95 protein-coding genes, 1 tRNA gene, 1 pseudogene and 1 other annotated feature (2 of these 98 cut by a window edge) are annotated in these 115,343 nt (G+C 66.5%); of the genes and pseudogenes, 61 read left to right on the top strand and 36 right to left on the bottom strand.

Features of this window, described 5'->3' with window-relative positions; translation table 11 throughout:
* Nucleotides 1-23, top strand: the final stretch of a protein-coding gene (locus tag A3Q7_RS0109570) for a cytochrome-c peroxidase (protein ID WP_232417898.1). Its footprint begins 2,065 nt before the window's first position; only the last 23 of its 2,088 coding nucleotides appear in the window; the start codon falls outside the window, past its left edge; the stop codon is at nt 21-23.
* A gap of 443 nt (nt 24-466) precedes the next feature.
* Here the strand turns inward: A3Q7_RS0109570 and A3Q7_RS0109565 are convergent, their stop codons facing one another.
* Nucleotides 467-1,537 (bottom strand): PEP-CTERM sorting domain-containing protein, encoded by a 1,071-nt coding sequence (locus A3Q7_RS0109565; protein ID WP_018411645.1) that lies wholly within the window; start codon nt 1,535-1,537, stop codon nt 467-469.
* A gap of 304 nt (nt 1,538-1,841) precedes the next feature.
* Between A3Q7_RS0109565 and A3Q7_RS19730 the strand changes: the two genes are divergently transcribed.
* From A3Q7_RS19730 to A3Q7_RS0109545, 4 genes are read left to right on the top strand one after another with little or no spacing between them, the layout of a single operon-like run.
* Nucleotides 1,842-2,255: a TlpA family protein disulfide reductase gene (locus A3Q7_RS19730; RefSeq protein ID WP_018411644.1), complete on the top strand. Its 414-nt coding sequence runs from the start codon at nt 1,842-1,844 to the stop codon at nt 2,253-2,255.
* Nucleotides 2,252-2,461, top strand: a complete 210-nt coding sequence (locus A3Q7_RS20550; RefSeq protein ID WP_026224672.1) for a DUF4266 domain-containing protein — start codon at nt 2,252-2,254, stop codon at nt 2,459-2,461. The genes A3Q7_RS19730 and A3Q7_RS20550 overlap by 4 nt, the downstream gene beginning before the upstream one ends.
* A 58-nt stretch (nt 2,462-2,519) precedes the next feature.
* Nucleotides 2,520-5,150, top strand: coding sequence for a DUF3570 domain-containing protein (locus A3Q7_RS0109550; protein WP_018411643.1), 2,631 nt, complete (start codon nt 2,520-2,522; stop codon nt 5,148-5,150).
* Between the two features lie 27 nt (nt 5,151-5,177).
* On the top strand, nt 5,178-6,092 hold the full coding sequence (locus tag A3Q7_RS0109545) for an FAD:protein FMN transferase (RefSeq protein WP_026224671.1): 915 nt from the start codon (nt 5,178-5,180) through the stop codon (nt 6,090-6,092).
* Between the two features lie 9 nt (nt 6,093-6,101).
* Here A3Q7_RS0109545 and A3Q7_RS0109540 read toward each other — a convergent pair whose 3' ends face one another.
* The 3 genes from A3Q7_RS0109540 to A3Q7_RS20545 form a co-directional block, all read right to left on the bottom strand.
* Nucleotides 6,102-6,509, bottom strand: a complete 408-nt coding sequence (locus A3Q7_RS0109540) for a response regulator (RefSeq protein ID WP_018411641.1) — start codon at nt 6,507-6,509, stop codon at nt 6,102-6,104.
* Nucleotides 6,510-6,622: 113 nt separating this feature from the next.
* The gene (locus tag A3Q7_RS0109535; protein ID WP_018411640.1) at nt 6,623-7,261 is read right to left on the bottom strand and encodes a response regulator; all 639 of its coding nucleotides are present in this window, start codon (nt 7,259-7,261) and stop codon (nt 6,623-6,625) included.
* Nucleotides 7,262-7,300: 39 nt separating this feature from the next.
* Nucleotides 7,301-7,462 (bottom strand): DUF1328 domain-containing protein, encoded by a 162-nt coding sequence (locus A3Q7_RS20545; RefSeq protein WP_018411639.1) that lies wholly within the window; start codon nt 7,460-7,462, stop codon nt 7,301-7,303.
* A 122-nt stretch (nt 7,463-7,584) separates the two neighbouring features.
* Between A3Q7_RS20545 and A3Q7_RS0109525 the strand changes: the two genes are divergently transcribed.
* Nucleotides 7,585-9,033 carry a sensor histidine kinase gene (locus tag A3Q7_RS0109525; RefSeq protein ID WP_026224669.1) on the top strand — a complete coding sequence of 483 codons (1,449 nt, stop codon included), beginning with the start codon at nt 7,585-7,587 and terminating at the stop codon, nt 9,031-9,033.
* 37 nt (nt 9,034-9,070) lie between these two features.
* Here the strand turns inward: A3Q7_RS0109525 and proB are convergent, their stop codons facing one another.
* The 4 genes from proB to rplU all read right to left on the bottom strand — a co-directional run bounded on the left by proB (nt 9,071) and on the right by rplU (nt 11,980).
* Nucleotides 9,071-10,186 carry a glutamate 5-kinase gene (proB, locus tag A3Q7_RS0109520; RefSeq protein WP_018411637.1) on the bottom strand — a complete coding sequence of 372 codons (1,116 nt, stop codon included), beginning with the start codon at nt 10,184-10,186 and terminating at the stop codon, nt 9,071-9,073.
* A complete protein-coding gene (cgtA, locus tag A3Q7_RS0109515) occupies nt 10,183-11,262 on the bottom strand; it encodes an Obg family GTPase CgtA (RefSeq protein WP_018411636.1) in 1,080 nt (359 codons plus the stop codon). Before cgtA ends, proB begins: the two co-directional genes overlap by 4 nt.
* Before the next feature lie 114 nt (nt 11,263-11,376).
* On the bottom strand, nt 11,377-11,640 hold the full coding sequence (gene rpmA, locus A3Q7_RS0109510) for a 50S ribosomal protein L27 (RefSeq protein WP_018411635.1): 264 nt from the start codon (nt 11,638-11,640) through the stop codon (nt 11,377-11,379).
* 28 nt (nt 11,641-11,668) lie between these two features.
* Nucleotides 11,669-11,980 (bottom strand): 50S ribosomal protein L21, encoded by a 312-nt coding sequence (rplU, locus tag A3Q7_RS0109505; protein WP_018411634.1) that lies wholly within the window; start codon nt 11,978-11,980, stop codon nt 11,669-11,671.
* Between the two features lie 184 nt (nt 11,981-12,164).
* On the opposite strand from rplU, the gene A3Q7_RS0109500 reads away from it, so the two are divergent.
* The 7 genes from A3Q7_RS0109500 to A3Q7_RS0109470 all read left to right on the top strand — a co-directional run bounded on the left by A3Q7_RS0109500 (nt 12,165) and on the right by A3Q7_RS0109470 (nt 18,257).
* On the top strand, nt 12,165-13,094 hold the full coding sequence (locus A3Q7_RS0109500) for a polyprenyl synthetase family protein (protein ID WP_051079192.1): 930 nt from the start codon (nt 12,165-12,167) through the stop codon (nt 13,092-13,094).
* A gap of 68 nt (nt 13,095-13,162) precedes the next feature.
* Nucleotides 13,163-13,239, top strand: a tRNA-Pro gene (locus A3Q7_RS0109495).
* 319 nt (nt 13,240-13,558) lie between these two features.
* Nucleotides 13,559-14,602 carry a GSCFA domain-containing protein gene (locus A3Q7_RS0109490; RefSeq protein ID WP_026224667.1) on the top strand — a complete coding sequence of 348 codons (1,044 nt, stop codon included), beginning with the start codon at nt 13,559-13,561 and terminating at the stop codon, nt 14,600-14,602.
* Nucleotides 14,599-15,495 (top strand): WcbI family polysaccharide biosynthesis putative acetyltransferase, encoded by an 897-nt coding sequence (locus A3Q7_RS0109485; protein ID WP_018411631.1) that lies wholly within the window; start codon nt 14,599-14,601, stop codon nt 15,493-15,495. Before A3Q7_RS0109490 ends, A3Q7_RS0109485 begins: the two co-directional genes overlap by 4 nt.
* Nucleotides 15,492-16,568: a class I SAM-dependent methyltransferase gene (locus tag A3Q7_RS0109480; RefSeq protein WP_018411630.1), complete on the top strand. Its 1,077-nt coding sequence runs from the start codon at nt 15,492-15,494 to the stop codon at nt 16,566-16,568. The genes A3Q7_RS0109485 and A3Q7_RS0109480 overlap by 4 nt, the downstream gene beginning before the upstream one ends.
* 10 nt (nt 16,569-16,578) lie before the next feature.
* Nucleotides 16,579-17,265: a methyltransferase domain-containing protein gene (locus A3Q7_RS0109475; RefSeq protein WP_026224666.1), complete on the top strand. Its 687-nt coding sequence runs from the start codon at nt 16,579-16,581 to the stop codon at nt 17,263-17,265.
* Between the two features lie 20 nt (nt 17,266-17,285).
* Nucleotides 17,286-18,257 carry a class I SAM-dependent methyltransferase gene (locus A3Q7_RS0109470; protein ID WP_018411628.1) on the top strand — a complete coding sequence of 324 codons (972 nt, stop codon included), beginning with the start codon at nt 17,286-17,288 and terminating at the stop codon, nt 18,255-18,257.
* On the opposite strand, the gene A3Q7_RS0109465 is transcribed toward A3Q7_RS0109470, so the two are convergent.
* The 5 genes from A3Q7_RS0109465 to A3Q7_RS0109445 form a co-directional block, all read right to left on the bottom strand.
* Nucleotides 18,205-19,050, bottom strand: a complete 846-nt coding sequence (locus tag A3Q7_RS0109465; RefSeq protein ID WP_018411627.1) for a class I SAM-dependent methyltransferase — start codon at nt 19,048-19,050, stop codon at nt 18,205-18,207. The genes A3Q7_RS0109470 and A3Q7_RS0109465 overlap by 53 nt on opposite strands.
* A complete protein-coding gene (locus A3Q7_RS0109460; RefSeq protein ID WP_018411626.1) occupies nt 19,047-24,236 on the bottom strand; it encodes a tetratricopeptide repeat protein in 5,190 nt (1,729 codons plus the stop codon). The genes A3Q7_RS0109465 and A3Q7_RS0109460 overlap by 4 nt, the downstream gene beginning before the upstream one ends.
* A 13-nt stretch (nt 24,237-24,249) precedes the next feature.
* Complete coding sequence (locus A3Q7_RS0109455) at nt 24,250-26,142, bottom strand: glycosyltransferase (protein WP_018411625.1); 1,893 nt, start codon at nt 26,140-26,142, stop codon at nt 24,250-24,252.
* 84 nt (nt 26,143-26,226) lie between these two features.
* On the bottom strand, nt 26,227-27,207 hold the full coding sequence (locus A3Q7_RS0109450; protein ID WP_018411624.1) for a FecR family protein: 981 nt from the start codon (nt 27,205-27,207) through the stop codon (nt 26,227-26,229).
* A gap of 75 nt (nt 27,208-27,282) precedes the next feature.
* Entirely contained in the window at nt 27,283-28,671 is a 1,389-nt protein-coding gene (locus tag A3Q7_RS0109445) for a hypothetical protein (protein ID WP_051079124.1), read from the bottom strand.
* A gap of 284 nt (nt 28,672-28,955) precedes the next feature.
* Between A3Q7_RS0109445 and A3Q7_RS0109440 the strand changes: the two genes are divergently transcribed.
* The 8 genes and pseudogenes from A3Q7_RS0109440 to A3Q7_RS20540 all read left to right on the top strand — a co-directional run bounded on the left by A3Q7_RS0109440 (nt 28,956) and on the right by A3Q7_RS20540 (nt 41,070).
* Nucleotides 28,956-29,189, top strand: a complete 234-nt coding sequence (locus tag A3Q7_RS0109440) for a PP0621 family protein (protein WP_018411622.1) — start codon at nt 28,956-28,958, stop codon at nt 29,187-29,189.
* Complete coding sequence (locus tag A3Q7_RS0109435; RefSeq protein ID WP_051079191.1) at nt 29,182-30,786, top strand: sensor histidine kinase; 1,605 nt, start codon at nt 29,182-29,184, stop codon at nt 30,784-30,786. Before A3Q7_RS0109440 ends, A3Q7_RS0109435 begins: the two co-directional genes overlap by 8 nt.
* Nucleotides 30,756-32,107: pseudogene (locus tag A3Q7_RS19725) on the top strand (sigma-54-dependent transcriptional regulator). Before A3Q7_RS0109435 ends, A3Q7_RS19725 begins: the two are co-directional and overlap by 31 nt.
* Nucleotides 32,108-33,221: 1,114 nt before the next feature.
* Entirely contained in the window at nt 33,222-33,803 is a 582-nt protein-coding gene (ampD, locus tag A3Q7_RS0109425; protein WP_018411620.1) for a 1,6-anhydro-N-acetylmuramyl-L-alanine amidase AmpD, read from the top strand.
* A 262-nt stretch (nt 33,804-34,065) separates the two neighbouring features.
* Complete coding sequence (locus A3Q7_RS0109420; RefSeq protein ID WP_026224663.1) at nt 34,066-36,927, top strand: ribonucleoside-diphosphate reductase subunit alpha; 2,862 nt, start codon at nt 34,066-34,068, stop codon at nt 36,925-36,927.
* A 178-nt stretch (nt 36,928-37,105) separates the two neighbouring features.
* A complete protein-coding gene (locus A3Q7_RS0109415; protein ID WP_018411618.1) occupies nt 37,106-38,257 on the top strand; it encodes a ribonucleotide-diphosphate reductase subunit beta in 1,152 nt (383 codons plus the stop codon).
* 195 nt (nt 38,258-38,452) lie between these two features.
* A protein-coding gene (locus A3Q7_RS0109405; protein ID WP_088178478.1) for an IS3 family transposase occupies nt 38,453-39,684 on the top strand; the annotation gives its coding sequence in 2 pieces (ribosomal slippage) (nt 38,453-38,741 and nt 38,741-39,684; 1,233 coding nt in all).
* Nucleotides 38,731-38,847 (top strand) — a sequence feature (AL1L pseudoknot). (Overlaps the previous gene by 117 nt.)
* A gap of 588 nt (nt 39,685-40,272) precedes the next feature.
* Nucleotides 40,273-41,070 carry an ImmA/IrrE family metallo-endopeptidase gene (locus A3Q7_RS20540; RefSeq protein ID WP_157278158.1) on the top strand — a complete coding sequence of 266 codons (798 nt, stop codon included), beginning with the start codon at nt 40,273-40,275 and terminating at the stop codon, nt 41,068-41,070.
* 37 nt (nt 41,071-41,107) lie between these two features.
* On the opposite strand, the gene A3Q7_RS21360 is transcribed toward A3Q7_RS20540, so the two are convergent.
* From A3Q7_RS21360 to A3Q7_RS0109365, 7 genes are all read right to left on the bottom strand, one after another.
* Nucleotides 41,108-41,518: a GIY-YIG nuclease family protein gene (locus A3Q7_RS21360; RefSeq protein ID WP_157278156.1), complete on the bottom strand. Its 411-nt coding sequence runs from the start codon at nt 41,516-41,518 to the stop codon at nt 41,108-41,110.
* A 34-nt stretch (nt 41,519-41,552) separates the two neighbouring features.
* The gene (locus A3Q7_RS0109390) at nt 41,553-41,873 is read right to left on the bottom strand and encodes a DUF2442 domain-containing protein (protein ID WP_232417895.1); all 321 of its coding nucleotides are present in this window, start codon (nt 41,871-41,873) and stop codon (nt 41,553-41,555) included.
* Nucleotides 41,828-42,088: a DUF4160 domain-containing protein gene (locus tag A3Q7_RS0109385; RefSeq protein WP_018411615.1), complete on the bottom strand. Its 261-nt coding sequence runs from the start codon at nt 42,086-42,088 to the stop codon at nt 41,828-41,830. The genes A3Q7_RS0109390 and A3Q7_RS0109385 overlap by 46 nt, the downstream gene beginning before the upstream one ends.
* Nucleotides 42,089-42,227: 139 nt before the next feature.
* Nucleotides 42,228-42,470, bottom strand: coding sequence for a hypothetical protein (locus tag A3Q7_RS19715; RefSeq protein WP_018411614.1), 243 nt, complete (start codon nt 42,468-42,470; stop codon nt 42,228-42,230).
* Nucleotides 42,467-43,969, bottom strand: a complete 1,503-nt coding sequence (gene yjjJ / locus A3Q7_RS0109375) for a type II toxin-antitoxin system HipA family toxin YjjJ (RefSeq protein WP_232417892.1) — start codon at nt 43,967-43,969, stop codon at nt 42,467-42,469. Before yjjJ ends, A3Q7_RS19715 begins: the two co-directional genes overlap by 4 nt.
* 17 nt (nt 43,970-43,986) lie before the next feature.
* Nucleotides 43,987-44,784, bottom strand: a complete 798-nt coding sequence (locus A3Q7_RS0109370) for a hypothetical protein (protein WP_018411612.1) — start codon at nt 44,782-44,784, stop codon at nt 43,987-43,989.
* A gap of 314 nt (nt 44,785-45,098) precedes the next feature.
* Complete coding sequence (locus tag A3Q7_RS0109365) at nt 45,099-46,007, bottom strand: LysR family transcriptional regulator (protein WP_018411611.1); 909 nt, start codon at nt 46,005-46,007, stop codon at nt 45,099-45,101.
* Between the two features lie 104 nt (nt 46,008-46,111).
* Here A3Q7_RS0109365 and A3Q7_RS0109360 point away from each other — a divergent pair, with 104 nt between their 5' ends.
* The gene (locus A3Q7_RS0109360) at nt 46,112-46,909 is read left to right on the top strand and encodes a GlcG/HbpS family heme-binding protein (RefSeq protein ID WP_018411610.1); all 798 of its coding nucleotides are present in this window, start codon (nt 46,112-46,114) and stop codon (nt 46,907-46,909) included.
* Between the two features lie 41 nt (nt 46,910-46,950).
* Here A3Q7_RS0109360 and A3Q7_RS0109355 read toward each other — a convergent pair whose 3' ends face one another.
* From A3Q7_RS0109355 to A3Q7_RS0109340, 4 genes are all read right to left on the bottom strand, one after another.
* On the bottom strand, nt 46,951-47,394 hold the full coding sequence (locus A3Q7_RS0109355; RefSeq protein WP_018411609.1) for a response regulator: 444 nt from the start codon (nt 47,392-47,394) through the stop codon (nt 46,951-46,953).
* The gene (locus tag A3Q7_RS0109350; RefSeq protein WP_018411608.1) at nt 47,375-48,562 is read right to left on the bottom strand and encodes a sensor histidine kinase; all 1,188 of its coding nucleotides are present in this window, start codon (nt 48,560-48,562) and stop codon (nt 47,375-47,377) included. The genes A3Q7_RS0109355 and A3Q7_RS0109350 overlap by 20 nt, the downstream gene beginning before the upstream one ends.
* A 150-nt stretch (nt 48,563-48,712) precedes the next feature.
* Nucleotides 48,713-49,651: an ADP-ribosyl-[dinitrogen reductase] hydrolase gene (gene draG, locus A3Q7_RS0109345; protein WP_018411607.1), complete on the bottom strand. Its 939-nt coding sequence runs from the start codon at nt 49,649-49,651 to the stop codon at nt 48,713-48,715.
* A gap of 26 nt (nt 49,652-49,677) precedes the next feature.
* The gene (locus A3Q7_RS0109340) at nt 49,678-50,574 is read right to left on the bottom strand and encodes an NAD(+)--dinitrogen-reductase ADP-D-ribosyltransferase (RefSeq protein WP_018411606.1); all 897 of its coding nucleotides are present in this window, start codon (nt 50,572-50,574) and stop codon (nt 49,678-49,680) included.
* A 201-nt stretch (nt 50,575-50,775) separates the two neighbouring features.
* Between A3Q7_RS0109340 and A3Q7_RS0109335 the strand changes: the two genes are divergently transcribed.
* Nucleotides 50,776-51,858, top strand: coding sequence for a hypothetical protein (locus A3Q7_RS0109335; RefSeq protein WP_232417889.1), 1,083 nt, complete (start codon nt 50,776-50,778; stop codon nt 51,856-51,858).
* 142 nt (nt 51,859-52,000) lie between these two features.
* The gene (locus A3Q7_RS0109330; protein WP_018411604.1) at nt 52,001-52,192 is read left to right on the top strand and encodes a YjfB family protein; all 192 of its coding nucleotides are present in this window, start codon (nt 52,001-52,003) and stop codon (nt 52,190-52,192) included.
* Nucleotides 52,193-52,240: 48 nt separating this feature from the next.
* Here A3Q7_RS0109330 and A3Q7_RS0109325 read toward each other — a convergent pair whose 3' ends face one another.
* Nucleotides 52,241-53,140: a LysR family transcriptional regulator gene (locus A3Q7_RS0109325; protein WP_018411603.1), complete on the bottom strand. Its 900-nt coding sequence runs from the start codon at nt 53,138-53,140 to the stop codon at nt 52,241-52,243.
* Nucleotides 53,141-53,237: 97 nt separating this feature from the next.
* On the opposite strand from A3Q7_RS0109325, the gene A3Q7_RS0109320 reads away from it, so the two are divergent.
* From A3Q7_RS0109320 to A3Q7_RS0109305, 4 genes are read left to right on the top strand one after another with little or no spacing between them, the layout of a single operon-like run.
* Complete coding sequence (locus A3Q7_RS0109320; protein WP_018411602.1) at nt 53,238-54,821, top strand: NADH-quinone oxidoreductase subunit L; 1,584 nt, start codon at nt 53,238-53,240, stop codon at nt 54,819-54,821.
* A gap of 52 nt (nt 54,822-54,873) precedes the next feature.
* Nucleotides 54,874-57,465: a YbcC family protein gene (locus tag A3Q7_RS0109315; RefSeq protein ID WP_018411601.1), complete on the top strand. Its 2,592-nt coding sequence runs from the start codon at nt 54,874-54,876 to the stop codon at nt 57,463-57,465.
* A gap of 9 nt (nt 57,466-57,474) precedes the next feature.
* On the top strand, nt 57,475-58,425 hold the full coding sequence (gene cysD / locus A3Q7_RS0109310; RefSeq protein ID WP_018411600.1) for a sulfate adenylyltransferase subunit CysD: 951 nt from the start codon (nt 57,475-57,477) through the stop codon (nt 58,423-58,425).
* Nucleotides 58,426-58,464: 39 nt separating this feature from the next.
* Nucleotides 58,465-59,754 carry a sulfate adenylyltransferase subunit 1 gene (locus A3Q7_RS0109305; protein WP_018411599.1) on the top strand — a complete coding sequence of 430 codons (1,290 nt, stop codon included), beginning with the start codon at nt 58,465-58,467 and terminating at the stop codon, nt 59,752-59,754.
* 36 nt (nt 59,755-59,790) lie between these two features.
* On the opposite strand, the gene A3Q7_RS0109300 is transcribed toward A3Q7_RS0109305, so the two are convergent.
* The 3 genes from A3Q7_RS0109300 to A3Q7_RS0109290 all read right to left on the bottom strand — a co-directional run bounded on the left by A3Q7_RS0109300 (nt 59,791) and on the right by A3Q7_RS0109290 (nt 64,969).
* Nucleotides 59,791-61,842, bottom strand: a complete 2,052-nt coding sequence (locus tag A3Q7_RS0109300) for a TonB-dependent receptor (RefSeq protein ID WP_018411598.1) — start codon at nt 61,840-61,842, stop codon at nt 59,791-59,793.
* Between the two features lie 162 nt (nt 61,843-62,004).
* Nucleotides 62,005-62,394 carry a DUF2946 domain-containing protein gene (locus A3Q7_RS20285; protein WP_018411597.1) on the bottom strand — a complete coding sequence of 130 codons (390 nt, stop codon included), beginning with the start codon at nt 62,392-62,394 and terminating at the stop codon, nt 62,005-62,007.
* A 52-nt stretch (nt 62,395-62,446) separates the two neighbouring features.
* Nucleotides 62,447-64,969, bottom strand: coding sequence for an excinuclease ABC subunit UvrA (locus A3Q7_RS0109290; RefSeq protein ID WP_026224660.1), 2,523 nt, complete (start codon nt 64,967-64,969; stop codon nt 62,447-62,449).
* 186 nt (nt 64,970-65,155) lie between these two features.
* Here A3Q7_RS0109290 and A3Q7_RS0109285 point away from each other — a divergent pair, with 186 nt between their 5' ends.
* The 4 genes from A3Q7_RS0109285 to A3Q7_RS0109270 all read left to right on the top strand — a co-directional run bounded on the left by A3Q7_RS0109285 (nt 65,156) and on the right by A3Q7_RS0109270 (nt 68,018).
* Complete coding sequence (locus A3Q7_RS0109285) at nt 65,156-65,431, top strand: cupin domain-containing protein (protein ID WP_018411595.1); 276 nt, start codon at nt 65,156-65,158, stop codon at nt 65,429-65,431.
* 384 nt (nt 65,432-65,815) lie between these two features.
* Nucleotides 65,816-66,679 carry an archaetidylserine decarboxylase gene (gene asd, locus A3Q7_RS0109280; RefSeq protein ID WP_018411594.1) on the top strand — a complete coding sequence of 288 codons (864 nt, stop codon included), beginning with the start codon at nt 65,816-65,818 and terminating at the stop codon, nt 66,677-66,679.
* 209 nt (nt 66,680-66,888) lie between these two features.
* Entirely contained in the window at nt 66,889-67,284 is a 396-nt protein-coding gene (locus A3Q7_RS0109275) for an MbcA/ParS/Xre antitoxin family protein (protein WP_018411593.1), read from the top strand.
* Nucleotides 67,281-68,018 (top strand): RES family NAD+ phosphorylase, encoded by a 738-nt coding sequence (locus tag A3Q7_RS0109270; protein WP_018411592.1) that lies wholly within the window; start codon nt 67,281-67,283, stop codon nt 68,016-68,018. Before A3Q7_RS0109275 ends, A3Q7_RS0109270 begins: the two co-directional genes overlap by 4 nt.
* Nucleotides 68,019-68,020: 2 nt before the next feature.
* Here the strand turns inward: A3Q7_RS0109270 and A3Q7_RS0109265 are convergent, their stop codons facing one another.
* The gene (locus A3Q7_RS0109265; RefSeq protein WP_018411591.1) at nt 68,021-68,452 is read right to left on the bottom strand and encodes a helix-turn-helix domain-containing protein; all 432 of its coding nucleotides are present in this window, start codon (nt 68,450-68,452) and stop codon (nt 68,021-68,023) included.
* Between the two features lie 83 nt (nt 68,453-68,535).
* Between A3Q7_RS0109265 and A3Q7_RS0109260 the strand changes: the two genes are divergently transcribed.
* Entirely contained in the window at nt 68,536-69,360 is an 825-nt protein-coding gene (locus A3Q7_RS0109260) for a class I SAM-dependent methyltransferase (protein WP_018411590.1), read from the top strand.
* 11 nt (nt 69,361-69,371) lie between these two features.
* Here A3Q7_RS0109260 and A3Q7_RS0109255 read toward each other — a convergent pair whose 3' ends face one another.
* From A3Q7_RS0109255 to A3Q7_RS0109245, 3 genes are read right to left on the bottom strand one after another with little or no spacing between them, the layout of a single operon-like run.
* A complete protein-coding gene (locus A3Q7_RS0109255) occupies nt 69,372-70,805 on the bottom strand; it encodes an efflux transporter outer membrane subunit (protein WP_018411589.1) in 1,434 nt (477 codons plus the stop codon).
* Nucleotides 70,805-73,948, bottom strand: coding sequence for an efflux RND transporter permease subunit (locus tag A3Q7_RS0109250; RefSeq protein ID WP_018411588.1), 3,144 nt, complete (start codon nt 73,946-73,948; stop codon nt 70,805-70,807). The genes A3Q7_RS0109255 and A3Q7_RS0109250 overlap by 1 nt, the downstream gene beginning before the upstream one ends.
* A 1-nt stretch (nt 73,949) precedes the next feature.
* Complete coding sequence (locus A3Q7_RS0109245) at nt 73,950-75,212, bottom strand: efflux RND transporter periplasmic adaptor subunit (RefSeq protein ID WP_018411587.1); 1,263 nt, start codon at nt 75,210-75,212, stop codon at nt 73,950-73,952.
* Nucleotides 75,213-75,409: 197 nt separating this feature from the next.
* Between A3Q7_RS0109245 and A3Q7_RS0109240 the strand changes: the two genes are divergently transcribed.
* Nucleotides 75,410-76,855 (top strand): ATP-binding protein, encoded by a 1,446-nt coding sequence (locus tag A3Q7_RS0109240; RefSeq protein ID WP_051079188.1) that lies wholly within the window; start codon nt 75,410-75,412, stop codon nt 76,853-76,855.
* Nucleotides 76,852-77,541 carry a response regulator gene (locus A3Q7_RS0109235; RefSeq protein ID WP_018411585.1) on the top strand — a complete coding sequence of 230 codons (690 nt, stop codon included), beginning with the start codon at nt 76,852-76,854 and terminating at the stop codon, nt 77,539-77,541. Before A3Q7_RS0109240 ends, A3Q7_RS0109235 begins: the two co-directional genes overlap by 4 nt.
* On the opposite strand, the gene A3Q7_RS0109230 is transcribed toward A3Q7_RS0109235, so the two are convergent.
* Nucleotides 77,520-78,026, bottom strand: coding sequence for a MarR family winged helix-turn-helix transcriptional regulator (locus A3Q7_RS0109230; protein ID WP_018411584.1), 507 nt, complete (start codon nt 78,024-78,026; stop codon nt 77,520-77,522). The genes A3Q7_RS0109235 and A3Q7_RS0109230 overlap by 22 nt on opposite strands.
* Nucleotides 78,027-78,087: 61 nt before the next feature.
* Between A3Q7_RS0109230 and A3Q7_RS0109225 the strand changes: the two genes are divergently transcribed.
* The 5 genes from A3Q7_RS0109225 to A3Q7_RS0109205 all read left to right on the top strand — a co-directional run bounded on the left by A3Q7_RS0109225 (nt 78,088) and on the right by A3Q7_RS0109205 (nt 83,229).
* Nucleotides 78,088-78,843 carry a siderophore-interacting protein gene (locus A3Q7_RS0109225; protein WP_018411583.1) on the top strand — a complete coding sequence of 252 codons (756 nt, stop codon included), beginning with the start codon at nt 78,088-78,090 and terminating at the stop codon, nt 78,841-78,843.
* A 130-nt stretch (nt 78,844-78,973) separates the two neighbouring features.
* Nucleotides 78,974-79,933 carry a GNAT family N-acetyltransferase gene (locus tag A3Q7_RS0109220; RefSeq protein ID WP_018411582.1) on the top strand — a complete coding sequence of 320 codons (960 nt, stop codon included), beginning with the start codon at nt 78,974-78,976 and terminating at the stop codon, nt 79,931-79,933.
* A complete protein-coding gene (locus A3Q7_RS0109215) occupies nt 79,926-81,716 on the top strand; it encodes a PQQ-dependent dehydrogenase, methanol/ethanol family (protein WP_018411581.1) in 1,791 nt (596 codons plus the stop codon). The genes A3Q7_RS0109220 and A3Q7_RS0109215 overlap by 8 nt, the downstream gene beginning before the upstream one ends.
* Before the next feature lie 107 nt (nt 81,717-81,823).
* Nucleotides 81,824-82,975 carry a beta propeller repeat protein gene (locus A3Q7_RS0109210; RefSeq protein WP_018411580.1) on the top strand — a complete coding sequence of 384 codons (1,152 nt, stop codon included), beginning with the start codon at nt 81,824-81,826 and terminating at the stop codon, nt 82,973-82,975.
* Nucleotides 82,972-83,229 carry a MoaD/ThiS family protein gene (locus A3Q7_RS0109205; RefSeq protein WP_018411579.1) on the top strand — a complete coding sequence of 86 codons (258 nt, stop codon included), beginning with the start codon at nt 82,972-82,974 and terminating at the stop codon, nt 83,227-83,229. The genes A3Q7_RS0109210 and A3Q7_RS0109205 overlap by 4 nt, the downstream gene beginning before the upstream one ends.
* On the opposite strand, the gene A3Q7_RS0109200 is transcribed toward A3Q7_RS0109205, so the two are convergent.
* Nucleotides 83,201-83,935, bottom strand: a complete 735-nt coding sequence (locus tag A3Q7_RS0109200; protein ID WP_040570898.1) for an alpha/beta fold hydrolase — start codon at nt 83,933-83,935, stop codon at nt 83,201-83,203. The genes A3Q7_RS0109205 and A3Q7_RS0109200 overlap by 29 nt on opposite strands.
* Nucleotides 83,936-84,251: 316 nt before the next feature.
* Between A3Q7_RS0109200 and A3Q7_RS20530 the strand changes: the two genes are divergently transcribed.
* The 7 genes from A3Q7_RS20530 (at nt 84,252) to A3Q7_RS0109160 (ending at nt 94,289) form a co-directional block, all read left to right on the top strand.
* The gene (locus tag A3Q7_RS20530) at nt 84,252-84,341 is read left to right on the top strand and encodes a potassium-transporting ATPase subunit F (protein ID WP_018411577.1); all 90 of its coding nucleotides are present in this window, start codon (nt 84,252-84,254) and stop codon (nt 84,339-84,341) included.
* Nucleotides 84,341-86,101, top strand: a complete 1,761-nt coding sequence (kdpA, locus tag A3Q7_RS0109190) for a potassium-transporting ATPase subunit KdpA (RefSeq protein WP_018411576.1) — start codon at nt 84,341-84,343, stop codon at nt 86,099-86,101. The genes A3Q7_RS20530 and kdpA overlap by 1 nt, the downstream gene beginning before the upstream one ends.
* Nucleotides 86,098-88,182 carry a potassium-transporting ATPase subunit KdpB gene (kdpB, locus tag A3Q7_RS0109185; protein ID WP_018411575.1) on the top strand — a complete coding sequence of 695 codons (2,085 nt, stop codon included), beginning with the start codon at nt 86,098-86,100 and terminating at the stop codon, nt 88,180-88,182. The genes kdpA and kdpB overlap by 4 nt, the downstream gene beginning before the upstream one ends.
* Before the next feature lie 11 nt (nt 88,183-88,193).
* Nucleotides 88,194-88,781, top strand: a complete 588-nt coding sequence (kdpC, locus tag A3Q7_RS0109180) for a potassium-transporting ATPase subunit KdpC (RefSeq protein WP_026224656.1) — start codon at nt 88,194-88,196, stop codon at nt 88,779-88,781.
* Between the two features lie 202 nt (nt 88,782-88,983).
* The gene (gene kdpD, locus A3Q7_RS0109170) at nt 88,984-91,707 is read left to right on the top strand and encodes a two-component system sensor histidine kinase KdpD (protein ID WP_018411573.1); all 2,724 of its coding nucleotides are present in this window, start codon (nt 88,984-88,986) and stop codon (nt 91,705-91,707) included.
* 1 nt (nt 91,708) lies between these two features.
* The gene (gene kdpE, locus A3Q7_RS0109165) at nt 91,709-92,422 is read left to right on the top strand and encodes a two-component system response regulator KdpE (RefSeq protein WP_018411572.1); all 714 of its coding nucleotides are present in this window, start codon (nt 91,709-91,711) and stop codon (nt 92,420-92,422) included.
* A 106-nt stretch (nt 92,423-92,528) separates the two neighbouring features.
* A complete protein-coding gene (locus tag A3Q7_RS0109160) occupies nt 92,529-94,289 on the top strand; it encodes a PHA/PHB synthase family protein (protein ID WP_232417886.1) in 1,761 nt (586 codons plus the stop codon).
* Nucleotides 94,290-94,322: 33 nt separating this feature from the next.
* Here A3Q7_RS0109160 and A3Q7_RS19705 read toward each other — a convergent pair whose 3' ends face one another.
* Nucleotides 94,323-96,764, bottom strand: a complete 2,442-nt coding sequence (locus A3Q7_RS19705) for a putative bifunctional diguanylate cyclase/phosphodiesterase (protein WP_198289169.1) — start codon at nt 96,762-96,764, stop codon at nt 94,323-94,325.
* Nucleotides 96,765-97,074: 310 nt separating this feature from the next.
* Between A3Q7_RS19705 and A3Q7_RS0109150 the strand changes: the two genes are divergently transcribed.
* Nucleotides 97,075-97,401, top strand: coding sequence for a hypothetical protein (locus A3Q7_RS0109150; protein WP_018411569.1), 327 nt, complete (start codon nt 97,075-97,077; stop codon nt 97,399-97,401).
* A 151-nt stretch (nt 97,402-97,552) separates the two neighbouring features.
* Here the strand turns inward: A3Q7_RS0109150 and A3Q7_RS0109145 are convergent, their stop codons facing one another.
* The gene (locus tag A3Q7_RS0109145) at nt 97,553-98,209 is read right to left on the bottom strand and encodes an OmpA family protein (RefSeq protein ID WP_018411568.1); all 657 of its coding nucleotides are present in this window, start codon (nt 98,207-98,209) and stop codon (nt 97,553-97,555) included.
* Between the two features lie 226 nt (nt 98,210-98,435).
* On the opposite strand from A3Q7_RS0109145, the gene A3Q7_RS20685 reads away from it, so the two are divergent.
* The 13 genes from A3Q7_RS20685 to A3Q7_RS0109085 form a co-directional block, all read left to right on the top strand.
* The gene (locus A3Q7_RS20685; RefSeq protein WP_018411567.1) at nt 98,436-99,368 is read left to right on the top strand and encodes a hypothetical protein; all 933 of its coding nucleotides are present in this window, start codon (nt 98,436-98,438) and stop codon (nt 99,366-99,368) included.
* Nucleotides 99,365-100,072 (top strand): mechanosensitive ion channel family protein, encoded by a 708-nt coding sequence (locus tag A3Q7_RS19700; RefSeq protein ID WP_018411566.1) that lies wholly within the window; start codon nt 99,365-99,367, stop codon nt 100,070-100,072. The genes A3Q7_RS20685 and A3Q7_RS19700 overlap by 4 nt, the downstream gene beginning before the upstream one ends.
* A gap of 42 nt (nt 100,073-100,114) precedes the next feature.
* The gene (locus A3Q7_RS0109135) at nt 100,115-102,202 is read left to right on the top strand and encodes an ATP-dependent helicase (RefSeq protein ID WP_018411565.1); all 2,088 of its coding nucleotides are present in this window, start codon (nt 100,115-100,117) and stop codon (nt 102,200-102,202) included.
* 919 nt (nt 102,203-103,121) lie between these two features.
* The gene (locus tag A3Q7_RS0109130; protein ID WP_018411564.1) at nt 103,122-103,937 is read left to right on the top strand and encodes a hypothetical protein; all 816 of its coding nucleotides are present in this window, start codon (nt 103,122-103,124) and stop codon (nt 103,935-103,937) included.
* A 515-nt stretch (nt 103,938-104,452) separates the two neighbouring features.
* On the top strand, nt 104,453-105,175 hold the full coding sequence (locus A3Q7_RS0109125) for a transglycosylase SLT domain-containing protein (RefSeq protein ID WP_026224654.1): 723 nt from the start codon (nt 104,453-104,455) through the stop codon (nt 105,173-105,175).
* 243 nt (nt 105,176-105,418) lie between these two features.
* Nucleotides 105,419-107,692: an NADP-dependent malic enzyme gene (locus tag A3Q7_RS0109120; RefSeq protein WP_018411562.1), complete on the top strand. Its 2,274-nt coding sequence runs from the start codon at nt 105,419-105,421 to the stop codon at nt 107,690-107,692.
* Between the two features lie 104 nt (nt 107,693-107,796).
* On the top strand, nt 107,797-108,912 hold the full coding sequence (locus tag A3Q7_RS0109115; RefSeq protein WP_018411561.1) for a patatin-like phospholipase family protein: 1,116 nt from the start codon (nt 107,797-107,799) through the stop codon (nt 108,910-108,912).
* A 168-nt stretch (nt 108,913-109,080) separates the two neighbouring features.
* Nucleotides 109,081-110,097, top strand: coding sequence for a D-alanyl-D-alanine endopeptidase (gene pbpG / locus A3Q7_RS0109110; RefSeq protein WP_018411560.1), 1,017 nt, complete (start codon nt 109,081-109,083; stop codon nt 110,095-110,097).
* Nucleotides 110,098-110,101: 4 nt separating this feature from the next.
* Nucleotides 110,102-110,857 carry a (Fe-S)-binding protein gene (locus A3Q7_RS0109105; protein ID WP_018411559.1) on the top strand — a complete coding sequence of 252 codons (756 nt, stop codon included), beginning with the start codon at nt 110,102-110,104 and terminating at the stop codon, nt 110,855-110,857.
* Nucleotides 110,858-110,867: 10 nt separating this feature from the next.
* A complete protein-coding gene (locus A3Q7_RS0109100) occupies nt 110,868-112,283 on the top strand; it encodes a LutB/LldF family L-lactate oxidation iron-sulfur protein (RefSeq protein WP_026224653.1) in 1,416 nt (471 codons plus the stop codon).
* Nucleotides 112,280-112,924, top strand: coding sequence for a LutC/YkgG family protein (locus A3Q7_RS0109095; protein ID WP_018411557.1), 645 nt, complete (start codon nt 112,280-112,282; stop codon nt 112,922-112,924). Before A3Q7_RS0109100 ends, A3Q7_RS0109095 begins: the two co-directional genes overlap by 4 nt.
* Nucleotides 112,925-113,152: 228 nt before the next feature.
* The gene (locus tag A3Q7_RS0109090) at nt 113,153-115,141 is read left to right on the top strand and encodes a TonB-dependent receptor plug domain-containing protein (protein ID WP_018411556.1); all 1,989 of its coding nucleotides are present in this window, start codon (nt 113,153-113,155) and stop codon (nt 115,139-115,141) included.
* A 75-nt stretch (nt 115,142-115,216) separates the two neighbouring features.
* Nucleotides 115,217-115,343, top strand: the 5' portion of a protein-coding gene (locus A3Q7_RS0109085; RefSeq protein WP_018411555.1) for an ATP-binding protein. It continues 1,817 nt past the right edge of the window; 127 of the gene's 1,944 nt are visible here — the first part of the coding sequence; its start codon is at nt 115,217-115,219; the stop codon falls past the right edge of the window.

The raw sequence follows: 115,343 nt of genomic DNA, 5'->3' as shown, positions 1-115,343 counted from the left end.
TCGAGTCGCAACTTGCCCCCTGAGCGCCGTGCATCCGTCGCCTGAGCGGCTCTCATGGATGCCTGCCGAACGATGCGGCAGAGGGTGTGGATGGGGTGATGGGCCGACGGTACGCGTCCGGCCGGGCGTTTTTATACCGTGCGGATGCGGTGCCGGTTTGCCGTGGCCGGCTGGCTGGCGGAGGACTGTTACGGACCCGGCGCACGCCGGACGCTTCTGCGCATGACTGGCGGAGGCACAGATCCGTCGGTTCGCTCCCGGGATGAATCGATGCGGCGGCCGTCCGGAAGACCCGTCTGCCCCGGGCGTCGTACATGACAAGGGCGCCCGGATTGCCGGGCGATTGCCCATCTGACGAGAGCCGAACCGTCAACCGCTCCCCGCGCCCTTTTACGCGGTGAACAAAAAAAGCGGCAGCTTGCGCTGCCGTCAAGGGGTTGAGAGGTGCGAGGCGGCGCGGAGTCGTTCAGGCCCGCTGCCAGGTGGCGCGACGACGCGCCGCCAGTGCGGTAAGCCCGAGTCCTCCAAGCAGCAGCGCCCAGTTCGACGGCTCCGGTACGGGCGCGGCGACAGCGGAGAAGGTCAGCTCGCCACGCAGCCCGCTCAGTCCGAAGGAATCCGTACCGGTCCCGCCAGCGGACAGGGCCGCACCCAGCGCGCCGCTCGCCGCGATGGTGTAGTTCCCCGGACCGAGCACTATGGTCAAGGTTTCAAGCGTATCCGAGGCATCGGTGCTGAAACCCTCGGCTGGATTGTTCGCATTGGCATAGGCGATGAACTCGACGTTGCTCCAGTTGCCCGCGGCGTTGGCCTGGCCCCAGTTGCCCAGCGCATCGAACTGCCCGATGTAGTTGCCCGGACCGCTGCCGGTGGTGTTGCGATAGTCCGACGTGATGCCCTGCACATCTGCGGGCGCATTCTGGGCGTCCAGTGCATTCTGCACTTTGGTCGTGATGCCCGTCTTGGGGTTCAGCTTGTCAACCGAGTCATCGTGACCGTTATAGGTCAACACACCTTTGTAGATCGAAAATGCCGAATCGATGTAGGTGCCATCCGTGTCAACGTTCCACGAGATGGTCACGACGGCGGAGGTGGTGAGCCGGAAGTTGAAGAAGTCCACGCTGTGGCTGTCACCCAGGGTGGACTGCGTGCCGGCGCCCCAGCCCGAGTCGGTCACGTCGTCGACCACGACCTTGGCCGTACCGAAGCCGGTGGCCGCATCGTAGCTTACGTTGCTGAACGTCCCCGAGTCGTTGTAGACCTGATAGGTGCTGTTCCAGTAGGCGGTGTTGTTCAGCGGCAGGTCGGACTGTGAGGACAGCACGCCGACGCCGTTGGCGGTGGAGCCGCTCAGCGCCAGAGCTGCGGCTGGCGTGCTCCCGTACTGTTCGGTGGATTTGACCTTGCCTGCAGCCGTCAGGTCGGCGATGCGGTGGCCCTGGTTCAGGTCGTAGTACTCGACGTGAGCCAGACCCGGAATGGGCAGGCCGATGATGCCGGCACCGGCCAGTGCGGCAACCACGGTACGCATGCGCATGAAATCTCCTCGGAATGATGAATGGTGTGATCGCCGTCGACTGGAGTCGGGCAGACGCTGTCCACGTGGAGATTAAGTGTGCGGCGGTCGCTGCGACAACGCGACAAATTGTCGCAGGTGAGCCGGGCCGGGCTCGGACTAGCATGCAGGCCGGTACCGATCCCTTTCGTATTTCGCTTCCGTGATCAACACATGTCGAACGTCGCACCGGCTCGTACTCCGGATTGCCCTGTTGGCGTGGCCGCTTGCGAGCGGCTGCGCCCTTGCAGGATCGTCGCCGCCTGCGCCCGAACTGCCGCCTTGTGTGGCCGATAGCCTGCGCCAGGGCGATGTTGCCGTGGATGTACGGGCCTTGCGTGGAGAGGTTCTGCTGATCGATTTCTGGGCCTCGTGGTGCGCACCCTGTGCCCAGTCCTTCGCCTACCTGAACGCGCTGCACAAGGAATTTGGCGAGCGCGGCCTGACCATTGTCGGCATCAGCGTCGACGAGCGCCCGGATGATGCGCGGCGCTTTCTCGCTCGCTATCCGGCCGCTTTCCGTACCGCCATCGATCCGCGCGGCGACTGCCCGCGCGCCTTTGACGTAAAGGCGATGCCGTCGTCCTATCTGGTGTCCCGGGACGGACGGATCATCGAGGTGCATCGCGGCTTCCGGTCCTCCGATCTGGCCGCCCGCCGGCAGGCGATCGAGCGCGCGCTGGCAGGCCCCCCGCAATGAGGTGGCGCAGCCTTGCCATGCTGTCGCTGCTCGGCGTGACCGGGTGCGCCCATGTGCCCGCCTGGGAGCGCGGCGATCTCGCACGTCCGGGCATGGAACTGGAACCTCACCCGGTACAGCGTGCCGGGCAGGAGCACGTCTATTCCAGCCGTGAAGCGGGATCTGCCGGCGCTGCGGGGCAGGGAGGTGGTTGTGGCTGCTATTGAACGCAGGCGGCGCTGCCCGAGCCGTCTGCTGCGTCGCTTGCTTGCCACCTGCCGGCCGATGGCTGCTCGCGCGCCGGCGGATGCCCTGCAGGCGCTCATGATGGCGGCCGCTGCGTTGCCGAACATGGTGCCTGCATCGGCGCAGGCGTTGGAAGTCGATCAGGCCTATCTGAATTACAGCCACTATTCGGAAGGTGGCCGAGCGTTCGTGCGGGGGCCCGCCAGCGACCTGCAGCGTCCGGATGCACTACAGGTCGATACCGCCCGCGGCGGCGCCCGTCTGCGTATCGATGATCGGTCCTCGGTGTCGCTGGATTTTTCCCAGGACACGTGGTCTGGCGCCACGCCCTACGCCACGGCCCCGCTTGGCTTCCTCGCCACCACGACGGGCGCCTCGCTGTACGTCGATTCCAATCCGCTCGCCGGGACGGCGCTTCCGCGCTACATGCGGGTGGATCGCCAGACGCTGCAGCCGATCGCGCTGGCCACCGGACAGCGCGCGCCGCAGATCGTGAACGTGATGACCTCCGCGTCACCTGAAACGCGGCATCAGGGACGCCTGTCCTATGCACGCGAATGGGATGAAGCGGGTCTGGATCTGAACGCCAGCCTGTCTGACGAGCCTGATTACTGGTCGCGATCCTTTGGTGGACGATTGCGCCTGGATTTCAACAGCAAACTCACGTCGCTGGCGATGGGGGCGAGTACCAAGCGCAGCGATATCGATGCGCGTCTGGGCACAATCAGCAACTACATCGATTACCGCCTGTACCAGAACGCGCAGTCCGGATCGCGCATCGTGAGCGTGCCGACCGCGGGCACCGATTCCTCCGGGCTGGCCACCGATCAGAACGAATCGCTGCGATGGCGGGGCCAGCGCAAGGACGTCGCCTTCAATGTAGGGCTGACCCAGGTGATCGACCGCAGCACCGTGATGTCGACCAGTCTGAGCTATGCGCGCAGCGAGGGCTTTCTCGAGAATCCGCACAAGCTGGTGGCGCTGGCGTTTGCCGATCCCACCACGCCCTCGGCCTTCAATTTCCTGCGCACACCGGTGTTCACCGTGCCGGAGAAGCGCCCTGACGTGCGCAACCAGTTCACCTGGAATCTGCATCTTGCGCGCTACATCGGCCGCTTCGATGCGGCCGCCCACATCGACTACAGCCATTCGCGCGACGACTGGGGCGTACGCGCCGATACGCTGGAACTGAAGTGGGTGCAGACGGCAGGCGCGTGGACACTGACGCCGCGTGTGCGCTACTACACGCAGACCGCGGCTGAGTTCTACAGCCCCTATTTTCTCTTTGTGCAGCGCTTCCCGCAGGACAGCAGCGGCAATCTGGATTTCTCGCGCATCCCGGTCGACAACTGGTCGAGCGACCAGCGGCTGTCCGGCTTTGGCGCGATCAGCTACGGTGTCATCGTGAGCCGGCGCGTGTTCGACGACATGCGGCTGGACATCAGCTACGAGCGCTACCGTCACGCCGGCAGCCTGAAGTGGGGCGGCGGCGGTGAAGACCGTTTCGCCGATTTCCATTCCGACATGATCAGCGTCGGACTGAACTACGCCTTCGGCGGTCCGGCCGTGCCCCGGCCAATGCCGGACGAACTCGCGGCGACGGACCCTCACGCACACCATGCTCACCACGATCATCATGAGCACAATGATCATGCGGGTGCCGATGCGCCAGCCGGCGTCATGGATGCCCACATGATGAGCAGCCCGGGTGCATTCATGGCGAGCTATTCCTACCGATTCACGCGGCAGGCGGGGCATATGGTGACCGGGTCGCGTCGCGCGTCCGACGCCGAGGTGCTCGCATCGTGCGGGTCCCTCGGCTGCCCGGTCAGACCGAGCGAAATGGTGATGCATATGCACATGCTGCACCTGATGTATGCGCCCACTGCCGATATCAACCTGATGCTCATGCCCCATCTGATGAGCATGTCGATGAAGAATGACGCCTTGCAGGGCGGCTTCTACACCTCGCTCGGTGGGCATTCACATGGCGCGATGGATCTGTCGGCGCACACCACGGGCGGTTTCGGGGACACCACGGCCGCGGTGCTGTTCCGGCTGCCTGCGCCCGCAGGCATGCATGCGCACGCTGCCTTGGGCGTCAGCATCCCGACCGGCTCGATCGACGAGCGCATGGCACATCATGGCGGCGATCTGATGGACTTTGGCATGCAGACCGGCAGCGGGACCTGGGATCTGATGCCCTCGCTCACGCTGGCGGGCAGCGCGGGCAGGCGCAGTTGGGGGGGGCAGTTGTCCGCAGTGCTCCGGCCGGACCACCGCAACAAGTCCGGCTGTGTGCTGGGCGATGTGCTGCAGGCAACCGGATGGCTGGGCTGGCGTCCGAGCTCGCGTTTTTCGCTTTCAGTGCGCGGCATATACACCGCGCAGGGCAGTGTGCGGGGTGCGCTGAAGGGTGAGAACGAGGTGCTCGATGCCTTCGGCAACACGAGCTATGTCCATGCCGTGCACAGCCCTGCCGATCTGGCATCGAACACCGGCGGTCGCTATGTCGACATCGGCTTCGGTGCCAGCATGGTGCTGCCGGGGCGGGAACGCGAGGGCGACCGGATCGCGCTGGAATGGATCATGCCCGTCAGCGAAAAGGTGCGCGGCTATCAGCTCGAGCGCGGCCATACGCTCGCGCTGAACTGGAACATGTCATTCTGAGGCCCGATGCTTGATCGGGAAACCCGTGTGGCTGCAGAGCCTGTACTCATCCATGAACACTTCTTCGCCGCCATGGGATCGCCGTGCGAGCTTCGCATCTTCCTGCAGGATGGCGCGCGCGCCGCGGCGCTGATCGCGGCCGTGACGGCGGAGGTCGCTCGGCTGGAGCAGCGCTATTCGCGTTACCGCCCGGACAGCCTTCTGTCGCAGATCAACGCGGTGGCGGCGCGGGGCGGGCGGATCGAGGTGGATGAAGAGACCGCCCTTTTGTTCGATTACGCGGACACCTGCCATCGGCAGAGCGACGGCCTGTTCGACGTGACGTCCGGGGTGCTGCGCGAGGCATGGCGTCTGCGTGATGGCAGTCCTCCCGATCCACAGGTGATCGACAGGCTGCGTGCCCGCGTCGGCTGGCATCGGGTGGACTGGATGCGCCCGCAGATCGGCTTTCCGGCAGGCATGGAAATCGATTTCGGAGGCATCGTGAAGGAATACGCGGTCGACCGCTGTACCGCACTCTGCCTCGATGCCGGGGTACGGCACGGCTTGATCAATCTCGGTGGCGATTTGCGCGTCATGGGGCCGCAACCTGACGGGCAGCCCTGGCAGATCGGTATCCAGCATCCACGTACGGCTGGTGAAGTGGCGGGCGTGCTCAGTCTGAGCCGGGGGGCGGTGGCCACCAGCGGTGATTACGCACGATGCAAGGTGATCGATGGTCGGCGCTATGGCCATATACTCGACCCGCGCACCGGCTGGCCGGTGAGCGTGCTGGCGTCAGTGACCGTGGTGGCGGACTTCTGTCTCGTCGCGGGCAGCGCATCCACCATCGCGATGCTCAAGCAGCACGGGGGCGCGGACTGGCTCGTCGGACTCGGGTTGCCGCATCTGTGGGTGGATGTGGAGGGAGGGTGCGGCGGTAGCCTGCTCGGCGTACGCTGATCGCGGCGTTCAGCGCAGGCCTTCGAGCAGGTCGGCCACGCGTTCGAATTCGCTGGACTTGTCGAGGAAATGGTGGGCGCCCATCGCCATGCTGCGGGCGCGCATGGCCGGGGAGTTGCTGTTGGTGAGCACGATGGACAGCAGGTCCGGATGATGTTGCTTCAGGTGTTGCAGCACGCCGAAGCCGCTGCCTTCGCGCAGTTGCAGATCGACCACCACCGCATCGAAGCGTCCGATGCGCAGCGCAGTGATGGCGTCGGCCTCGCTATCGACCTCGCCGCACACGGTGACGCCATCGGTATCCTCCAGTAGCGATACCAGATGCTTGCGGATGAGCAGAGAGTCCTCGACCAGCAGCACCCTCAACGGGCGGCGGCGCAGCGTCTGGACATTGTCTGAAGGTTCTTGCGCATGCACGGCGCGATGCTGGACCGAATCGGATGACGGGGCAGGCGGGACCTGTCCATGAGTGTAGGCGAGTTTCCCATGGCTGGCCGGACCGGTATGTAGGTCGGAGCCGACATCGGTATTCATTCGATCAGTCCATTCTTCAGCGCGTAGTAGGTCAGTTCGGCGTTGCTCTTCAGGTTGAGCTTGGTGAGCAGCCGGCTGCGGTAGGTACTGACGCTTTTCACGCTGATGAAAAGCTCGTCCGCGATTTCCGTGACCGATTTGCCGGTGGCCAGCTTGTGCAGCACCTGGAATTCGCGTTCCGACAACTGCTGATGCGCGGGCGCGTCGGCGTCGCCATTCAGGCGCTGCGTCAGCAGGTCGGCCACGGTGTCGCTGACATAACGGCGGCCGCGCAGCACGGTGCGTATCGCGGACAGGATGTCGTCCACGTCGGCATCCTTGCGGATATAGCCATTGGCCCCGGCACGCAGCATGTTGAGAGCGTACTGTTCTTCCGCGTAGGCGCTGATGATGAGCACCGGCAGTTCGGCGCGATGCGAACGCAGAAGGCGCAGGGTATCCATGCCGTCGCGGTCCGGCATCGAAATGTCCAGCAGCAGCACATCCACTTCGTGCTGGCGCAGCAGGGTGAGCGTTTCCGCACTGGTGGATGCTTCGGCCACGACTTCCAGATCGGGCTCCGCGTCGATCAACTGGCGCAGACCATTGCGCACGATCTGGTGGTCGTCGGCGAGCAGGACGCGTTTTTTTTGCATGATTCTATGGGCCGTGGAAACGATGGATTGCCGGTGAGGTCAGCGCTTGAACAGACCGAGCACGAACGAGGCGATGGTCAATGCAAGGAACACGAAAAAAAGGACTTTTGCAATACCTGCCGCACTTGCGGCCAGGCCGCCAAAACCGAACAATGCCGCCACCAGGGCGACGATGAAAAATATCAGGGCATAGTGAAGCATGACAGGCTCCTTTCGATTTGACGAGCGGGCTGCGCGGTGTGTGGCTTGCGATTCCCATGGCTGCATCCTAGATCGGGCAAGTGAGGGCGGATGTCGTCCGCCCCGTGAGCGGAGCGTCGGACGTGTCTGACGCTGGCCGCGGCGTGCGTCATCGCTCACTGGTCGAAGGGCTGTCCAGGGCTGCACGCAGAGCGGGGTCGGCTACCGATGGCGCCGAGCGACTGACCGACAATGTGCTCATGCGCATCGCACGCTTTCGCTGGGGCGCCCTGCTGGTGGTGCTGATCGGTGTGGCGCTGGCGGTGCTCTCGGAAATCACCTACCAGTCCATGCAGGACGAACGCGGGGAGATCGATGCATCCCGGCTGTCTCTCGCTGCGCTGAACAATATCGTCTATGACAATGCACAGGCGGTTGCAAGCGAGGCGCGCTATGTCGAGGACCCCTCGCCCGCGCATCTGGAAGCGCACCTGAACGCGCTGCAGCGTCTCAACGACGCGTCGACGCAAGTGCTCGGCTGGGCGGCGCGTCGCGGCATCGACGAGGACCGGGTCAGGTTGTTGCGCCAGCTGTTCGCTGTCGAATCCGAACAGTTGCAGCGGCTCAGGGCGCTGCCCGACAACGCGAGTCCGGTGGAGGTGATGGACGCCTTTCTGCCTCCCGTAACCGACCAGGCCGCGTTGCGCGACGCGCTCGAACCGCTGGTGCGTACCGAACGCGCCTATCTCGAGGAGCAGATGACGCTGCTTGGCGAGGAGATCGAGGGACAGCGCGCGGCGGCCATTGTCGTGATTGCCGCCGGGGTGGTGATGCTCATACTTCTGCTGCGTGCCTATGCCATGCGCAGCCAGGCCGAAGCGCTCGTGGCGGATCGCCTGCGTGCGGCGCGCGACGAACTCGACGCGCTAGTGCGCATACGCACCGAGGAGCTGTCCGAACTTGCCTCGCATCTGCAGACCGAGGCGGAGCGACAGAAGGCGGCGCTGGCGCGCGAACTGCACGACGAACTGGGGTCCATTCTGACCGCCAGCCGCATGGAGGCTTCGATGTTGCTGCGCCGAGCACGCAAGCAGGAAAGCGCCGATGTCGAGTCGTTGACGCGGGTCTGCGACATCCTGGAGCAGGGCGTGCAGATCAAGCGGCGCGTCATCGAGGGCCTGGTGCCGACGGTGCTTACCCACCTCGGGCTGCTGCCCGCGCTCGAGGCGCTGGCGGAAGAGACGCGTGCATCGGCTGCACCGTTCGAGGTCGCACTGGATCTGCCCGAATCACTGGAGCTCGAACGCGATCGCGCCATCGCCATCTATCGTGTGGCGCAGGAGGCGCTTACCAATATCCGCAAACACGCGCAGGCCAGCCTGGTGAAGATCGCGATCTCGGTGAACGACGGGCAGGTCCACATGTCGATACTGGACGACGGCATCGGCATGCCGGAAGAGGCCCGCAGCAAGACCGGTTCGCACGGGCTGCTGGGCATGAAGTACCGTGCGGACGCGCTGCGCGGAAGGTTTTCCATCGGTCCGGGCCGACCGCGCGGTACCTTGCTGGAATTTTCGCTGCCGGCGGCTTGACCGGCCGGCTGCGCACCGCCTGAAATCGCGCGCCGGCTCAGGCCAGGACCATGTTGTCCCGGTGTATCAGTTCCGGCTCGTCGACATAGCCCAGCAGCGCCTCGATTTCCGCCGAAGGATGGCGCGCGATGCGCCGGGTCTCGGACGCCGAGTAATTGATCAGACCGCGCGCCAGTTCCTGTCCCGTTGCGTCGCAACAGGCCACCACCGCACCGCGCTCGAACTGCCCGGTCACCTCGGTGACGCCGATGGGCAGCAGGCTGCGACCTTCGCGCAGCGCGCGCGCCGCCCCGTCGTCCAGCACCAGTCTGCCGGCGAGCTGCAGATGATCGGCCAGCCACTGCTTGCGCGCCGCGAGCGGACTGTTGCCCGCCTGCAGGAAGGATCCGAGCGACTCGCCGCGCAACAGCCGCAGCAGCACATCCGGTTCGCGCCCGCTGGCGATCACCGTGTCGGCGCCGCTGCGTGCGGCACGGCGTGCGGCGCGCACCTTGGTGATCATGCCGCCGCGTGAAATGCCGGTGCCGGCACCGCCGGCCATGCTTTCGAAGCGCGCGTCATCGGCCGCGCCCTCGCTGATCAGCGTGGCGGACGGATCCTTGCGCGGATCCGCCGTGTACAGGCCGTTCTGGTCGGTCAGGATGATGAGGCAATCCGCCTCGGTCAGATTGGCGACCAGTGCGCCCAGCGTGTCGTTGTCGCCGAATTTGATTTCTTCGTAGACGACGGTGTCGTTCTCGTTGATCACCGGCACCACGCCCAGTTCCATCAGCGTGGACAGCGTGGAGCGTGCGTTGAGATAGCGGGTGCGGTCGGCCAGATCTTCGTGCGTCAGCAGCACCTGGGCGCAGGCCAGGCCATACTGCGAGAACGCGCTCTCATAGGCCTGCGCCAGCCCCATCTGGCCCACTGCCGCGGCAGCCTGCAGTTCGTGCATGGCGCTGGGGCGTGTGGCCCAGCCCAGGCGCTGCATGCCGGCGGCAATCGCGCCGGAGGACACCAGCAGCACCTCGCGTCCGTCGGCCCGCAATGCGGCGATCTGGCGTGCCCATTCCTGCAGGGCGTCCAGATCCAGGCCGGCACCGTTATTGGTGACCAGTGCGCTGCCGACCTTCACGATCAGCCGCTTCGCATCGACCAGCCTCTGCCTCATTGCGTGTCCCCGTCCTCCGGGTGTCCCGACTCGAGATCGCGCACATCCGGTTCGGGTTCTTCCGGCCGACGCGTTGCTTCCACATGGTCCATCACCGCGTAGCACAAGCTGTCGCAGCCCTCCCGCGTCATGGCCGATATGCTGAAGGCGCGCTCGGCACCGAAGGCCTCGACGAAATCGCGCACGCGTTGCTCGCGTTCGTCCTCGGGAATGAGGTCCATCTTGTTCAGCACCAGCCAGCGCGGCTTCAGGTAGAGCTGCTCGTCGTACTTGCGAAGTTCCTCCACGATCGCGCGGGCCTCGCGCAGGGGATCGGCGTCCGGATCGAAGGGGGCGAGATCGACCAGATGCAGCAGCAGGCGGGTGCGCTGCAGATGGCGCAGGAACTGGTGTCCGAGACCGGCGCCGTCGGCGGCCCCTTCGATCAGCCCCGGGATGTCTGCGATCACGAAACTGCGCGAATCGTCAACGCGCACCACGCCCAGATTGGGCGCAAGTGTCGTGAAGGGATAGTCCGCCACCTTGGGGCGCGCCGCCGACACCGCGCGGATGAAGGTGGACTTGCCGGCATTCGGCATGCCGAGCAGACCCACGTCCGCGAGCACTTTCAATTCCAGCTTCAGCTCGCGCCGCTCGCCGGCTTCGCCCGGGGTTGTCTGGCGCGGCGCGCGATTGGTGCTGGACTTGAAATGCAGATTGCCCAGACCGCCACGGCCGCCCTTGGCGATGAGCGCGCGGGCACCGTCACGGTCCAGGTCGGCGATCACCTCGCCGGTGGCGAGATCGGTGAAAGTGGTGCCGACCGGCACGCGCAGTTCCCGGTCCTCGCCTCCCTTGCCGTAGCAATCGGCGCCGCGTCCGTTTTCGCCGCTCTGTGCGCGGAAGACACGCGTGTAGCGGTAATCGATCAGCGTGTTGAGGTTGCGGTCGGCGACTGCCCAGATGCTGCCGCCGCGACCGCCGTCCCCGCCGTCCGGGCCGCCGAACGGAATGAATTTTTCGCGGCGGAAAGAGGCCGAACCATTGCCGCCATCGCCGGCGATGACCTCGATTTTCGCTTCGTCAAAGAATTTCATTGCCTGTGCTGCCGATACTGGGTGAGCCGGGATTGGGTGCCGCCCGATGATACCGGCGGCAGAAACAAAAAGCCCTGCCTCGCGGGCAGGGCTCATGTCCGGGCGCGTGCCTGATCAGGCTGCGGCCGGAACGATGGTGACCACGCGGCGACGGTTGGCGCCCTTGATCAGGAATTGCACGGTGCCATCGACCTTCGCGAACAGCGTGTGATCCTTGCCCATGCCGACATTGTCGCCCGGGTGGAATTCGGTGCCGCGCTGGCGGACGATGATGCTGCCTGCGGAAATCAGTTCGCCGCCGTAGCTCTTGACGCCAAGGCGTTTCGATTCCGAGTCGCGGCCGTTACGGGTACTGCCGCCGCCCTTTTTGTGTGCCATGAGATGTGCTCCTGGAAAAGTTCAGCGATCAGCCGTTGATGGCGTCGATGCGCAGTTCGGTGTAGTTCTGACGATGGCCCTGATGCTTCTGGTAGTGCTTGCGACGGCGCATCTTGAAGATGGTCACCTTCTTGTGGCGCCCTTGCGAGAGCACCGTTGCACGAACGCTGGCACCGGCAACCACGGGAGAACCGATCTTGACCGATTCGCCCTCTCCGACCATCAGGATCTGGTCGATCACGATTTCCGAGCCCACATCCGCAGGTATCTGTTCTACCTTGATTTTTTCGCCGGCCGCGACGCGATACTGCTTGCCGCCGGTTTTTATGACCGCGTACATGTGTAACCCCAGTAAGGTTTAAGGGAATCCACAACTATACCGGAGGCCGTCGTCAAATGTCAAAGCCTGCGAAACATCAATGGCTTGACGCGTTTTGGGGCGCTGCTACCATCCGCGTTTTTCCGCGTCCGGCCGTTATTCCTTGTCTTCACTGAATCGTCTCTACAGCCTGATAGCGGACGACATGCGCGCGCTCGACGCCGTCATCCGCGAGCGCCTGCACTCGGACGTCGTGCTGGTGCGCCAGGTGGCCGAATACATCATCGGTGCCGGCGGCAAGCGCCTGCGCCCGGCACTCGTGCTGCTCACGTCCGGCGCCTGCGGTCACACCGGGGCGCATCGCACTGAACTGGCCGCCGTCGTCGAGTTCATCCACACCGCCACGCTGCTGCACGACGATGTCGTCGATGAATCCGAGCTGCGGCGTGGCGCCAAGACCGCCAACGCCCTGTTCGGCAATGCCGCCTCGGTGCTGGTCGGCGACTTCCTGTATTCGCGCGCCTTCCAGATGATGGTGTCGGTGGGCAGCATGCGCGTGCAGGCGGTGCTGGCCGAAGCCACCAACATCATCGCCGAAGGCGAGGTGCTGCAGTTGCTGAACTGCCACGACGCCGATGTGGACGAAGAGCGCTACCTGCAGGTGATCCGCTACAAGACGGCCAAACTGTTCGAAGCAGCGAGCCGGTTGGGCGCCATGCTGGCCGGCGTGGACGACGAGGTGGAACAGCGCTTCGCCCGCTTCGGCATGCATCTGGGTACCGCCTTCCAGCTTGTCGATGACATTCTCGATTATTCCGGCGACCAAGGTTCGATCGGCAAGAACCTCGGCGATGACCTGGCCGAAGGCAAGCCCACGCTGCCGCTCATCCACGTGATGAAGAACGGCACGCCAGATCAGGTGCAAGTCGTGCGTCATGCGATCGAGGAGGGCGGACGCGACGACTGGGGCGCCGTGCTCGCCGCGGTGCAGGACAGCGGTGCGCTGGACGTCGCGCGCGAACGTGCCCGGGAGGAAGCGGCACGTGCCCGCGCCGAACTGGACGGACTGCCGTCGAACGACTACCTGCAGAGCCTGCTCGATCTCGCAACGTTTGCGGTCGAAAGAAAGTTCTAGTATATTGCGCGCCTCGTTGCTCACGGGCGACGGTCACGGAAAGCCGCGACAGTGGCCGCAGTGATGTTCGGGGAATAGCTCAGCCTGGTAGAGCACTGCGTTCGGGACGCAGGGGCCGGAGGTTCGAATCCTCTTTCCCCGACCAAGAATCCCGCAAGAAAGCCACCCTCAGGGGTGGCTTTCTTGTTTTCCGGACCCGAATCTGGGTCAGGTCTTCTCTGACTTGCGCCGGGCGTGGTGCCATACAGCGAAACTTGCACACCCGGGATCCTGCTCGAGCAGGAAGGGGCGCTCGGTCGGGCGTCCTGCGAATTTCCGCGGTCGGGCCCTCCGTCACGTCGATAGCTGTTGCCCTGTCGAAAGCTCTTCGGGGCCAAGGTCCCGCCACCCTCAGCCTTTCTCGAAAAACCGCCCCATTCGATGTAGCCTTGGCGGCCCTCGACCAAACTGTCCTGCTCATCGCAATGCCGCATCCCTACACCGACCTGCCGGACACCGCCTTCTGGTCGCGTACCGCTGGTGTTGCCGGGTTCGATATGACGCAGGTTCCCGCCGGGCACGACGGTCTCGTGATCCACGCGACGGACAGGATCGTGTCAGCGGGCAGTTGCTTTGCCCAGCATCTGGCTCGTCTTCTGCCTACGCGGGGCTTCAACTATCTGATCACCGAAGGCGGACCGCCAGAACGCCAGTTCGGCGTCTACCCGGCACGTTTCGGCAACATCTATACCGTTCGGCAACTGCTTCAGCTTTTCGAGCGCGCTTACGGACTGTTCGTGCCTCGCGAGCATGTCTGGCGCTGGCATGATGCTTTCGTCGACCCGTTCCGGCCCAACGTCGAGCCGAATGGCTTTAGCACGCTCGATGATCTGCAGGCGGACCGTGTATCGCACCTGGCCGCGGTGCGCCGGATGTTCGAACAGTGCGATGTATTCGTGTTCACGCTGGGCATGACCGAAGCCTGGGTGTCCGATGCGGATGGCGCCGTATTCCCGCTGGCGCCCGGCGTGCATGGCGAGCCGGAGGACGGCGCGACCTGTCATTTCCACAATTTTTCGGTACCGGAGATGGTGGATGACCTGCGCCGCCTGATTGGCAATCTGCGCCTGCTGAATCCATCGGTGAAGCTGGTGCTGAGCGTATCGCCGGTATCGATCGCGGCGACCTATGAGCCGCGCCACGTGCTGGTGTCCAACAGCTACACCAAGGCGGCATTGCGTGTGGTGGCCGACATGGTGACGCGAGATGACGATCTGGCCTCCTACTTTCCGTCCTATGAGTGCGTTGCCGGCCATCACACGATGGGGCGCTACTTCCAGCCGGACATGCGTCACATCACCGCCGAGGGCGTGCATGACGTGGTGGAGTACTTCACCCGGCTCTACCTTTCCGAGGCGCCCGTCCAAGGCGCTCCTGCCCCGGCGGCGCCCGCACCGCGCACCTCGATGGCGGAACGGGACCAGTGGTACGAGGTGTGGTGCGACGAAGACATGCTGAACGCGCCATGAGAATCGCAGTCGTTGGCAACTGCCAGTCACGCGGGCTGATCGACTGCCTCGAGGCGCTCGCACCCGGTCACCTGTTCGAGGCGATACAGCTGGAACACGTGCAGGACAGCGAAGATCCGGCACTGCAGGCCGTGATGGCGCTGGCGAGCGAAGTCGACGCGATGTTCGTGCACCTGCCCAAATACGCCCTGTCCGGCTCAGGTGAGCAGGAAGTGCTGCGCAATCTGCTTGCGCAGGTGCGTTCGGTCATCGCCATTCCTTCCGTGATATTCGGCGGATTCCATCCGGACATCAACGTCCTGCGGTGCAACGGCCGTTATCTGGAAACGGTGGCGTCCTACTATCACTCGGCCATCGTCGCCGGTGCCTACCTGTGCGGGCTGCCCGCATCGCGGGTGCCCGCGCTGTTCAACCGCTTCATCTACGCCGGTCTGGGTTATGCGGATGACTTCGTTCACCACGGGCGATCCCTGCTGGAGAGCTTCGCGCAGCTCGGGTTCGATGGCCGCTACATTTTTGCGGCGAAACGGACATTCATGCACTGCCCGAACCACCCGGCGGTGAGCATCCTTTTCGAACTGGCAAAACAGATGCTGGAACGCGTGAACATCAAGCCGCTGCCCGGCGCGCGCATGCCAGAGGACTGGCTGGGCAAGTATTCGTTCCTGCTGCCGAGCTATCCTGGCCTGCCCGGTTCTGCGCCCGGAGAGTTCGACCCGGCAGACCCTGCCGCTTCGCTGCAGATTGTTCATGGCGAGCGCGTCATCCGCTGGGATGAGTTCATCGACAGCAGCTATGTGTGCTACGCCGCGCACCGGCTGGAAACCACGGACTGGCATGCGCCCGCCATCGAACGCGCGGCACGCTTCCTGCGCGAGCATGTCCGGCCATGAACATTCACTTCGCAGACATCCAGCTTGCGACAGCACGGCATCTGCGCTGGATGCCGGATGCTGTGGTCGTCACCGACGAAGAAATCACCGTGTCCGGCTGGGCCCTGTCGATCTGGGACGATCCGGCGCGGCAGCGCTTCCTGATCAACGGTGCCGATTTCGACCAGGTCGATCGCAGCCTGCCATCGCCCGACCTGCTCGACTTTTTCGGCCACATCCCGAATGCGGCGACATCGCGCTTTTTCTGCCGGCATCGCCGGACCGGCCGGGATGAGCTGTTTCCGGACGGCTTCGTGCGCCTGAACGTGACCGGTCCGTTCGGCGAACACCGCCTGTCCTACCGCACGGCCTGGTATCTGGCTGACCCGGCACGCGAACCTGCCATGCCGTCGCCGGATCAGATAGAGCGTGTCATCGGCAGCGCGAACCTGCCCTCGTTCAGGCTGGGCGGCGCGACCATCGTGAAGCATTACGAACATCTGCTGCATGAACGTTTCGACCGTCCGATCGCATCCTTCCGGTCCATTCTGGACTGGGGCTGTGGCGCCGGCCGGCTCAGCCGCTACCTGTCGCTGCTTTCGCCGGCGGTGACAGGTATCGACATCGATGCCGACAACATCGCCTGCTGCAGGGACTCACTGCCAGGCGCCCGCTTCCTTGCCGTTGACCTGATGCCGCCCACGCCGTTTGCGGACTGCAGCTTCGATCTGGTGATCGGGCTGTCCGTGCTCACCCATCTCGACGAAGCGGTGCAGGACGCCTGGCTGGAAGAGCTGTGGCGCATCACGCAGCCCGAAGCCCTGCTGCTGCTGTCGGTGCAGGGGCTGCCGCAGATGGCTCTCTACAGAACGCCACCTGCGCTCTACCTCGAAACGCACGAGACAGGCATTCTGGACGTGGGCGCCAACGCCCAGTTGCAGGCCGTGATCGACGACGCCGAGTACTACCGTAACGTGATGCATTCGCCCGACTACATCATGACCCGGTGGGCACGATGGTTCGACGTGCTCGACATCATTCCGGGCACGGCAGGCACCCAGGATGTCGTTCTGCTGCGGCGACGCGCAGACTGAAAGGACAACCATGCATCCGAGCGCGATGGACAACGGCATGCGCTTCTTTTCCACCTATTTTTCCGGCGCTGGCGGCGAAGGCGCTCAGCCGCTGATCCTCGATATCGGCGCCCAGGACATCAACGGTTCGCTGCGTCAGGTTGCGCCAGCGGGTGCCCGCTATCTGGGTCTGGATTTCGCTGCCGGTCGTGGCGTGGATGTGGTGCTGGAAGACGCCTACCGACTGCCGTTCGACGACGGCATCGCTGACGCGGTCGTGAGCAGTTCGTGTTTCGAGCACATCGAAATGTTCTGGCTCATGTTCAATGAAGTGCTGCGCGTGCTGAAGCCCGGCGGTCTGTTCTACCTGAACGCGCCGTCGAATGGCGACTATCACCGCTACCCGGTGGACTGCTGGCGCTTCTACCCCGACGCAGGCGAAGCGCTCGTGCGCTGGAGCATGCGATCGGGTTACCGGCCGGCCCTGCTGGAGTCCTTCACCACCTTCCAGCGGCTCGACATCTGGAACGATTTCGTCGCCGTGTTCGTCAAGGACGAGGCCAATGTCGATCGGCATCCCGCGCGCATGCTCGACCGGCTCGAACGCTACATGAATGGCCGGCGCCATGGCCATCCTGACATCCTTCGACCGCACACTGCGTCGGAAGACGGTGCACGCCTTGAGGCGCTCACCGGCCACGCCAAGCCGCAGCAGTAGGCGGACTGCTCAAAATCCCGATGACCTCGACCTCACAAGAAGCACACATCGACACCGCTCTGGCCGACCGCCTGGACGCCGTCTGGGGCGACCCGGCGGTATGGGTGGAACAGGGCCTGCACTGGACCCACATTCCGGCCGTGAAGGCGCGCGTGAACGAACAGGTGAGCGGTCATCCGTCCGTCACGCCGCTGCAGTGGTTCTTCGGCATCGTCGGTGCGCATCGCCCCCTGCCGCTGCGTCGCGTGCTGCTTCTGGGCTGCGGTCAGGGAAGCGACGCCCTGGAACTGGCCAGGTCCCGACAGGCCGATGAGATCGTCGCCATCGACCTGTCGGCAGCCGCGCTCGAGCGAGCGCGCGCGGACGCACGGGCGGCCGGCGTGGCGGTGCGCTACATCCAGGCGGACATGAACAGTCTGCCGCTCGGCCAGCCCGGTTTCGAGCCGGGCAGTTTCGACGCCGTGCTGGGCATCGCGAGCGTGCACCACTGCGCCAGTCTCGAAAACCTGTATGCCTCCGTCGCTGCACTGCTGACGCCAGGGGGCTGGTTCTTCCTCGACGAATACGTCGGCCCGGACCGCTTCCAGTGCTCGAATGCGCAGGTGCATTACATGGGACAACTGATCGACCTGCTGCCCGATCACCTGCGCAGGATGGCGGACGGGCAGATCAAGGGGCGCCCCTGGCGGCCTGCGATCGACGAAGTCATTGCGGTAGACCCGTCCGAAGCCGTACGTTCGTCGGAACTGTTGCCGCTGCTCGAACGCCACTTCACGATACGGGCGCACCGTCCGTACTGTGGGGCACTGCTGCGGGTGGTTCTTGCCGGCATCGCGCAGAACTTCATGCATGCGGATGCAGCGCCCTGGCTGCACGGCCTGCTGAGGGCGGAAGAAGACCTGTTCCAGTCCGGACGGCTTCAGCGGGACCTGGCCTGCGTCATCGCCCGCGTGCCGCCCGCAGCCACTGCGCCATCCACTCCGTATCGTTGACCCCGAGCGCGAGCAGCGGCTGTGGCGCCCGCACGGCGCAGTCCGGCGGCAAGGCCGCATAGGTTTCGCGAATCCATGGCAGGCGTTCGAGCAGCACGTGGCTGGATGGATCGAGCCCGGTCACCACGGTCAGACCGGTCGGCGCCGCCGGCACGGTCATGATGCACAGATCCGGTCGCAGCCCACGCAGGCAGGGCACGATCTTCCATCCATCGCCGGTATAGAAACCGGTGCGCCGTTCGCGGCCCGCGGTCAGGGCATTCAGTGGCAGCGTGTCGTGCAGCAGCAGTACCGCGCCGGGCGCTGCATGACGTTCGGCAGCGATGAAATCGTCCAGCACGGTTTCGAAACGGTGATCGCCATCGATGAAGGCAAGATCGAATCCACCCGGTTCCAGACCGCTCTCCGCGGGCACCGCCGCGAAGAACTCGGCACTGGTCTGGCGATAAAGCCGGGCGTCCGCACGACACTGCTGCAGGGGGTCACCGATGGGCGCAGGATCGACGCCCACCACCCGGGTGGACGGTCCTGCCAGAGCCAGCGAAGTACCCTTTTCGACACCGATTTCCAGATACAGGCGCGGCGCGAGCTGCGCGTGAAACCAGGCCAGCCAGAACACGTAATCGGGGCCGGGCCAACGCAGCCGTGTCAGCGCGACATGCACGCCCGGCAGATTGGGTTCGCGCACCAGTACATCCTGCAGACACGCTTCTGCCGCATCCCGCTGGCCGCGGGCCATGAGGCGGCGGAAACGGCGAAGCGCCTCTTCTTCGAGCGGGTGCGGCGCGGTCATGGCGCCTCCGCGCCTGCCCCGTCCAGCGCGCTGCGCAGATCCCGGCCAAAGCGTTCGGGATCATGGTGCGCCTGGCACTGTGCCCATGCGGCCTGCTGCTGCCTCACCCACAGCGCGTCATCCTTCAGCAGTCGCACGATGCCGCGCGCGAATGCATCGGCGTCGCGCCCGGACTGGATGTCGATGCCCTCGGTCCAGCCGAGCTGTCGCAGCAGCACGGCCGAAGCGACAACCGGCACGCCCTGTGCGGCCGCCTCGATCACCTTGAGCGGCACGCCGCCGGAAAACCGCACCGGCGCGATGAATACGCGCGCACGGTCATAGAAGGGCTCTAGCGCGGCCTGCGGACCGAGTATGTGCACATCGCCGCAGGCGAGGGCACTCACCCGGCCCGAATGATTCATGCCCACCACCGACAGTACCGGCGCCTGCGGCAGCAGCGCGCGCAGGCGGGGCATGACTTCCGTGACGAACCAGACCAGCCCGTCCTCGTTCGGCGTACCGGGGTGCATCGCGCCGACGAACAGCAGACCGCTGCGCTGCAGCGGCCCCGGCACCGACCGGCGCACCGGAATCGCGTGACTCAGTACCCGCACGCGATGACCTGCCGCCTGGAACAGCGCGCCGTCCCGTGCAGACACCACCCACACCTGATCGACGCCGTTCGCCAGCGCGATCTCGCCGGCCAGTCGCGCCTGCGCCGCCGCCCGCGTCATCGGCCGCCCCTTCACTGCCGCCTCCGGAATTTCACGCAGGGCGAACAGTGCTTCGGCGTCATAGATCAGACGAATCCCGGCGAAAAGATCCGGCCGGCGCTGGCGCAGCGACGACAGCGCCTTCAGGTTGGGTGGCCGGCTTACCACCATCACGTCATACACGTCGCGACGCAGTTCGAGAAAGGATTCGAGCCGGCCCATGCCCCAGCCCAGCGCGACTTCAGTGCACGGCGGCAGCGAGGCATACACGTCCCGCCAGTCATCGGCTTCCTGCCACAGCGGATAGAAAGTCACCGGCCAGTCGCGCAGCGCGTGCAGCATGAGGCGCGCACGCGGCAGCCCGCCGCCCTTCACCATGTGCGGCACTTCGTTGTCGAGGATGAGCACGCGCGGGCGGCGCGGGTGGTCCTCCGGGGAGTGCCAGCGGTCACCGTCCAGTGGCTGTGGCGCCGGCCGGCCTTGCCCGCGCAGCCACTCGTCATGCGCTTCGACGAAACGACGCCGGTTCTCGCACATCTGCTGCGGCACCTCGTCGCCCGTGGCACTGCCCCATTCCAGATGTTCGACCAGCACGGCCGGCTCATACACGACGCGGAAACCTGCACGCCAGACGCGCAGGCAGAAATCCGTGTCTTCGTAATAGGCCGGTGCGTAGCGTTCGTCGAATCCACCCAGCATGTGCCACAGCGGCGTACGCACCGCCATGAAAACGCCGGACACATAGTCGGTGGCGCGACGGGCCATCGCTGCGGGACAGAACGGGTCTTCGCCACGGCCGATGCCCAGCGTCGAGCCGTCGCGGAAAATCGTGTTGCCCGCTTCCTGCAGGCCGCCCGCGGTCAGCACGATGCGGCCACCGAGCACGCCGGTATCCGGTTCGGCATCGAGGTGTGCCAGCGCCGCCGCCAGCGCGCCCTGCTGCAAAATGGCATCGCTGTTCAGGAACACCAGATGACGGCCGCGCGCCAGTGCTGCGGCCTGATTGGCGGCACGCAGAAAACCCGTGTTTTCCGCATTGCGCACGATGTGCGCGCCGCGCACGCGCTGCAGCAGCGCGCCGGTTTCGTCGTCCGAGGCGTTGTCCACGATGACCGTTTCGAAGGCCACGCCACGCTGGTCGGCCAGCGCCTGCAGCGTCGTGCGCGTCAGGCCGGCCTGCTTGTAGAGCACCACGATGACCGACAGATCCGGTGTCGTGCGGGCCGGAACTTCCGGCAGATCAATGGCCGCAGCCTTGTCCAGCCAGGCATGCAGCGCACGGCGGGCGCGGGCACGTATCTGCGCCTTCGGGTCGTGCGTCTGCGCACTGGCCTGCACACTGTCGACGAAGCGTTCGCATGCCTGTTCGATCTGGCGCGCGACGCGACGCCCGTCGAGCAGCGGTGAGGCGGCCATGCGGGCGCGCAGCGTACCGCGATGCTGCCTGAGCGCCTCGACATCCCCGGCCAGCGCAGTGGCGATGCCGACAAAAGCTTCAGCACTGTCGGCCACCCAGGCATCGAGTCCGAGTGATGCCAGCACCGACAGGCCCTGACGGGCACCGGCCCAGTCGCCCGCCCGGCTGATCACCGGCACGCCCATCCACAGCGGATCGAGCAGACTCAGGCCGCCATTGCCAGGAAAGCTGTCGAGCAGCAGATCGATCTGCTGCAGCCAGTCGAGCAGTCCGTTGTAGCTGCGCGGCGGGTCGAAGGCCACGCGCAACGGGGCAACACCGCGGGTGCCCAGCGCGGCCAGGATGTGCGCGCGCTGAGGTCCGTCGTCGGCGACTTCGCCGATGAAACGGATGGACGAGTGCGGCGTGGCAACAAGCACCTGCGCCCACATGTCGATACAGGCCTCTGTCATGCGCAGTCCGCGCGCAGTCACACCGAAGGTGACGGCGCCAGTGCGCAGCACGGGTGGCGATAGAGGCTGCGGTGCATGGACCGGCGGATCCCAGCACCACTGGCCGCCTTCGATCCGCCACAGCGCCTCTTCGTGGAAGGCTTCGTGCCCGACCGGCACCGCCCGCTCGTCGGTCAGCAGCGCATCGAACAGCCCGCCGCCGGTCACCGGACATCCGAGCCAGCCCACCTGCAGCGGCGCCACGCGGCGGGCATAGGCTTCCAGCAGTTCGAACTGGCCTTCGAACGGATGCAGACCGCCCGCATCGATCAACACGTCGATGCGGTTGGCCGCGCACACCGCCGCCAGCGTGTCGGCGCGCAGCGGCTCGCAATGGATGTGCGCAGGCAGGCCGGGCTGGGGCAGATTGCTGAACAGGAACACTTCCGCCCGCTCGCCGTCGTGCGCCGCCAGCACGCGGCGCAGCAGGCTTTGATGCTGTTGCCCGGCGACGTAGGCGATGCGCGGAGGTCTGGCGTAGCCATGCAATGCGGGCGGTCGCGGCGTGCTGTTCAGGCCACCGCGCAGCTTGAGCATGCGGTACAGATCGCGCGCATCGCGCGCCAGTTCAGCCGGCGTCGATGTATCGGACAGGGTGGCCGCGTAGAGCGCGGCAGCAGCCATCCAGGGATCGAGTGGGCAGAGGTCCCCGGCGATCGCACACAGACGATTCAGACCGTCGTGGCCGTGGCGCGCGACGGCCACGCTCAATGCGTCGCGCAGCACGGCCTGCCGCGCCGCGACCGGCATCCACTTCAGCGCGGCCTCCGCACCGGGCACCGCACGCGCCGCAAGACGGGCCAGCACACCCGCTGCGCCCGCTACGTCCCGATGTTCGTTCAACAGTCCGCGACACAGTTCGCGTGCCCGATGCAGTTCATCCGCCTGCGCGGTCCCGCCTTCGGCGAGCAGACGCGCCTTCATCAACCGGGCCGCTGCATGGCCCGGCTGTCGCCCGAGTACCTCATCCACCGCCGCCAGACCGCGATCGGTATCCCCCATGCGCAGACAGGCTTCGGCCATTTCCAGCAAGGGCAGCACATCGTCCGGCTTCATGGTACGGATGCGCAGGAAGGCGAGCAGCGCCTGACCGGGCCGTCGGTCCGCCAGCAGTATCCAGCCCAGTTGCCGCAGGCTGTCGCTACGATCCGGCAGCAGCAGCAGGGCCGTTTCGATGGCGGTTTCGGCTTCGCTCAGCCGGCGCTGCCGCAGCCGCACTTCCGCCAGCGCGCGCCAGGCATCGGCCTGCTTCGGGTCGTGCGCGACCGCGACCAGCGCCAGATCCGCCGCGCGGGCCAGTTCGTTTGCGGCGGCCAGCACGAAGGCAGCCTGTGTCTGCACGGCGGCATCACCCGGCTGGCATTCGAGCGCCCGCTCGATCGCCCGCTTCGCCACCGGCAGATCGCCCTGTTCGAGCGCCAGCCAGCCCAGCGCGCGCAGCGCGGTCACATTGTTCGCATCGACGCGCAGGGCGCGCGCCAGCGCACGACGCGCGAGGCCGCCCCGGCGTCGCTGGCCATGCACCGCCGCAAGCAGCCGCCAGAGCTCGCTCTCCTCCGGCTTCGTGCGCAATAGTGACAGCAGCAGCCGGCGTGCATCGTCCGTGCGCTTCAGATCGAGCAGCGCCTGCGCCTTCAGCGCCCGCGCCGGCAACGAGTCCGGCCGCTGCTGCAATGCGAGATCAGCCAGCCAGAGCGTCGCTTCGGCGCGTCCCCAGCCGGACTGGATCTGCGCGCGACGCAGCAGCGCGTCGGCGTTCGCCGGATCGCGCTGCTGGACTTCGGCGAAACAGCGGTCCGCGGCGTCGAGATCGCCCGCGCGTTGCTGCAGCACGCCCAGCAGATACCAGGCATCCGGTCGCTCGGGATGCGCGTCCATCTGGGCACGGGCCAGTCCGATGGCCTGAGCGTGGCGGCCCTGTGCCCACTCGTGGAGGACCCGTTCGGTGATCAGTTCGGCATCGAAGGGGAGACGTTCGAGCCCGCGTTCAAGCGCCTGACCGGCCTGGTCCGGACGGTGCAGTGCCGCGTGGCACTGCGCCAGGTGCAGATGCAGCGTGCGCTGTTCCGGCGCGTCGAAGGGAAAGCCGGCAACGGCTTCTTGGTACAGGTCGACGGCTTCCGCGAGATGGCCGAGCCGCTGCAGCAGCCAGCCGAACTGCAGCAGACGCGGTGGCTGGCGCGACGCCTGCAGCGCCTTTGCCGCCCAGTGCAGGGCCTCGGTCAGCTCACCGGCGTCCTGCAGCAGCCAGGCCAGCGTTGTCGCCGCTTCATCAAGGCGCTCGTCCAGCTGGCAGGCGCGGCGCAGCGCATCGATCGCCTGCGCGGTTTCACCGCGCCGCTGGTGCAGCAGGCCGGCATACCAGTGCAGCGGCGCGTGATGGGGTGCGTAGCGCAGCGCCGGACCCAGCACCTCAGCCGCAGCGTCGAGCTGGTTGGCATCGAGCAGAAAATAGCCGAGCGCGGCCGCAGCCGATGGCCCGGCGTCGTCGGCGACCGCCTGCTGCGCACAGCGCAGGGCGGCTGGCCGGTCGCCGTCGGCGAAATGCCGCCAGGCTTGCCGGACCCGATCCGTCGCATTCACGGTGTGCGCCGGCTCAGGTCGGTGAGCCGCCCGATGCCGGCCGGCTCGCTACGACGGAAAACATCGACACTTCCCTGTTTTCGGCAGGTTGTTTCTGGGAGTGGAAGCTCACGCGGCAATCGGTGAAACCCATCGTACCCAGCGCCGAAACGAAGAACTGCGGCGTGAATTGCCACCAGGTGTGCACCTGATCACCGCCAGCGTGCGGCAGCAAGCGGCACAGCGGTGCCTCGCCCAGTGCCGGGTCGTACAGCTCGGTCACCACCACCGTACGGCGGACCCGCTCCGCCACACTCTGCAGCAGATCAAATGGACGGCGGCAATGCAGCAGTACGGAGGCCAGCACGCCCATGTCGAACGGACCGAAACCGGGCGCCAGTTCGTACGGATCCGCTTCGAACACCCGGACGCGCGAGCCGTGCTGCCGGTGCAGATACCAGAACGAATTGCGCACCCGTTCGATCTGTTCGCTGAAGGTTTCCCGCCAGCCGGGCGTGTCGAATCCTTCGAGCGGCACCATATCCCACAGGTGCGACATCGGCGGTTCGACGCAGGTGACGGTCGCTCCGGCCATCTCCATGCAGAAGGACAGAAAGCCGCTCGCCGGACCGATTTCCAGCACGGACTGGCCGGTCACGCAGACGTCCCCGAGATAGCCGAAGGGATCCCGTCTCAGATCCCACTCTCCGGTCACCGCGCTGCCGTCATCCAGATCGCAGGAGTGGTAGAACCGGCAGTCCTCGCGCCGCGGAAAACGCGGCATCACTTCCCGCATCGGCTGCGGCAGCGGCAGCCGCGCGGAGTCCGCGGCGGACAGGGTCCGGTCGGGCACGCTGGCAGCCGGGCGCGGGGCGGCGGGCTCGACGCTCGCGGACCGGCTGATGTGTGCGGCCAGCAAGGTCAGCAGTTCGCCGACGATGAGCGGCGTGGACAGGGCATGGCTGGTCGCCTGCCGCCGGGCGGCTTCGCGCTGCGCGGCGCTGAGCACCGGGTCGTACAGATGGCGCAGGGCCAGCGCCCAGTCGGACACCGGTGCCTCTGGCGCGAGCACGAAACCGCCGTTGCCGACCAGATCGGGCAGCGCGCCGCGGTTGCTGGCCAGCACCGGCAGACCGTTGAGCTGGGCCTCGATCACCGTGCGGCCGAAGGATTCTTCCCATACCGAGGGCATCAGCAGCACCCGCGTGCGGGCGAATACCTCGCGCATGTCGCGCATCGGGCCACACCATTCGATATTGCCCAGCCGGGCCGCCCGGTCGAGGCAATAGGCGCGCCAGTGCGGGTCGATGTGCCAGCTCTCCATCACGAGGAAAGGCAGTTCCGGGCAGGCCGCCGCCAGCGAGAACAGGGTTTCGACCCCCTTGATCGGCGTCGGATTGACGAACAGCACCTTGTCGCCGGTCTGTCCGCTCACATAGGACTCGGCCGCCACCACCGGCGGAATGACTGCGCAGTCGATGCCGTACAGCGTGCGCCAGCGCCTTGCCGTAAAGGCCGAATTCGCAAGGAACAGCAAAGAAGGGTGGGGCGCGAGATGGCCGCCGAGCTGGTGCGTCTCGACGTTGTGCAGATAGACCGCCGTGGGGCGACCGGTCTTGAGGCTGGCCAGCACCATGGGCGCCAGCGCGTGGCCGTTCTGCACGACGATGACGTCGGCCCCCCAGGCCGCGGCGGCCATGGGCAGCGCCTGTTCCGGCGCATCGGCGCGCAGGACGAGGTAGCCGAGGCTTTCGTCACCGCTCGCCGGCTGCTCGACGTCAGGCTGTTCGGCCGGAAGCCGTCCGCACAGCACCGCCGCCTCGGCGCCAATGGCCTTGATGGCCAGACACAGGTCGTGGGTGGTGGTCTGCAATCCGCCGACGATGTCCGGCAGGTGGGCGTAATTGGAAACAAACAGGACGCGCATGGCCCGCTCGAAATGTCAGTGAGGGGGCGTATCGCCCGGGGCGGCGAACCCGCCTGCCGGTCAGGCCCGCCCCGTAAAGAGTGCTCAGGAAGCGATGACCGTCAGCCCGGTCCCGAGCAGGTTCTGCAGAGTCTGCGTCGGATTGGCATTGACGTTCCGGTCGACGGAAGTCTGCACACGGTCCGGGGTCAACCCAACGCCCGGGCTGCCGCCGCCCGTGCCGCCCGAGTTGCCCGTACTGATCAGGTTTTCGGGGGGGGCAGGCGGCGGGTTGGGGTTGCTGCCCTGGTTGCCACCGGTCGGCGAGGTTTCCAGGCTGTTCAGCATGCCGTTGAGCTGATTGATCGGAACACGGGTCGGCTCGCTGGGAGCAGCGCCACTGCCGCTGATGGTCGAACCGAAACCCGGTCGCGTGATGACCGCGACGTTCGACGAGTTTCCGTCATCGTCGACCCGGACGACCCGCTGCTCGTTCGACGAGTTTCCGCCATCGGAGACGGCGACCCCGACGACCCGCTGCTGCTGACCAAACATGAATACCGTCGACAGACCGGGGGCTTGGGAGCCTATGGCGGGGCCCACATTAAGCGCTTTAGCCTCCGGCTTCGGGAAGGTGGGCACATACTGGATCAGGGAGATGCCACCGCGGATTTCCACCCTGCCGACGTCCGTGATGATGGCGGTCGCGGTGTTCTTGCTGATGTGACCGCCGACGACGCGCACCAGTCCCTGATTCAGCCGCAGCTTGATTGCGCCCTGCCGGGTGGCCGGGTCATAGTTGAAGGTGTCGATCACCAGTTCCGTATCGGGCCCCATGGTCACCGACGACTGGTCCAGGAACAGCACGTGCAACTGGCCGTTCGGCCCGGAGCGCAGCGTTTCGCCGGGCTGGACGCTGTCTCCGACCACCACGGTCTTCTTGTTGGCGGTCGCCGGGGCGCTCGCGGTGATCGCGGACACGATGCCGGCTCGGGGGGCCGGCGCGGTCTGCGCGTGGGCGGCGGGCAGGGTGGCACCGGTCAGGGCGGCGGCGATCCACCAGTCCTTGGAAATCGGCGGGGTCATTGCGCGTTCCTCGTAATATCGGTTCGGTTCATTGTCAGGGTCATGGTCATTCCGCTCACCGGTCCCGGAAGGGGGTCAGAAGCGGTAATTGACGGCGCCGAACAGCGACGAATTCTTGTTGCGGTAATTGGGCAGATTGGCGTCGGTTTCGATGCGCTCGAGCTGAACCAGCACCGACCAGGCCGTCGTGAGCGCAAAGGTATTGCCCACGCCCAGTCGCCATTCGGTGTCGCGCCGCCGCTTCGACGGGTCCACCGACGGATCGGCGGCGTCGTAGTGCCGCTGCAGCACACCGCCCCACACCGACGTGGTCCAGAACCCGGCACCCTCGACAAAGGGGTTGGCGTAGCTCAGGGCATAGGTGACCCGGCCTTCATGGGCGTCGTAGTCGTAGAAATCACGGTCCGTGCGACGGAAGCGGCTGCGCAGTTCGCCGCTGAGCACCGATCCCGGGCTGAGCTCGCGGCTCAGCCGCACGCGGAACAGATTGTCGGGGCCACCGAGCTGGTTGGCGTTCGGCACGTCGATACGGGTGGCGTAGTCGAACTGGCGGTATTCGTAGCCGGCATCGATGCGCGTGCGCTCGTCGATGACGTATGCGACATCCAGGCCTGCGCCGAAAATGTCCAGCAGCTTGTGGCCCTGGGACTGGATGCCACCCAGAATCAGGTGCGGCCGCAGCGTGAGACCGGGCGCGCCGACAGCCGAAGGCTTGAAGCGGATGCCGCTGGTGGCCTCCGCCAGCACGTAGTTGTACGGGTCGGTCTGGCCGACGCTCAGCTGCGATCCGGACGAGGAGCTGTACTTCACGGCCTGCGCCACCAGCGAACTGACGATGGCCGCCTCGTTCTGGGTGCCCAGGTCGTAACGGTGATCCAGACGCAGCGTCGCCTGCACGTCGGTGTCGGAATGCGGCTTGAGCGGACCGGGCACGGCCACCGGCAGACCACCGGCCAGCACGGTGTCCCGATCGGTGCGCGCCGCGGGATTGCTCTGCACGCGCAGACCGATCATCACCGAGCCATCCAGTTGGGAAATCTGGTTGCGTTCGCGGGTGTCACGCAGCAGGGCTTCGGCCTGGGTGCGGTATGCACCGGTCAGTTCCGGGTTCTCCAGCGCGTGAACGAGCAGGCTTTCCGCCATGGCGTAGGAGCCCAGACGGTAGTACAGCACCGCCAGTTCCAGGCGCACGGCCGGGTGCGCGGCCGGATCGAGCAGCAGGCGCTCCATCGCGGCGATGCCACCTTCGTAATTGCCGTCCTGCACGAGCAGGCGGGCGTAGTTCAAGCCGGCTTCCATGTTGGCTGGCGCGCGCAGGACCTGCTGGAAAGCCTCATCGACCTGTCGGTCGAGCGGCCAGTTTCCCGGGGTCTGGGCATTTGCCGATGCACACAGAAGGGCGCCTGCGGAAATGATCGCGAGCGGCAAGGGCCGGAAAACTCGATGGTCAGTCAGACGCCTCAATTGGGATTCCTCGGATGTGGATACTTGTACGTATACGGCCGGAATGTAACAGAACTATACGTCCGAGGCCGCAGAGAATCGCCCGCCGTGTCCGCAGATGCACGCGTTCGGGACGCAGGGGCCGGAGGTTTGAATCCGCGGAGGTTCGAATCCTCTTTCCCCGACCAGGAATCCCGCAAGAAAGCCACCCTCAGGGGTGGCTTTCCTGTTTTCCGCCGGTCTGCGCCCACAAAACACCTGCGCACGCTTAAGCTTGCGGCCTCTTCCTTCCGTGCGACCGGCGCATGTCCCGCATACTGTTCTTCCTGTTGCTCGTCCTGCTGGTCTGGATCTGGTTCTTCAAGCGGCCGTCGATGCGGCGCGACAAGCCGGCGCCCCCGCGCGAGCCGGAGCCCGAGCGCATGGTGACTTGTGCGCACTGCCGCCTGCGCCTGCCGGAAGGCGAAGCGATCGCCGCTGAAGACGGGCTGTTCTTCTGCTGCCCCGAACACCGGGATGAACACGCCGCGCATGGCTGATTATCCGCACGGCGACGTGCTGGAGGAGCGCTGGCTCACACCGCTGCGCTACTTCAATCTGTATCGCCTGCTCATTTCGTCGGTGCTGCTCGCCCTGGTGTTCGGCGTGCCCGGCGAAGTCAGTTTCGATGGCTACCATGGCCCGCTGTTCGCCCGGCTCGCGATCACCTACTGGCTGCTGGCGATAGGCATCACGCTCGGTGCGGACCGGCTGTTCAAGGCCGACGCCCGCCTGCCTTTCGGCGTGCTGTCCGACATCCTGTTCCTGACCGCGCTCACCTACGCCGCCGGTGGCATAGGCAGCGGACTGCCCTTCATGCATGTGGTGGTGCTCGCCTTTGCGGCACTGGTCGGCCAGGGGCGGCTGGCGCTCTTCTATGCCGCGGTCGCCAGTCTGGCGCTGCTGTTCCAGCAGGCGCTGCAATGGGTGGCACAGGAAGGCGATGGCGGCCGCTTCGTGCAGGTCGGCACCATCAGCATCGGCTTCTTCGCCACTGCGATCGCGGTGCGGCTGCTGGCGCGCCGCGTCATCGCCAATGAAATGCTGGCGCGTGAGCGCGGCCGCGACCTGGCCGAACAGATACGCGTCAATGAGCGCGTCATCCGCGACATGGACGACGGCGTGCTGGTGGTCGATCCCGGCGGGCGGGTGCGCCAGGCCAATCCGCAGGCGCGCCGACTGCTCGACCCGGACATGCCGCGCCCGGTCATGGTGGCCGACTATTCGCCGGCGCTGGCTTCGGCGCTGGATGCGCTGAGCGCGGGCACGCCCGAGCGCAGCTTCATCCTCGACCTGCCGAGCCGGCCGGCGGCAGTGCGGGTGCGCTGCATGCCTGCAGGGGGCGCCGGCGGTCACCTGGTATTCATCGAGGATCTGGAGCGTCTGCGCGAACAGGCGCGGCAGATCAAGCTGGCCGCGCTGGGCCGGCTCACCGCCAGCATGGCGCACGAAATCCGCAACCCGCTTGCCGCCATCACGCAGGCGGCCGAACTGCTGGCCGAGGAAAGGCGGGCAGAAACCCAGGCGCGGCTGATACGCATCATCGGCGACAACAGCCTGCGGCTGGACCGCATGGTGAGCGATGTGCTCGAGCTGGGCCGGCGCGATCGCGCCGAACCCGAGTTGCTGGAGCTGTGCGGCTGGCTGCGTGCCTTCGTCGAGGAATACGCCCTGCGCGACCCCGACCTGCGTCGTCGCGTGCTGTTGCGTGCCGACGGCGAAGCGCTGTTGCATTTCGACCGCGGCCATCTGCACCAGGTCATGTGGAACATGCTCGGCAATGCGCTGCGCTATGCCACGCGCAACGATGCCGCGGTGTGCATCACGGTCTATGCGCTGGAGCATTCCACCGAGATCGACATCGTCGACGACGGTCCCGGCGTGCCCGAGGGTGTGCGCGCCCATCTGTTCGAGCCTTTCTTCACCACGCACAGCCGCGGCACCGGCCTGGGCCTGTACATCGCGCGCGAACTGTGCGACGCCAACGGAGCGACGCTGGACTTCGTGGATAATGCCCCGGGCGCCCGCTTCAGGCTGCGCGGCATGAACAGGAGCACGGACGAACGATGGAACGGCGACGGGCTGAACGCGAACTGAAAGTGCTGGTGGTCGACGACGAGGACGACCTGCGCGAACTGCTCGACATGTCGCTCGCCCGCATGGGTCTGCACGCGTCGCTGGCCGCCTCGGTCGGCGAGGCGCGCGAGCTGCTGGCGCAGGAACGTTTCGCCCTGTGCCTCACCGACATGCGCCTGCCCGATGGCGAAGGCATGGATCTGGTGCGCCATATCGCCGAACATCATCGCGATGTGCCGGTCGCGGTCATCACCGCCTTCGGCAGCATGGACAATGCGGTGGCCGCGCTGAAGGCCGGTGCCTTCGATTACCTGGCCAAGCCGGTTTCGATCGAACAGTTGCGCGCGCTGGTGCGTTCGGCGCTGGACGTGCCGGCGCGCGCCACGCCGCAGCCCATGGTCGGCGGCGACGCGCTGGTCGGCGACGCGCCGGCCCTGGCGCAGGTGCGCGACATGATTGCCAAGCTGGCACGCAGCGGCGCGCCGGTGCACATCCACGGCGAATCGGGCAGCGGCAAGGAGCGCGCGGCGCGCCTCATCCACGACAACAGCGCGCGCCGCGACGGCTCCTTCGTCGCGGTGAACTGCGGCGCCATCCCGGAGAATCTGGTCGAATCCGAATTCTTCGGCTACACCAAAGGCGCCTTCACCGGTGCCGAGGCCGATCGCGAAGGCTTCTTCCAGGCGGCGCGCGGTGGCACGCTGTTTCTCGACGAAGTCGGCGACCTGCCGCTGGGCATGCAGGTGAAGCTGCTGCGCGCGATACAGGAAAAGTCGGTGCGCCGCGTCGGCGCGCGCAGCGAGGAAGGCACCGACGTGCGGCTGATCAGCGCCACCCACCGCAGCCTGAAGCAGATGGTGGAGGAGGGGCGCTTTCGGCAGGATCTGTTCTACCGCCTCAATGTGCTCGAACTGCGCGCATGCCCAGCCTGCGCGAATGCCGCGAATCCATCCCGCAACTCGCCCAGACCCTGCTCGACCGCATTGCCGCGGCGGACGGGGCGCGGCCGCGTCTCACCCCGGCCGCCATCGACGCGCTGTGCGCCTATCCCTTTCCCGGCAATGTGCGCGAACTGGAAAACGTGCTGGAACGCGCCTACGCGCTGAGCGGCGCGGAGCAGATCGACGCCGCCGATCTGGGCCTGCAGCCGGTGGACGACGATCTGCCGGAAATGCCGGCGGGCGAAGTGCCGCTGCAGGAATACCTGGACCGGGTCGAGCGTGCCGCGATCGAGGACGCGCTGCGCAAGACCCGCTACAACCGCACCGCCGCCGCCCGGCTGCTCGGCGTCACCTTCCGCTCGCTGCGCTACCGGCTGCAGCGGCTGGGCATCCATGACTGAGCGGTCGCGTGCGCCGGTTGAGTGGGCTTCGTTCCACGCTGCATCGCGGGCAAGCCCGCTCCCACAGAAGCGGGGCGCCGTTCGTGGTTCGGGCGAGTTCTCCCATACAGACCGGGCGCCGTTCGTGGTCCGCCCGAGTTCTTGTGGGAGCGGCCTCTGGCCGCGATGCGGCCCATGCATGCCGCGGGCTTCGTTCCACGCGGCATCGCGGGCAAGCCCGCTGCCACAGAAGCGGGGCGCCGTTCGTGGCTCGGGCGAGTTCTCCCACACGGACCGGGCGCCGTTCGCGGTCCGGGCGAGTTCTTGTGGGAGCGGCCTCTGGCCGCGATGCGGCTCATGCATGCCGCGGGCTTTGTTCCACGCTGCATCGCGGGCAAGCCCGCTCCCACAAAAGCGGGGCGCCGTGCGTGGTTCGGGCGAGTTCTCCCACACGGACCGGGCGCCGTTCGCGGTTGGGCGACTTCTTGTGGGGGCGGCCTCTGGCGCGATGCGGCCCATGCATGCCGCGGGCTTTGTTCCACGCTGCATCGCGGGCAAGCCCGCTCCCACAAAAGCGGGCGCCGCCGTGCGTGGTTCGGGCGAGTTCTCCCACACGGACCGGGCGCCGTTCGCGGTTTGGGCGACTTCTTGTGGGAGCGGCCTCTGGCCGCGATGCGGCTCATGCATGCCGCGGGCTTCGTTCCATGCTGCATCGCGGGCAAGCCCGCTGCCACAGAAGCGGGCGCCGTTCGTGGTTCGGGCGACTTCTTGTGGGAGCGGCCTCTGGCCGCGATGCGGCCCATGCATGCCGCGGGCTTCGTTCCACGCGGCATCGCGGGCAAGCCCGCTGCCACAGAAGCGGGGCGCCGTTCGTGGCTCGGGCGAGTTCTCCCACACGGACCGGGCGCCGTTCGCGGTCCGGGCGAGTTCTTGTGGGAGCGGCCTCTGGCCGCGATGCGGCTCATGCATGCCGCGGGCTTCGTTCCACGCTGCATCGCGGGCAAGCCCGCTCCCACAGAAGCGGGGCGCCGTTCGTGGTTCGGGCGAGTTCTCCCATACAGACCGGGCGCCGTTCGTGGTCCGGGCGAGTTCTTGTCGCGGGCTTTGCTCGCGCCGTCGGGTCCGGTGACGTGCGATGAATCCTGACCGGATGCCTGAACTGCACATCGACGCCGACGGCTGGTGTGCCGGCGCGCGTCGCGTCGAGTCGCCGAATCACGATGCCCGGCCGGAGGACGAGGGTGCGCACGCCGATCCGGTGTCGCTGGTGGTGATGCACTGCATCAGCCTGCCCCCCGGCGAGTTCGGCGGTCCCTATATAGAACACCTGTTCCTCAACCGGCTCGACCCGGCGGCCCATCCCTACTTCCACGATGTGGCACCGCTGCGCGTGTCCGCCCATTTCGTGATCCGGCGTGACGGCGAACTGATCCAGTTCGTGCCGACCACCCGCCGCGCCTGGCACGCCGGCGCGTCAAACTGGCGCGGACGTGGCCGCTGCAACGACTTTTCGGTGGGCATAGAGCTGGAGGGCTGCAATGTGCTGCCCTACGAAGAGGTGCAATACCGCGTGGCCGATGCCCTGCTGGCGGCGCTCAGGCGGCGGCATCCGGTGTCCGATGTGGTAGGCCATTCGGATATCGCGCCCGGAAGAAAAACGGACCCCGGTCCGTGCTTCGACTGGAAACTGTTGCCCGGCGCGCTCCGCGAAGGCTGATTCAAGGTCTGGCGGGGCAGGCCGCGGACTTTCCTCCGCGAGTGCCCGGAAAGGCTTAATCCCGACTTCGGCATGGGGTCTTTTTGCGCCGCGAAACGGCGCTCCTAGCAGAAAAATCGCGCTTGCGGGGGGTGGGTGGGCTCACTAGAATTAGTAGCTCAATACGCGCTGACCACTACCTATAGTGCTCAGAAAGCAGAAAACCCCCGCTTTTCAACCCGGCCCGTCAGTACCCCCGACGGCCCCACTGGGAGACGCCCGCATGCAATTGACCGCCGAACACGTTAGCACCCGTACGCAGTCCCCCAGCCCCGACCAGATCATCATCGACGAACTGCCCAGCGCCGCGGCGCTGCACGCGGATTACAAGGTGATCCGCCGCAATGGTGCGGTGGTGAATTTCGAGCCCGCCAAGATTTCGATCGCGGTGACCAAGGCCTTTCTGGCGGTGAATGGCGGGCAGGGTGCCGCTTCGGCGCGTGTGCGCGAACAGGTGGGCGGCATCACCACCCAGGTGGTGCAGGCGCTGGTGCGCCGCCAGCCGCACGGCGGCACCTTCCACATCGAGGACATCCAGGACCAGGTCGAACTGGCGCTGATGCGCTCGGCCGAGCACGACGTGGCTCGCGCCTATGTGCTGTACCGCGAGAAGCGCGCTGCCGAGCGGGCGCAGAAACAGCACGCGGTCGAAGCCGCGGCTGACCAGCCGGTATTGCACGTGGTCGATGGCCAGCGCCGCATGCCGCTGGACCGTGCCGCGCTGCGCGGCCTGATCGAGGCCTCCTGCGAGGCGCTGGGCGATGTGGTGTCGGTCGATGCCATCCTGAATGCCACGCTGTCCAACCTGTACGACGGCGTGCCGGTCGAGGAAGTGCGCAAATCGGCCATCATGGCCGCCCGCTCGCTGCTGGAACAGGACCCGGCCTACGGCTATGTCACCGCCCGCCTGCTGCTGCACACCATCCGCCACGAAGTGCTGGGCGAAGAAACGTCGCAGGCGCAGATGGCCACCGCCTACGCCGAATACTTTCCGCGCTACATCAAGCTCGGCATCGAAGCCGAACTGCTGGACCCGAAGCTGGCCCAGTTCGACCTCGCCAGGCTGGGCGCCGCGCTCGACCACCGTGCCGACCTGCGCTTCAACTACCTCGGCCTGCAGACGCTGTACGACCGCTACTTCCTGCACATCCGCGACCGCCGCATCGAACTGCCGCAGGTGTTCTTCATGCGCGTGGCCATGGGTCTGGCGCTGAACGAAATCCACCGCGAAGAGCGCGCGATCGAGTTCTACAAGCTGCTGTCCAGCTTCGACTTCATGAGCTCGACGCCGACGCTGTTCAACAGCGGCACGCTGCGTCCGCAACTGTCGTCCTGCTACCTCACCACGGTGGCCGACGATCTCGACGGCATTTTCGAGGCGATCAAGGAAAACGCGCTGCTGGCCAAGTTCGCCGGCGGTCTGGGCAACGACTGGACGCCGGTGCGCGCGCTGGGCTCGCACATCAAGGGCACCAACGGCAAGAGCCAGGGCGTGGTCCCCTTCCTGAAGGTGGTCAATGACACCGCGGTTGCGGTGAACCAGGGCGGCAAGCGCAAGGGCGCCGTCTGCGCCTACCTGGAAAGCTGGCACCTGGACATCGAGGAATTCCTCGACCTGCGCAAGAACACCGGCGACGATCGCCGCCGCACGCACGACATGAACACGGCGAACTGGATTCCCGACCTGTTCATGCGCCGCGTGATGGAAAACGGCGAATGGACGCTGTTCTCGCCGGCCGACTGCCCGGACCTGCACGACCTGTACGGCAGCGCCTTCGAGCAGGCCTACACCCGCTACGAAGAGAAGGCCGCGCGCGGCGAAATCCGTCTGTTCAAGAAGACGCAGGCGGTCGCGCTGTGGCGCAAGATGCTGTCCATGCTGTTTGAAACCGGCCACCCGTGGATCACCTTCAAGGACCCGTGCAATCTGCGTTCGCCGCAGCAGCATGTCGGCGTGGTGCATAGCTCGAACCTGTGCACCGAAATCACGCTGAACACCTCGGACACCGAAATCGCCGTGTGCAATCTCGGCTCGGTGAATCTGGTCGCCCATCTGAAGGATGACGGCCAGGGCGGCAAGGCGCTCGACCACGACAAGCTGCGCAAGACCATCCGCACCGCGATGCGCATGCTCGACAACGTGATCGACATCAATTACTACTCGGTCGGCAAGGCGCGCAACGCCAACCTGAAGCACCGCCCGGTCGGCATGGGCCTGATGGGTTTCCAGGAAGCGCTGCACGAACTGCGCACGCCGTATGCCAGCGACGCGGCGGTCGAATTCGCCGACCGCTCGATGGAAGCGGTGGCCTACTACGCCTACTGGGCCTCGACCGAACTGGCCGAAGAGCGCGGCCGCTACTCCAGCTACAAGGGCAGCCTGTGGGACCGCGGCATCCTGCCGCACGACTCGCTGGACATCCTGGCCGAGCAGCGCGGCGGCTACCTCGAAGTCGACCGCTCGGTCACGATGGACTGGGACGCACTGCGCAACCGCATCGCCCACTACGGCATGCGCAATTCCAACTGCCTGGCCATCGCGCCGACCGCCACCATTTCGAACATCATCGGCGTCGATGCCAGCATCGAGCCGACCTACCAGAACCTGTTCGTCAAATCGAACCTGTCGGGCGAATTCACCGTGGTGAACGAGCATCTGGTGCGCGACCTGAAGAAGCTGGGTCTGTGGGACGAAGTGATGGTCGCCGACCTGAAGTATTTCGACGGCTCGCTGTCGCGCATCGACCGCATCCCGGCCGACATCCGCGCGCTGTATGCCACCGCCTTCGAAGTCGAGCCGAAGTGGCTGGTCGAAGCCGCGTCGCGTCGCCAGAAGTGGATAGACCAGGCGCAGAGCCTGAACATCTACATGGCTGGCGCCTCGGGCAAGAAGCTGGACGAAACCTACAAGCTGGCCTGGCTGCGCGGCCTGAAGACCACCTACTACCTGCGCGCCATGGGCGCCACCCACGCCGAGAAATCCACCGGCCGCGGCGGCGAACTGAATGCGGTGCCCAGCCAGTCGGAAGAGCCGGCGCCCAAGTTCTGCGCCATCGACGACCCGACCTGCGAAGCCTGCCAGTAAGCAAGGCTCGCCCGGAACCGGCCGCGCCGCCCCCCACTCCCCTCTCCCGCATCAGCGGAGGGGAGTGGGGGTGAGGGCAGGCTGTAAAGGGGCCAGGGAAAAGAAGGATTGCGTGCCTTCCGCCCGACATTAAGAACCACCCGGCGCGCGGCGCGCGCCGACCGAAGGAGAAAAAACAATGCTGAGTTTCGAAGACGACCTGCCGATGACCGCACCGCAACCCGGTCTGGCGCTGCGCACTCCGATGCCTGATTCGCGCGAACTGCCGATGGCGCCGCCGGCCACGCCGGCCGCTCAGGGCGACGCGCGCATGCGCCGCATCCGCGCCGAAGACAAGCGCGTCATCAATGGCGGCACCGACGTGAACCAGCTCGTGCCCTTCAAGTACAAGTGGGCCTGGGAAAAGTACCTCGCCGGCTGCGCCAACCACTGGATGCCGCAGGAAGTGAACATGCAGCGCGACATCGAGCTGTGGAAGTCGCCGAACGGCCTGACCGAAGACGAGCGCCGTCTGGTCAAGCGCAACCTCGGCTTCTTCGTCACGGCCGATTCGCTGGCCGCCAACAACATCGTGCTCGGCACCTACCGCCACATCACCGCGCCCGAGTGCCGCCAGTACCTGCTGCGTCAGGCATTCGAAGAGGCCATCCACACCCACGCCTACCAGTACATCGTCGAGTCGCTGGGCCTGGACGAAGGCGAGGTGTTCAACGCCTATCACGAAGTGCAGTCCATCCGTGACAAGGACGAGTTCCTCATCCCCTTCATCGACGTGCTGACCGACCCGGCCTTCAAGACCGGCACGCCCGAAGCCGACCAGCAACTGCTGAAGAGCCTCATCGTGTTCGCCTGCCTGATGGAAGGCCTGTTCTTCTACGTCGGCTTCGTGCAGATCCTCGCGCTGGGCCGTCAGAACAAGATGACCGGCGCCGCCGAGCAGTACCAGTACATCCTGCGCGACGAGTCCATGCACTGCAATTTCGGCATCGACCTGATCAACCAGATCAAGCTCGAAAACCCGCACCTCTGGACCCCGGAATTCCGCGAAGAGCTGAAGGCCCTGTTCCGCAAGGCGGTCGAGCTGGAATACCGCTACGCCGAAGACACCATGCCGCGCGGCGTGCTCGGCCTGAACTCCAATATGTTCAAGGAATACCTGCGCTTCATCGCCAACCGCCGCGCCCAGCAGATCGGTCTGGACGTGCTCTACCCGGGCGCGGAGAACCCCTTCCCGTGGATGAGCGAAATGATCGATCTGAAGAAGGAACGCAACTTCTTTGAGACTCGTGTGATCGAGTATCAGACGGGTGGGGCGTTGAGTTGGGATTGATGGGATGAACGTAGATTCTCATTAGAGACGAGAGCAATCTCACTAGAGACGATAACGTCTCATTAGAGACGGTAACGCACACCTCAGGGCGCCTTCGGGCGCCCTTTTTCTTGTTCCCGCTGGATTGGAGAGCGCTCTCATGAACTGAACCGCCCCGGATTTTGCGGAGGCTCCAAGTCTTGAGAAGATGGAGCCATGAAGAAATCATCGAAGTTCTCACCTGAGGTTCGCGAGCGTGCTGTCCGGCTGGTGCATGAGCACCGCGGGGAGTACCCGTCGTTGTGGGCGGCGGTCGAATCGATCGCACCGAAGATTGGTTGCGTGCCGCAGACGCTGCTGGATTGGGTCAAGCAGGCGGAAGTCGACGCGGGCGCGCGTCCGGGCGTGACGACGGCGGATGCGCAGCGCATCAAGGATCTGGAACGCGAGGTCAAGGAGCTTCGCCGCGCCAACGAGATCCTGAAACTTGCCAGCGCGTTTTTCGCCCAGGCGGAGCTCGACCGCCGTTTGAAGTGATGTACGGGCTGGTCGATGAGCACCGCGACCGCCACGGGGTCGAGCCGATGTGCAAGGTTCTGCAGATCGCCCCGTCGGCCTATCGGCGCCATGCGGCGCGCTGCAGAGATGCTTCTCTGCTCAGTGCCAGAGCGAAACGGGATGCTGCGTTGCAGCCTGCGATCAAACAGGTGTGGGATGCGAATCTGCAGGTCTATGGCGCGGACAAGGTCTGGAAGCAGATGAACCGCGAGGACGTAGAGGTTGCGCGCTGCACGGTCGAACGTCTGATGCGCAGGCTCGGCCTGCGAGGTGTCGTACGTGGCAGGAAGGTGCGTACCACGGTCGCAGACCCCAAAGTGGCGTGCCCGCTGGACAAGGTCAATCGGCAGTTCAGTGCCGAGCGGCCGAACCAGCTGTGGGTCTCGGATTTCACCTACGTCTCAACCTGGCAGGGCTGGTTGTATGTGGCTTTCGTGGTGGATGTGTTTGCCCGACGCATCGTGGGCTGGCGCGTAAGCACTTCGATGAGTACCGACTTCGTGCTCGATGCGCTGGAACAGGCGCTGTACGCGCGTCAGCCCGAGCGCGACAGCAGCCTGATTCATCACTCGGACCGCGGCTCGCAATACGTGTCGATCCGCTACAGCGAACGACTGGCAGAAGCAGGCATCGAGCCTTCGGTGGGCAGCAAGGGCGACAGCTACGACAACGCGCTGGCCGAGACCATCAACGGGTTGTACAAGACTGAGCTGATCCATCGCCGTGCGCCGTGGAAGACACGGGAGGCGGTGGAACTGGCCACCCTCGAATGGGTGTCCTGGTTCAACCACCATCGCCTGCTCAGTTCCATCGGCTACATTCCGCCTGCCGAGGCAGAGGCGAACTACTATCGGCAACTCACCCGTCGGGCCGACCTCGTGCCAGCCTGACTTAACCCAACGGGCCTCCGCGAAACCCGGGGCGGTTCATTAAGGAGTGGGCGAACGTACCACTTAAATACGCGGGATGCGGAACAATCGTTATTGCTGGTGCCTATCAATTTCATGCGGCCACCGTAGGGGGGCACAGTGGCTCCCCCGTTATGACGGCAGATGGCACGCTATATGGAATGCACTTCTGGGGTGACCCAAATCAAAGCCTTGCTCTCGCCATTCCAGCTTTCATGCTGTTTCAGCCTGGACGCTTCCCGGTCGAAATCCGGCTGTAGCAGGCGAAATGGCACCATCTGCCTAATCCGACAGAGGGAAAGCTAATGCGCTGTATGGAAAGCGTGTCGGATCAAACTCTATATAGTGTGTCCTTGAAACGCTCTATTTTGCCTCTCACCTGTCAATCTCGTCTCTACTGAGACGAAAGGGTGCTGCTCTTGCCTCTAATGAGACGTTGTGACTTTCTGAGGTGAGACGAGAGGGGGTAGCTCACTGAGATTGCACGAAAGGCGTTCTTGTCTCTAGTGAGAATCTACGATGAAGGTCTTGAGTCGGACTTTTGGCTAGCGTTTCTTGAAAGGGGCTGTCGTGAGCAAGAGCTTGTTTGATCGGATATCCGAACACCGTCGCCTTCTCGGCAACCCCTACGCATACTTGGATGGAGAAGGCGGAATCAGTGCTGCTTCTGACCGGAAGCCCTCGATAAGAGCTACTAGCGGTAGCAACGACGTTGAAAGTGCCGCGCGAGCGGTGCAGCTCGATTTGTGGAGCAGGCGTGCGGAGCTGGGATTCTCATCAGAAGCGAAACCGAGGGACATTCTGCAGCCTGACATAGCTTTGCGCCTCATCGGTTTTGATGTTCGGCTGGAGGAGACCCTTGGTAGATTTCGGGATGGCGCCAATCGTGAGATAGAGGTGGCAGGAATCTTCGACGCTGAAAGCCTTGTAGTCAGCGTGTCTCGCAGAGTTCCCCATGAGGTTCGTTTGTTTACTCTGGCGCATGAGTTGGGTCATGCTGTCTTTGGTCATCAGACTGGCCTTCATCGGGATCGCCCGCTGAGCGGTGACTCGGTATCGCGTGATCCGATTGAAGCAATAGCAGATAAATTTGCAACGGCTTTTCTGATGCCACGGAAGTTGATTTGCTCAGAGTTTGAGCAAGCTTTTTTTGCTCGAAACTTCGTGCTCAACGATGCCACGGTATTCGCGCTTGCCCGTTGTGATTTGCCGACGTTTGAAAAGAAGTGCTCCAGTAGGCGCGCAGTCGCTCGCGTACTTGCATCAACGGATCGATTTAACGGTGAACAGATTGTTCCGCTTAACAAGCGGTTCCGTGTTTCGGTCGAAGCAATGGCGATTCGATTGGAGGAGCTTGAGTTGGTCTGATCCAAGGGGTTGGGATATTTTTCGAGGAGAGTGAGGGCTACCATTCAAGTTTAATTCTGCACTTGGGGCAATGCGTCGCAATAACGTACTTGGCTCCGCATTTTGTGCATTCGACCATGGCAGGACGTGCAGCGGGTACGACCTCCCGAGACCAAGAGTGCTCGGGCTCTTTGATAATTTCTTTTAGAGAAGAGAGTGCTTCGGATACATTCATTCGGAAGAACTCTCGGCCCTTTCGAAGACGTCTATTGTCCAATTCTTGATGAATTTTGGCTTCAAGTGGTGCAGCGTCATTGACAAGGCAGTAGTACTCGACAACAAACGGGGTCGGTACTCCTGTTGTGTCCAATTCTAGAGCTCGTTCGGTAGGTACTTTACGAGAGAAACCTATTTTCACGAGCCCTGGTGTCGACGGGTTGCTCAGCAAATAAATAAAACCCTTTGACATTTGACCGCCCGAGTCTGGCGTGACTTCTTGGAGGTTAAAAGGGGACAGACCACAATTTATTCGCCCGGATCTGTTCATACATCCAGGCCGGGTCCATGTCTGCTCCGTTGGGCCAGGTCACGGCGCCGAGATTCAGGCGGGCCTGATCGAAACAGGTCTTGTCCTTGAGCGCTTCGAAGATGCCGCATTCCGCGGCCGTCAGAAGCGCCGAGAAATCCGCGATGCCCTGCGTGTCATCCATGAAGGTGACGGCGAGACGGTAATCGGGCCGCACCGAAAGTGCCTTGATCCGCCAGGGGGCGGCCGGGATCACTCCAGTGGTTTGATCCGCTTCGGGTGTTGTCTGGATTGACACAGCGTCCAGTCCTCCATCAGTTCAGTGCGATGTTCCATCGCCCATTCAACAGTCAGCGCAAGCGCCCGGCGCGGCAGGCTGCCGCCTATTACTTCAAGCGTCCGGATGTCGATCACGGCCTCGTGTTCGGCGTAAAGCGCATGAAAATGCGGCGGTGCGTGTTCACGCCAGAACATCTGGATGACGATACCGAAGAACTGGCTGATCGTGGGCATGGGCAGGATTATGCGCCTGACGTCCGGAGAACAAGAGCCGGACCTCTGTTCTTCACGCGACCCTGAGTGCGCTCGACCAGTGAGAGATTGGGGTCAAACCCCGAGTATTCCATGGGGATTGCTCCTCCAGCCCGATCGCTCAGTGCGCGCCAATCCGATGCGCCACGCCGAACCGCTCGGCCAACAGGTCCAGCCGCTTGTCCAGTGTCCATAATCTCGCGCCTTGCGTGATCAGGGCGGAGGCGAGCAGGTGCATGTCCACGATGCCGCAGCCGAGGCCGAACAGGTGTTCGCGTTCGATGAAAGCCAGCACTTCTGCCGCACTGGCCTGACGGGCGGGCTGCAGGCTGGCGAGGTCGGTCAGTGTTTGCGCGCGGCTCACCCCAGCCGCGCAATCCGCGCGCTCGCCGTGTGAAGGTGATTCACCAGCGCCCCAACGCAGGGCGCGAATCGTGCGCTGAATCCGCCTTCGCTTGAGACGCGCGCAAGGTAGATGCTCGCCAGGGCTTCGGCCTGGCGCCATGTGTCGTGGGCGACGCTGGCGTGGATGACCGCCTCCGGCACGGTGTCCGGCAGGCCGCCGCCGCTGCGCGGGGCGAAGGCCATGGGCGTCATGTCGTAGGCGGGGGCGAGCGCATAGGGGCGGCCCTGTTCGGCGACGAAGGACAGGTTGCCGCCGTGCATGTCGGTGTTGCCGATCAGCGTGCCGAAGGCCCAGAGCAGGCTGGCGCCAGCGGCCGCTTCGGGGGCGATGTGGCGGCCGCGTGCCAGCCGGTGCGCGATGACGGGCCAGCCTTCCGCAGCGGCGCCCACGAACTCGGCGTCGAGCGCGGTGAGCGACAGCAGTGCGCGCCGGCCGAGCGGGCCGACGCGGTCGAAGCGCTCGACCTGCAGGAAGCGTTGTCTGCCGTGGTCGATCAGGGTGGTGAGGGCGGCCGGGATGCCGGCCTCGCGCAGCACGGAGAGCGCGAGGTGTTCGGCGCGCAGCAGATCGCGCCAGCGCTCGCTCACCGGGCTGTCCTCGGCTTCGCTGAACTTCACGATCACGTGCCGGGGGCCGGCCGGCGTTATCGCGCAGGCCGTGAATTTCGGTTGCTCGCCCCCCGCTGACGAACCGGGTGCGTCGCCTTGTGCTGCCTCGGCAGCCATACGGACATAGGTTTCAGCGCGGTCGTTGTCGGCGATGGGGGCGGGCAGGGGCTGCGACAGAAAACGGTCGCGGGCGGCTTCGCCGACCAGCAGATTGCCCACCATGTCGTGACCGTGCGCCAGCAGCGCGCGCAGCGCGTGCGTATCGTTCCAGTCGGCGAGCCGCGCCGGCAGCCCGAGCGCGGCACCGTGACGCGCCGCGTGGGCGCGGCCGAGAAAGCCCTGCGGGCGCATGTCCATCAGCCACCAGGGCAGGCCCTCGCTGTGCAGCGTCGCGCCATCGGTCTGGTGCATCACGAAGCCGTCTGGCCGCACCGGCACCAGTGTACCGAGCAGCGTGATCCGGCCTTCGGTGTCGACGCGGTGGATGGGGATGTCCGGCAGCCCGCGCACCGTGTCGCGCATCGCATAACGAATGGATCGCGCGGCGCCGATGCGCACGAGGTCGTCGCCAAGCTCAGCCAGGGCGCGGGACACCGTCGGCTGGCTGATGCCCATGTTTTCAGCCAGTTGCCGCGCGGTCTGTGGCCCGCCGCTGAGGCGAAGGCGGATCGATTCGGCGTGGGGCGACATGTTGAATGAATAAATGAATAGATTTTTGAATATATTACCATTCGTGCTGAATGCGTACTTCCGGGGCTCGTCAACACGCTCTCCATCGTCGGGCACCTGAGGAATAAAGTCTCCCCGCAAGCGGGATCCGTCGTCGATCCGGGCCGCGGACCCGACCATGCTCACCGTGTGCGGCCTCACTGGCACACGAACACGCTCAGATACCAGGACGTCTGCTGCGCGGTGGCGCGCAGCGCGGCCTGTATGCCGGATGCCTGGAGCCGTTCCAGGATGATTTTCGCCTGGGCGGTTTCGTCGGGGACGTTGTAGCGGATTTCGTTCGACCGTACGCCATAGCCGGGCTGCTGGTTCACCGTTTCCGGCAAGGCACGCACGCGCCAGCGACCGCTTTCGTCCGCCTGTTTCAGCGCGGCGATCTGGCGTGCGACCGGTTCCGAACTCGAGCGCTTGTCGGCGCAGTAGAAGATGTCGATATCGTAATTGGTCAGGGAAGCGGCCGCGGCCGACGGTGTTGCCGTCGAGGCGACGGGCGCGACCGTGCGCGTCGCGAGGGCCGCCTCTTCGCGGAAGAAGGTCGAGCTTTCCGCCGCGGCCATCTTGCCGCTCTCGGTGGCCGAGCCGACCGCCAGCACGGACAGCAATTTGTAGCGGAAGGGGTCTTCGGCGAGCGATTCGATCAGCACGCGCAGCGCCTCCTCGTCACGCGGTGTTCTTTCCTTCTTCTCGAGCACCGTCTTGACCTCCTGGTACAGGTCGAAGGACAGCTTGCGCCCCGATTCGGCCTCCTTGAGCCGGGCCTCGGCTTCCCGCAGCCGCGCGCCCGCGAGCTTCTGTTCGTTGTCGAGTCTTTGTGTTTCCGCCTGCAGCGTCTTCAGCTCGGCGTCGAGCGGAAGAGCCTTCCAGGCGGCAAGCACGGCCACACCCAGAGAACAGACGGTCAGCAGCTTGTTCGCGGTATCGAGATTGAGTGACATGGGCGCTCCTGCAGTCGGGGCGACCGCTGTGGTCGCGGGCTGACCCCGTTGCGGGGCCGGTAGGTGCGCCGGGGCTTCTCCTGCGCAATGCCGTCATTCTTCCATCATGGCGTCCGGGTGGTGAAGCGGATGGCGACGGAAGGTGAGGGGGCAAGGGACTGCGGCGTCTGCCGCGCGACGCTACGGCGGATGCGCCGCGCCGGTTGATCGCGCAAAGTCGGTTCGTCGGCGCGGCGTATGCGGCACGGCGCGCATCGCGACCGGAATCGGGGCGCGCGGGATGAACCGACGCGAAGCCGGTGACCCGCATCCGCTCATTCGCCCGCCGCACCGTTCTCCTTCAGGCCGTTGACGAGGGCGTCGAACACCACCCGCACGCGCGCCGGCACCGGGCCGGGTTGCGGGCGGTACACCATCAGGTCCCATGGCGGCGGCACGTCCTTGTCCAGCACTTCCACCAGACGGCCGGCCCGCGCATGCGCGCGCGCGAGATAGTCGGGCAATTGCGCGAACGCGATGCCGGCCAGTGCCGCTTCGCATTCCGCCGCCGGGTCATCGGTGATGAAGGCGGCCTGCTGCGGCAGCAGTGTCCGTTCGCGGGCGAAGAACCAGTGCCAGGGGCGGTTGGTGTTGCGGTTGATGAGGGCGCTGGTGGGCAGGTCGTTCAGTGCATCGACCGACGGTGGCGCACCGACGCGGGCGATCAGCGCCGGGCTGGCATACACCCCGAACGCGACCTTGCCCACCCGCCGCATCACCGCGCGTGCCTGGCTCAGGACGCCCATGCGCACGCCGATGTCTATCCGTTCGTCCACCGCATCGCTCAGTTCGTCGGACAGCCGGATGTCGATGACGATGGCCGGGTGCGTCACCGCCAGCCGGGTCAGGAGGGGCAGCACCAGCAGGCGGCCCAGCACGCGCGGAGCGGTGACGCGCACGCGGCCGGCCAGTTCCGCCGCCGCCCTCCTTTCCGCCGGGCGCAGCACCTCGTCGAGCTGTGCCAGCGAGGCCACGGCCTCGGCCGCCTTGGCACGACCGAATTCGGTGATGCGGGTTTGCCGCGTCGTGCGCAGGAACAGCGCTTCCCCGAAGTGATCCTCCAGGCGCCTGATGGCGCGCGTGACGGCCTGGGGCGACAGGCTCAGCCGGGTGGCGGCGTCCCGGAAGTTCCTTGCCTCGGCGGCGGTGACGAAGATGCGCAGCGCGTCCTGCAGTGAATTCATTGGTGTGTCGGAAAGTGAAATACTGAAATCCGGATCATTCCATTTATTTTCATTCCGTGCATCCCGATACTGGCTACATCAGCCAATCAACAGAGGATGCAGTCATGAAAGCCCTTCACACCTCCATCGTCACGTCCTTCGCAGTGCTCTCCGGTCTGGTTGCCATGCCGGCCCTGGCTTCACCGCAGGATGCGGGCACCCCGGCGGCGGTGCGCGAATGCGCGGCACTGCCCGGACACGATGAACTGCGCGAGGCACTCACCCGCGCGCGCCGGGCCGACAACGGCGGTTTCGATCTCGACATGTGGGGCACCGTCGTGAGCCGCAGCGGCACGGTGTGCGCGGTGGCCTTCACCGGCGAAAGTTCGGCCAGCCAGTGGCCCGGCAGCCGGGCCATCTCCGCCCAGAAGGCGAATACCGCCAATGCCTTCAGCCTGCCGACGCTGGCGCTGGCCACCGCCAATCTGTACAGCGCAACCCAGCCGGGTGGCAGTCTGTTCGGCCTGCAGGAGAGCAATCCGGTCAATGCCGCACTGGCCTACGCCGGGCCGGCCACCGCCTGGGGTCAGGCCAACGATCCGCTGGTCGGCCAGCGCATGGGCGGGGTGAATGTGTTCGGTGGCGGACTGGCGCTGTACAACGCGCAGGGCGAGCTGGTCGGCGCGCTCGGCGTGTCTGGCGACAGTTCCTGCGCCGACCACGCCATCGCCTGGCGCACGCGCAGCGCACTGTCGCTGGATTACGTGCCGGCCGGTGTCGGTCCCGACGGTGTGGACCAGATCAGCTTCGAGGGTGACTGGAAACAACCTCACTGCGTGAACCCGGCGAAGGAAGATGCGGTGGTGAAGTCCTTGCCCCCGACCCGCCGCCGCGATGGCCTGGCCAACGCGACGCGGAACTGATGGACGCCGCGCGCCGGGCAAGCCGGCGCACGGCGTGCCGGTCAGTCGCAGGGCGGCGCTTCGTTGATGAGCGCCCAGAAAAGTCCGAGTTGGGTGACCGTGTCGGTGAACTGATCCACGTCGACCGGCTTCACCACGTAGGCGTTGATGCCGAGCTGATAGCAGCGGCCCAGATCCGGGTCTTCCCTGGAAGAACTCATGACGATGACCGGAATCATCCGCATGGCTTCGTCCTGGCGCAGTTCCTGCAGCAGGTCGATGCCATCCATGCGGGGCATGCGCAGATCGAGCAGCATGAACAGTGGTGGGTCACCGTCACGCAGCGCGTGGCGACCGCGCCGGTATAGATAGTCGAGCGCGTCGACCCCGTCGCGCGCGACGACGATGTCGTTCGCCAGCCTCAGCGTACGCAGGCCGTGCATCATCAGCTCCACGTCGTTCTCGTTGTCGTCGATGATCAGGATGTCACGCAAGCGCAGGGACATTCGGGGCTCCTGTGGCGGGGTTGGCGGAAGGCGTGTCGGGCAGGTCGGTCCGGTCCAGCAGCGTGAAGCGGAAGCAGGCGCCCTGTTCCAGGCTGCCCTCGGCCCAGACGCGACCGCCGTGACGTTCGATGATGCGTTTCACATTGGCCAGGCCGATGCCGGTGCCTTCGAACTCGTCGCCATGGTGCAGCCGCTGGAACACGCCGAACAGCTTGTGGGCGTACTTCATGTCGAAGCCGGCGCCGTTGTCGCTGATCGAGAAGGTGTGGCCGACGCCGGGACGGTAGCTGGCGTCGACGCGGATCTTCGCGGGCGAGCGTCCGCGCGTGTATTTCACCGCGTTGGACAGCAGGTTGTAGAACACCTGGAAAAGCAGCTTGCGATCGGCCTGTACCTGCGGCAGCACGCCGATCTGCAGTTCGAACTCGCGTCCTTCCATCTCCGGCGCCAGTTCATCGAGAACATCCTGCACCACTGCGCCGGTATCGACGTCCACCGGATGCAGTTCGCTGCGGCTGGCGCGCGACAGCGCAAGCAGTCCTTCCACGATGTCGGTCAGATGCCTTACCGAGGCGCGGATGCGGCCGACATAGCTCGCCGAGTGCGCATCCGCCGCGCCTTCCCCCAGGATGCGGGCGAAACCGTCGATGTGTCGCAGCGGCCCTTTCACATCGTGCGCGATGGCGTAGGTCATCGCCTCCAGTTCCTCGATCTGCTGGCGCATGCGCTGGTTCAGCGCCTGCAGTTGCGCCTCGTAGTCACGTCGTCTTTCGATCTCGCCATGCAGCTCTTCGTTGGCGGCGCGCAGCGCGGCGGGGGAAGGCAGGGCCAGCGCCAGCGGAATCAGCCGCCAGAGCAGCAGGGCGGTCGCCAGCGACACCAGCGCGGTGAAGGCGCGGGCCCAGCCATCGAGCCAGAAATCGGGAAACCACAGCGTCCAGATATCCATCACATGCGTGACACCGCACGCCATGATGAATACGCCGAACATCGCGAAGATGGCGGGGAACTGCAGATCGGTGCGTCGGCGCACGAAGGTCCACAGGCTGAATGGAATGCTGAAATAGGCCAGCGCGATCAGCGCGTCGGACACCACATGCAGCAGCAGCAGGTCACGCTGCCACGAAAAGCAGTAGCCGTGCGGCAGCAGTCTGACAATTTCTTCCATGCCCGAACACTCCCGGTGACCAGTGTGGAGACAATAGGGTACAGACAGCCTTCCGGAGTGGAAACAGGGCATGAACCGGGCATTTGCCCCCGGCATTGGACGCCGGTCGGCCGGACGGGTTCGCGCTCTCCGTACTGCGCCGCCAGTCGGTCACCGGCCGCGAGCGATGGCCATGAGTGCGCGGGTCTGGCCGGTGACCGCCTGCACCACGTCGCGCTGCAGGCGGTCGAGCCAGCGCGCGGGCAGCGCGCGCGCGCCGCATCGCGCACCGGCCAGCATGCCGACCAGGGCGCCGGTGGTGTCGGCGTCCTCGCCCATGTTCACGGTGGCGATCAGTGCCGTCTCGAAATCCGGGTGGGTCACGAAGTGGTGCAGCACGGTCTGCACGGTGTCGACGACATAGGCGGTGGCATGACCCGGATAGGGCTGAAAGGCGAATACCGGATGGTCGCGCACCCAGTCCGCCACCCATGCGGCGCATTCGCTGGGCGATGCGCCGGTCAGCACGCGGACCAGCAGGCGGGCCAGACCTACGGTGGCGGCGTCCGAGTGCGGGTGGTGATGGGTGATGCGCGCCTGGGCCAGGCTCATGCGTTCGAGCGCCGCGTCGTCATGCATCAGTGCCAGCACCGTGGGCAGGTTGCGCATGAGCGCGCCATTGCCGCCATCGCGTTCATGGGCCTCGCCACTCAGGCTGCCGTCGGCGAGATAGCGCTGCAGGCCGCGCCGGCAGGTGTTGCCGCAGTCCACCGGCTTGCCGCGCAGCCAGCGCACATAGGCGTCGGCGACGACGCGGGTCATGCCGGCCATGTCGTCGTCGCCGGCATGCGCCACGCCGGCCAGTCGCGCGCCGCCGATGGCGAGCAGCGCCTCGCCCAGCGCGAGGCTCATCGTCGTATCGTCGGTCACCTGGCCGCGCGCGAGCTTGAGCCATCCACCGCCCACGATGTCGCGATGCAGGCCATACTGCGCCTGGATTTCGCGCGGCCGCATGAATTCCACCGTGGCGCCCAGCGCATCGCCGATGGCCAGGCCCAGATAGGCGCCGAGTGCGCGGTCATGCAGGGTGTCGAAGTCGGTGTCGTCCATGGCGGTCGATCAGGAGGGCGCGCGGCTCATACGCAATGTGCCTGCACCGCGTAATCACCGCCCAGGGCCAGCACTTCCTGCTCGCCCTGCAGCACCGTGCCGGGCAGCAGCCCCGGCCACACCAGCAGTTTGCAGCGCGGCACCTGCAGCTCGAACACCCAGTCGCCGAAGCAGTCCGCTTCGTCGCGCGACAGCGAGAAAGACGCGATGCTGTTCAGGCGTACGACGCACTGGCGGTCCTGCGGTCGGCCGCCCACCCGTTGCTCCTCGACGCGGTTGCTGCCGCGCCACAGGCGGGCGTGACGGCCCGGCGGCTGCTGCGGCACGCCGAAGCGGGCGAGCGCCCACTGGCTGAATTCGTACAGCAGGTCGAGCTGCTGGTGTATGCAGTTGCTGTGGTAACGGCTGCATGCCTTCTCTTCCAGGTAGGACACCCAGGCGGGCGACGGGAAGCGATCCAGGCGCGCCTTGTGGAACAGCGGCACCAGGCCGAAGCGACTTTCCACCCAGCCCTTCAGTACCGCGCCGGCCGGCCCGTTGGCGTCGCCGCCCCAGCCCTGCAGCAGGCGGCGCCAGCTGCTGCGCCAGCGGCGACCTTCGGCACTGTCCGCGAGGGTGCCGGGATCCTGCTGCAGGCCGAAGGCGATCGTCATGTAGTGCTCGAAAACATCGTGCGCGGTCTGCAGGCTGTCGCAGTCATCGAGCAGTGCGAACAGGCCGCCGTGCGCCTCCCGGCTGCCGGCGATGTGCAGCGGAACCGGATGTTCGTTGAACAGCCGGCTGGCCAGCACGGTGGCCGGAACTCCGACCAGATTGGTGCTGTACCAGCGATGCGGCTGCGCCTCGGCGGTGTCGGTGCTGCGGGCGTCGGTATCGGCGCCGGGCGGATGCCCGAGCAGTGAAGGTGTGAGCTCGATCGACATGCATGCAGTATCCGGACCGTGTTTCGCGCGCGTCAAGCACGCCGGTCAACCCGGCTGCAGGCTGGCACGCCCGCTGCGGCCTCCCTTGCGTGGCAACTGCGCGGCAACTATTCCCGCGGCAGTCGGCATGCGTTCGTGTAGGGTGACCACGGGCGGATGCCGGTGGCGGTATCCGGCGCGTACTGGCGAAGGGAGGACGTCATGAAGCAGCGTGTGTTCCGGGATCTGGATCCGGTTTCCCGGCTCGAGGCACGCTTTCCGTCACCCAGCCTGGTGGAACTGCGCATCCATTCGACCGCGATCGAGGACGAAATCCGGCGTCTCGCGGCCGACTCCATTCCACGGCATTTCGCCTGCAGGAAGAGCTTCCGCGCGGTGGCCGCCGACGAGTTCCTGTTCAACGACACGCTGTACAGCGTGCAGATCGCGACCTCGCTGCGCACGCCCACGCTGCAGATATGCCTGCTGAACACGCTGGATCCGCAGCGCGACCGGGTGTCGTCCGGGCTGCAGGTCATCCACGGCATCGGCTTCTTCAACGCATTCGAGATCGAGATACCGGCGGTGCTCGGCAGCCATCTTCCGGCGCTGATCGACGGCGTCGCCGTGGTCTATGCGGCGTCCTATACCTGGCTCGAAGAGGCCTTCTTCCGCAATATCCGCGAGCTGGAGCAAGGCTTCGCCGATGCGCTGTACCGGCATCTCAAGATCGCGCTGTCGGCATCCGGCAAGACCGCGCTTGCGTCCAAGGTGTGGTTTTCGGTGTTTTCCAGCGAGAACGGCTACTACGCGCTGGATGGCGCGGCCATCACGCAGATACTGGACACGCTGAAGGCGCGGCGTTACGTGTCTGCGCAAAGTCCGCTCGGCCATGTGGTCGAACTGCTCGGGCTCAACATGCCATTCGAGAAGTCGCTGTCGCGCCATGCGATCCAGAAGGCCGACTATCAGGAGTTCTCGCTCAGGAAGGCCGCCTATGTCTCGGACATGCTCGGCATTTTCAAGACCGAGGAGCAGATGGTGGAAGGCGGCGCCTATGCGATCTTTCCGCTCGGCGCGATCGGCGAGCGGCGTCTGGTCGCCGCGTTTCCCTCCGGTCTGCGCGACGACCTGCTGCCGGTGTTCCGCATGCATGCGGCGCGATTCGAGGACATTTACGCGAAGGAAACCAGCACGCTGAAGCGGCACATCGCCAAGGTGCAGGCGAGCTACCGCAAGATGGATGCAAGCGAGCTGGGCGGCTTGATCGGCGGCATCCTGGGCGGCATCTTCAAGAACATCTGATCCGCCGCGGCGGACACCGCGCGGGTGGCCGTGCGCCGCTGTCCCGCACAGGCTGCGGACGACCCGCCGCGCGTCGCCGGCTCAAGACGCGCCGCGTCCGGCCGTTACCGGAAACACACGCCGACGGCGAAGGACCGAAACGATGGATGTATCCGCCATAGCCCGCACCGCCACCGCCCTGTCGCAGGCGCGGGTGGCCGATGAAGCGGGCACCCTGGTGCTCAGGAAGGCGCTCGACATCCAGGCTCAGAGCGCCGCACAGCTTTTGCAGGCCATTCCCGCGCCGCCGCCGGCCGCGCCGGCGGGCAAGCACCTGATCGACACCTACGCCTGACGCTGTGCGGTATGCCCGGGCAGCGGCCGGCTGCCGTAACGCGTCCGCTCAGTTCATGGCGCTGGCCGGGTGTCCGGCGAGCAGGCTTTCCAGCCGTTCCACGCGGTGCCGGTGCGCGGTGGTGATGGCGTAGAAGTTCTCTCTCAACTGCTCCGATCGACCCAGCATGACCAGGCTGCCGGTGCGCAATTCGTCCTGCACCACCACCTCGGGCAGTACCGCCAGCCAGCCGCTGTCGCGCGCCACCAGACGCAGCATGGCCATGTCATCCACCTCGGCGCGCAGGCGTGGCCGCACACCGGCCGACATGCACAGCGCGTCGAACTGCGCGCGCAGCGTATGACGCGGTCCGGGCAGCGCGATATCCATGCCATCGAGATCGTCCGGGATGCGCATCGGACTTTCCGAACGCAGGCCGGACGGGCCGACCAGGCAGATTTCCTGGCTGCCGAGCAGCCGGCAGTGAAGCGGACGCGCGGTGTCTGTCGCCACCGCCTCGTTGGACAGCACCACGTCGAGCTGATGGGACATCAAGCGGTCGATCAGATCGTCGAGCCGGCCCGATTCCAGCGTCAGCAGCACCGACTGGTCGGTCAGCAGCGGCCGTATCCAGTTCTCCTGGTAATTGCGTGACAGGGTGGCGACGCTGCCCACGCGCAGACGCACCATGCCCTCGCTGCGGCCTTCCAGCCGCACCAGCATTTCCTGCCCAAGTCCGAATATGTTCTCCGCGTAGGACATGACCATGTGTCCGGTGTCGGTCAGCACCAGGCGCCGGCCTTCGCGTTCGAACAGCTTTTCCCCCAGCCGCTCCTCGAGCTGCCGGATCTGGGCCGACAGCGCCGATTGCGAGGTGTGCATCTCGGCGGCGGCACGGGTCAGATGGCCGCTTTTCGCGACGCGCCAGAAGTACAGCAAGTGATGGAAATTCAGTTGTTCGAGCTTCATTGTTCTGTTTTAAGAAACAAAACGTTCTTGACTATGTATTTTACAGAACGTTTGTTGCTTCGCATCATGGTTGAAGAGCACGACCGGGAGATGCGAAATGAACGTGAGCGATCTGAATCCAGCATGGATGGCACTGCTGCCGGCTGCGCTGATGGGCGCAGCGGCCTTGGCCGGCACCCTGCGCCTGGCCGGTGACGATGGATCCGTATGGCGAAGTTTCGTCCGCCTGTCGGGTCTGGCCACCCTGGTCAGCGCGGTCAGCGCGCTCGGGGTTCTGTCCGGCGGACAAGGCCGTGCGGTGGTCGACGGCGTTCTGGCCATCACGCCATTCACTGCGCTGACGGTCCTGCTGGTGCAGGCGCTGGGACTGGTGATCGGCGTGTTCTCGTCGCGCTACCTCGACGGCGAAGGCGGACAGCGATCCTACATCGTCGCGCTGTCCGCTGTGCTCGCCGCGGTCCATCTGCTGCTGCTGGCCGACCACTGGCTGATCCTGATTCCGGCCTGGGCCCTGGTGGGCATCGTGCTGCAGCGGCTGCTGTGCTTCTACGCCGATCGCCCGTTCGCTCTGCTTGCCGCGCACAAGAAGCGGCTCGCCGACCGGCTGGCCGATCTGCTGTTGGTGATCGCGGCAGCGCTGTGCTGGCACGTCGTGGGCAGCGGCTCGCTGAGCGCATTGGCGCAGCATGTCGCCGCTTACGGGGCGTCGTGGCCGCTGCAGGCAGCGGCCGTGCTGCTGGCGCTTGCGGTCATCCTGCGCACCGCGCTGCTGCCGGTCCATGGCTGGATCATCCAGGTGATGGAGGCACCGACGCCGGTGTCCGCGCTGCTGCATGCCGGGGTCGTGAATCTGGGCGGCGTCGTGCTCATCCGCTTCGCGCCGCTGCTGGATGTTGCGCCGGTCGCGCGCTGGCTGCTGGTCATCGTCGGGCTGGCCACGGCCGTGCTCGCCGGCATGGTGATGCTCACGCGCGTCAGCATCAAGGTACGACTGGCCTGGTCCACCGTCGCGCAAATGGGTTTCATGGTGCTGGAGTGCGGCCTGGGCCTGTACATGTTCGCCGCGCTGCATCTGGTCGGCCACTCGCTGTACAAGGCGCACTCCTTCCTGTCCGCCTCCGGCGCGGTGCGCGATACGCGGCTGCGCATGCTGCGCGGGGATTCCCCGGTGTCGCTGGCCAGCCTGCTCGCCGCGCCGCTGCTCGCCGCCGCGGCAGTGCTGTCCATCAATGCGGCGACCGGCATCCACTGGCCGGTCTGGTGGGGACTGGTGCTCGCCTTCGCGTGGGCGCCCCTGCTGTGGCTGCCGTCGATGCGGCAGGTCACGCTGTCGCTCGCGCTGTGGCAAGGCGCGGCCGGGCTGCTCGCGCTGGCCGCCCTGGCGCTCGCGGCCGGGCTCGCGCATGCACTTCCGCTCGGCCTGAACGACCGGCCGGACCATCTGGCCGGCCTGGTCAGCGCATGCGGCATGGCGCTGCTCTATCTGTGCCTGGTCGTGCTGCAGACGCGCCCGCAGGCACTGGCGACCTGGCGGCGCTGGAGTTACGCCGGCTTCTATCTCGACGAGTTCTATACCCGGCTGGCGCTGCATCTGTGGCCGACACGCTGGACGCCGCAGGATGAGGCGGCCGCCTCGCGCGGACTGACTGCCGAGCGCCGGATCGCGGCAGCGAGGTCCTGATCGAATGACTGTGCAACGGGAGAATGCCATGCAGCAGGAAGCCCAACACCCGATGCGGGACGTGTCAGCCCGCGAGTTCGAAGGATCGGTGCCGGACGCGACCGACACTACAGGCGCTCAGCCGGATGCGCTGCAGGTGCGCATCGATGCCGCCTGCAACCAGGCCTGCGCGGCGATCGCACCGGCCTGGCCGCTGGATCAGGCCATCGCTGTCAATCCGCACTGGGCACGCACCGGTCTGCCGGTGCGGACGGTGGCGGCGCGCATGGCGGTGCTCGCCGGCATCCGCGTGTTTCCGTCGCGGCACATCTTCCGCGAAGCGTGGGACAGCGGGCGCATCGGACCCGCCGATCTGGCGCAGGCGCTGGCCAGCCTGCCGGCACCTGGCGAGCCCTTGCCCGGCGAGGCGCAGTGCGTCGCCGCGCTGCGTGCCGAGCCGCAGGTGCGCGGGCTTCCGCTACTGATCGACGTGCTGGATGACGATCCGGCCCGGCACGAAAGACTGTCCTGGCGCCAGGCCATCACGCATCAGGTGAGCCAGACCTGTGCCGCCTATTTCGATACCCACCAGGCGGACTGGCAGCCGGATCGCGGCTGCGGCCTGTATGCCTTCTGGCGCGACACGCTGACCCACGATCACGGCATCGGCGTGCTGATGGGGCTGCCCGATCTCAGTCGCTGCCTGCATGCCCTGCCAGCCGACCGCGCGCAGGCCGAACGCTGGGTGCTGCAGCGTCTGGGACTGCCGGAGACGGTGTGGGCCGACTATCTCGAGGCGGTGCTGCTCACCGTCAATGGCTGGGCGTCGTGGTGTGCCTATCTGGGCTGGCAGGCCGCGCTGTCCGGTCGTCAGGACCCGCATCTGCGCGAATTGCTGGCGATACGGCTGGCCTGGGGCGTGCTGCTGCTGGAATCGAAGGACGACCTGTCGGCGCGCCGCTCCTTTGCCGCACTGCAGGATGCCTGGACGCATGCCGGCGAGGTACTGGCCGAGGCCGAACGCGTGCTGCTGATCGATGAGGTGTGGCAGAGCGCGCTCGATATCGTCTATCAGCGCGAACTGGCGGCACGGCTGGCGAGCGCCAGCAGCGCCCGCCAGCTCGCAGCGGGAGCGACCGCGCCCGAGGTGCTGGCCGCGTTCTGCATCGATGTGCGCAGCGAACCGATGCGCCGCGCGCTGGAAGCCGCGTGGCCTGCCATACGGACTCTGGGTTTCGCCGGTTTCTTCGGCCTGCCGATCGCCTATACACCGCTGGCCAGCAACGCACGCCGCCCGCAGCTTCCCGGGTTGCTCGCGCCCGCGCTCGAGGTGAGCGAACAGATCGATGCGGATGACCGCCGGACGCCGCCATCGGACGAACGCCTGCGGGAGGTCGCGAGCGCACGCCACCGCAGCTTCGCCGGCACCCGTCCGTGGCAGGCGGCGACGCGCTGGCCGGGCGCCGCCTTCTCTTTCGTCGAGGCCGCGGGCATCAGCTATGTCGGCAAGCTCGCGCGCTGGATCAGGCCGTCGCCCGCGGCGCGCCCGCGCGACGACCTGTCCGGCCTGCCGGCGCGCTATCGCGAGGCCTGCCGGCCGGGGCTGTCCGGCGTCGACCTGACCGCGCGCGTCGACCTGGCGGCGCGCGTGCTGCGCGCCATGGGACTGGATCGTGATCTTGCGGCACTGGTGCTGCTGATCGGTCATGGCAGCCAGAGCGCGAACAATGCTCACGCGGCGGCGCTGGACTGCGGTGCGTGCTGCGGCCAGACCGGCGAAGTCAATGCGCGCACGCTGGCGCGCCTGCTCAACGATGGCGAGGTGCGCGCCGCACTCGCCACCCAGGGCATCGCGGTGCCGTCGCACACGGCTTTCGTCGCCTGTCTGCACAACACGACCACCGACGAGATCGAAGGTTTCGATCTCGATCTGCTGCCGGAACAGGCGCTTGCCCGCTGGCGTGCGCTGCTGCCGGTGTTCGCCCAGGCGGGCGACCAGGTGCGCCGCGAGCGCGCGCAAGGACTGGGGCTGGATCCGCGCGAAGGCAGTCTGGCACTGCTCGAACGCCTGCGCCGGCGCGCCAACGATGGCGCGCAGACACGGCCCGAGTGGGGGCTGGCCGGCAATGCGGCCTTCATCATCGCGCCGCGCTGGCGCAGCGAGGCGACCGTGCTCGCAGGCCGCACCTTCCTGCACGACTATGACAGCACGCGCGACACGGACGGCTCGCTGCTCGAGTTGCTGATGACCGCACCCATGCTGGTGACGCACTGGATCAACTGGCAGTACCACGCATCGACCTGCGAGCCGGACCACTACGGCAGCGGCAACAAGCTGCTGCACAACGTGGTGGGCGGGCGCATCGGCGTGTTCGAAGGCAATGGCGGCGATCTGCGCATCGGTCTGGCGCGGCAGTCGGTGCACGATGGCGCGCGCTGGGTGCATGAGCCGGTGCGGCTGACCGTGGTGATCGATGCGCCGGCGGCGGCCATCGAGCGCGTGATCGCGCAGCACGAAGTCGTGCGGCGCCTGGTCGATAACGGCTGGCTGCATCTGTGGCGCTTCGACCAGGAGCGCTTGCAGCGCTACCGCTCCGGCCAATGGCAGGCGCTGTCCTTCGAGCCGGCTCCGGATGCGCGCGCGATCAACCCGACCTTGCACTGAGACGCTGTCATGAATGCACATCCGCATCCGTCTGTCCGTCCGCCGCTCATGTCGCATCTCGACTGGCTGGAATCGGAAGCCATCCACATCATGCGCGAGGTCGCCGGTCAGTGCGCGCGGCCGGTGCTGCTGTTCTCCGGCGGCAAGGATTCCATCTGCCTGCTGCGCATCGCGGAGAAGGCGTTCCGGCCCGGGCGCTTCCCCTTCCCGCTGCTGCATGTGGACACCGGCCACAACTACCGCGAGGTCGTCGCCTTCCGCGACCGGCGCGCCGCCGAACTGGGCGAGCGCCTGATCGTGCGCACGGTGGACGAATCGATACGCCGGGGTTCGGTGGTGCTCAAGCATGCGGACGAATCGCGCAACCGCCATCAGTCGGTCACCTTGCTGGAGGCAATCGAGGAATTCGGCTTCGACTGCTGCATCGGCGGTGCCCGCCGCGACGAGGAGAAGGCGCGCGCGAAGGAACGCATCATGAGTTTCCGCGACGAGTTCGGACAGTGGGATCCGAAGAACCAGCGGCCCGAGCTGTGGAACCTCTACAACGCGCGCACTCATGCCGGCGAGCATGTGCGCGCCTTCCCGATCTCGAACTGGACCGAACTCGACGTGTGGCAGTACATCGAGCGCGAAGGACTGGATCTGCCATCGATCTATTTCGCGCACGAGCGCGAGGTGGTCGTGCGCAACGGCCTGCTCGTGCCGGTGAATGTGCCGCTGGTTTCCGGTGCGCTGACCAATCCGCCGCGACCGGGCGAGCAGGTGGTCATCCGTCGCGTCCGCTTCCGCACCGTCGGCGACATTTCCTGCACCGCGCCGGTGGAGTCGGATGCCGACAGCGTAGCCCGCATCATCGTCGAAACCGCCAGCACCGATCTGACCGAGCGCGGCGCGACACGTCTGGATGACCAGACCGGCGACGCGTCGATGGAACAGCGCAAGAAGGAAGGCTATTTCTGAGCGTGGCGGCCTGTCGCCGTCGCGCAGCGAGGACTGGATATGGATACCGAAATGGAAAACCGCGGGCTGCTGCGCTTCCTGACCTGCGGCAGCGTGGATGATGGCAAGAGCACGCTCATCGGGCGCCTGCTGCACGACAGCAAGGCCATCCTGGCCGACACGCTGCAGGCGATCGAAAGCACGTCCACCCGGCGCGGCCTCGAGGCGCTCGACCTCTCTCTGCTGACGGACGGCCTGCAGGCGGAGCGCGAACAGGGCATCACCATCGATGTCGCCTATCGCTATTTCTCGACCGGCCGCCGCAAGTACATCATCGCCGACGCACCCGGACACGAACAGTACACGCGGAATATGGTGACCGCGGCATCCACCGCACAGCTCGCCATCCTGCTGGTCGATGCGCGCAAGGGCCTGCAGACGCAGACGCGCCGGCATGCGCGCCTGGTGTCCATGCTGGGCATACAGCACCAGGTGGTGGCGATCAACAAGATGGATCTGGTCGACCACGACCGGGCGGTGTTCGAACGCATCCGCGACGACTACCTCGATTTCGCCGAGCGCGCAGGCATGACCGGCGTGCGCTTCGTACCGATGTCGGCGCTGCGTGGCGACATGGTCGTGGAGCGCGGGACCGGTCTGGGCTGGTATGACGGACCCACCTTGATGGACATCCTGGAAAGCGTGCCGGTCAGTGCAGCGACCGATGCGCAGCCGCTGCGCTTTCCGGTGCAGTGGGTGTGCCGGCCGCAGGAGGCGGACAACCCGGATCTGCATGACTACCGCGGCTTCATGGGGCGGATCGAATCCGGACGAATCGCGCCGGGCGATGCGGTATGCGTGCTGCCGTCCGGGGTGCGTACCACGGTCGAGGCCATCCATGTTGGCGGCGAGCCGCGCGCGACGGCAAGCGCCGGACAGTCGGTCACCCTGTTGCTGCGGGACGATGTCGATGTGTCGCGCGGAGACATGATCGTGTCTCCGGACACGATGCCGCAGGGGCTCAGGCAGATCAGCGCGGACCTGTGCTGGCTGTCCGATACGCCGCTGGATCGTGCGCGCACCTATCTCATCCGTCACACCACGCGCGAGGTCAGGGCGAAACTGATGGCTATCGATCATCGACTCGATGTAAACACCCTGGAGCAGATGCCCGGCGACCGGCTGTCGATGAATGACATCGCACGCGTGCGCTTCAAGCTGGCTCAGCCGGTGTTCGCCGATCCGTATGCGTCCGACCGCGCCACCGGTGCTTTCGTCGTGATCGACGAAAGCACCTTCAATACCGTCGGCGCGGGCATGATCGTGCAGGACGAGGCGGCGGACGACTGAGCGTGGGCGCGGTGCGCCCGCCCGCTGCGTGCCGACTTACATCTTCAGGTTGAGCGACAGATAGGCGGCGCGGCCAGGCCCGGGCGAGAACGAGGGCTGGAAACTGCCGGCCGGCCAGAAGAAATTGTCGTACCACACGTATTCGTACTCGCGGTCGGTCAGGTTGCGTACCTGCAGGTCCACGCTGGCCGAGCGCGAAATCGTGTAGCGCACGCTGGCGTCGAACAGCACGAAGCCGCCGAACTTGCCCTGGCTGTTCAGGTCGTCGATGTAGTAATCGCCCTGGGCGCGCCCTTGCAGGCTGAAGCGCCATGCATCCGACAGCCGGTAGTCGGCACCGACATTGCTGATGTAGCGCGGCGTCGAGAACACTTCCTTGCCGGCCAGCGATACGCCGCCCGAGGTGAAGGCGCTGATCACCTTGGCTTCCTGGATGGAATGTGACAGCCACACTTCCAGCCGGTCGCTCAAGCGGCTGTTGAGCTGCAGGTCCACGCCCCGGCGGCGCGTCTCCCCAAGCCCGACCGTGGTGCCGGTGCTGGGCATATTGGCCACTTCGTCGGTCGCGTCCTGCTGCCAGAGCGCGATGCGCATGTCGGTGCGCTCATCCGGTGTGAGTTTGACGCCGATCTCCTTGCCGGTGTTGATCGACGGCTTGAAATCGCTTTGCCCGGGCGTGAGGTAGGCGGGGTTGCGCGATCCGGTCAGTACCTGGAAGGTGCGACCCCAGTTCGCATACACGCTGACCGACGATGCCGGGCTATAGACCACGCTCAGCTTGGGCTGCTCTATCCAGCCATAGTCCTGCAGCGGTGCGCTGACGCCTGTGGTCCGCAGCAGTGCGTCGCCGGAAAACCGGTCGACGCGATAGGCCGGCACGATCTTCAGGGACGAGGTGGGGGTGATGACGGTCTGCACATAGGCCCCGAGATTGTTCAGGGAGTACCTGTCGTCGTTCTGTACAAAGGCCGGTGTGCTGAAATCGGTCGGCACGGAAAAGCTGTAGCGATAGCGACGGTATTCGTTGCGCTGGCGTTCCACATTGATGCCGCCATCCAGCGTCACCAGCTCGTTGGCGCGCCAGGTGAGCGTGCTCATGAAGCCGAACTGGTCCTCGTCCCAGATGCGTCGCTGGCGCGGACCGGTGCCGGTCGGGTTGCTGGTGAAGGTGACCTGGCGGTCGTCCTTGTAGGTGTTGAAGTAGAGCTTGTTGCTCAGGAAGGTCGCCGGCGTGATCTGCCAGTCCAGGTGCGCGCTGACCTGGCTCATGTCGCGGTCGTCGCGGTCGTTGGCATTCTTCGCCGGAGACTGGTCGCGGTCCGCCGCCAGTTCAGCGGCGGTCAGGAAGCCGGGCTCGTCCGCCTTGTGCTGGTAGGTGCGCACCACCAGCCCGGTCTTGACCGCGCCGCCCGCCGAAGTGACGAACCATTTGGCGCCGAAGCTGTACTTTTCCGACTCCGAGTGGTCGCGATAACCGTCGGAGTCCTGTTTCGCGAAGAAGTAGTTCTGCGCGAAGCCATCGGATTCCCGCCCCATGGCCACCTGTGCCTCGCGCGTATTGAAGCTGCCGTAGCTGAGCCGGCTGTCCAGGTAATTGCCGCCCTGACGGGTGGCGACATTGATGTTGCCGCCGATATTGTGCAGGCCGTAGCGCGGATCGTTGGTGCCGCGCACCACTTCGATGTAGTCGATCTCCAGCGGAAAGATCATGTCGATGAAGCGCTGGTTGCCGCTGTTCACATTGCTCGGAATGCCGTCGATCAGCACTTTGATGCCATTGATATAGCCCTCGCCATTGAAGGCGCGGAAGGTCACCTTGCCGGATTCGGCGCCCATGCGGGTTTCGGTGAGCTGGATGCCGGGCATCTGCCCGAGCAGTTCCCAACTGTTCATCACGTTCTTGTCCCTGACCTTGTCGCCGCCGAGGATGTCCACCGAGGTGAGCACCTGGGTGCTCATCAGTGCCCCCTTGTTGTCGGCGATCACCGGCACTTCGCCGAGCACGATGACCGGGTCGGCCGCCTGCGGGCCGGCGCTGAAGAGGGACAGGGCCGATGCGACGGCCGTGGAGAGCGTATTGCGTTTCATGTTCGTGTTCCGTGCGTGATGCCATGTCTGCAGGCGCGGACATTCCGCGCGCCCGGGCGTGCGCGGTCCGGTGGCGAGCGGAGTCCTTGTCCGGCGCGCGCGCCGGAGTAGCCGGACGCGCAGTGCCGCATTCGAGTGCGGGGGCGTCGCGACGCCCCGGGGTCAGACGGAATGGACGGGGGGCGCGCGCGAGGCCGGCATCAGCCACGCGAACAGCGGCCTCGGGGCGCGCAGATAGAGAGGGGGAAGGAGGGCGCTGCCGGTCGCCTTCAGTGGATCGCCGGCAGCGATTTCCGGTGGCAGGCCGTGGCAGACATGCTGCATGCAGAACGGGCAATGCTCGAGTTCGCTGTCGCCCTGCGGCGACTGCGCCTCCTCGGCGAGCCGGGGCATCACGATGAGCTTGACGCCGTGCCGCGCGCAGGCGTGCACCGACGCGCCATCGCCACCATGCTCGTGCAGCAGGGCGTGCACCAGTGGCGGCAGCACGGCGGCGGCGAAGGTGGCCAGCACCAGCAGCCAGGCGACAAGTGATGTCCGGACCCGGGTCATGGCCGCATTCTACGTTTCCATTGTGAAACTGTGCCGATGGTTCGCGACGCCGTCAGCCGTACAGCGCGCGGCGCAGATAGGGCGCGGTGCGGCTGCCCGGCGCGCGTGCGACCTCGGACGGTGTGCCCTGAGCGACGATGCGGCCGCCTTCGGCCCCGGCGCCCGGACCCATGTCGATCACCCAGTCCGATCGCGCCACCACACGCATATCGTGTTCCACCAGCACCACGCTGTGGCCGGCATCGACCAGCACCTCGAGCTGGGCGAGCAGGCGCTCGACATCGGCCGGATGCAGGCCGGTGGTCGGTTCGTCGAGCACGTACAGCGTGCCGCCGCGCGCGCTGCGCTGCAGCTCGGTGGCGAGCTTGATGCGCTGCGCCTCGCCTCCGGACAGTTCGGTGGCCGGCTGACCGAGTCGCAGATAGCCCAGTCCGAGCCGGCTCAGCAGCGTGAGCGGCGCGAGTACCCGCGCTTCGTCGGCAAACACCTCGCAGGCCTGATCCACGGTGAGGTCCAGCACTTCGGCGATGTTGCGCCCCTGCCAGGTCACCGCCAGCGTCGCCGGGTTGTAGCGGGTGCCGTGGCAGACGGAGCAGGGCGCATACACGCCGGGCATGAACAGCAGTTCGACGCTGACGAAACCTTCACCCTCGCAGGTCGGGCAGCGACCCTTCGCGACATTGAACGAGAAGCGGCCGGCGTCGAAGCCGCGCTTGCGTGCGGCCGGCGTCTGCGCGAACAGCTTGCGCACCTCGTCGAACAGGCCGGTGTAGGTGGCCAGATTGGAACGCGGCGTGCGGCCTATCGGCTTCTGGTCTATGCGCACCAGGCGTCGTATCGCGTCCGCGCCTTCGCCCAGCCGGCCCTCGGTCGGCAGGGCATCGGCCGGCGGCTGCTCGCCATCGTCGCTGTCCGGCTCCGCCTCGACCACGTGACCCAGATGTGCGGCCACCAGTTCGACCAGCGCCTGGCTGATCAGGCTGGACTTGCCCGAACCGGACAGACCGGTCACTGCGCACAGCACGCCCAGCGGAATGCGTGCGTCGAGCCGTTCGAGGTTGTTGCGGCTCACGTCGTGCAGGGCCAGCCAGCCGGAAGGGATGCGTGGCGTGCGCGCTGGCGGTGCATCGGCCGAAAGGAAGCGCGCGGTGGCTGACGATCCGACCGTGGCCAGGCCGGCGGGCGGGCCGCTGTAGACGATGCGACCGCCGGCGCTGCCGGCGCCGGGGCCGACATCCACCACCCAGTCCGCGCGGCGGATCATTTCGAGGTCATGTTCGACCACGAACACGCTGTTGCCGGCCCGCTTCAGTTGCAGCAGCGCATCGAACAGCGCTTCGCCATCGGCCGGGTGCAGGCCCGCCGACGGCTCGTCCAGCACATAGACCACGCCGAACAGTTGCGAACGCAGTTGCGTGGCCAGTCGCAGCCGCTGCAGTTCGCCCGGCGACAGCGTCGGCGTGCTGCGTTCCAGCGTGAGATAGCCCAGACCCAGGCGCAGCAGCACCTCGATGCGGTCGACCACGTCGCCAGCCAGCCGCTGCGCGGCCAGGCGTCTTTCTTCCGGCAGTCGCGCGTCCGCCTTGCCCGCCGCCGCGGGCGCCAGCAGGCGTGACACTTCACTGAGTGGCCGGCGCGACAGTTCGCCGATATCCAGTCCGGCGAAGGTGACCGCCAGCGCCTCCGGCTTGAGCCGCTTGCCATCGCATGCCGGGCAGTCGGTCGCACGCATGTAGCGCGCCACGCGCTTGCGCATCAGCGCGCTCTGCGTGGTGGCGAAGGTGTGCAGCACGTAGCGGCGCGCGCTGGTGAAGGTGCCCTGGTAGCTCGGCTCCATCCTGCGGCGCAGCGCGATGCGCGTCTCTTCCGGCGTGAAGCCGGCATACACCGGTACCACAGGCTGTTCGTCGGTGAACAGTATCCAGTCGCGCAGCTTGCGCGGCAGCCTGGCCCATGGCGTGTCGATATCGATGCCCATGCTCACCAGGATGTCGCGCAGGTTCTGTCCGTGCCAGGCCGGTGGCCAGGCGGCAATCGCCCCTTCGCGTATCGTGAGCGAGGGGTCGAGCACCAGGGTGTCCTCGCTCACCTCGTACAGCCTGCCCAGACCGTGACAGTCCGGGCAAGCCCCCTGTGGCGTGTTGGGCGAGAAGTCCTCCGCCTGCAGCATGGGCTGGCGCGCGGGATAGCGGCCGGCACGCGAGTACAGCAGACGCAGCAGGCCGGACAGGGTGGTCACGCTGCCCACCGACGAACGTGCGCCCGGGGTGCCGCGCTGCTGTTGCAGCGCCACCGCCGGCGGCAGTCCTTCGATGCTGTCGACGTCCGGCACGCCGGCCTGGTCTATCAGTCTTCGCGCATAGGGCGCCACCGATTCCAGATAGCGCCGCTGCGCTTCGGCATACAGAGTGCCGAAGGCCAGCGACGACTTGCCGGAGCCGGACACGCCGGAGAAGGCGACCAGCGCGTCGCGCGGCAGATCGACGTCGATGTCCTTCAGATTGTGTTCGCGTGCGCCGCGTACGCGCACCATGCCGGACCTGCCGGCGGGAAAGGATTTCGGGGGCGTGCTCATGATGCGGTGAAGGCTGGACGGAGTGACGGCGCGGTGCCGTGCCACATGCGTCGCGCAGCTTACGCGAAGTGCCGGCGCCGGCACACAGTGACCGCCGGCACCGGCGGCGTGCGCTGTGGCGCAGGCGGGTCAGGCTGCTGCGACTACAATGCGCGGCCAGTCATTCAATCCTCATCAGGAGTCCACATGTCGCAAATCGTCATCGATCACAACCCGTCCGAAGAAAAGCTCCGCGAGCTGGGCGTGTCGAGCTGGTCCATCTGGGAAAAGGAAGTGTCGAAGTTCCCGCTGGATTTCACCATGACCGAAAGCGCCTACCTGCTGGAAGGCGAAATCCACGTCACGCCGCAGGGTGGCGAGAAGGTGGTGATCAAGGCCGGTGATTTCGTCGTGTTCCCCAAGGGCATGAAGTCCATGTGGGAAGTCGTGAAGCCGCTGCGCAAGCACTACAAGCACAGCTGACGCCTGCGTTCCGGCCTCGCGGCCGGAACCGGCGGGACCGGCCGGCCTGCGGCCGGTCCGGACCACGCCTGCCCTCGCGATCCGGGACAGCCGCGTTGCGACAGCGAAGAAGGCGCCCGTCTTTCTTGCTCCCTGCGAGCACACACTTTCCCTCTCCCGGCGTATTTCCGCCGCGCATCCGCATCCGCATCCGGGGCCGGCGATTGCTTCATGGCTTCGACGGTCGACCAGCGCGCGCCTTCCGTCCGCCCGGAAATGCCGGGGATGTGCACATCCATTAATATGCCGGTCCAAAAAACGGGATGGCGGCGCGCGTCCTGTGACCGCCATGCCGCGCGGTCCGCGCATCCGCTCGACCCGCTGTTCCCACCCTGAGACCCGACAATGTCTTCACCTGATCTTCGCGATCGCCTGTTCGTGCTGCTGCAGCATGTGCTGCCCAAACAGGGTCTGACCCGATTCGCCGATTTCGTCGCCAATTCGCGTGCGCCGTGGACGCGCGGCATCATTCCGTGGTTCATCCGCAAGTACGGCGTCGACATGAGCGAGGCGGCCGATCCGGATCCGGCGCGCTATGCCTGCTTCAACGATTTCTTCACGCGCGCGCTGCGCGAGGGCGCGCGGCCGCTGGCGGATGCGCCCTTCGTGAGCCCGGTCGATGGCGCGGTGATCGACTGCGCGCGCCTGGAGCGCGACACCATCCTGCAGGTGAAGGGGCATGCCTACAGCGCACGCGCGCTGGCGGGCGGGGACGAGGCGCTGGTGCAGCCCTTCCTCGGCGGCGATGCGGTGTCCATCTACCTCAGTCCCAAGGACTACCACCGCATCCACATGCCGTGCGACGGTCGCCTGCTGCGCATGATCCATGTGCCGGGCAGCCTGTACTCGGTCAATCCCGCCACGGTGGCCGGCGTGCCCGGCCTGTTCGCGCGCAACGAACGGGTGGTGTGCCTGTTCGAATCGTCCTTCGGACCTTTCGTGCTCACGCTGGTGGGGGCCATGGTGGTGGGCAGCATGCAGACGGTGTGGCATGGCGTGGTCAATCCGCCGCGCACCGGCCGGCTGCGCGAATGGCGCTACGACGACCAGGACATCCGTCTGGCACGCGGGCAGGAAATGGGCCGCTTCCTGCTCGGGTCCACCGTGGTCATGCTGTTTCCGCAAGGGGTGCTGCGCCCGCGCAGCGACTGGCTTCCGGGCCGGCCGGTGCGCATGGGAGAAGCGATGGCGGATGCGCGGCCGCGCTGACCGGCATGCCGGGGTGCGCTTGGGCAGGTCCGCCGGGACGCCCGTCGCGCGAGCGGCTGACCCGTCCCGAGCGGGTAAGGGCGACGCATCCGGCGCGGCCATCAGTCGTCCATCGCCAGGGTATTGTGTTTCAATTGGCGCATTTATTGTTTCAATGAAAACGAGTGGGTGCTAAGCTCATGCCAGCAAGGCATAGACGGGAGAACCCCATGAGCGCACTGGAAGACAAGGGCATCCGCGCCTCGGAGGACAGGGGCGCACTGGCCCGCATGGTCATGACCCTGCTCGATCACTGGAAGCTGTCCACCGAGGACCAGGCCGCGCTGCTCGGCATTGCCGCCAGCAATCGCGCCGCGCTGGCGCGCTATCGGCGCGGCGAACCGATAGGCAGCAGCCGCGACCAGTACGAGCGGGTCGGCCATCTGCTGGGCATCCACAAGAACCTCCGCCTGCTGTTTCCGCAGAACCGCGACCTCGCCTACCGCTGGATGAGCACCCGCAACCGCGCCTTCGACAATCTGAGTCCGGTGGACGTGATCCGGGAATGGGGCTTTGCCGGCCTGCTCATGGTGCGCGCCTATCTGGACCGGGCGCGCGGCCAGTGAGTCTGGGCGATCTGTTCGCCCGCCTCGCGCTGGCCGAGGTGAATCGCGATGTGTTCCGCAACATCGTGTCGCTGCGCAGCTCGCAGGACCTGTTCGACGACCTCAGCGACGACCCGGCCGAATGGGCGCTGGCGCAGAAGGTGGAAGGCGATGCCAAGCCACCGCCCTATCGCTCCGCCACCCCGGTGCTGCACCGCCCGTTCGAGGATGCCGAATGGTTCAACGCCATCGCCTGGCCCTTCCAGAACTGGCAGGCCAGCCGCTTTTCCGACGGGCGACACGGCGTGTGGTACGGCTCGGAATCGGTTGAAACCACGGTCCATGAATCGGCCTGGCACTGGCGCAACGGCCTGCTGGCCGATGCCGGTTTCGAGAAGCTGTCGGTGGTCGCCGAGCGCAAGGTGTATGTCGTGGCCTGCGCGGCCGCGTTGCTCGACTTCCGGCCGCTCACCGCGGACTGGCCGGACCTGCTGCATCCTCATGACTACAGCTTTCCGCGGTCGGTCGGCGCGCGCATCCACCGCGAAGGGCATCCCGGCCTGCTCATCCAGTCGGTGCGCCGGCCGCAGGGCGAGAATTTCGCCGTGTTCAATCCGGCACTGCTGTCCAGCCCGCGTCATCACCTGCAACTGAGCTACCGTCTGGAGGGCGACAGCATCGTGGTCGAAAAGACGCCGGGCGTGGTGTGGTTCGGTCTGCATGCCGAGGACTTCGGCGCGCGCCCGCCGGGGTGAGGTCAGCGCGCGCCCGGTGGCCGCGTCGCGGCCGGCGCGGGCGGCTTTGCCTCGGCTGCGCGCAGGATGCGGCGGAAGGTCGGGCATTCCATGTGGCTGGGCGCCGGGCAGGCGGCCGCATGCCTCAGTCCGTCGCGCAGCGCACCCAGCCTGCGTATCGTGCGGTCCAGTTCATCGGCCTTGGCGGCGAGCTGTGCGCGGTCGATGTCCGGCTTGCCGTCGGCGGAAAACATGCGGCCGATCTCGTCCAGCGAAAACCCCGCGGCCCGCCCCAGCGCGATGAGCGCGAGCCGCTCCGTCACCTGCGCGTCGAAGATGCGGCGCATGCCGCGCCGGCCGATGGCGCGGATGAGCCCCTTGTGCTCGTAGTGGCGCAGGGCCGATACGGCGAGGCCGCTGCGCCGGGCCACTTCTCCGATATCCAGTTCCGGCATGGGCTTGACCTCAAGTCGACTTGAGCCTGCATAGTGCAGGCAGGGCCGGCAAGCGGCAACAGGACGCGCACGAGGGGATGACCATGGATGACACTCAGAAGCAGTTGTGGAACGGCGCGGCAGGACAGGCGTGGGTGAGGGCGCGGCCGCTGATCGATGAAGTATTCCAGCCCTTCACCGAGGTGCTGGTCGATGCGGCGCGCGACTGCGGCGCGCGCCAGGTGATGGACATCGGCTGCGGCACCGGCGCGGTGACGCGCGCCCTTTCCGCGGCGCTCGGCGACGCGGCCGCCTGCCTGGGCGTGGATGTGTCGGCGGCCATGGTGGATGAGGCGCGGCGGCTGGCGAACGGGACCGCTTCGCGCGCGCGCTTCCTGTGCGCCGATGCGGCCACGCATGCGTTCCCGCCGGCCGCGGCCGATCTCATGGTGTCGCGTTTCGGCATCATGTTCTTCGCCGACCCGGTGGCGGCCTTTGCCCACCTGCGTTCGGCGCTTGCCGACCGAGGCCGGCTGTGCGGCCTGGCCTGGCGCGATCCCGCGGAAAACCCCTTCATGACGCTGGCCGAACGCACCGCACGTCCCTGGTTGCCGGATCTGCCGGAGCGCCGGCCCGGCGCACCGGGTCAGTTCGCCTTCGCCGATGCCGGCCATGTGAGATCGATATTCGACGCCGCCGGCTGGCGTGCGGCCGACATCCGGCCGCTGGACATCGAGTGCTCGATGCCGGCGCAGCGGATCGAAGAGTGGTTCACATCGCTCGGGCCGGTCGGGCTGGCCATGCCCTCGCTCGACACGTCTGCCCGCGATGCGCTGATCGAGGCACTGCGCAATGCGTTCGCGCCCTTCGTGCGCGGACAGCGCGCGTGCTTCACCGCCGCCTGCTGGCGCATCGATGCGCAGCGCTGAGTACGCGGACCTCAGCCCTCGCTGCCGCCTTCGTCGGCCCAGCCGCCGCCCAGCACCTTGAACAGCGTGACGCGGTTGGACAGATCGGTCTGCTGCAAGGTGATCAGCGTCTGGCGTGCGGCATACAGCGAGCGCTGCGCGTCGAGCACGGTGAGGTAGCTGTCCGAGCCGAGCTTGTAGCGCGCCTGCGCGAGATCGAAACTGCGCTGCCAGGCAGCGACCAGCGCCTGCTGCGCGGCCAGCCGATCGGCCAGCGATGCGCGTTCCGCCAGTGCGTCGGCCACCTCGCTGAAGGCGGTCTGCACCGTCTTTTCATAGGTGGCGAGCTGGATGTCGCGGTCCACCTCGGCCGAGCGCACATTCGCCTGCAGCGCACCGCCATCGAAGATGGGCAGGCTGATCGCGGGCATGAAGCTCCACGCGCCACCCTTGAACAGATCGCCCAGGCTGCGGCTGGCGGTGCCGGCCGATCCGGTCAGGCTGATGGTCGGAAACAGCGCGGCGCGCGCCGCGCCGATGTCGGCGTGGGCTGCCTTCAGCAGATGTTCGGCGGCCAGCACGTCCGGTCGCCGCTGCAGCACCTCGGACGGCAGCCCGGAGGGCAGGTTCACCAGCGCCGCGGCCGCGTCATCCAGCGTGCCCGCCGGCAGCAGTGCCTGCGGCACGCGGGCGCCCACCAGCAGGTCGAGCGCATTCATGTCCTGCTGCACCTGGCTTTCGTAGGCCGCCACGTCGCGTCGCGCCGATTCCACGCTGGTCTGCGTCTGCGCCACGGTCAGCGCCGAGTCGGCGCCGAGCGCCTGGCGCTGTCGCGTCAGATCGTAGGTGGACTGCTGGCTGTTCAGCGTGTCGCGCGCCAGTGCGAGCTGCGCCTGATCGGCGGCCAGCGTCAGCCATGCGCCGGCCACCTCGGCGATCAGCGTGAGCTGTGTGCTGCGGCGCGCTTCTTCGGTGTTCAGATAGCTTTCCAGCGCGGCGTCCTTGAGATTGCGTATGCGCCCGAACAGATCGAGTTCGTAGGCCGATACGCCGACCGCCGCGCTGTAGCTGTGCGAGGTCGTGGTCACGCCACTGGTCGCCGCTTCGCCGGGCGTGCGGCTTGCGGTGCCGCTGCCGCTGGCTTTCACGGTCGGATAGCTGGCCGCCGCCTGGATGCGATAGGTGGCGCGCGCCTTTTCGATGTTCAGCAGCGCGACCCGGAGGTCGCGACTGTTGTCCAGCGCCATCGCGATCGTGTCGCGCAGGCGGGTGTCGCGCATCACATCCTGCCAGTGCGCCGCCTCGACCGTAGCGGCCGCCTGTGCCGCGTTGCCGGTGGGCACCGCGGATGCCGTCCAGTCCTGCGGCACCGGTGCCACCGGGCGGGTGTATTCCGGCGCCAGGCTGGCGCAGCCGGTCAGCGCGGCGGCGAGCATGAGCGCTCCGATCTTCATCTGCAGATTCATCACACGGTCTCCTGCGGGGTGGCGACGCCGTCGGCGGTGGTCGCGGCATTCATGCGCGTCGCCAGGCGACGCACCAGTACGAAGAACAGCGGCACGAACACGATGCCCAGCACGGTGGCGCTGGCCATGCCGCCGAGCACGCCGGTGCCGATGGCGCGCCGGCTGCCGGCACCGGCGCCGCTGGCCAGCGCCAGCGGCAGCACGCCCAGCATGAAAGCCAGCGATGTCATCAGGATGGGACGCAGCCGCAGACGCACCGCCTGCAACGCCGCCCCGACCAGATCCATGCCTTCCTCCTGCAACTGCTTCGCGAATTCGACGATGAGGATGGCGTTCTTGGCGGCCAGCCCCACTGTCGTGAGCAGGCCGACCTGGAAGTAGACGTCGTTCTCGAGCCCGGTCAGCAGCGTGAGCGCGAGTGCGCCGATCACGCCCAGCGGCACCACCAGCATGACCGCCACCGGCACCGACCAGCTCTCGTACAGCGCGGCCAGGCACAGGAACACGAACAGCACCGACACCGCATACAGCATCGGGGCCTGGTCGCCGGACAGGCGCTCCTGATAGGACTGCCCGGCCCATTCGAAGCCGACCCCGGACGGCAACTGGCGCACGATGTCCTCGACCGCCGCCATCGCGGTGCCGGAACTGACGCCCTTGGCCGCCTCGCCGACGATTTCGTAGGCACCCATGCCGTTGTAGCGCTCCAGCTTGGGCGCACCATAGCTCCAGGAGGTCGTCGCAAACGCGGAGAAGGGCACCATGTCGCCTGAACTGTTGCGCACGAACCAGCGCATGATGGCGTCGGTGGCCATGCGGTAGGGCGCGTCGCCCTGCACGTACACCTTCTTCACGCGGCCACGGTCGAGGAAGTCATTGACATAGCTGCCGCCAAGCGCGGTGGCCAGCGTGCTGTTGATATCGGCGATGGACACGCCCAATGCGCCGGCCTTGGCATCGTCGATCCGTATGCTGAACTGTGGCGCGTCATCCAGACCGCTGATGCGCACCTGGGCCAGTTCCGGCCGCTGGCGTGCCAGCTCCAGGAAGCGGTCACGCGCCTTCACCAGTCCTTCGTGACCGAGGCCGTTGCGATCCTGCAGTTCCAGCGTGAAGCCGCTGCTCGAGCCCAGGCCGCGTATGGTCGGCGGCGACATGACGAATACCCGCGCATCGCGCAGTGCCGCCAGTTCGCCATTGGCGCGCCGCGCGATGTCGGCGGCTGCCTGGCCAGGTCCCTTGCGCTGCGCCCAGTCGGTGAGGCGGATGAAGGCGCGGCCGGTGGCCTGGTCGCCGCTGATGCCGGTGATCATGATGTAGCCATCGACATCGGCCTGCTGGCCGAGCCAGTTCTCGAATGCCTTCAGCGAGGCGAGCAGGCGCTCGTCGGTGGCGCCGGCCGGCAGCCGCACTTCGGCCATCAGCGTGCCCTGGTCCTCATCCGGCAGGAAGGACGTGGGCAGGGTGGCGTACAGGGCGGCCATCGCGGCGACGATGAGCGCGTACAGCGCCATCATGCGCCCGCTGCGTCGCAGCACGAAGCCGGTGAGCGAGCGCACGCCTTCGCTGCCGCGATCGAAGCCGTCATTGAAGCGTGCGAAGAAGCGGCCGAGCGGTCCGCGCGCCGTGTGCGCGCCATGCGCCACCGGCTTCAGCATGGAGGCGCACAGCGCCGGTGTCAGCGTCATCGCCACCAGCACCGACAGCAGCATGGCCGATACCACGGTGATCGAGAACTGGCGGTAGATCACGCCGGTCGAACCGCCGAAGAAAGCCATCGGAATGAATACCGCCGACAGCACCAGCGCGATGCCCACCAGTGCGCCGGTGATTTCACCCATGGACTTGCGGGTGGCCTCCTTCGGGGACAGACCTTCGCTGCTCATGACGCGCTCGACGTTTTCCACCACCACGATGGCGTCATCGACCAGCAGGCCGATCGCCAGCACCATGCCGAACATGGTGAGACTGTTGATCGAGTAGCCGAACACCGCGAGCACGCCGAAGGTGCCGAGCAGCACCACCGGCACCGCGATGGCCGGGATGAGCGTGGCTCGCCAGTTCTGCAGGAACAGATACATGATGAGCACGACCAGCGCCACCGCCTCGAACAGCGTGCTCACCACCTCCTCGATGGATATCCGGACGAAGGGTGTGGTGTCATAGGCCATCACCGGTTCGAGCTTGTACGGAAAATCGGGCTGCAGTTCGGCAAGCCGCGCCTTCACCGCATCGGCCACGCCGACCGCATTGGCGCCGGTGGCGAGCTTGATGCCCATGGCGGCGGACGGCTTGCCCTCGTAGCGCGACGATACGGTGTAGCTTTCGCCGCCCATTTCCACACGGGCCACGTCGGCCAGCTTCACCACACTGCCATCGGCGGCGGTCTTGAGTACGATGTTGCGGAACTGATCCTCGGTCTGCAGCTTGCTGCGCGCGGTGATGGTGACGTTGAGCTGCTGGCCGGTCACCGCCGGCAGACCGGCCACCTGACCGGCGGACACCTGCACGTTCTGCGCGGTGATGGCGCTGCTCACATCGGAGGGCATCAGCGCGTAACTGGCCAGTCGCGCAGGGTCCAGCCAGACGCGCATCGCGTGACCGGTTCCCAGGGTCTGCACATCGCCCACGCCATCGATGCGGCTCACGATATCGACCAGGCTGGACGTGATGTAGTCGCCGATGTCGATCGAGCTTGCGCTGCCGTCACCGGACACGAAAGCCACCACCATCAGGAAGTCGGTGCCGGTCTTGGTCACCGTGACGCCCTGGCTCTGCACGGTCTGCGGCAGGATGGCCATGGCCTGCTGCAGCTTGTTCTGCACCTGCATCTGCGCGACGTCCGCATTGGTGCCCGACACGAAGGTGAGCGTGATGCTCGCGCTGCCGGAAGACGAACTGGTGGAGGACATGGACAGCAGTCCGTCCAGGCCCTTCATTTTCTGTTCGATCACCTGGGTGACCGAATCTTCGATGGTCTTGGCCGAGGCGCCGGGATAGGTGGCGCTGATGGTCACCTTGGGCGGCGCGATGTCCGGATACTGCTCGAGTGCCAGCGTACTGATGGCCAGCGCACCCGCGAGCATGACGACGATGGCGATGACCCAGGCGAAGATGGGGCGGTCTATGAAGAAGCGTGCCATGTCAGTCTCCCGTCACCGTGCCTGCACTGGCGACCTGGGCGGGCAGGGTGACGGCCTGCGCCTGCACCGTGTCGCCCGGCTTCACCTTCTGGCCGCCTTCCACCACCACGCGTTCGCCCGGCTGCAGGCCGCTGCTCACCAGCCAGCGGTTGCCGATCTGGCGGCCGGTCACCACCTCGCGCCGGCTCACCGTGTTGTGCGCATCCACCACCAGCACGCTGGCCGCGCCATTGCTGTCGCGGCTCACCGCCTGCTGCGGTACCAGCAGTGCGTGGTCGTCCTGTGCCGTCTGCAGCACCGCGCGCACATACATGCCTGGCAGCAGCGCGCCGTCAGGGTTGTCGAACACGGCGCGCAGCGTGATGGCACCGGTGGCGGTATTCACCGCCACGCCGCTGAAGCGCAGCTTGCCGGTGCGCGCATAGGTACTGCCATCCTCGAGTATCAACTGCACCGCGACTTCGTCCTGTCCGACGCGACGCAGGCGGCCGGCATCGAGCTCGCGGCGCAGGGCCAGCAGTTCCGCGCTGGTCTGGGTTACGTCCACCTGTATCGGATCGATCTGCCGCACCGTGGTGAGCGCGGTGCTCTGGTCGGCGGATACCAGGGCACCCGGGGTCACGCTGGCAATGTCGACCAGCCCGCTGATCGGGCTGGCGATGGAAGTGCGTTCCAGATTGATGCGCGCGGTATCCAGTGCGGCGCGCGCGCTGGCCAGATCGGCTTCCGCCTGACGCAGCGCGGCGTCCGCGTCCTGCTTGTCCTGCTGGCTGGTGGCGTCAATCTCGGCCAGCGCAGCCTGGCGCTGCGCGGTCAGGCGATCCGCCTCGACCAGCGCTTCCGCCTTGGCCACCGCCGCCTGCGCGCTGGCGTAACTGGCGCGATAGCTCGCGGCATCGATCTGGTACAACGGCTGACCGGCCTTGACGCGCGCGCCTTCGGTGAAATGGCGCGCCTGGATGATGCCGCCGACCTGCGGCCGGATTTCCGCCACCAGAGGCGACGTGGTGCGGCCGGGCAGCTCGGTTGTGAGCCGCAGCGATTCCTGTTCGACCGTGACCGTGCCGACCGCGGCCGGACGCGCCATCTGCGCCGGCGCAGAGGTCTTTTCCTGTGTGCCGCTGCTGCAGGCGGACAGGCTGAGCAGCAGCACCAGTGCGGCGCAGGCGAGCAGGCCCGGGCGGTCGGCGATGGCGGCGATGTCCGCCCGGTCGGCGACCTCGGCCGCGGCGGCAAGATTGAGCGTGGATGCGAAGGAGGACATGGCGGGTCTCGTGATCCAATGACGATGAGCGCCATGTTCGGCGGCAAATGTGGAGCAAATTTGGAGAATGTGTATGCGTGCATCGCCCGGCGGATGCTTGAACGCGGACCGCCACCGGTGTTGAAATGCCTGTCCCTTGCCCAGCGACGCGCCGGATGGCGTCCGCCGCGACCATGACGACCGCCTCCCGACCGCGCATGCCGCACGCACTGACCTCCCTGCTGTCCAGGCTCCGTCGCCCCGGGATCACCGCGCAGATTTTCATTGCCGTGCTGGCCACCACCACGGTGGTCACCACCGCGGTGAGCGTGGCGACCCAGTGGAGCTTTCACCGCGGCTTCATCGGCTATCTGAACGAACAGGCGGTTGCCCGCATGGAGGCGGCGGTGCCGCGGCTGCGCGACGCCTATGCGAGAAACGGAAGCTGGGATTTCGTGCGCGACCGTCCGGACGTGTGGTTCGGCCTGGTGGGCGTGGAACGCCTGCTGCCGGCCGATGGCACGCGCAGCGCCGGCGGGCGCGAAATGATGGCGTCCGACCTGCTCGGCGCCGGGCGTCGCATGGCGCTGCTCGACTCGCAGCGCCAGCACGTGATGGGCTTTCCGCTCACCCTGGCCGACAGCGAACAGCGGGAAATCGTGGTCGAGGGGCAGACCGTGGGCTGGGTCACCATTGCCACCATACAGAGCGCGACCGACAGCGCTGCGCTGAACTTTCTCGGCGAACAGCACCGCGTGAGCCTGGCCGCCGGTCTGCTCGGTCTGGCCATGGCAGCGCTCATCGCGGCCTGGGCCGCGCGTCGCCTGCTCGCGCCGCTGCGCGACATGGCGGCGGCTACGCACCGGCTGGCGGCCGGCGCCTACGACACTCGGCTCCGGCTCGCGCGGCACGACGAGATCGGACGCCTGGCCGACGATTTCAACCAGCTCGCGTTGAAGCTGGAGCGCACCGAAGCGGCGCGCCGCGATTTCATGGCCGATGTGTCGCACGAACTGCGCACGCCGCTGGCGGTACTGCGCGGCGAACTGGAGGCGATCGAGGATGGCGTGCGCGCCGCCACGCCGGACCTGATACGCGCACTGCAGCGCGAGGTGGCGGCACTCGGCAAGCTGGTCGACGATCTGCATGTGCTGGCGTTGGCCGATATCGGCGCGCTGAGCTATCGCAAATCCGACATGGATCTGGTCGAACTGATCGTGGACGAGGTCAGCGTCATGCGCAATGCCGCGAGCGAGCGCGGTCTTGCGCTCACCTTCGAAGCGGCGCAGCGTCCGCTTGTCGTGTTCGCCGACGCCGACCGCATGCGCCAACTGCTGCACAACCTGCTGGTGAATGCACTGCGCTACACCGATGCCGGTGGCGAGGTGCGGGTGCGGCTGCATCGCAGCGGCAAAGAGGTGTGCCTGGACCTGATGGATACGCCGCCCGGTGTGCCGGACGAGGCGCTGGAGCGGCTGTTCGAACGCTTTTACCGTGTCGAGGGATCGCGCGGCCGGTCCACCGGGGGCACCGGCCTGGGGCTGGCCATCTGCCGCAGCATTGTCGAGGCGCATGGCGGACGTATCCGCGCGCATCGGTCGCCGCTGGGCGGCGTCTGGATAGATATCCGGCTGCCGGCGGGTGGCCAGGCGACCGTCGCATGACGAGCGGGAGCGAGCGCATGCCGCGCATCCTGGTGGTGGAGGACGAACCGCGGCTCGCCGCGCTGGTGCGCGATTACCTGGTCGCCGGCGGCATGCAGGCCGATATTGTCGACCGTGGCGATGAGGTCGAGGCCAGGGTGCGTGCGCAGCCGCCCGACCTCATCGTGCTGGATCTGATGCTGCCCGGACTGGATGGCCTGTCGGTGTGTCGCGCGCTGCGCCGCTTCAGCGACGTGCCCATCCTGATGCTCACCGCCCGGGTCGAGGAAGTGGACCGGCTGATCGGGCTGGAAGCGGGTGCCGACGATTATGTGTGCAAGCCATTCAGTCCGCGCGAGGTGGTGGCGCGGGTGAAGGTGATCCTGCGCCGGCCGCGCGTCGCGGTGGCTGCGGCCGCGTCCGGCCTGCACATGGACCGTACCGCCATGACCGCTTCGGTGAATGGCGTCCTGCTCGATCTGACCCCGCTCGAGTGGCGCCTGCTCGCGGTGCTGGCCGCTTCACCGGGGCGCGTGTTCTCGCGCGACCAGTTGCTGGACCATCTGCATGACGACCAGCGCGCGATCAGCGACCGCGCGGTCGACAGCCATGTCAAGAACCTGCGCCGCAAGCTGGAACGGGTGCTGCCGGGCGAAGAGCCGATACGTTCGATCTATGGCGTGGGCTATCGCTTCGACGGCGCATGAGCACGCCTGCGCGGTGAGTCGTCCGCCTCGCCCGCCGGGGCGACCGCATCCAGTTCCGCCTGCAGGTTGCTTCGCACCGCCTGCAGCAGCGCGCTGAGCTGCGCCTTACGGTCCGCGTCCAGGCCGCGCAGCGCGATGCCGGCCAGCCTGTCGTTTTCCTTCTGCACCCGCGCGAATACCTGCAAGGCCTGCGCGGACGGCGCCAGCCGCACGCTGCGCCGGTCGCCGCCGTCCGCCTGTGCGACCAGATAGCCGCCTTCCTTCAGACCGGCGATGAGCCGGGCGAGCTGCGCCTTGTCGCGCCCGGAATGAGCGACCAGATCGCTCAGCGTGGCGCCCGGCTGGCGCACGAAGAAGGACAGCGCCCGCAGTTCCATCTGCGTCAGCCCGCTCGGGTCGTCGCGCAAAGCACCGTGGCGCAGCGAGCGATACAGATGCATCACGGCATGCAGGGTTTCCAGTACGGAATCGGCGGAGACCTTCATTTTAGTTGACAAAGTCAATTAATTGGTTGATTGTGGATATTGTCTACTAAAAGGAGCAATCATGAAACAATGGCTTGAATCGATCCTCCGCAAAGAGCCGCGCGTGCAGCGTGTGCGCCATGAAGTGGTGGCGCGCGAGGTGACGGTGGCGGATGTACGGCAGCTCGGTCCGCATCTGCTGCGCGTCACCTTCACCGGCCCGTCGCTCGCAGGCTTCGTGTCCCTGTCCTTCGACGATCACGTGAAGTTCATTTTCCGGACCGCGCAGGGCGACACGGTGAAGCGGGATTACACGCCGCGTGCCTGCGATCCGGTCGCGGCGACGCTGGCGCTCGAATTCGCGCTGCACGAGCATGGACCGGCGTCCGACTGGGCGCGCCAGGCGCAGGTCGGTCAGGTGGTGACGGTGGCCGGGCCGCGTGGTTCGCGCATCCTGCCGCTGGATCTGGACTGGCATCTGCTGATCGGCGATCTGTCGGCCTTGCCCGCGATCGCGCGACGGCTGGAAGAACTCCCGGCGCACAGCCGCGCCATCGTGCGGCTGCGGGTACCCGACGAGGCGGCGCGCATCGATCTTGCAAGCCAGACCGATGCCGACGTGCAGTGGCTCACATCGGACGAGGACCTGTTCGCCTCGCTGCGCGCGCTGCCGCCGCTGGCCGGCGACGGATTCGCCTGGGCCGCGGGCGAGACCGGGCTGATGAAGCGCGTGCGCGACATGCTTGCGGGCGAGTGCGGCATCCCGCGCCACGCGATGCGGGTGGCCGCCTACTGGCGCCGTGGCGTGGCCGACTTCCACGAAACGATCGCCGAGTGATGCCATCGGTCGGGGCGCGCCGATCGCCCGCCCTGACCGTGATCGCTCCGGTCGCGCGGACCGTGCCGCTGGCGAGCGGTGGGCGAGCCACGTAAAGTGCGTGTCCTGTCCGCCACGACCGTTGTGTCCGATGTCCCTGCTTCTGGATTTCGATCTGGATTTCGACGACTACCGTCGGCGCTATGCCCGTCTGGCCCGGCCCAATCTGCTGCAGGATGCTGCGTACGGTCGGGCGATGGCGCGCGCCCAGGGCTTGCAGCCGCGCTGGGGGCTGCTGCGCGACGGCAACGACGAGCTGGCCGTGGTGCAGGTGCTCGAGCGCCATGCGCTGGCCGGCCTGCTTGGCGCTGTGGTGCTCGATCGCGGCCCGCTGTGGCTGCCGGGCGTGGCCGACAGGGCGCATGCGCCGGCCTTCTTCCGTGCCTTCGACCGGCGCTGGCCGCGCCGCCCGGGCCGCCGCCGCCGCATACTGCCCGAGCTGCCGCATGGCGACGAAACGTCCGCACTGCTGCACGCCGCGGGTTGCCGCGCGGCCGGCGACCTTCCCTACGCCACCTATATCGTGTCCGTCGACGATGCAGCGGAATGCCGGCGCCGCCTGCTGCCGCGCTGGCGACAGGTGCTCGATCGCGCGCATGCGGCGATGGCGGACGGCCGCCTGCATCTGGACTGGCCGCAGCCGCTGGCGCGTCTGCCCGACCTGTTGCGACGCCATCTGGCGCATCGCGAAGCGGTGGGCTATCGGGGTCCGGCGCAGGCGGAACTGAATCGTCTGCTGCTCGATTACGCCAAGGCCGGCAGCCTGCTGATCGGCGAGGCGCGAGCCGGCGACAGCGAGCAGCCGTGCGCGCTGATCGCGCTGCTGTGCCATGGCCGGGGCGCGACCTACCAGATTGCATGGAACAGCGAAGCCGGCCGTCGGCTGGGCGCGAACAATGCGTTGCTGTGGTCGGCGCTCGAGCTTTTGCGCGAGCGCGGCATCGCGCATCTGGATCTGGGCGGGCACAGTGCCATCCACACACCGGGGCTGATGCGCTACAAGGCGGGACTGGGGGGACAGGAATGGATACTGGCGGGCATGCATGACTGAATCATCGCCATCGTGGACGGCGGTCAGTGCGCTGGCGCTGGCGGCCGTGGCGCTCGCCGGCTGCGCGACCGACGGTGCGCGCATCGCGCCATCGGGCGACTGGTCCGCGCAGGCCGGCAATGACGAGAACTGGCGCTACAGCGCGCTGCGCCGGATCGACCGCGGCAATGTCGCCGGATTGCAGCTCGCGTGGCGCCGGCCGACCGGCGTGCCGGGCGGGCATGAAGGCGGACCGCTGATGGTCGATGGCCTGCTCTATCTGCACACCCCCTATCCCAATCGCGTACAGGCGCTCGATCCGGCGACCGGCGCCCTGGTCTGGCAGTACCTGCCGGAACAGGACGCACGTGCGCTTGCCACGCTGTGCTGCGACAAGGTGAGCCGCGGGCTGGCCTGGGGGCGCACCGCGGAGGGCGAGGGACGCATCCTGCTGCAGCAGACCGACACCACGCTGGTGGCGCTGGATGCACGCACCGGCGCCGTGCGCTGGCGGGCGAACAATGGCGATCCCGCGCTGGGCGAAACGGCTACGCAGGCGCCGCATGTGTTCGACCACCATGTGGTGACCGGCATCGCCGGCGGCGAATATGGCGTGCGCGGCCACATCACCGCCTATGCGCTGGAGGATGGCAGACGCCTCTGGCGAGGCTACAGCACCGGGCCGGATGCCGACATGCTGATGGATCCCGAGCGCAGCATGACCTGGCGCGACGGGCGCATGCGGCCGGTGGGGCGCGATTCCTCGCTGTCTTCATGGCAGGGCGACCAGTGGCGCCAGGGCGGCGGCACCACCTGGGGCTGGTATGCCCGCGACCGCGCGCTCGGCCTGCTGTATTACGGCAGCGGCAACCCGTCCACGTGGAACCCGGTGCAGCGCCCGGGCGACAACCGCTGGAGCATGAGTCTGTGGGCGCGCGACCTCGCCACCGGCGTGGTGCGCTGGGTGTATCAGATGACGCCGCACGACGAGTGGGATTACGACGGCGTGAACGAGCTCATCCTGTTCGACGCCGACGATGGACAGGGGCGGACGCGCCGCCTGCTGGCGCATTTCGACCGCAATGGTTTCGCCTATCTGCTGGACCGGGCCAGCGGGGCGCTGCTGCGCGCCGACAAGTTCGATGCCGCCGTGAATTGGGCCAGCCATGTCGATCCATTCACCGGCCGGCCGCAGGTCGAACCGGCCCGTTCGCCGCAGCACACCGGCACCGACGATACGACGCGCGGCATCTGTCCCGCCACCATAGGTGCCAAGAACCAGGCGCCGGCGGCGTATGCGCCGGACAGCGGCCTGTTCTTCGTGCCTACCGTCCATCTGTGCATGGACAACGAGGTATTCCAGGTGAGCTACACCGCCGGCCAGCCCTATACCGGCGCCGACATCCACATGCGCGCGGTGCCGGGCGACGAGCAGGCGATGGGCCGGCTGATCGCCTGGGACGCGCTGCGCGGACGCACGGTGTGGTCGCGCGACGAGCGCCTGCCGCTGTGGGGCGGCGCGCTGGCCACCGCCGGCGGGCTGGTGTTCTACGGCACGCTGGAGGGTGAGCTCAAGGCGGTGGATGCGCGCGATGGCCGCCTGCTCTGGACCTCGCCACGGCTGGCATCGGGCATCGTCGGCAATGTGACGACCTGGATGCATGACGGCCGCCAGTACATCGGCGTCTATGCCGGTGTGGGCGGTCTCGCGGCGGATCCGGACGGCATCGCACGCATGGCGGCGGTTGGCGGGGCCGGGCAGGGTGGCGAACTGGCGGTGTTCGCGCTGCCGGACCGGCCTTGAAATCGGCGTGGCGCCCGCGCTGTCGAAATCGCCCGACCTGCTTCGTCGACCTCACGATCAGGCGGCGGAGGGGCCGTCGCCCGTCATGCAGAGGGAGGAAAACACCGATGTCGTCAGCGAATGATCCGGATGTGGCCGTCACGCTGCTGGTCGCCACCCGCAAGGGCGCCTGGCTCTATCACGCCGACGCCGCGCGCAGCCGCTGGCGCGTGGACGGTCCGCACTTTCTCGGCCACATCATCCACCACATGGTGCTCGACCCGCGCGACGGCCGCACGCTGCTCGCGGCGGCGAAGACCGGCCATCTCGGGCCAACCCTGTTCCGCTCCACCGATGCCGGGCTGAGCTGGCGCGAGGCGGCGCGGCCACCGGCATTCGCCCGCGTCGAGGGCGGCGGCGGGCGCAGCGTGGACCATACCTTCTGGCTCACGCCGGGCCATGCCAGCGAGCCGGGCGTGTGGTACGCCGGCACCAGTCCGCAGGGGCTGTTCCGCTCGCACGATGGCGGCGAGACCTGGGCGCCGTTCTCGCCGGTGAACGATGACCCGGACTATCGAAGCTGGATGGGCACGGTCCAGGACGGTACGCCGGACGGCCCCAAGCTGCATTCGATCATTGTCGATCCGCGCGATCCCGCGCATCTGTACTTCGGCATGTCCGGCGGCGGTGTGCATGAATCGGTCGACGGCGGCCGCAGCTTCCGCACCCTGATCGACGGTCTGCAGGTGGTGGAGGGCTTCGACGCCAGCCAGCCCACCTTTCACGATCCGCACTGCATACGGTTGTGTCCGTCGAATCCGGATCGTCTGTACCAGCAGAACCACTGCGGCATCTACCGCATCGACCGGCCGGACACGCGCTGGCGCCGCATCGGCGGAGGCCTGCCGGCCGGCGTGGGCGATGTCGGTTTTCCCATGGTGGTCCATCCACGCGACGCCGACACCGCCTGGGTGTTTCCGATGGATGGCACGTCGGTGTGGCCGCGCACCAGCCCGGGCGGGCGTCCGGCCGTATTTGCGACACGGGATGGTGGCGCGACCTGGCAGCGCCTGGCCGGTGGCCTGCCGGCGGAACAGGCGTGGTGGACGGTGCGCCGTCAGGCCATGAGCGCGGACAGCCAGCCTGTCGTCGGGCTGTACTTCGGGACCACCTCGGGCGAACTGTGGGCGAGCCGGGATGAAGGCGAGCACTGGCAATGCATTGCACGCCACCTGCCGGACATCTATGCGGTCGAGGTTGCCGCGCGCGCGCAAGCATGAAGGTGCTCATTCCGAGCGCGCTGCGTTCCTACACCGACAGCGCGTATGCCGAGGCATGCGGTGACACGCTGGCCGAGGTGGTGGCCGACCTGGACCGGCTGCATCCCGGCATCGCCTTCCGCATGATCGACGAACAGCGACGCATCCGCCGCCACATCCGCTTCTTCGTCGATGGGCGCCAGGTGCGCGATCTCGATCAGCGCATGCCGGACGACGGCGAACTCATCATCGTGCAGGCGCTGAGCGGCGGCTGAAGGCGCGGTCCTGCGCCTGCACGATGAAGTCGCCGATCACCCGGGCGGCGTCGGCGCCATGGTGAAACAGCGCCATGTGCGACCCGGGCAGCGTCGCGGTGACGGCGTCCGGCCGCAATGCCAGCATGTCGTGCAGATTGCGGGCCGGCACCACAGTGTCGTCCGCCGCCGCGATGCACAGCAGCGGATGCCGGCTCGCCGCCAGCTCTGCCCGCGCGTCGGCGCGCGCCACGGCGCGCACGCGTGCCGACAGTTCGCGGGCGGACACCTGGCGCCAGGTTTCCGCCTTCGCGATGCGGAAGGGGTCGTCCGGCTGGCGACCGAACCACACCGGCATGCGGCGCGCGGCGCGCACCGCATAGACCAGCGGCGGCTGCGCCAGCGCGCGCAGGTACTTCAGTCCCGGCAGCGGCACGCGCACGAAGCTGGTGGACAGCACCACGCCCTGCACCCGTGACGGTTCGGCCGCGGCCAGCTTGAGCGCCAGCGGGCCGCCGAAGGAACTGCCGAGCACCCAGTAGGCGGGCAGATCGGCCAGTCGCGTGCGCACATGGCGCAACAGCCGCCCGTAGCCCTGGTCGCCGTCGCGCGGATAGGTGACGACGCGCGGCGTGATCCACGCGGGCAGCGCCGCCATCAGCGGCCGGAAGAACACATCGCTGCCATCCAGGCCGGGCAGCAGTACGAGCGGTATCGTCGATGACATGGTCAGCGTGTCGGCCGGCGAGCGGCCGTGTAGGCCCGACGGAACGAAGCCATCGCCCCGGCGGCATCGGGTGTGAGCCGGAGCGCGCTGCGTGATGCAGCCGGCGAAGTATGAGGCAGGCCGGCGCTTCGTGCGCATTCCGGCTGCGATTCGAGCCGGTTGGGTGCGCACGACCTCGTCCCGAAGCTGCGCGGATCTTTACGGCGCGTTTACGCCGGCAAGCGCAGTTTTGCGTCCTTCTTTCCCCCGCCCGGCCTACGCTTTCGTTCATCGCACGCCTTCCCGCCGGGAAGACGTCCGCTTACCGGAGAAGCACATGAACACGCTCTATCTCATCTGCGGCGCACTGGCGGTGGCGCTGGGCCTCTATCTGATCCATGCGCTATGGCATGCGGAGGACTTCTGATGACCGCCCAGATGAGCCTGCTGCTGGCCTGTTTCGTCGCCGCGATCTGGCTGATCGCGCTGCCGCTCGGCCGCTGGCTGGCGGTAATCGCCAGCGGCTGCCCGCCGCTGTTCGCCGGTGCCGAGCGCACGCTGCTGTCGCTGTGCGGCGTACGCGGCGAGGAGCAGGGCTGGCGCGCCTATGCCGGGGCGCTGCTGCTGTTCAACGCGCTCGGCATCATCGTTCTGTTCGCGCTGCTGCGGCTGCAGCATCTGCTGCCTCTGAATCCGCAGGGCTTCTCCGCGCTGGCACCCGATCTGGCGCTGAACACGGCGGTGAGCTTCGTCACGAACACCAACTGGCAGGCCTATGGCGGTGAGAGCACGATGAGCCATCTGTCGCAGATGCTCGGGCTGGCGGTGCAGAACTTCCTGTCGGCGGCGACCGGCATCGCGGTGGCATTCGCACTGATGCGCAGCTTCGCGCGCAGCGGCGCGGCGGGCATCGGCAATTTCTGGGTCGATCTGTTACGCACCACCCTCTACCTGCTGCTGCCGCTCTCGCTGATCATCGCGCTGTTCTTCGTGTCGCAGGGCGTGATCCAGAACTTTTCGCCCGACCTGACAGTGAAGCTGCTCGAACCGCAGCTGTTGGCCGATGGCGGCGTGCGCGGCAGCCAGACCCTGGCCATGGGTCCGGTGGCCTCGCAGGAGGCGATCAAGATGCTCGGTACCAACGGCGGCGGATTCATGAACGCCAATTCAGCCCATCCGTTCGAGAATCCCAGCGCATGGACCAATGTGGCGCAGATGCTGGCCATCTTCGCGTTGCCGGCGGGCCTGTGCATGGCCTTCGGTCATCTGGTCGGCGACCGCCGGCAGGGCTGGGCTCTGCTGGCGGCCATGACGCTGCTGTTCGTCGCCGCGGTTGGCGTGATCGCCAGCCAGGAGCAGGGCGGCAACCCGCATTTCGCGGCGCTCGGCGTCGATCAGGCGGCAGGCGCGCTGCAGTCCGGCGGCAATATGGAAGGCAAGGAGGCGCGTTTCGGCATCGCCGCCAGCGCGCTGTTCGCCGCCATCACGACCGCTGCATCCTGCGGTGCGGTCAACACCATGCACGCATCGCTGATGCCGCTGTCCGGCGGTGTCGCGCTGCTGCTGATGCAATTGGGCGAGGTGGTGTTCGGCGGTGTCGGTTCGGGGCTGTACGGCATGCTCATGTTCGCCGTGCTGGCGGTGTTCGTCGCCGGCCTGATGACCGGCCGCACGCCCGAATACCTGGGCAAGAAGATCACGCCGCCGGAAATGAAGAGGGTGTCCATTGCCCTTCTGGTGACGCCCTTGCTGGTACTGCTCGGTACCGCGGTGGCCGCCGGCAGCGAAGCCGGGCGGGCCGGCCTGCTCAACCCGGGTGCTGCCGGTTTCAGCGAAATGCTGTACGCCTATTCGTCGGCGGCCAACAACAACGGCAGCGCGTTTGCCGGTCTGTCCGCGAATACGCCCTTCTACAACCTGACGCTGGCGCTGGCCATGCTGCTCGGGCGCTTTGCCGTCATCGTGCCGGTGCTGTCGCTGGCCGGTGCGCTCGCGGCACGGGTCCGCGCACGGCGCGACGAAGCCGGCCTGCAGTCGGCGGCGCTGCCAACCCATGGACCGGTGTTCGTGCTGCTGCTGGTGCTGACCGTCGTGCTGGTCGGCGCGCTCACCTATCTGCCTTCGCTCGCGCTCGGACCGCTGGTCGAGCATCTGAATCTGTCCGCCGCGCTGAGGAGCCCGCAATGACGACCCCCGCATCGTCCCGCGCCGTCCGCACGCCCTTGTTCGACCCGCTGCTGGTTCGCGGCGCGGTACGCGACGCCCTTGTCAAGCTCAACCCGGCCGCGCAGTGGCGCAACCCGGTCATGTTCACGGTCTGGCTGTGCGCCGCGTTGATCAGCGTGCTCTGGGTGCAGGCGCTGACCGGCAACGGCGAGGCGCCTGCCTGGTTCATCGGCGCCAATGCGCTGTGGCTGTGGTTCACCGTGCTGTTCGCCAATTTCGCAGAGGCGCTGGCGGAAGGGCGCAGCAAGGCACAGGCCGCCAGTCTGCGCAGCCTGCAGCAGCGCGGCAGCGCGAAGAAGCTGCGGGCGCCGCGGCATGACGCGCCGCGGGACAGTGTGGACATGATGGCGCTGCGCGTCGGCGATGTCGTGCTGATCGAAGCCGGCGATCTGGTGCCTTGCGACGGCGAGGTCATCCAGGGCGCGGCATCGGTCGATGAAAGCGCCATCACCGGTGAGTCAGCACCGGTCATCCGCGAGGCTGGCGGCGATTTCTCCTCGGTCACCGGGGGCACGCGCGTGCTGTCCGACTGGCTGGTCGTGCGCTGCACCGTCAATCCGGGCGACAGCTTCCTCGACCGCATGATCGCCATGGTCGAGGGCGCCCGCCGCCGGCGCACGCCGAACGAGGTGGCGCTCGCCCTGCTGCTGGTGTCGCTCACTCTCGTGTTCCTGATGGCAACCGCCACCCTTCTGCCGTTTTCGATCTTTGCCGTGCAGGCGGGCGGGCAGGGCAGTCCGGTTACCGTGACCGCGCTGGTGGCGCTGCTGGTGTGTCTCATCCCGACCACGATAGGCGGCTTGCTGTCCGCCATCGGTGTGGCCGGCATGAGCCGCATGCTCGGGGCCAATGTGATCGCCACCTCGGGTCGTGCGGTCGAGGCGGCCGGAGATGTCGACGTATTGCTGCTGGACAAGACCGGCACCATCACGCTCGGCAATCGCCAGGCCGCGGCCTTCCTGCCCGCGCCGGGCGTGAGCGAACAGGCGCTGGCCGATGCCGCGCAACTCGCATCGCTGGCGGACGAAACACCGGAAGGGCGCAGCATCGTCGTGCTGGCCAAGCAGAAGTTCGCGCTGCGCGAGCGTCAGTTGCTGTCGCATGACGCGAGCTTCGTGCCCTTCACGGCGCAGACCCGCATGAGCGGCGTGAACTGGGCGGGACGACAGATACGCAAGGGCGCGGCCGAGGCGGTGCGCCGCCATGTCGAGTCGCTCGGCGGACGCTATGCCGAAGACGTCGCGCAGCAGGTGGAGGACGTCGCCCGCCGCGGCAGCACGCCGCTGGTGGTGGCCGACGGCGCGCAGGTGCTGGGCGTGGTCGAGCTGAAGGACATCGTCAAGGGCGGTATGCGCGAACGCTTCGCCGAGCTGCGGCGCATGGGCATACGCACGGTCATGATCACCGGCGACAACCCGATGACCGCTGCCGCGATTGCCGCCGAAGCGGGGGTGGATGATGTGCTGGCAGAGGCCACCCCGGAAGCCAAGCTCGCACTGATACGGCGCTACCAGGCCGAGGGCCGCATGGTGGCCATGACCGGCGATGGCACCAATGACGCGCCGGCGCTGGCGCAGGCCGATGTCGCGGTGGCGATGAACAGCGGCACGCAGGCCGCCAAGGAGGCGGGCAACATGGTGGACCTCGACAGCAATCCGACCAAGCTGATCGAGGTGGTGGAGATCGGCAAGCAGATGCTCATGACGCGCGGCGCGCTCACCACCTTCAGCCTGTCCAACGATGTGGCGAAGTACTTCGCCATCCTGCCGGCGGCGTTCGCGACCACCTGTCCGCAGTTGTCCGCGCTCGACCTGATGCATCTGAATTCCGCGCAGTCGGCCATCCTGTCCGCCGTCATGTTCAACGCACTCATCATCGTCGCGCTGATTCCGCTGGCTTTGCGCGGCGTGCGCTACCGTCCGCTCGGCACCTCGGCACTGCTGCGCCGCAATGGACTGATCTACGGACTGGGTGGACTTCTGCTGCCCTTTGCCGGCATCAAGCTCATCGATATCGCGCTCGGCGCGCTCAACCTGGTATGAGGACCCGGACCATGAATGCCTTCATCGATCTGCTGCGCCCGGCGCTGTCCGTTCTCGTCCTGCTCACGGCACTCACCGGCGGCGTGTATCCGCTGCTGGTCACCGCGATCGCGCATGCCGTGTGGCCGGAGCAGGCGGCGGGCTCGCTGTTGCGCGACGGCGACCGGGTGGTCGGCTCGGCGCTGATAGGGCAGCCGTTCAGTGATCCGGGGCATTTCTGGCCGCGGCCTTCGGCCACCGCGAACCGGCCCTACGACGCCACCGCGTCCGGCGGCAGCAATCTGGGCGCCAACAACCCGCAACTGCTGCAGGCGGTGGCAGAACGGGAGGCGGCGCTGCGCGCGGCCGATCCGGCGCAGCGCGAGGCGCTGCCGGTGGACCTGGTGACCGCGTCGGCGAGCGGGCTGGATCCCGACATCAGCGTCGCGGCCGCGCTGTGGCAGGCGCCGCGCGTGGCCAACGCGCGCGGACTTCCTCGCGGCGAGGTCGACCTTCTGATCGAACGCGAGGCCGGTTCGCGCTGGCTCGGTTTCATCGGCGAGCCGACGGTCAACGTGCTGGCGCTGAACCGGGCGCTCGACCGGATGCTTGCGCAATGAGCGAAGCCCTGCTCGTGCTGGGGGCGATTTTCGGGCCGCTCGCGCTCGCCGCATATATGATCCTTCGCCGGAAGCGATGAAGCGGATCCGCCCGACCCACTCCCCGGCAGCGTCATGACAACCCATTCCGTCGCAAGGTCCGCACGACATCAGCACGCCGCCGCCGGCGCCGCCGTTCGCCGCCGGCCGCCGGGGGGGCGCCATGGCCGATGACGAGATACGCCCGGATCCGGATGCGCTGCTCGCGCTCGCGCGCGCGGAGGCGGACCGTGCTGCGCGCGGACGTCTGAAGATATTCTTCGGCTCGTCGGCCGGTGTCGGCAAGACCTGGGCCATGCTGGATGCGGCGCAGCGCATGCGCGCCACCGGCAGCGACGTGGTGGTCGGCGTGGCGGAAACGCACGGGCGCAGCGACACGGCGCGCAAGCTGGAAGGTCTGGAGCTGTTGCTGCCGCGCGACGTCGTATTGCAGGGTCGCACCTTGAAGGAATTCGACCTCGATGCCGCACTCGCGCGCCGGCCGGCGGTCGTGCTGGTGGACGAGCTGGCGCACAGCAATGCCCCCGGCTCACGGCATCCCAAGCGCTGGCAGGATGTCGAGGAGCTGCGGGATGCCGGCATCGATGTGTGGACCACGGTGAACGTGCAGCACATCGAAAGCCTGAACGACGTGGTGGGTGGCATCACCGGCATACGGGTGCGGGAAACCGTGCCGGACCGCGTGTTTGACGAGGCGTCCGAAGTGGTGCTGGTCGATCTGCCGACCGACGACCTGCTGCGTCGCCTGCGCGAGGGCAAGATCTACCTGCCGGAACAGGCCGAGCGCGCGGTGCGCAATTTCTTCCGCAAGGGCAATCTGATGGCGTTGCGCGAACTGGCGCTGCGTCGTACCGCCGAGCGTGTCGAGGATGATGTGCGCAGCTACCGGCGTGCCCATGTCGCACGCGACAGCCGCGCGGTGTGGCAGGTGAGCGATGCGCTGCTGGTATGCGTCGGACCAGGAGCCGAAGGCGACCGGCTGGTGCGTGCCGCCGCGCGCCGCGCCGCGCTCGCCGATGCGCCGTGGCACGCCATCTATGTCGAGACGCCTGCCTTGCAGCGCCTGCCCGAGGCGCGTCGCCGTCGCATCCTGCAGACGCTGAAGCTGGCCGAGTCGCTGGGCGCGACCGTGGCCACCCTGGCAGCGGAGGATATCGCGGCGGCGGTGGTCGCCTATGCGCGCGAGCACAATCTGGGCACGCTGGTCGCCGGTCAGACTGCGGACCGCCCGCTGCGCGCGCCTTGGCACTACCTGCCGGGCAGGCGGCCGTTCGCGCGCCGCGTCATGAAGGCGGCGCCCGAGATCGAGCTGATGTTGATCGCACGCGACCTGGCGAGCGATGCGGCGGCGATGCCGCTGTCCGGCGACGATGAGGCGTCCGAGCGCACCGCCCGGCGCGCACGCGGCTATGCCTGGGCGGCCGGACTGTGCGCAGCGGTCACCGTGCTCGCCACGCCGTTGCTTGAAGTATTCGATCTGGCCAATATCGTCATGCTGTTCCTGCTTGCCGTGGTGCTGACTGCGGTGCGCTTCGGGCGGCGTGCGGCGCTGGCTTCGGCGCTGATGAATGTGCTGGCTTTCGATTTCTTCTTCGTGCCGCCGCGCTTCACGTTCTCGGTCAGCGATGCGCAATATCTGGTGACCTTTGCCGTCATGACCGTGGTGGGCCTTGTGGTCGGCCAGCTCACGGCTTCGCTGCAGTACCAGGTGAATGTCGCGCGTTATCGCGAACAGCGTGCGCGCGGCCTGTTCGAAATGGCACGCGATCTCGGCCGCGCACTCACCGTGGAACAGGTGTGCGAGATCGGCGAAAAGGCGGTTGGCCGCGCCTTCCGTGGCCATGCGGCCATCCTGCTGGCGGATGATGCGCAGCGCCTGTTGCCGCCGGACGCCGGCCATGGCTTCGAGCCCGATGTCGGGCTCGCGCAATGGGCCTACGACCACGGCGAAGCGGCGGGCAGCGGTACCGGCACATTGCCCGGTGCGCCGGCGCTCTACCTGCCGCTGCACGCACCCACGCGTCCGCGTGGTGTGCTCGCCCTGAAGCCATCCGGCGCCCGGCTGCTGATGATTCCCGAGCAGCGTCAGTTGCTCGATACCCATGCCGCGCTGGTGGCGATCGCGATCGAGCGCGTGCATTTCGTGCAGGTGGCGCAGGACACGCTCTTGTCCATCGAATCCGAACGCTTGCGCAATTCGCTGCTTGCGGCACTGTCGCACGATCTGCGCACGCCGCTTACGGCGCTGATCGGCATGTCGGAGAACCTGCACGCTGCGCTTGCACGGCGCGGCGCGGGCGAAGCGGACGATGCATCCGCCATCCTCGCGCAGGCGCGGCGCACCGCCCAGCTCGTGGCCAATCTGCTGGACATGGCGCGGCTGCAGGCGGGCGCGGTGAGCCTGCATCATGACTGGCTGTCGCTGGAAGAGCTGACCGGCAGCGCGCTGGCCGCGCTCAAGCCGGTGCTGGACCGCCATGTCGTGCACACCGATCTGCCGGCCGATCTGCCCCTGCTGTACGGTGACGCCGTGCTGCTGGAGCGGGTGATGGCGAACCTGCTGGAAAATGCCGCCAAGTACACCCCGCCCGGATCGCTCATCACGGTGAGCGGACGACCGGAGGGCGAATCGCTGACGGTCGAGGTGAGCGATGACGGCCCCGGACTGCCGGCCGGCGATCCCGATGCGCTCTTCCTCACCTTCAAGCGCGGCGATCCGGAATCGAGCACGCCGGGAGTCGGCCTCGGCCTGTCCATCTGCCGCGCCATCCTGCGCGCGCACGGCGGCGACATCGAAGCGGCGAACCGCCCGCCACCGGCGCGCGGCGCGGTGTTCCGCTGGTGGTTGCCGCTGCGCGCGATGCCGGATGTCGAGGCACACTTGTGACATGAACGACAGTGCATCCGCTGCCTCCGCCCACATCCTGATCGTCGAGGACGATCCGGGCATCCGCCGCTTCGTCCGTCAGGCGCTGGAGGATGCCGGCCACAGCGTGAGCGATGCCGACCGCCTGCAGCGCGGGCTGATCGATGCCGCCACGCGCAAGCCGGATCTGCTCATCGTCGATCTCGGCCTGCCGGACGGCGACGGGCTGGACCTGATACGCGAGCTGCGTGGCTGGAACACCCAGCCGGTCATCGTGCTGTCGGCGCGCAGCGGCGAGGCGGACAAGATTGCGGCACTCGATGCCGGCGCCGATGATTACCTCGCGAAGCCGTTTTCCGTCGGCGAACTGCTGGCGCGCGTGCGCGCGGCGCTGAGACGCGCGACCGGCGGGCATGACGGCACGCCGGTCATCCGCTTCGGGGCATGCTGTTTCGACCGTGCCAGACGCCTGCTCACGCGCGACGGCGAGCCGGTACATCTGACTCCGGTTGAATACCGGTTGCTCGCGCTGCTGGCGGCACACGAAGGCCAGGTGCTGACACAAAGACAATTGCTGTTGCAGGTGTGGGGCCCGAACAGTGTCGAGCACGCGCATTATCTGCGTATATATATGGGGCACCTGCGGCGCAAGCTCGAACAGGACGCGTCCCGGCCGCGCCATCTGCTGACCGAAACCGGCGTGGGTTATCGCTTCGTCGCCGAGCCCTTGAACTGATCCAGGTCAGGCATCGTGCGTGCACGCCTGACACAATGCGGTATGGAACGTGTCCGCGCCCGGGCGATCACACCCGCGCAGGCGGACATCGGTGAAGGAGACGACAGTGAACACTCCTGGCATGAACGAGGCGGGCGCGGCGGCCCAGGTGCAGGCGCCGGCGCAATTCGTCCACGAGATTGCGCGCAGTTTCGTCGATGGCCTTGCCCGATCGGTCGATCCGTTCGGCATGAGCGCGCCGATACTGCATGCCCAGCTTGCCTGGGCGGCGCATCCGGCGGAACTGCATGACAGGCTGACGCGGCTGTCTGCCGATCTGTGGCGTCTGCACCAGCACACGGTCAGACGCACGCTGGGTCTGCCCAGCGATGACCCCATGCCGGCGATCGAGGGCGACACGCGCTTCAGCGATCCGGCCTGGAGCGAACTGCCGAGCTGGGATCTGCTGAAGGAGTGGTATCTCGCCTTCACCCGCCACACCCAGGACATGCTGTACGACACGCCGGGGCTGTCGGAAAAGGATCGCGAGCGCGCGGCGTTCTGGTGGCGCAACTGGCTGAATGCGGTGGCGCCGACCAATTTCCTGCTCACCAACCCGGTCGCCTTGCGCAAGGCGTTCGAAACCGGCGGCGAGAGCCTGGTGCGCGGCTTTGGCAATTTCCTCGACGACCTGCGCGCTGGCGACGTGCGCATGACCGACCCGGATGATTTCAAGGTGGGCGAGAACCTGGCGCTGACGCCGGGTGCCGTCATCATGCGCAATCGGCTGGTCGAGGTCATCCACTACGCGCCGACCTGCCCGCGGGTGCACGCCGAACCGGTGGTCATCATCACGCCGTGGATCAACAAGTTCTATGTGCTCGATCTGGTTCCGAAGAAGAGCATGGTGCGCTACCTGCTCGATCAGGGGCTGGACGTGTTCATCACGAGCTGGAAGAACCCGGGTCCCGACATGGCGGACGTGACCTTCGACGACTACCTGATGGAAGGTCTGCACGGCACCATCGAAGCGGCACGGGCCTTCACCGGCGCGCCGCGCGTGCACGCGGTGGGCTATTGCATCGGCGGCACCGCGCTCGCCATGTACATGGCCTGGGCGAACCGCCATTTCCCGGAGGACGCGGTGCCGGTCGCCGACTGGACCTTGCTCACCACCCTGGTCGATTTCCGGTCGCCGGGGGAGATCGAGGTATTCATCGACGAATCGAGCGTGCGTTCGCTGTGCGAAGCGATGGCGCAGAAGGGCTGCCTGGACGGGCGGGAGATGGCCGCGTCGTTCCGGCTGCTGCGCGCCAACAGTCTGATCTGGCACTACATCGTGCACGGCTGGTTGTATGGCGAGGCGCCGCCCGCCTTCGACGTGCTGTACTGGAACATGGATACGACGCGCATGCCTCAGGCCATGCACGGCTGGTATCTGCGCGAGCTCTACCTGCACAACCGGCTGATCAAGCCGGACGCCCTGACGGTGGCCGGCGAGCCGCTGGATCTGCGGCGCATCAGGCAGCCGCTGTATGCGGTCGCGGCCGAGGACGATCACATCGCTCCGTGGCGGGAAACCTTCCGCATCCATCGCCACATCGGCGGCGAGAAGCGCTTCGTGCTGAGCAGTTCCGGGCACATCCTGGGCATCGTCAACCCGGTGGTCGATCCGCCCAAGCGCAGCTATCGCGCGGCGGCGGTGCAGGCCGGCGACCGGGCGGAGTCCTGGCAGGACGCCAGCGCGGCGCGACCGGGAAGCTGGTGGGAGGACTGGATGGCCTGGCTCAAGCCGCGCGCCGGCAAGCGCGTTGCGGCACGACCGGCGGCGAGCGAAGAATTTCCTGCGCTTGCGGCGGCGCCGGGTACCTATGTGCTGGAACGTTGACGCGGGCGGCTCGGGTTCGGAACGCGCGCCGTCTCACAGTGCGCGCATGATGCGCATCCCGGGTGAAAGCTGGCGCTCCAGATCATCGCAGCGCGCCGACAGCGGCCAGGTGTCGATGAAGGTCTGCACGGCGTCCGCCGGCAGGGGCGGACTGATCAGATAGCCCTGCAGCATGGAACAGTTGCGTGCGAACAGCGCGCCAGCCTGTTCCACTGTTTCCACCCCTTCCGCCACGGTGCTCATGCCGAGCGAACGCGCCATGGCAAGTATGGTGTCGATGATGATGCGCGCCTCCGGATTGCTCGCCATGTCCGCGACGAAGCTGCGGTCTATCTTCAGGATGTCGAAGGGAAAGCGGCGCAGATAGGTGAGCGCCGAATAGCCCGTGCCGAAGTCGTCGAGCGCAATGCGATAGCCCATGTCGCGCAGTGCGCGCAGTTGATCGACCGCGCTGTCGGTACTTTCCAGCAGGACCGATTCGGTGATTTCCAGTTCCACCCGGCGCGGGTCGAGTATCCGGGCACATTGCCGGATCTGCTGCATGAAGCTGTCGGTGCCCAGTTGCACCGCCGATACATTGATCGATACCGACTGCACGCCGCTCCAGCCAGCGGCGATGCGGCAGGCCTGCTGCAGTACCCAGTTGCCGATGTCCCCCATCTGGCCGCTCGCCTCGGCGATCGCAATGAACTCCGCGGGCGGGATATAGCCGTGCTCGGGATGCTGCCAGCGCAACAGCGCTTCGAACCCGGCGATACGCAGAGAGGGCAGTTCCAGTTGCGGCTGGAATGCCAGCCTGAACTGCTGGCCGGCCAGTGCATCGCGCAGCGATGCTTCGAGCAGGATGCGTCGCCGCGCCTGCTCCGCCATCTCAGGCCGATAGAAGCAGTAGCGACCGCCGCCCTGGTGCTTGGCCGCATACAGTGCGAGGTCGGCGCAGCCGAGCAGGCCGTCGACGTCGCGCCCGTCGCGCGGCGACAGCGCCACCCCCATGCTGGTGCGCATGACCAGCGCCTTGCCCGCCAGGTTGAAGGGGGCGGACAGCACGCGCACGAGCCGGTCAAGCTGGGCCGCCACCTCCTCTTCGCCGCGAGCGCCCGGAATGAGCATGGCGAATTCGTCGCCGCCCAGTCGCCCGACCACGTCGGTGCGGCGCGCGCATGCGCGCAGTCGCGCGCCGAACTCCTGCAGATAGCCGTCTCCGGCTGCATGCCCCAGCGTGTCATTCACCTTCTTGAAACCATCCAGATCGAAGCAGACGATGGCGAAGCCGGGCAGTTGTGCCGGATCCGTGTCGAGCAGGGCGGACAGGCTGGAGCGGAAGCGCGCCCGATTGACCAGGCCGGTCAAGGTATCGTTGTGCGCGAGCCAGGCCAGACGCTGCGCTGCGAGCTGTCTTTCGGTCACATCGGCTGCTACGCCACGCCATCCGCTCAGACGGCCCTCACCATCGAACAGCGGTCGCGCACTGAGCAGCCAGCTCTGATGCCGGTCACCGTGCCGCAGGTCGAGCACTTCGTCCTTGAATGGCTGCGTCTGGCTGAACACCCCGCGCAGTCGCCGCCATATCGCACGGCGTTCGGTGGCGCTGTGACCGATGCAGCGGCGCAGCCGGCGCAGCGCGTTGCCGCTGCGCAGCGCCGACCGTTTCAGTCCCAGTGCGGATTCCAGCCGTTCCGAGGCGTGCACGAAGCGTCCCTCGCGGTCGAGCTCCCACAGTATGTCGCTGGTGTGATTCTCGAAATCGCGCAGCAGCAGCGAAATCACCGCGCTCTGTTCGTCCGCGCGTGCCTCGGCCACCATGCGGGCACCGAAGGTGCGCGCGAACGTCCAGGCGCTGTAGATCACGATGAGACAATAGATGGCGAGCAGCGTCGCGATGCCGTAAGAGTGCGCCTCGCCCGCCCGAGCCAGCGCGGCGGCGGCGCCGCTGCCCAGGATGAGCACATAGAGGGTGGCTGCGCTGGGCACTGTGGACAGGGCGAAGCCGCCGGCGCAGATCATGCCGGTGGTGACGGTGCCGACGAATATCTGCAACGCCGGATCCGGCACCGGAAACAGAAGCAAGGGCATCAGCGCCCATGCGAAAGCGAGCAGCCCCGCGTGCAGGTTGACGCGGCGGAAGGCGCGCCGTGACGCGGTGGGACGGCTGTGTCCGCGCGCCCGCCACCAGCCGCGAAAACCGAGGGCTGCCATCGTGCAGACGATGCCCGCCCAGATCAGCAACGGCCCGTGCATGCCGGTGAACCATGCGGTGAGTACGACCACCAGCGCATTCACGACATTGATGCTCATGCCGACCGGTGTGTAGCGCAGCAGGGCCTCCAGTTGCCGGGCGCGGAATCGCGCGGCGGTGGCGTCGTCGACGTCGTACAGCCGGAAGCAACGCCTTGCGCTGCTCAGCGCGTGCCTCAGGCGCGCGGCCGCTCGTGTGCGGTTGCGGGCTTGCCCTTGCATCAGGTCAGCGTCTGCCATGGTGCCGCAGCAAGGTTCACTGGTCTGTCGTCGTCGGGCCGGATGGCGGGGCCGCAGCGCGTGCGCTGTCGATCGAGCCTGCCGGCGGGTTCTTGGCCGGAACCGGCGGGCAGGCGCTTGCGCGCGCGTCCACCGTTGCATGCGCACGGCAGCACACCTCGATGCACAACACGAGGCGGTCACCCGCGCAGGCGCAGCGTCAATGCTCGCTCCGCGGGGTGCCGGGTGCAAGCACTTATTTGATGATGACAGTTGATATTTCGCGGCGTGCCTGTGATGATGCCCGCCGTGAAGTCACGTGGGTGTGGACATGGTCATTTCAGAGAATCTGGCCACTCTGGACGGAGGTTCCATGGATAACGTGCTGCTTTTTGCGGCAGGCGAACTGTTCATCGTGATCATCATGGCGGCGCTCATCGCGCGGTCCGGCAGCAAGGATCCGGAAACCCGCTATCTCACCTTCGGTTCGGTCGTTCTGGTCTGTCTCGCTCTGGTGTTCATGCTGGGCATGGCCATGTTCTACTGGGCAGGCCCGGACAGCGCCGAGCGCGCGGCCCGTGTATTCGAGGCCTGCCAGCAGATCATTCCGCCGCTGCTCACGCTGGTGATCGGTTTCTACCTCGGCCAGAAGAAATAGCCGGCGGAAATAGCCGGCGAGCCGTCAGGCGGGAAAGTGCCGGCCACCGCGTTCCGGAAGACGCAGCGCATCGCGCCCGGCGGGCGGGGTGACCGGCCGCGCCCCGCAGGCAGCGCCGCCAGATGACGCCGTCCGCGGGATCACCTCCGGCTCAGCTCCTGCCCGCGGGTTCCGCGACGAAGATTTCGACCCGGCGATTCTGTGCCCGGCCCGCTTCGCTGCTGTTGCTGGCGACCGGCTCGTGAGCGCCGCGGCCGTCGATGGCGATACGCTGTGCGGCCACTCCCCTGTTCACCAGATACTGGCGGGTGCTCGATGCCCGATTCACCGACAGCGGATCGTTGACGGCATCGCTGCCCGTGCTGTCGGTATGACCGACGATGCGTACCTCGGTTGCCGGATTCGCATTCAAGGTCTGGGCCAGCCGGTCCAGGACCGGTCGCATGTCGGGCTTGATGTCGGCGCGGCCCACGTCGAAGGACACGTCGCTCGGAATGTCCAGCTTGAGCTGATTGTCGGCAGTCTGGACGACGCCGACCCCGGTGCCGGCGCTGGCCTGTTCCATCGCCCGCTTCTGTTCTTCCATGCGCTGCGACCATATATAGGTGCCGATGCCGCCGACCGCCGCGCCCAGCAGGGCGCCACTGCGCGTCGCACCACCGCTCTTGCCCACCGCGCTGCCGAGCGCGGCACCTGCCGCCGCACCGACGCCGGTGCCGACGGCCGTGCGCTTCTGGGTGTCGGACATGTTCGCGCAACCGGTCAGCGCAAGCAGGCCGGCGGTCAGTACGGTCAGTGTTCTTTTCATGTGCGGGTCTCCTTGCTGGCGCCGTGCAAGCGGGATGTGCACGCTGCGTCAGCGACATGGGGTCAGCCGGATGGCAGGGATGCGAAGTATCGGCCCGCTGCCGGCGCCCGGCTGTCGGACATTGCAGCCAGGGGCTGTCCGCACGCGCTGACAGGACGACCGGGGGCACTCGACGTGCGGGGTCACATGACGCATGCTGTCGACATCGTCATCACCTGATCCCACGATGGACGCCGTCATCGCCAGGAGGGGCGGACCCGTTCGCGTCCTTCTGTTGTGGTCGCTGCTGTTTGCCCTTGCCGGCATCCTCTATGCGCGCGATGCGGTGGCGGGACAGGCGGTCGATGGCGTCGAGGCGCGCGACGCCGCACTGTGGGTGAACCATCGCGAAGTCATGAAATTCTCGGTCGCCTTGCTCGATGCCGAACGCGCTCGCCGCGCGGCGAGCGCGTTGCAGCGCGTGCTGTTGCGCGAAGGGCCGGGACGGGTCGAGGCATGGGGGCAGGGTGACAATGCCGGGCTGAAGGTCGACGGGGACACGGTGTTCTACGTGCTGCCCGGTGATGCAGCGTCGACGGACAGTACGCCGGTCGACCTGGCCGGACAGGTGCAGGCGCGATTGCAGCGGGGGGGGGGCGAACTGCGCGAGCGGCGCGATGCGGGACGCGTCGGCGCGGGGCTGGCCTGGACGGCCGCCGCCAGCGTGCTGGCCGCCGTCGCGCTGAACCGGCTTTTCTGGGTGCGATGCAGGACCGGCGCAGCGCTGACGCGCGCGCTTCACCGCCGGAGGGCGGCGCGCCCGAGCGGCGATCTGTTCGCCGGCTATGCGGACTCCGCGCACGCGCTCGTCGCGCTGGTCGGCAAGGGTATCTGCTGGGGAGTCGTCCTGCTGCTGGCTGACCTTCGTTCTGCGGCAATTCGCCTATATGCGGCCCTGGGGGGAGCGTGCGCCCGCGTGGTTTCTCGGTCTGATCGAGCAGTTCGCGCTGGCGATTGCCTCGGCCGTGCCCGGCCTGATCGTCGCACTGCTCATCTTCGTGCTGGCGCGTGCCGCCTCGAGAGCTCTGTCGGTTCTGCTCGAACGTGTCGAGCGGGATGGACTGCGACTCGCGTGGCTCGATACCGATACGGCAGGGGCCACCCGACGTCTGGGCAATGACGATCTGGCTGTTCGCGCTGGCCATGGCCTATCCCTGTCTTCCCGGTGCGCACAGCGAGGCCTTCAAGGGTGTGACGGTGCCCGCCGGCCTGATGCTTTCGCTCTGCGCGTCCAGCATCGTCGGCCAGGCGCTGTCGGGCTTCGGTCTCATGTACGCGCGTGCGCTGCGCCCGGGGGAGTACGTGAAGATCGGCGATACCGAAGGCACGGTGATCGCGATCGGCCTGTTCTCTACCCGAATCCACACCGGCATGGGAGAGGAAGTGAGCATTCCCAACAGTGTGGTATTCGCCCAGCCCGTACACAATTTTTCGCGTCTGGTGACCGATGGCCAGTTCAGGGTCCACGCCACCGTCACCATCGGCTATGGCACGCCGTGGCGCCAGGTGCATGCGCTGCTGCTCGAGGCGGCGGCGCGCACAGCCGGCGTCGCCGCAGCGCCGTCCCCTTATGTGCTGCAGACCGCGCTGTCCGATTTCTACGTCGAGTATCGCTTGTGCGCACGGATGGACAAGAGCATGCCCGAGCCGCGCGCCGAGGCATTGAACCGCTTGCACGGGAACATCCTGGATGTGTTCAACGAATACGGCGTGCAGATCATGTCGCCGCACTATCTGGCCGATCCCGCGTCACCCCAGGTCGTGCCGCGCGATCAATGGTGGTCGCCGCCTGCCGCACGAAAAACGGATGCCAATCCGCGCTGAGGGGGCTGTATATTCGTCCAGTCCCGTCGATATGCTGCAGCCGTGTCCGATCTCTTCACCGCCCCGCTTCCGTCCGATCCGCTCGAGGCCCTGAATCCGAAGCAGCGCGCGGCGGCGACCGCCGGCATTGCCGACGGTGCGCCGCCCGGACCGCTGCTGGTGATCGCGGGTGCGGGCACCGGCAAGACGCATACGCTCGCCCACCGTGTCGCGCAGTTGCTGCGCCATGGCGCTTCGCCCGAGCAGATCCTGCTGCTGACCTTTTCGCGTCGCGCGGCCGATGAAATGGCAAGGCGCGTGCAGCGCATCGTCGCGCAGTCGGGCAGGTCGGCGGCCACGCTTGCTGCCGCCGGCTTTCCGTGGGCGGGCACCTTCCACAGCGTGGGCGCGCGCCTGTTGCGCGAGTACGCCGGCGTGATCGGACTGGATCCGTCCTTCACCATCCATGATCGTGAGGACTCCGCCGACCTGATGAACCTGGTCAGGCATGAGCGAGGTCTGTCGGCCAAGGCCAGGCGCTTTCCGTTGAAGGGCACCTGTCTCGCGATCTATTCAGCCGTCGTCAACACGCAGGCCGTGCTCGCCGACGTGCTGCGCACCGGCTTTCCGTGGTGCGCCGAATGGGAGGACGAACTGAAGGCCCTGTTTGCCGCCTACGTCGATGCCAAGCAGGCACAGCAGGTACTCGACTACGATGACCTGCTGCTCTACTGGTCGCACATGGCGGCCGAACCTTCGATAGGCCGGGAGCTGGGCGAGCGTTTCCGGCACGTACTGGTGGACGAGTACCAGGACACCAATCGCCTGCAGGCGTCGCTGCTGTATGCGATGAAACCGGACGGGCGCGGGCTGACCGTGGTGGGCGACGATGCACAGTCCATCTATGCCTTCCGCGGAGCCACCGTCCGCAACATCCTCGATTTTCCCGCGCGCTTCGATCCGCCCGCGCAGCGCGTCGTGCTGGAACAGAACTACCGTTCGACGCCAGCTCTGCTCGATGCGGCCAACGCGGTCATCGGCCTGGCGGAGGAAGGTTTCGGCAAGACGCTGTGGAGCGCGCGCGACGGCAGCCAGAAGCCGGAGCTGGTGAGCGTGCGCGACGATGCCGACCAGGCCGCCTTCGTGATCGAACGCATACTGGCCCGTCGCGAGACGGGCACCCGGCTGCGGTCGCAGGCAGTGCTGTTCCGCACCGCTTCGCACAGCATGCGTCTGGAGATCGAACTGGCGCGACGCAACATTCCTTTCGTGAAGTACGGCGGGCTGAAGTTTCTCGAGGCGGCCCACGTGAAGGATCTGTTGTCCATCCTCCGCTGGGCGCAGAACCTGCGGGACCGGGTATCCGGTTTTCGCGCCTTGCAGTTGCTGCAGGGCCTGGGCCCGAAGACCGCAGCCCGCATCCTGGACAACGTGAGTACCGCGCCGCCTGGCGCCGAGCTGTTGCGGGAACAGCCCGTGCCGGAAGCGGTGCGGTGCGCGTGGACGGACTTTGCGACAGTGGTCGAATCGATCGGCGACGAGGCGTGCGCGTGGCCACAATGCGCCGAGCAGGCGGCGTCCTGGTACCTCGCGCAGATGGACCGGTTGTACGAGGATGCGGCGGCGCGCGCCGCCGACATCCAGCAGCTTGCCCGCCTGGCCGTGAGCTATCCCGGGCGCGAGCGCTTCCTGACCGAGCTCACGCTGGACCCTCCCGAAGTGACCAGCGACGAGCCGGGGGCGCCGCTGCTCGACGAGGACTACCTGATCCTGTCCACCATCCATTCCGCGAAGGGGCGCGAGTGGTCTGCCGTATCGGTGCTGAACGTGGTCGACGGATGCATTCCGTCCGAAATGTCGACCGGCAGTCAGACCGAGATCGAGGAAGAGCGTCGGCTGCTCTATGTCGCGATGACGCGTGCGCGCGACCAGCTCGAGTTGGTCATGCCACAGCGCTTCTATCTCACCGCGCAATCCCCGCATGGCGATCGTCACGTCTATGCCGGCCGCACCCGCTTCATCCCGAATCGCTTGCTGGACAGGTTCGGACAGACAAGCTGGCCGGTCGTCGAGCCTGCGCAGCGCAGCGGTCTGACCGTCGAACAGGCGCGCCTCGATCTGGCCGAGCGGATGAGGTCGATGTGGCGTTGAATCGTGGCTCCTGCATGCTGTCCGCTTCGCACACTGCATCTAGTAGGTAGGCATCTGCCGCACACTACAGGTGAGGTTGACGCTTGCCCGGTTTTTGCATCCATGCAACACGCCGCGGCTGTGTCCGGTGCATCTGCCATGTGAGGGTGGTATCGGCATGCGCTGGAAAAAATGGCGTGTGACGGCCTTTTGGGAGGCGGTTGACAACATCGGATTTACCGGTTCATCGACTGATTCGACGCACTGGAAAACGACGGCAGCAAAAAAATTCTGGACTTTTGTGTGGTTTGTTGCTTTAACGGCTCATGGTTGTGCAATACTTTCGCTCCATGAATCAGTCCGTTGCGACGACATCTTCAAGCCTCGTTTCTGCATCCGGTCGACCCGGTGCGTCGGCAGTTCTTTCCCCCACAAAAGTGATCGACTCTTCCATGAGCGAAGGGTCCCGCACTCAGTTGCTCCGCGATATCTTCCGTCGCGCCGTCATGCGGCATGAAGCGTCCCTGGCCCGTCGTGCCGTTCGCGTGCGCCTCGCACTCAGCGGTTCCCGCATCGAGTGTTCCCGCCTTCACGTCGCGCCGTTTCCTGATCGCGACGCCTTCGCCGATCCATACGGCTCACATCGCATTTCCATGGACGGAAGTCACATTGCAAGGTGGGTGGGTCTTCATTAGTCATAGCGTTTGCCGTAAGCATCGTTCGTCGGTGTCTTGCGTGAATGAATCCGGCATCCGCGCCGCTCTGGTCGCGTGGGTGCCGTTCGGGTCGTTGACCCGGAGCTCTGTGCGGGGGCGGGTCGCCTCGCGCAGAGCGTGTGGTGTTCAGACCGGGCGCACACCGTGCGTCGTCTCGAACAGACCTTCCGCCACCGGAGGGGCTGAGGTGCTGTCCAATCCTGTTATCCGAAAGGAGTGATGTCATGGCTGAAGCTGAAGCTAAGAAGGGGGCGAAGAAGGCGAGTGCCCCGGTGAAACCCGCTGCCAAGAAGGCCGCAGTTGCCAAGCCGGCCGCGAAGAAGGCGGCGCCGGCCAAGGCCGCTGCCAAGCCGGCCGCGAAGAAGGCGGCGCCGGTCAAGGCCGCTGCCAAGCCGGCCGCGAAGAAGGCGGCGCCGGTCAAGGCCGCTGCCAAGCCGGCCGCGAAGAAGGCGGCGCCGGCCAAGGCTGCTGCCAAGCCGGTCGCGAAGAAGGCCGCCGCTCCGGCCAAGAAGGCCGCTGCCAAGCCGGTCGCGAAGAAGGCCGCCGCTCCGGCCAAGAAGGCTGCCGCCAAGCCGGTCGCGAAGAAGGCTGCCGCTCCGGCCAAGAAGGCTGCCGCCAAGCCGGTCGCGAAGAAGGCTGCCGCTCCGGCCAAGAAGGCTGCTGCCAAGCCGGTCGCGAAGAAGGCTGCCGCTCCGGCCAAGAAGGCTGCTGCCAAGCCGGTCGCGAAGAAGGCCGCCGCTCCGGCCAAGAAGGCCGCTGCCAAGCCGGTCGCGAAGAAGGCTGCCGCTCCGGCCAAGGCTGCTGCCAAGCCGGCCGCGAAGAAGGCGGCTGCCAAGCCCGCAGCCAAGAAGGTGGCTGCACCGGCAGTGACCAAGGTTGTGAGCAAGACCGAAGCCGCGCCGGCCGCTGCCAAGCCGGCAGACGCGCCGGCCGCTGCCCCGGCTCCGGCGACGCCGTCCACCGCGGCAACGCCGGGCATCAAGTCTTCGCTGAACCCGGCCGCCGCGTGGCCTTTCCCGACGGGTTCGCGTCCGTCCTGATCGGCCTGAGTCTGCGAAAGCGGCATGTGGCTTCGGCCCATGCCGCTTTTTTTTCGTCCACGGCACGGGTCATCCGGGCGCATGCCGCGCGGTCGATGCAGGCCCCAGCAAGGATCCGACTCGCACTTTTCTTGCATTCCGCGGCGGTCAAGCGGGGTGTCCGGCTTCAAACCCGGCGCGCACGTCATTTGACGTGTTGTTACGAAGGCGGGTTGACCTCGTCGGCGCAAATCCGGAAGATGCGGCCATCTTTCATCGCTTGATCGCCTCCCCGGCACGCTTCTTCAACCCGAATCGAAGCGCTGCCATCAGTAGTCCAGATTGACCGGCCCCACCACACACGCCGGTCTGCCCAATGTTCCGGCCACCGAACAGGCTCGCGAACTTCGCGTATCAAGCTCTGCCGTCTGCTTCGCGTCATCGCGAGGCGCGGTAACAGCCCGGTGATCCGGGCTCCTCAGGCGTTTCACGGCCCGTCGTTCCGTCGGTCGTGGTGCGCACGAAAGGAGTGCTGCATGAAAAAATGTCTTTCTGTCCTCAAGGGCACCGCAGCCGTTGTGCTGCACTTCGCACACGGAGGACTGCTCGCGGTGGGCGTCATGGTGAGCGTATTCGTCGCCATGCGCGTCGCCGAAGTGGGCCTGACGCCGAAAATGGTGCCGGCCCTGCCGGGCATTTCGCTGCTGGGCAGCGCACAGGCGGTATCGCTGGAAGCGGGTCTGTCCGACCTGCCGGCAACAGGGTCGGGCAATGCGTCCATGCTGACCCGTCAGCAACAGCAGATTGCCGAACATGTTGCGCGCAAGCATCGCGTGGCGCGGGCGGCGCTGGAGCAGTACATCGGCGACATCTACGAGGCTTCGGCCCAGTACAAGCTCGATCCGCTGATGCTGATTGCACTCATTTCGGTTGAATCCGCCTTCAATCCGACCGCGGAAAGCGTGTGGGGCGCGCAGGGGCTGACGCAGGTCATTCCCAAATATCATCCGGAAAAGCTGGCGCAGTTCGGGCCCCAGGCGACATTGCTTGAGCCGCGCGTGAGCATTTTCGTCGGTGCGCAGGTCCTGCACGAGTACATACGCTCCGCGGGTTCAGTCGAGGGCGGCTTGCAGCGCTATGTCGGTTCCATCGAGGACCCGGACCAGGTCTATTCCAACAAGGTGCTGTCGGAATATCGCCGTCTTTCCGCGATATTCGCGCCACGTCCGGTGATCCAGACCGCCCAGGCGACGCTCTGACGCCCCGGCCGCGCGCGATCCTCCGGCGCGGCAAAGCGGCGTACACGCCCATCGGCGTGTACGCATCGAGCATGTGGTATCAGCCCGCACCGCCGCAAGTTGCCTCGCTACATCGGTAAACCGAATGCCGCGAGGGGTTGCGAACAGCTAAAATCTCCGGTTTTCGCGCTGCATCATGCCGCACTCATCAGGTGAGGCATCGGGTGTGTCGCGAGCCACTCGACCGGAGGAGTCGCTGTTCACATGGACGAGCATTTCCGCAACGCTGCACTCGAGTACCACCGCAAGCCCGTTCCGGGCAAGATTTCCGTCGTCCCGACCAAGGCGCTGACCAACCAGCAGGACCTGTCGCTCGCCTATTCGCCTGGCGTAGCCGCGGCCTGCGAAGAGATCGTGGCCGATCCGCTGCAGGTGAGCCAGCTCACGGCCCGCGGGAACCTCATCGGTGTGGTCACCAATGGCACGGCGGTACTGGGCCTCGGGCCGATCGGTGCCCTGGCCGCCAAGCCGGTGATGGAAGGCAAGGGCGTGCTGTTCAAGAAGTTCGCCAACATCGATGTGTTCGACATCGAACTCGACGAGCGTGACCCGGACAAGCTGGTGGACATCATCGCGGCGATGGAACCGACCTTCGGGGGCATCAACCTCGAGGACATCAAGGCGCCGGAGTGCTTCTATATAGAACGCAAGCTGCGCGAGCGGATGAAGATTCCGGTGTTCCACGACGACCAGCATGGAACCGCCATCGTCGTCGGAGCCGCCGTGCTGAACGGTCTCAAGGCGGTCGGCAAGGACATACGGCAGGTCAAGCTGGTCACGTCGGGGGCCGGCGCTGCGGCGCTTGCCTGTCTCGACCTGCTGGTGCTGCTGGGCATGCCGATCGAGAACATCTGGGTGACCGACATCAAGGGTGTGGTCTACCAGGGGCGCATCGAGGACATGGATCCTCTGAAGGCGCGCTATGCCAAGGACACGCCGGCCCGCACGCTGTCGGAGGTGATCGGCGATGCCGATGTTTTCCTCGGCCTGTCGGCAGGCGGCGTGCTGAAGCAGGACATGGTCAAGCGCATGGCCGCGCGTCCACTCATCCTGGCGCTGGCCAACCCCAATCCGGAAATCATGCCGGAGGACGTGAAGGCCATCCGTGACGATGCAGTGATCGCCACCGGTCGGTCGGATTATCCGAACCAGGTGAACAACGTCCTGTGTTTCCCGTTCATCTTCCGTGGCGCGCTGGATGTCGGTGCCACCACCATTACCGAAGAGATGAAGCTGGCCGCGGTAAGGGCCATCGCCGATCTCGCGCAGGTGGAACAGAGCGAAATCGTGCGTGCCGCCTATGGTGAACAACCGATGTCATTCGGGCCGGAATACCTCATTCCCAAGCCCTTCGATCCCCGGCTCATCGTCAAGATCGCTCCTGCGGTGGCGCAGGCCGCGATGGATTCCGGCGTGGCGACGCGGCCGATCGAGGACTTCGAGGCCTATCGTCAGCAACTGAACAATCTGGTGTGGATTTCCGGTCTGGTCATGAAGCCGGTATTCGCAGAGGCCAGGAGGAATCCGAAGCGCATCATCTACGCCGAAGGTGAGGATGAGCGCGTGCTCAGCGCGGTACGCTACGTGGTGGACGAGGGCATGGCGCGCCCCATCCTGGTCGGCCGCCGCGACGTGGTGCTGTCGCGCATCGAAAAACTGGGGCTGCGACTGCGCCAGGACATCGATTTCGAACTGGTGACGCCGGACAGTGACCCGCGCTACAAGGAACTGTGGACCACCTACCATGCATTGACCGAGCGCAAGGGTATTTCGGTCGAATACGCGAAGATGGAAGCGCGCCGCCGCACCACGCTGATCAGTGCGCTGCTGGTGCGCCTGGGCTATGCCGACGGCCTCATCTGCGGCACCTTCGGCAATTTCGCGCGCCATCTGCATTTCGTGCGCAATGTGCTGGGCTTGAAGGAAGGGCTTCGCAATTTCTATGCGATGAACCTGCTGAACCTGCCGGGCCGCACCCTCATGCTGTGCGACACCTATGTGAATTACGATCCCACGGCCGAACAGATCGTGGAAATGACGCTGCTGGCGGCGGACGAGGCGCGCCGCTTCGGCATCGTGCCGAAGATCGCGCTGCTGTCGCATTCGAACTTCGGGTCGGAGAACACCGCGACCGCCGAGAAGATGCGTCGCGCATTGCAGATCCTGCACACGGAACATCCGGAACTCGAGGTCGAGGGCGAAATGCACGGGGATGCGGCGCTCGACACCGACATCCGGCGCCGCATCTTCCCGAATTCCCGGCTGCAGGACGAAGCGAACCTGCTCATCTTCCCGACGCTGGATGCGGCAAACATATCCTACAATCTGCTGAAAACGGCCGCGGGCGAGGGCATGACCATCGGTCCCATCCTGCTTGGCGCAAAACAGCCGGTGCACATCCTGACGCCGACGGCGACAGTGAGGCGCATCGTCAACATGACGGCACTGACCGTGGTCGAAGCCAGCCACAGCCGCTGAGCGCTTTCACCGGCGGTCTGCCGTGACCGGCCGGCGCAAGCCGGTCCATGAGGGTCATTCAGGGGGAGGGCGCCTTGACTCAGCGAGGCAGGACAGCGCTGGTCTTGTCCGGGGGCGGTGCCAGAGCCGCCTATCAGGTCGGCGTGCTGGCAGCAGTGCGCGAACTGCTGCCCGACGCGCGCGCAAATCCCTTTCCCATCCTGTGCGGAACATCGGCTGGCGCCATCAATGCCACCGCGCTCGCCGTCTACAGCGAGCATTTCGGCGACGCGGTCGACAAGCTGCTGCACATCTGGCGCAATTTCGAGGCGGGGCAGGTCTATCGCGCCGACACCTGGGGCATAGGCAAGACCGGTGCGCGCTGGCTTCTTGCGCTCATGTTCGGCTGGGCGGTGGACCGCTATCCGCGTTCCCTGCTCGACAATTCGCCGCTGCGCGCCCTGCTCGAGCAGGTGCTCGATTTCTCGCGCATCGACCGCGCGCTGCACAGCGGCGCCCTTTACGCGCTGTCGGTCACCGCGTCCGGCTACACCTCGGGTGACAGCGTGGCCTTCTTCGCTGGCGGCGAGGGCATCGAACCGTGGAAGCGCATGCAGCGCGCGTCCATCCGTACCGCGCTCAAGGTCGAACACCTGCTGGCCAGCAGCGCCTTGCCTTTCATCTTTCCGGCGGTAAAGCTGAACCGCGAGTACTTCGGCGACGGATCGATGCGTCAGCTCGCGCCGGTCAGCCCGGCTGTGCATCTGGGTGCGGAGCGCATTTTCATCATCGGTGTCGGCCGCATGAACGAAGCCGATCAACGCCGGCGGAGCGGATCCTATCCGTCACTGGCCCAGGTGGCCGGACATGCGCTGGCGAGCATATTCCTGGATCAGCTCATGATCGACATCGAACAGTTGCAGCGGGTGAACGACATCCTCGGACGTGTGTCGCCGGACATGCAGGAGCGCATCGGTGCGCCCCTGCGCCCGATAGAAACCCTGGTCATTTCGCCCAGTGAGCGGCTCGACGACATTGCGGCACGCCACGTCGCCGCCCTGCCGATAGGCGTGCGTACCCTGCTTGGTGGCATCGGTGGCACCCGGCGCGCTGGCGGCGGGCTGGCAAGCTATCTGCTTTTCGAAAAGCCATTTACCCGCGCCCTGATAGACCTCGGCTATCGCGACGTGATGGCCCGCGCAGACGATGTGCGGGCGTTCCTCGGCGTGAGGGGTAGCTGAGGGCCGTACCTGCCCCGCTCAAGCCGGGCCGATTTTGGCCGACAAGACATTGATCACGATCTTGAATTGGCTACAAGAATGCTTTCCAGGCTCTTATTTTCGTTTGAGAAATTCTGCCCTGCAGGTAAACTCAGCCCTCAATCGCAACGTCGGCAGGGGTCACACGCAATGCTACTGAAGGTGCTGATGGTCAGCTTCGCCACCGCAACCCTGGCGGTGTCGCTTCCCCAGGATGCCGATGCCGCATCCACCAAGACCTCCTCCCAGGCCGTGTCGGGCAAGAAATCCGCCAAGGTGTCCAAGCAGTACAAGGTTGCGAAATCCGGCAAGAAGAATGTGCGTCAGGCCAGCGTGAAGAAGTCCACGCGCAAGGCGGCGATTGCGCAGGACGCAGGTGCCGGTCTCCCGGATCTGACCTCGCTCGGTCTGCCCAATGTCAAATCCAATGCCGTGCTGGTGCAGGATCAGACCTCCGGTGAAGTGCTGTTCGAACGCAATTCCGACGCAGTGGTGCCGATCGCGTCCATCACCAAGCTCATGACCGCCATGGTCGCGCTCGATGCGCATCCGGCGCTGGATGAAATGCTCGAGGTGTCGGAAGAGGATATCGATCTGCTCAAGGGCACGCGTTCGCGGCTCACGGTCGGTACGCGACTCAGCCGCGAAGCCATGCTGCAGCTCGCGCTCATGTCGTCGGAAAACCGCGCCGCGTCGGCCCTGTCCCGCTACTATCCAGGCGGGCATTCCGCGTTCATCGCGGCGATGAACCACAAGGCGCACGAACTGGGTCTGGTCGATACCCGTTTTTTCGACAGCACCGGCCTGAATCCGAACAATGTGTCCTCGGCACGCGATCTGGCCAAGATGGTGGCGGCCTCGGCCCGCTATCCGCTTATCCGCGAGTTCTCGACCACCCGTGACGGTCAGTTCGCCATCAACGGCCGTGTGCAGCGCTTCAACAACACGAACGCGCTGGTGTCCAATCCGGAGTGGGAAATCGGTCTGCAGAAGACCGGCTATACCAGCGAGGCCGGCAAGTGCCTGGTCATGCAGGCCTGGCTGAATCAGAAACCGGTGGTGATCGTACTGCTGGATTCCTGGGGCAAGCTCACCCGTATCGGCGACGCCATCCGCATCCGTCGCTGGGTTGAACAGCTCGCACAGCAGGCTGCGCCGCAGGGTTGATGCGATGAATCCGGGCGCGTCCGGTGTCCGCGCAGAGGTGGCGCTGTTCGTCACCTGCCTGGTCGATCTGATGCGCCCCTCCATCGGTTTCGCGGCGATCCGCCTGATCGAATCGGCCGGCTATGCGGTGCGGGTGCCCGCGGCGCAGACCTGCTGCGGCCAGCCCGCCTACAACTCGGGTGACCGGCGGGCCGCGCAGACGCTGGCTCGCCGGTTCATCGAGCAATTCGAGTCCTACGCCTTCATCGTTGCGCCCTCCGGTTCCTGCAGCGCTACCGTGCGCATGCACTATCCGGAACTGCTGGCCGACGATGCCGAATGGGCGCCGCGCGCGCAGGCGCTTGCCGCGAAGACATTCGAACTGACGCAGTTCCTGGTCGACGTCGCCGGCCTGACCGAGTTGCCAGCGCGTTTCGACGGTTCGGTCACCTATCACGATTGCTGTTCCGGTCTGCGCGAAATGGGCGTGAAGCAGCAGCCACGCCGCCTGATCGGACACTTGCCCGGCGCGCGCCTGATCGAAATGCGCGACTGCGAGGAGTGCTGCGGTTTCGGCGGACTGTTCGCGGTCAAGTACCCGGATGTGTCCGGCGCCATCGTGCAGCGCAAGTGCGAGGCGATCCGTTCTTCCGGCGCCTACGCGGTGGCGCTCGGCGACCTCGGTTGCATGATGAACATCGAAGGCCGCCTGCGCCGCAGTGGCGATGAATTCACCGAAGTGATCCATATCGCCGAGCTGCTCGCCGGGCGCGACGTGTGACGGTGCGACCATGGAAATCCGCTCCATGCATTTCGTCGATCGCGTCCGCCAGAGGCTGGATGACGCCGAACTTCAGCACAATCTGAAGCGCACGCGCGGACGCAATGCCGCTTCGCGTGCGGCCGCCGTTGCCGCCTTCCCGGATTTCGACGCCGTGCGTGCGCGCGCAACCGAAATCCGCGCCCGCGTGCTGCGCGACCTCGACCTCTGGCTCGAGGCCTTCGAGGCCAAGGCGACGGAAAGCGGTGCCACCGTCTTGTGGGCGCGTGATGGCGAACACGCGTGCGAACTCATCATCGACATCGCGCGGCGGCATGGTGTGCGCACGGTGGTGAAGTCGAAATCCATGGTGTCCGAAGAAGCCGGATTGAATGCCGCGCTCGAGGCGGCGGACATACGGCCGGTGGAGACCGATCTGGGGGAGTACATCCTGCAGATCAACGATAACGAGCCACCGTCGCACATCATCATGCCGGTGATCCACAAGTCGAAGGAACAGGTGTCGGCACTGTTCGCGCGCGTGCATGGCACTGCGCCGAAAACCGATATCGAGGCGCTCACGCACGAGGCGCGTGCAGTGCTTCGGCCGCAGTTCCTGGGTGCCGACATGGGGCTGTCGGGCGGCAATTTCCTGATCGCGGAGACCGGTTCGGTGGCCATCGTCACCAACGAGGGCAATGGCCGGCTGTGCACCACGCTGCCCCGGGTACATGTGGCGCTGACCGGCATCGAGAAGGTGATTCCGACACTCGAGGATCTGTCCACGCTGCTGCGCGTCCTGCCGCGCTCGGCCACCGGGCAGGCCATCACCAATTATGTGTCGCTGCTGACCGGGCCCCGCCACGCGGGCGATCCGGATGGTCCGGAGCACATGTATTTCGTGCTGGTCGATGGCGGCCGCGCCGATCTGGTTGGTTCGGACTTCGAGGACATGTTGCGCTGCATACGCTGCGGCGCGTGCATGAACCATTGCCCGGTGTATCAGACCATAGGCGGCCACGCCTATGGCTGGGTGTATCCGGGGCCGATGGGCTCGGTGCTGACGCCGCTGTACCAGGGGCTGGACAAGGCGCTGGATCTGCCGCAGGCGGCCACCTTGTGCAATCAGTGCAGCGTGGTCTGTCCGGTCTCCATCCCGCTGCCCGAGCTGATGCGCCGCCTGCGGGAAAAGCAGATGGAGCAGGGCTTGCGTCCATGGCGCGAGCGCCTGGCAACCCGCCTCTGGGCCTGGGCCGCCGCGCGGCCCGCGCTGTATGCGTGGGGCGCGCGCATTGCGGTGCGTTACCTGCGCTGGCTGGCCGATGGGCGCGACCGCATTCAGGTGATGGGCCTGGCGCCCGGCTGGACCGCGCAGCGCGATTTTCCGGCGCCGGCCGGTGCGACTTTCCGCGATCTTTACGCGCGGCGCAGGCAAGGGCGAGCATGAGCACGCGCGACGACATCCTGGGTCGCCTGCGGCGCCAGCTTGGCCGCACCGGAAGCGGACTGGCGGAGGCACGCAGGCGCATACGCGACGAGATCGACACACCTCGCAGTGGCCCGCGTCCATCGCCCGGCGACGACCCGGAGCGTTTCATCGGGCGAGCTCGCGCAATGTTGTCGACGGTGGATGGCTGCGCGACGATGGACGAGGTTCCGGCGAAGGTGGCCGGCTGGCTGCGCGCTCAAGGATTGACCACGCGACTGGTGATCGCTCCTGCGTTCGCCGGGCTGGACTGGAGCGGCGCTGGCTGCGAGGTGCGTGCGGGCGCCGCCGGTCCGCACGATGCGGTGGGTTTGACCGGCTGTTTCCGCGCCATCGCCGAAACCGGCACCTTGATGCTCAGATCTGGCGCGGACATGCCGCCGGTCAACAGCCTGCTGCCGGATACCCATATCGCAGTCGTGCCCCGCACGTGTATCGTTCCGGACATGGAAACAGCGTGGACGCACGCCAGGGCAGAGTGGCGGCATTGGCCGCGCGCGGTCAATCTGGTTTCAGGTCCGTCGCGCACGGCCGATATCGAGCAGACCATCGTGTTGGGCGCGCACGGTCCTTACCGCGTGCACCTGATCATCGTCGGCTGACCGTCGGCAAGGCTGCAGGCCGCGCTGCCATGCTTGCACGGGGCGCTTGCGCGCTCACTCCCGTCATCTGGCGTTGTCATGATGGGCAGGTTGTTTCGGAATAATCAGAACAAAGCAGTAGGAGCAGCAGCCGTGTTGACCCATGTTCGCCCCCCAGCCCGTGACCTGGATGCATGTCCGTGCCTGTGGTCGCTCCGTAGCCGGAGCCGGCTCGGCCGCATTGCCCCCTTGCTCGGAATTCTCGTTGCCTCTGCCGCAGTCGCCGAGGACGCCTCGCCGGAATCCCCTTTCCTCGACGAACTGCCGGTCGTTCTGTCGATGACCCGCATGCCTCAGCGCATCGACGATGCGCCCGGTGCCGTAACCCTGTTCACGCGCGAGGACATCGAACGCCTGGGCTACCGCCGACTGCCACAGTTGCTGCGGCTGGTGCCGGGTATGAATATGATGAGTGACACTGGGCATTCGCCGGCCTTGTTCTACCATGGCCTCGGTACGTTGAATCCGAATCGCATGCTGGTGCTGATCGATGGCCGTTCGGTGTACTCACCTTACCTGTACGGCTACGTAGACTGGGATGCACTGCCGGTCACCATGGCAGAGATCGAACGGATCGAGGTCGTCCGCGGCTCCAATGCCGCGACCTATGGTTCGAACGCGGTTGCCGGCGTAGTGAACATCGTGACCCGGACAGGCAGCGATGGCCCTGCAGCCAGTGTCTCGGTCACCGGAGGCAACGATGGATTATCTGATGCCTCAGCGCGTTTTCGTCGCAATTTTGGTCCGCTGAGCATGTCGCTCAGCGCGCAGACCATGGGCGATGATGGCTTTCGCCAACGCTACGATTCGTCGCGACTGAATGCGTCTACGCTGCGCGTGGACCTCGCGCTCAACAACTCGGACGAACTCAGTCTGATGGCTGGGCAAAGTTCCGGCTCGCGAGGGGTCGGCTATCCCTTTGGCGTTTCCGGAAACATCGACAACGCGAATGGATTCCGGTCTGTACGTAGCGACAACTGGTTCGCCCATCTGCGCTTTCGCCGCTTGCTGGCAACCGATAACGAGTGGTCGATCAACCTCTACCAGAACGAAGATCGTGGCCAGGAGGAGTGGTTCGGTGATCCGAATCCGCGACTCGGTACGCCACCGGGAACCTATCCACTTCTGCCGATCGACTACAACAGACGAGCCACACGTCGCAGCCTGGACTTCCAGCATCAATTCGTTCCTGCGGAGGACTGGCGGATTGCGTGGGGTATGGAATATCGCCAGGATACCTTGGTATCTGACCGGATGTTCTATGTCACCGGCAGGGAATCCCAGGTGCTTGGCCGCATTTCCGCAAACGTGGAGTGGCGTCCTTCAGAGACCTGGACATTCAATCTGGGCAACATGATCGAGAGGTTCCAGAGCAGCAGTCCGCTGATGTCGCCCCGCGCGTTCGCGACATTCCACCTGAATCCTGCCCACGCGTTCAAGCTGGGTTTCAGTCGGGCTTACCGGCAACCCGCGCTGATCGAGGAACGCGGGGATTCCAGATTCATCGACACGCGGCTTCCTTTGCCTGGCGGTCGGATCAGGAGGACCAACGTCGGGACGCCGGGTCTTGATCCCGAGCGCCTTGATTCAACCGAACTCGGTTATGTCGCACAGTTCAGCCACTCGACGCTGGATATCCGCTTGTTTCACGAAAAGTACGATCACCTGATCATCGAAACGGAGTACGACGCGAGGCCGACCTGGCCGTTCGCCGGACGGACCTATACGGAGGGGCCGGGCGCCACCATTTCGGGGATCGAGTACCAGTACAAATGGCGCGGTCCGGATCGGGACATCTGGTGGACGCACGCACTTGTACATATAGGTGCGGTGCACCCGTGCGAGGCGGGGCAGACCTGCTACCAGTCGACGGTGCCGGGTTCCTCCTGGTCGCTGACCTGGCTGGAGCGTTTTCCGGCGAACTGGTCGGTCGCTGCAACCCTGTTTGGAGTGAGTGCCGCCAACTTCCTGAATGGCAGCGAGAAAGTCGACGATTACCGCACCCTCGATGCACGGATCACCAAGGCGTTCGTCAGTGGCGGCATGCGCTGGGAAGTATTTCTTGCAGCCACCGGAATCGGCCCTCGTTACGAAACCTTCAACGACAATCGCGGCCGTATCCCGTTAAACGAGGTGACCCGCCAGACCATGCTCGGACTCAAGGGCGTGTGGTTCTGAAGCTGTTTGCCGATTCCCGTATCATGTTCGCCTGATCGGGGCGGGGACTACCCCGGATACACAGGGGAGACTTCAGTGCCGAGCCGGTTCGGGCTCAATCGACTCGGGTTTCGCAGCCGCGTCCTGCTGGCGGCCTTCCTTCCTTCGGTTGCCATTGCCTTCGCCCTCGCGCTGCATTTCACCACGACCCGCATGGCCGACA

The sequence above is a fragment of the Methyloversatilis thermotolerans genome, from assembly GCF_000372885.1.
GTDB classification, from domain to species: domain Bacteria; phylum Pseudomonadota; class Gammaproteobacteria; order Burkholderiales; family Rhodocyclaceae; genus Methyloversatilis; species Methyloversatilis thermotolerans.
Note: the sequence above shows the minus strand (reverse complement) of the source record. Positions and strands in the feature narration are given on the sequence as shown.

Bases quoted from the DNA above. Each gene is read 5' to 3' on its own strand.
- A3Q7_RS0109565 (WP_018411645.1), bottom strand. From the start codon at position 1,537: ATGCGCATGCGTACCGTGGTTGCCGCACTGGCCGGTGCCGGCATCATC.
- A3Q7_RS20550 (WP_026224672.1), top strand. From the start codon at position 2,252: ATGAGGTGGCGCAGCCTTGCCATGCTGTCGCTGCTCGGCGTGACCGGG.
- A3Q7_RS0109550 (WP_018411643.1), top strand. From the start codon at position 2,520: ATGGCTGCTCGCGCGCCGGCGGATGCCCTGCAGGCGCTCATGATGGCG.
- A3Q7_RS0109535 (WP_018411640.1), bottom strand. From the start codon at position 7,261: ATGCAAAAAAAACGCGTCCTGCTCGCCGACGACCACCAGATCGTGCGC.
- A3Q7_RS20545 (WP_018411639.1), bottom strand. From the start codon at position 7,462: ATGCTTCACTATGCCCTGATATTTTTCATCGTCGCCCTGGTGGCGGCA.
- proB (WP_018411637.1), bottom strand. From the start codon at position 10,186: ATGAGGCAGAGGCTGGTCGATGCGAAGCGGCTGATCGTGAAGGTCGGC.
- cgtA (WP_018411636.1), bottom strand. From the start codon at position 11,262: ATGAAATTCTTTGACGAAGCGAAAATCGAGGTCATCGCCGGCGATGGC.
- rpmA (WP_018411635.1), bottom strand. From the start codon at position 11,640: ATGGCACACAAAAAGGGCGGCGGCAGTACCCGTAACGGCCGCGACTCG.
- rplU (WP_018411634.1), bottom strand. From the start codon at position 11,980: ATGTACGCGGTCATAAAAACCGGCGGCAAGCAGTATCGCGTCGCGGCC.
- A3Q7_RS0109500 (WP_051079192.1), top strand. From the start codon at position 12,165: ATGCGCGCGCTCGACGCCGTCATCCGCGAGCGCCTGCACTCGGACGTC.
- A3Q7_RS0109490 (WP_026224667.1), top strand. From the start codon at position 13,559: ATGCCGCATCCCTACACCGACCTGCCGGACACCGCCTTCTGGTCGCGT.
- A3Q7_RS0109485 (WP_018411631.1), top strand. From the start codon at position 14,599: ATGAGAATCGCAGTCGTTGGCAACTGCCAGTCACGCGGGCTGATCGAC.
- A3Q7_RS0109480 (WP_018411630.1), top strand. From the start codon at position 15,492: ATGAACATTCACTTCGCAGACATCCAGCTTGCGACAGCACGGCATCTG.
- A3Q7_RS0109475 (WP_026224666.1), top strand. From the start codon at position 16,579: ATGCATCCGAGCGCGATGGACAACGGCATGCGCTTCTTTTCCACCTAT.
- A3Q7_RS0109470 (WP_018411628.1), top strand. From the start codon at position 17,286: ATGACCTCGACCTCACAAGAAGCACACATCGACACCGCTCTGGCCGAC.
- A3Q7_RS0109465 (WP_018411627.1), bottom strand. From the start codon at position 19,050: ATGACCGCGCCGCACCCGCTCGAAGAAGAGGCGCTTCGCCGTTTCCGC.
- A3Q7_RS0109455 (WP_018411625.1), bottom strand. From the start codon at position 26,142: ATGCGCGTCCTGTTTGTTTCCAATTACGCCCACCTGCCGGACATCGTC.
- A3Q7_RS0109450 (WP_018411624.1), bottom strand. From the start codon at position 27,207: ATGACCCCGCCGATTTCCAAGGACTGGTGGATCGCCGCCGCCCTGACC.
- A3Q7_RS0109440 (WP_018411622.1), top strand. From the start codon at position 28,956: ATGTCCCGCATACTGTTCTTCCTGTTGCTCGTCCTGCTGGTCTGGATC.
- A3Q7_RS0109435 (WP_051079191.1), top strand. From the start codon at position 29,182: ATGGCTGATTATCCGCACGGCGACGTGCTGGAGGAGCGCTGGCTCACA.
- ampD (WP_018411620.1), top strand. From the start codon at position 33,222: ATGAATCCTGACCGGATGCCTGAACTGCACATCGACGCCGACGGCTGG.
- A3Q7_RS0109420 (WP_026224663.1), top strand. From the start codon at position 34,066: ATGCAATTGACCGCCGAACACGTTAGCACCCGTACGCAGTCCCCCAGC.
- A3Q7_RS0109415 (WP_018411618.1), top strand. From the start codon at position 37,106: ATGCTGAGTTTCGAAGACGACCTGCCGATGACCGCACCGCAACCCGGT.
- A3Q7_RS21360 (WP_157278156.1), bottom strand. From the start codon at position 41,518: ATGTCAAAGGGTTTTATTTATTTGCTGAGCAACCCGTCGACACCAGGG.
- A3Q7_RS0109385 (WP_018411615.1), bottom strand. From the start codon at position 42,088: ATGCCCACGATCAGCCAGTTCTTCGGTATCGTCATCCAGATGTTCTGG.
- yjjJ (WP_232417892.1), bottom strand. From the start codon at position 43,969: ATGGTCGGGTCCGCGGCCCGGATCGACGACGGATCCCGCTTGCGGGGA.
- A3Q7_RS0109370 (WP_018411612.1), bottom strand. From the start codon at position 44,784: ATGTCACTCAATCTCGATACCGCGAACAAGCTGCTGACCGTCTGTTCT.
- A3Q7_RS0109365 (WP_018411611.1), bottom strand. From the start codon at position 46,007: ATGAATTCACTGCAGGACGCGCTGCGCATCTTCGTCACCGCCGCCGAG.
- A3Q7_RS0109360 (WP_018411610.1), top strand. From the start codon at position 46,112: ATGAAAGCCCTTCACACCTCCATCGTCACGTCCTTCGCAGTGCTCTCC.
- A3Q7_RS0109355 (WP_018411609.1), bottom strand. From the start codon at position 47,394: ATGTCCCTGCGCTTGCGTGACATCCTGATCATCGACGACAACGAGAAC.
- A3Q7_RS0109350 (WP_018411608.1), bottom strand. From the start codon at position 48,562: ATGGAAGAAATTGTCAGACTGCTGCCGCACGGCTACTGCTTTTCGTGG.
- draG (WP_018411607.1), bottom strand. From the start codon at position 49,651: ATGGACGACACCGACTTCGACACCCTGCATGACCGCGCACTCGGCGCC.
- A3Q7_RS0109340 (WP_018411606.1), bottom strand. From the start codon at position 50,574: ATGTCGATCGAGCTCACACCTTCACTGCTCGGGCATCCGCCCGGCGCC.
- A3Q7_RS0109335 (WP_232417889.1), top strand. From the start codon at position 50,776: ATGAAGCAGCGTGTGTTCCGGGATCTGGATCCGGTTTCCCGGCTCGAG.
- A3Q7_RS0109330 (WP_018411604.1), top strand. From the start codon at position 52,001: ATGGATGTATCCGCCATAGCCCGCACCGCCACCGCCCTGTCGCAGGCG.
- A3Q7_RS0109325 (WP_018411603.1), bottom strand. From the start codon at position 53,140: ATGAAGCTCGAACAACTGAATTTCCATCACTTGCTGTACTTCTGGCGC.
- A3Q7_RS0109320 (WP_018411602.1), top strand. From the start codon at position 53,238: ATGAACGTGAGCGATCTGAATCCAGCATGGATGGCACTGCTGCCGGCT.
- A3Q7_RS0109315 (WP_018411601.1), top strand. From the start codon at position 54,874: ATGCGGGACGTGTCAGCCCGCGAGTTCGAAGGATCGGTGCCGGACGCG.
- cysD (WP_018411600.1), top strand. From the start codon at position 57,475: ATGAATGCACATCCGCATCCGTCTGTCCGTCCGCCGCTCATGTCGCAT.
- A3Q7_RS0109305 (WP_018411599.1), top strand. From the start codon at position 58,465: ATGGATACCGAAATGGAAAACCGCGGGCTGCTGCGCTTCCTGACCTGC.
- A3Q7_RS0109300 (WP_018411598.1), bottom strand. From the start codon at position 61,842: ATGAAACGCAATACGCTCTCCACGGCCGTCGCATCGGCCCTGTCCCTC.
- A3Q7_RS20285 (WP_018411597.1), bottom strand. From the start codon at position 62,394: ATGACCCGGGTCCGGACATCACTTGTCGCCTGGCTGCTGGTGCTGGCC.
- A3Q7_RS0109290 (WP_026224660.1), bottom strand. From the start codon at position 64,969: ATGAGCACGCCCCCGAAATCCTTTCCCGCCGGCAGGTCCGGCATGGTG.
- A3Q7_RS0109285 (WP_018411595.1), top strand. From the start codon at position 65,156: ATGTCGCAAATCGTCATCGATCACAACCCGTCCGAAGAAAAGCTCCGC.
- asd (WP_018411594.1), top strand. From the start codon at position 65,816: ATGTCTTCACCTGATCTTCGCGATCGCCTGTTCGTGCTGCTGCAGCAT.
- A3Q7_RS0109275 (WP_018411593.1), top strand. From the start codon at position 66,889: ATGAGCGCACTGGAAGACAAGGGCATCCGCGCCTCGGAGGACAGGGGC.
- A3Q7_RS0109265 (WP_018411591.1), bottom strand. From the start codon at position 68,452: ATGCCGGAACTGGATATCGGAGAAGTGGCCCGGCGCAGCGGCCTCGCC.
- A3Q7_RS0109260 (WP_018411590.1), top strand. From the start codon at position 68,536: ATGGATGACACTCAGAAGCAGTTGTGGAACGGCGCGGCAGGACAGGCG.
- A3Q7_RS0109255 (WP_018411589.1), bottom strand. From the start codon at position 70,805: ATGAATCTGCAGATGAAGATCGGAGCGCTCATGCTCGCCGCCGCGCTG.
- A3Q7_RS0109250 (WP_018411588.1), bottom strand. From the start codon at position 73,948: ATGGCACGCTTCTTCATAGACCGCCCCATCTTCGCCTGGGTCATCGCC.
- A3Q7_RS0109245 (WP_018411587.1), bottom strand. From the start codon at position 75,212: ATGTCCTCCTTCGCATCCACGCTCAATCTTGCCGCCGCGGCCGAGGTC.
- A3Q7_RS0109240 (WP_051079188.1), top strand. From the start codon at position 75,410: ATGCCGCACGCACTGACCTCCCTGCTGTCCAGGCTCCGTCGCCCCGGG.
- A3Q7_RS0109235 (WP_018411585.1), top strand. From the start codon at position 76,852: ATGACGAGCGGGAGCGAGCGCATGCCGCGCATCCTGGTGGTGGAGGAC.
- A3Q7_RS0109230 (WP_018411584.1), bottom strand. From the start codon at position 78,026: ATGAAGGTCTCCGCCGATTCCGTACTGGAAACCCTGCATGCCGTGATG.
- A3Q7_RS0109225 (WP_018411583.1), top strand. From the start codon at position 78,088: ATGAAACAATGGCTTGAATCGATCCTCCGCAAAGAGCCGCGCGTGCAG.
- A3Q7_RS0109220 (WP_018411582.1), top strand. From the start codon at position 78,974: ATGTCCCTGCTTCTGGATTTCGATCTGGATTTCGACGACTACCGTCGG.
- A3Q7_RS0109215 (WP_018411581.1), top strand. From the start codon at position 79,926: ATGACTGAATCATCGCCATCGTGGACGGCGGTCAGTGCGCTGGCGCTG.
- A3Q7_RS0109210 (WP_018411580.1), top strand. From the start codon at position 81,824: ATGTCGTCAGCGAATGATCCGGATGTGGCCGTCACGCTGCTGGTCGCC.
- A3Q7_RS0109205 (WP_018411579.1), top strand. From the start codon at position 82,972: ATGAAGGTGCTCATTCCGAGCGCGCTGCGTTCCTACACCGACAGCGCG.
- A3Q7_RS0109200 (WP_040570898.1), bottom strand. From the start codon at position 83,935: ATGTCATCGACGATACCGCTCGTACTGCTGCCCGGCCTGGATGGCAGC.
- A3Q7_RS20530 (WP_018411577.1), top strand. From the start codon at position 84,252: ATGAACACGCTCTATCTCATCTGCGGCGCACTGGCGGTGGCGCTGGGC.
- kdpA (WP_018411576.1), top strand. From the start codon at position 84,341: ATGACCGCCCAGATGAGCCTGCTGCTGGCCTGTTTCGTCGCCGCGATC.
- kdpB (WP_018411575.1), top strand. From the start codon at position 86,098: ATGACGACCCCCGCATCGTCCCGCGCCGTCCGCACGCCCTTGTTCGAC.
- kdpC (WP_026224656.1), top strand. From the start codon at position 88,194: ATGAATGCCTTCATCGATCTGCTGCGCCCGGCGCTGTCCGTTCTCGTC.
- kdpD (WP_018411573.1), top strand. From the start codon at position 88,984: ATGGCCGATGACGAGATACGCCCGGATCCGGATGCGCTGCTCGCGCTC.
- kdpE (WP_018411572.1), top strand. From the start codon at position 91,709: ATGAACGACAGTGCATCCGCTGCCTCCGCCCACATCCTGATCGTCGAG.
- A3Q7_RS19705 (WP_198289169.1), bottom strand. From the start codon at position 96,764: ATGGCAGACGCTGACCTGATGCAAGGGCAAGCCCGCAACCGCACACGA.
- A3Q7_RS0109150 (WP_018411569.1), top strand. From the start codon at position 97,075: ATGGTCATTTCAGAGAATCTGGCCACTCTGGACGGAGGTTCCATGGAT.
- A3Q7_RS0109145 (WP_018411568.1), bottom strand. From the start codon at position 98,209: ATGAAAAGAACACTGACCGTACTGACCGCCGGCCTGCTTGCGCTGACC.
- A3Q7_RS20685 (WP_018411567.1), top strand. From the start codon at position 98,436: ATGGACGCCGTCATCGCCAGGAGGGGCGGACCCGTTCGCGTCCTTCTG.
- A3Q7_RS19700 (WP_018411566.1), top strand. From the start codon at position 99,365: ATGACGATCTGGCTGTTCGCGCTGGCCATGGCCTATCCCTGTCTTCCC.
- A3Q7_RS0109130 (WP_018411564.1), top strand. From the start codon at position 103,122: ATGGCTGAAGCTGAAGCTAAGAAGGGGGCGAAGAAGGCGAGTGCCCCG.
- A3Q7_RS0109125 (WP_026224654.1), top strand. From the start codon at position 104,453: ATGAAAAAATGTCTTTCTGTCCTCAAGGGCACCGCAGCCGTTGTGCTG.
- A3Q7_RS0109120 (WP_018411562.1), top strand. From the start codon at position 105,419: ATGGACGAGCATTTCCGCAACGCTGCACTCGAGTACCACCGCAAGCCC.
- pbpG (WP_018411560.1), top strand. From the start codon at position 109,081: ATGCTACTGAAGGTGCTGATGGTCAGCTTCGCCACCGCAACCCTGGCG.
- A3Q7_RS0109105 (WP_018411559.1), top strand. From the start codon at position 110,102: ATGAATCCGGGCGCGTCCGGTGTCCGCGCAGAGGTGGCGCTGTTCGTC.
- A3Q7_RS0109100 (WP_026224653.1), top strand. From the start codon at position 110,868: ATGGAAATCCGCTCCATGCATTTCGTCGATCGCGTCCGCCAGAGGCTG.
- A3Q7_RS0109095 (WP_018411557.1), top strand. From the start codon at position 112,280: ATGAGCACGCGCGACGACATCCTGGGTCGCCTGCGGCGCCAGCTTGGC.